This is a genomic window from Candidatus Eisenbacteria bacterium, from assembly GCA_018831195.1.
Classification (GTDB): domain Bacteria; phylum Eisenbacteria; class RBG-16-71-46; order CAIMUX01; family JAHJDP01; genus JAHJDP01.
On record JAHJDP010000085.1, the window covers coordinates 1 to 87,409 of the forward strand.

The 87,409-nt window shown below is 56.3% G+C and carries 79 protein-coding genes; 8 read left to right on the plus strand and 71 right to left on the minus strand.

Annotated elements, in window-relative coordinates:
- The 7 genes from KJ970_14470 to KJ970_14500 all read right to left on the minus strand — a co-directional run.
- Window positions 1–915, minus strand: a 915-nt coding sequence (locus tag KJ970_14470) for a restriction endonuclease subunit R (protein MBU2692122.1), incomplete at its 3' end; no start/stop codon positions are given.
- 4 nt (window positions 916–919) lie between these two features.
- Complete coding sequence (locus tag KJ970_14475) at window positions 920–2,110, minus strand: ATP-binding protein (protein MBU2692123.1); 1,191 nt, start codon at window positions 2,108–2,110, stop codon at window positions 920–922.
- Between the two features lie 305 nt (window positions 2,111–2,415).
- On the minus strand, window positions 2,416–2,952 hold the full coding sequence (locus KJ970_14480; GenBank protein MBU2692124.1) for a restriction endonuclease subunit S: 537 nt from the start codon (window positions 2,950–2,952) through the stop codon (window positions 2,416–2,418).
- Window positions 2,953–3,456: 504 nt separating this feature from the next.
- On the minus strand, window positions 3,457–3,990 hold the full coding sequence (gene def, locus KJ970_14485; protein ID MBU2692125.1) for a peptide deformylase: 534 nt from the start codon (window positions 3,988–3,990) through the stop codon (window positions 3,457–3,459).
- Window positions 3,991–4,011: 21 nt separating this feature from the next.
- Window positions 4,012–4,503 (minus strand): peroxiredoxin family protein, encoded by a 492-nt coding sequence (locus KJ970_14490; protein MBU2692126.1) that lies wholly within the window; start codon window positions 4,501–4,503, stop codon window positions 4,012–4,014.
- Window positions 4,500–5,444, minus strand: a complete 945-nt coding sequence (gene trxB / locus KJ970_14495; protein MBU2692127.1) for a thioredoxin-disulfide reductase — start codon at window positions 5,442–5,444, stop codon at window positions 4,500–4,502. The genes KJ970_14490 and trxB overlap by 4 nt, the downstream gene beginning before the upstream one ends.
- A 57-nt stretch (window positions 5,445–5,501) precedes the next feature.
- Window positions 5,502–7,028, minus strand: coding sequence for a leucyl aminopeptidase (locus KJ970_14500; protein ID MBU2692128.1), 1,527 nt, complete (start codon window positions 7,026–7,028; stop codon window positions 5,502–5,504).
- Between the two features lie 235 nt (window positions 7,029–7,263).
- Here KJ970_14500 and KJ970_14505 point away from each other — a divergent pair, with 235 nt between their 5' ends.
- The gene (locus tag KJ970_14505; protein MBU2692129.1) at window positions 7,264–10,560 is read left to right on the plus strand and encodes a glycosyl hydrolase; all 3,297 of its coding nucleotides are present in this window, start codon (window positions 7,264–7,266) and stop codon (window positions 10,558–10,560) included.
- Window positions 10,561–10,606: 46 nt separating this feature from the next.
- Here KJ970_14505 and KJ970_14510 read toward each other — a convergent pair whose 3' ends face one another.
- Window positions 10,607–11,992: an MATE family efflux transporter gene (locus KJ970_14510; protein MBU2692130.1), complete on the minus strand. Its 1,386-nt coding sequence runs from the start codon at window positions 11,990–11,992 to the stop codon at window positions 10,607–10,609.
- A gap of 302 nt (window positions 11,993–12,294) precedes the next feature.
- On the opposite strand from KJ970_14510, the gene KJ970_14515 reads away from it, so the two are divergent.
- Entirely contained in the window at window positions 12,295–14,409 is a 2,115-nt protein-coding gene (locus KJ970_14515; GenBank protein MBU2692131.1) for a 4Fe-4S dicluster domain-containing protein, read from the plus strand.
- Between the two features lie 66 nt (window positions 14,410–14,475).
- On the opposite strand, the gene dxs is transcribed toward KJ970_14515, so the two are convergent.
- A complete protein-coding gene (dxs, locus tag KJ970_14520) occupies window positions 14,476–16,380 on the minus strand; it encodes a 1-deoxy-D-xylulose-5-phosphate synthase (protein ID MBU2692132.1) in 1,905 nt (634 codons plus the stop codon).
- 334 nt (window positions 16,381–16,714) lie between these two features.
- Between dxs and elbB the strand changes: the two genes are divergently transcribed.
- From elbB to nth, 3 genes are read left to right on the plus strand one after another with little or no spacing between them, the layout of a single operon-like run.
- Window positions 16,715–17,377, plus strand: coding sequence for an isoprenoid biosynthesis glyoxalase ElbB (elbB, locus tag KJ970_14525; protein MBU2692133.1), 663 nt, complete (start codon window positions 16,715–16,717; stop codon window positions 17,375–17,377).
- Window positions 17,378–17,396: 19 nt separating this feature from the next.
- Complete coding sequence (polX, locus tag KJ970_14530; GenBank protein ID MBU2692134.1) at window positions 17,397–19,124, plus strand: DNA polymerase/3'-5' exonuclease PolX; 1,728 nt, start codon at window positions 17,397–17,399, stop codon at window positions 19,122–19,124.
- A 28-nt stretch (window positions 19,125–19,152) separates the two neighbouring features.
- Entirely contained in the window at window positions 19,153–19,830 is a 678-nt protein-coding gene (gene nth, locus KJ970_14535) for an endonuclease III (GenBank protein ID MBU2692135.1), read from the plus strand.
- Between the two features lie 55 nt (window positions 19,831–19,885).
- Here the strand turns inward: nth and KJ970_14540 are convergent, their stop codons facing one another.
- The 6 genes from KJ970_14540 to KJ970_14565 form a co-directional block, all read right to left on the minus strand.
- Entirely contained in the window at window positions 19,886–21,025 is a 1,140-nt protein-coding gene (locus KJ970_14540; protein MBU2692136.1) for an OprO/OprP family phosphate-selective porin, read from the minus strand.
- Window positions 21,025–21,657, minus strand: coding sequence for an O-methyltransferase (locus KJ970_14545; protein MBU2692137.1), 633 nt, complete (start codon window positions 21,655–21,657; stop codon window positions 21,025–21,027). The genes KJ970_14540 and KJ970_14545 overlap by 1 nt, the downstream gene beginning before the upstream one ends.
- A 47-nt stretch (window positions 21,658–21,704) precedes the next feature.
- Complete coding sequence (locus KJ970_14550; GenBank protein ID MBU2692138.1) at window positions 21,705–21,932, minus strand: NifU family protein; 228 nt, start codon at window positions 21,930–21,932, stop codon at window positions 21,705–21,707.
- 86 nt (window positions 21,933–22,018) lie between these two features.
- The gene (locus KJ970_14555) at window positions 22,019–23,014 is read right to left on the minus strand and encodes an alpha/beta fold hydrolase (GenBank protein MBU2692139.1); all 996 of its coding nucleotides are present in this window, start codon (window positions 23,012–23,014) and stop codon (window positions 22,019–22,021) included.
- Window positions 23,011–23,973, minus strand: coding sequence for a tRNA epoxyqueuosine(34) reductase QueG (gene queG, locus KJ970_14560; GenBank protein MBU2692140.1), 963 nt, complete (start codon window positions 23,971–23,973; stop codon window positions 23,011–23,013). Before queG ends, KJ970_14555 begins: the two co-directional genes overlap by 4 nt.
- Before the next feature lie 43 nt (window positions 23,974–24,016).
- Entirely contained in the window at window positions 24,017–25,183 is a 1,167-nt protein-coding gene (locus KJ970_14565) for a hypothetical protein (protein MBU2692141.1), read from the minus strand.
- A 220-nt stretch (window positions 25,184–25,403) separates the two neighbouring features.
- Between KJ970_14565 and KJ970_14570 the strand changes: the two genes are divergently transcribed.
- Together KJ970_14570 and KJ970_14575 are read left to right on the plus strand one after the other, a co-directional pair.
- Window positions 25,404–25,985, plus strand: coding sequence for a TlpA family protein disulfide reductase (locus KJ970_14570; protein ID MBU2692142.1), 582 nt, complete (start codon window positions 25,404–25,406; stop codon window positions 25,983–25,985).
- 32 nt (window positions 25,986–26,017) lie between these two features.
- Entirely contained in the window at window positions 26,018–27,514 is a 1,497-nt protein-coding gene (locus KJ970_14575) for a hypothetical protein (GenBank protein MBU2692143.1), read from the plus strand.
- 102 nt (window positions 27,515–27,616) lie between these two features.
- Here the strand turns inward: KJ970_14575 and KJ970_14580 are convergent, their stop codons facing one another.
- The 5 genes from KJ970_14580 to KJ970_14600 all read right to left on the minus strand — a co-directional run bounded on the left by KJ970_14580 (window position 27,617) and on the right by KJ970_14600 (window position 33,673).
- Complete coding sequence (locus tag KJ970_14580; GenBank protein MBU2692144.1) at window positions 27,617–29,920, minus strand: S8 family serine peptidase; 2,304 nt, start codon at window positions 29,918–29,920, stop codon at window positions 27,617–27,619.
- Window positions 29,921–30,042: 122 nt separating this feature from the next.
- Window positions 30,043–30,807, minus strand: coding sequence for a JAB domain-containing protein (locus tag KJ970_14585; protein MBU2692145.1), 765 nt, complete (start codon window positions 30,805–30,807; stop codon window positions 30,043–30,045).
- A gap of 106 nt (window positions 30,808–30,913) precedes the next feature.
- Entirely contained in the window at window positions 30,914–32,590 is a 1,677-nt protein-coding gene (gene ettA / locus KJ970_14590; GenBank protein MBU2692146.1) for an energy-dependent translational throttle protein EttA, read from the minus strand.
- Between the two features lie 90 nt (window positions 32,591–32,680).
- The gene (locus tag KJ970_14595; GenBank protein MBU2692147.1) at window positions 32,681–33,097 is read right to left on the minus strand and encodes a T9SS type A sorting domain-containing protein; all 417 of its coding nucleotides are present in this window, start codon (window positions 33,095–33,097) and stop codon (window positions 32,681–32,683) included.
- Between the two features lie 3 nt (window positions 33,098–33,100).
- Complete coding sequence (locus KJ970_14600) at window positions 33,101–33,673, minus strand: S8 family serine peptidase (GenBank protein MBU2692148.1); 573 nt, start codon at window positions 33,671–33,673, stop codon at window positions 33,101–33,103.
- On the opposite strand from KJ970_14600, the gene KJ970_14605 reads away from it, so the two are divergent.
- On the plus strand, window positions 33,596–33,859 hold the full coding sequence (locus KJ970_14605) for a hypothetical protein (GenBank protein MBU2692149.1): 264 nt from the start codon (window positions 33,596–33,598) through the stop codon (window positions 33,857–33,859). The two genes, KJ970_14600 and KJ970_14605, sit on opposite strands and share 78 nt — an antisense overlap.
- 380 nt (window positions 33,860–34,239) lie before the next feature.
- On the opposite strand, the gene ftsY is transcribed toward KJ970_14605, so the two are convergent.
- The 51 genes from ftsY to KJ970_14860 all read right to left on the minus strand — a co-directional run.
- Entirely contained in the window at window positions 34,240–35,187 is a 948-nt protein-coding gene (gene ftsY, locus KJ970_14610) for a signal recognition particle-docking protein FtsY (GenBank protein MBU2692150.1), read from the minus strand.
- Window positions 35,188–35,196: 9 nt separating this feature from the next.
- Window positions 35,197–35,754: a transcriptional regulator NrdR gene (gene nrdR / locus KJ970_14615; GenBank protein MBU2692151.1), complete on the minus strand. Its 558-nt coding sequence runs from the start codon at window positions 35,752–35,754 to the stop codon at window positions 35,197–35,199.
- A 29-nt stretch (window positions 35,755–35,783) separates the two neighbouring features.
- Entirely contained in the window at window positions 35,784–36,629 is an 846-nt protein-coding gene (gene nadC, locus KJ970_14620; protein ID MBU2692152.1) for a carboxylating nicotinate-nucleotide diphosphorylase, read from the minus strand.
- Window positions 36,629–38,695: an excinuclease ABC subunit UvrB gene (gene uvrB, locus KJ970_14625; protein ID MBU2692153.1), complete on the minus strand. Its 2,067-nt coding sequence runs from the start codon at window positions 38,693–38,695 to the stop codon at window positions 36,629–36,631. Before uvrB ends, nadC begins: the two co-directional genes overlap by 1 nt.
- An 85-nt stretch (window positions 38,696–38,780) precedes the next feature.
- Complete coding sequence (locus tag KJ970_14630) at window positions 38,781–40,169, minus strand: hypothetical protein (protein MBU2692154.1); 1,389 nt, start codon at window positions 40,167–40,169, stop codon at window positions 38,781–38,783.
- Between the two features lie 37 nt (window positions 40,170–40,206).
- A complete protein-coding gene (locus tag KJ970_14635; protein MBU2692155.1) occupies window positions 40,207–42,831 on the minus strand; it encodes a valine--tRNA ligase in 2,625 nt (874 codons plus the stop codon).
- Between the two features lie 68 nt (window positions 42,832–42,899).
- Window positions 42,900–43,961, minus strand: a complete 1,062-nt coding sequence (locus tag KJ970_14640) for a Gfo/Idh/MocA family oxidoreductase (GenBank protein ID MBU2692156.1) — start codon at window positions 43,959–43,961, stop codon at window positions 42,900–42,902.
- Window positions 43,961–45,484: an exopolysaccharide biosynthesis polyprenyl glycosylphosphotransferase gene (locus tag KJ970_14645; protein MBU2692157.1), complete on the minus strand. Its 1,524-nt coding sequence runs from the start codon at window positions 45,482–45,484 to the stop codon at window positions 43,961–43,963. The genes KJ970_14640 and KJ970_14645 overlap by 1 nt, the downstream gene beginning before the upstream one ends.
- A 276-nt stretch (window positions 45,485–45,760) precedes the next feature.
- A complete protein-coding gene (locus tag KJ970_14650) occupies window positions 45,761–47,176 on the minus strand; it encodes a capsule assembly Wzi family protein (protein MBU2692158.1) in 1,416 nt (471 codons plus the stop codon).
- Between the two features lie 71 nt (window positions 47,177–47,247).
- The gene (locus KJ970_14655; protein ID MBU2692159.1) at window positions 47,248–48,996 is read right to left on the minus strand and encodes a response regulator; all 1,749 of its coding nucleotides are present in this window, start codon (window positions 48,994–48,996) and stop codon (window positions 47,248–47,250) included.
- A gap of 31 nt (window positions 48,997–49,027) precedes the next feature.
- Window positions 49,028–50,281, minus strand: coding sequence for a sensor domain-containing diguanylate cyclase (locus tag KJ970_14660; GenBank protein ID MBU2692160.1), 1,254 nt, complete (start codon window positions 50,279–50,281; stop codon window positions 49,028–49,030).
- A gap of 22 nt (window positions 50,282–50,303) precedes the next feature.
- The gene (locus KJ970_14665; GenBank protein MBU2692161.1) at window positions 50,304–51,158 is read right to left on the minus strand and encodes an HDOD domain-containing protein; all 855 of its coding nucleotides are present in this window, start codon (window positions 51,156–51,158) and stop codon (window positions 50,304–50,306) included.
- Window positions 51,148–52,050, minus strand: a complete 903-nt coding sequence (locus KJ970_14670; protein ID MBU2692162.1) for a hypothetical protein — start codon at window positions 52,048–52,050, stop codon at window positions 51,148–51,150. Before KJ970_14670 ends, KJ970_14665 begins: the two co-directional genes overlap by 11 nt.
- Window positions 52,051–52,094: 44 nt before the next feature.
- Window positions 52,095–52,382, minus strand: coding sequence for a hypothetical protein (locus tag KJ970_14675; protein ID MBU2692163.1), 288 nt, complete (start codon window positions 52,380–52,382; stop codon window positions 52,095–52,097).
- A gap of 23 nt (window positions 52,383–52,405) precedes the next feature.
- Window positions 52,406–53,215 carry a FliA/WhiG family RNA polymerase sigma factor gene (locus KJ970_14680; GenBank protein MBU2692164.1) on the minus strand — a complete coding sequence of 270 codons (810 nt, stop codon included), beginning with the start codon at window positions 53,213–53,215 and terminating at the stop codon, window positions 52,406–52,408.
- A 22-nt stretch (window positions 53,216–53,237) separates the two neighbouring features.
- Complete coding sequence (locus tag KJ970_14685) at window positions 53,238–53,513, minus strand: hypothetical protein (protein MBU2692165.1); 276 nt, start codon at window positions 53,511–53,513, stop codon at window positions 53,238–53,240.
- A gap of 9 nt (window positions 53,514–53,522) precedes the next feature.
- Window positions 53,523–54,410 (minus strand): MinD/ParA family protein, encoded by an 888-nt coding sequence (locus KJ970_14690; protein ID MBU2692166.1) that lies wholly within the window; start codon window positions 54,408–54,410, stop codon window positions 53,523–53,525.
- A complete protein-coding gene (locus tag KJ970_14695; protein ID MBU2692167.1) occupies window positions 54,388–55,542 on the minus strand; it encodes a hypothetical protein in 1,155 nt (384 codons plus the stop codon). The genes KJ970_14690 and KJ970_14695 overlap by 23 nt, the downstream gene beginning before the upstream one ends.
- A 1-nt stretch (window position 55,543) precedes the next feature.
- On the minus strand, window positions 55,544–57,637 hold the full coding sequence (gene flhA, locus KJ970_14700; protein ID MBU2692168.1) for a flagellar biosynthesis protein FlhA: 2,094 nt from the start codon (window positions 57,635–57,637) through the stop codon (window positions 55,544–55,546).
- 6 nt (window positions 57,638–57,643) lie between these two features.
- Window positions 57,644–58,717 carry a flagellar biosynthesis protein FlhB gene (gene flhB / locus KJ970_14705; GenBank protein MBU2692169.1) on the minus strand — a complete coding sequence of 358 codons (1,074 nt, stop codon included), beginning with the start codon at window positions 58,715–58,717 and terminating at the stop codon, window positions 57,644–57,646.
- Between the two features lie 82 nt (window positions 58,718–58,799).
- Window positions 58,800–59,561, minus strand: coding sequence for a flagellar biosynthetic protein FliR (fliR, locus tag KJ970_14710; GenBank protein ID MBU2692170.1), 762 nt, complete (start codon window positions 59,559–59,561; stop codon window positions 58,800–58,802).
- A gap of 18 nt (window positions 59,562–59,579) precedes the next feature.
- Window positions 59,580–59,846, minus strand: coding sequence for a flagellar biosynthesis protein FliQ (gene fliQ / locus KJ970_14715; GenBank protein MBU2692171.1), 267 nt, complete (start codon window positions 59,844–59,846; stop codon window positions 59,580–59,582).
- 12 nt (window positions 59,847–59,858) lie between these two features.
- Entirely contained in the window at window positions 59,859–60,557 is a 699-nt protein-coding gene (fliP, locus tag KJ970_14720; GenBank protein MBU2692172.1) for a flagellar type III secretion system pore protein FliP, read from the minus strand.
- Window positions 60,558–60,652: 95 nt separating this feature from the next.
- Window positions 60,653–61,126: a flagellar biosynthetic protein FliO gene (locus KJ970_14725; protein MBU2692173.1), complete on the minus strand. Its 474-nt coding sequence runs from the start codon at window positions 61,124–61,126 to the stop codon at window positions 60,653–60,655.
- A gap of 7 nt (window positions 61,127–61,133) precedes the next feature.
- Complete coding sequence (gene fliN / locus KJ970_14730; GenBank protein MBU2692174.1) at window positions 61,134–61,757, minus strand: flagellar motor switch protein FliN; 624 nt, start codon at window positions 61,755–61,757, stop codon at window positions 61,134–61,136.
- Window positions 61,750–62,775, minus strand: coding sequence for a flagellar motor switch protein FliM (gene fliM / locus KJ970_14735; GenBank protein ID MBU2692175.1), 1,026 nt, complete (start codon window positions 62,773–62,775; stop codon window positions 61,750–61,752). Before fliM ends, fliN begins: the two co-directional genes overlap by 8 nt.
- A gap of 42 nt (window positions 62,776–62,817) precedes the next feature.
- Complete coding sequence (locus KJ970_14740; GenBank protein ID MBU2692176.1) at window positions 62,818–63,429, minus strand: flagellar basal body-associated FliL family protein; 612 nt, start codon at window positions 63,427–63,429, stop codon at window positions 62,818–62,820.
- Window positions 63,430–63,452: 23 nt separating this feature from the next.
- Window positions 63,453–65,144, minus strand: a complete 1,692-nt coding sequence (locus tag KJ970_14745) for a flagellar hook-basal body complex protein (protein MBU2692177.1) — start codon at window positions 65,142–65,144, stop codon at window positions 63,453–63,455.
- Window positions 65,145–65,169: 25 nt separating this feature from the next.
- Entirely contained in the window at window positions 65,170–65,835 is a 666-nt protein-coding gene (locus KJ970_14750; protein ID MBU2692178.1) for a hypothetical protein, read from the minus strand.
- Window positions 65,836–65,881: 46 nt separating this feature from the next.
- On the minus strand, window positions 65,882–67,144 hold the full coding sequence (locus tag KJ970_14755) for a flagellar hook-length control protein FliK (protein MBU2692179.1): 1,263 nt from the start codon (window positions 67,142–67,144) through the stop codon (window positions 65,882–65,884).
- Window positions 67,145–67,236: 92 nt separating this feature from the next.
- Window positions 67,237–67,914 (minus strand): hypothetical protein, encoded by a 678-nt coding sequence (locus KJ970_14760; GenBank protein MBU2692180.1) that lies wholly within the window; start codon window positions 67,912–67,914, stop codon window positions 67,237–67,239.
- An 11-nt stretch (window positions 67,915–67,925) separates the two neighbouring features.
- On the minus strand, window positions 67,926–68,372 hold the full coding sequence (locus KJ970_14765) for a flagellar FliJ family protein (GenBank protein MBU2692181.1): 447 nt from the start codon (window positions 68,370–68,372) through the stop codon (window positions 67,926–67,928).
- A 22-nt stretch (window positions 68,373–68,394) separates the two neighbouring features.
- Window positions 68,395–69,753: a FliI/YscN family ATPase gene (locus tag KJ970_14770; protein MBU2692182.1), complete on the minus strand. Its 1,359-nt coding sequence runs from the start codon at window positions 69,751–69,753 to the stop codon at window positions 68,395–68,397.
- Window positions 69,734–70,387 (minus strand): hypothetical protein, encoded by a 654-nt coding sequence (locus KJ970_14775; GenBank protein ID MBU2692183.1) that lies wholly within the window; start codon window positions 70,385–70,387, stop codon window positions 69,734–69,736. The genes KJ970_14770 and KJ970_14775 overlap by 20 nt, the downstream gene beginning before the upstream one ends.
- Entirely contained in the window at window positions 70,380–71,396 is a 1,017-nt protein-coding gene (gene fliG, locus KJ970_14780) for a flagellar motor switch protein FliG (GenBank protein MBU2692184.1), read from the minus strand. Before fliG ends, KJ970_14775 begins: the two co-directional genes overlap by 8 nt.
- Window positions 71,397–72,854: a flagellar M-ring protein FliF gene (fliF, locus tag KJ970_14785; protein MBU2692185.1), complete on the minus strand. Its 1,458-nt coding sequence runs from the start codon at window positions 72,852–72,854 to the stop codon at window positions 71,397–71,399.
- A 21-nt stretch (window positions 72,855–72,875) separates the two neighbouring features.
- Window positions 72,876–73,178 carry a flagellar hook-basal body complex protein FliE gene (gene fliE / locus KJ970_14790; GenBank protein MBU2692186.1) on the minus strand — a complete coding sequence of 101 codons (303 nt, stop codon included), beginning with the start codon at window positions 73,176–73,178 and terminating at the stop codon, window positions 72,876–72,878.
- Between the two features lie 58 nt (window positions 73,179–73,236).
- Window positions 73,237–73,752: a flagellar basal body rod protein FlgC gene (flgC, locus tag KJ970_14795; GenBank protein MBU2692187.1), complete on the minus strand. Its 516-nt coding sequence runs from the start codon at window positions 73,750–73,752 to the stop codon at window positions 73,237–73,239.
- A 77-nt stretch (window positions 73,753–73,829) separates the two neighbouring features.
- Window positions 73,830–74,228, minus strand: coding sequence for a flagellar basal body rod protein FlgB (flgB, locus tag KJ970_14800; GenBank protein ID MBU2692188.1), 399 nt, complete (start codon window positions 74,226–74,228; stop codon window positions 73,830–73,832).
- A 189-nt stretch (window positions 74,229–74,417) separates the two neighbouring features.
- A complete protein-coding gene (locus KJ970_14805) occupies window positions 74,418–75,848 on the minus strand; it encodes a sigma-54 dependent transcriptional regulator (protein ID MBU2692189.1) in 1,431 nt (476 codons plus the stop codon).
- Window positions 75,845–76,960 carry a hypothetical protein gene (locus KJ970_14810; GenBank protein MBU2692190.1) on the minus strand — a complete coding sequence of 372 codons (1,116 nt, stop codon included), beginning with the start codon at window positions 76,958–76,960 and terminating at the stop codon, window positions 75,845–75,847. The genes KJ970_14805 and KJ970_14810 overlap by 4 nt, the downstream gene beginning before the upstream one ends.
- A gap of 36 nt (window positions 76,961–76,996) precedes the next feature.
- Window positions 76,997–78,670 (minus strand): tetratricopeptide repeat protein, encoded by a 1,674-nt coding sequence (locus KJ970_14815; GenBank protein MBU2692191.1) that lies wholly within the window; start codon window positions 78,668–78,670, stop codon window positions 76,997–76,999.
- Between the two features lie 70 nt (window positions 78,671–78,740).
- Entirely contained in the window at window positions 78,741–79,082 is a 342-nt protein-coding gene (locus tag KJ970_14820; GenBank protein MBU2692192.1) for a hypothetical protein, read from the minus strand.
- A gap of 257 nt (window positions 79,083–79,339) precedes the next feature.
- The gene (locus KJ970_14825; protein ID MBU2692193.1) at window positions 79,340–81,016 is read right to left on the minus strand and encodes a hypothetical protein; all 1,677 of its coding nucleotides are present in this window, start codon (window positions 81,014–81,016) and stop codon (window positions 79,340–79,342) included.
- The gene (locus tag KJ970_14830; GenBank protein ID MBU2692194.1) at window positions 81,017–82,444 is read right to left on the minus strand and encodes a sigma-54 dependent transcriptional regulator; all 1,428 of its coding nucleotides are present in this window, start codon (window positions 82,442–82,444) and stop codon (window positions 81,017–81,019) included.
- The gene (locus KJ970_14835; protein ID MBU2692195.1) at window positions 82,419–84,002 is read right to left on the minus strand and encodes a PAS domain-containing protein; all 1,584 of its coding nucleotides are present in this window, start codon (window positions 84,000–84,002) and stop codon (window positions 82,419–82,421) included. The genes KJ970_14830 and KJ970_14835 overlap by 26 nt, the downstream gene beginning before the upstream one ends.
- Window positions 84,003–84,135: 133 nt before the next feature.
- A complete protein-coding gene (locus tag KJ970_14840) occupies window positions 84,136–84,585 on the minus strand; it encodes a PilZ domain-containing protein (GenBank protein MBU2692196.1) in 450 nt (149 codons plus the stop codon).
- Window positions 84,586–84,619: 34 nt separating this feature from the next.
- Window positions 84,620–84,895 carry a hypothetical protein gene (locus tag KJ970_14845; protein ID MBU2692197.1) on the minus strand — a complete coding sequence of 92 codons (276 nt, stop codon included), beginning with the start codon at window positions 84,893–84,895 and terminating at the stop codon, window positions 84,620–84,622.
- 431 nt (window positions 84,896–85,326) lie between these two features.
- Window positions 85,327–86,685 carry a flagellar filament capping protein FliD gene (fliD, locus tag KJ970_14850; protein ID MBU2692198.1) on the minus strand — a complete coding sequence of 453 codons (1,359 nt, stop codon included), beginning with the start codon at window positions 86,683–86,685 and terminating at the stop codon, window positions 85,327–85,329.
- Window positions 86,673–87,071, minus strand: coding sequence for a flagellar protein FliS (locus KJ970_14855; GenBank protein MBU2692199.1), 399 nt, complete (start codon window positions 87,069–87,071; stop codon window positions 86,673–86,675). Before KJ970_14855 ends, fliD begins: the two co-directional genes overlap by 13 nt.
- 52 nt (window positions 87,072–87,123) lie before the next feature.
- The coding region (locus KJ970_14860) for a flagellin protein (GenBank protein MBU2692200.1) at window positions 87,124–87,409 on the minus strand (286 nt) is incomplete at its 5' end.

Below are 87,409 nucleotides of genomic sequence, written 5' to 3' on the forward strand. Positions count from 1 at the left end.
GGTGATGATGGCGACGCGGGCATTAGGATTGTTTTCCAGGATCCACTTCGCGAGCATCACCATCACGATGCTCTTGCCGCTCCCCTGCGTGTGCCAGATGATGCCGCCCTTCTTCTTGCGCACCGCCGCCTGCGCGGCTTTAACACCGAAATACTGGTGCGCGCGCGGCAGCTTCTTCACGCCCCCGTCGAAGAGAACGAAGTCGTGGATCAGCTCGATCAGCCGGTCCTTGCGGCACATCCTGAGCAGGTACTTGTCCAGCTTGAATCGGCTGTCGTCCTGCTCGTCTTCCTTCCACTTCAGGAAATACTTTTCCGGCGTGCCGATGGTGCCGTACTTCAGGCCTTCGGAGTCGTTGCCGGCAAAGATGAACTGCACCGTGCTGAAGAACCAGGCGTTAAACTCCGGTTGCTGGTTCGAAAGATTCTGACGGATGCCGTCCCCGATGCTCACGCGGCTGTTCTTCAGCTCCAGCACGCTGACGGCGATACCGTTCACATACAGCACGATGTCGGGACGCCGCTCATGGTTCCCCTTGAGCGTCACCTCCTCGGCTATAACAAAATCGTTCTGCTCCGGCTTCTGCCAGTTGATGAGGTGGACGGTTTCCGTCACCTTGCCCGCCTCGATCTTCACCGGGACGCCGTAGCGCAGCAGGTTGTAGACGGATTGGTTATTGCCACAAAGCGTGCGGCTGTGATTGTCCGCTTCGGTGCGGAGCTTGTGCAAGGCGATGCTGATCTGCGCTGGTTTGTAACCGTTCCTGGTCAGCCATGCCGTGAGCAGACCTTCATCAATGTTGCTGTTACCATCGCGGTCGGACCAGTCGCCGAGGTAGCGGTAGCCCAATTCATCGCGGAACAGGGCGATGACCCGGTTCTGCGTGGCGCGTTCTGGTTGGCCGATAGTGGTCATAGTTTTATCGCCCCGCTTCATAGTCTGGAATAGTCCGCAGCATAAATTTATCAAAAAGCGGAACAGTGAATGCCATGTCGCCGTGGGCCGGACTGTAGATCATCCCCTTTTTAATGAGTTTGGCCCGAACCGGGCCGAGGGTGGTGATTTTGACTCCGAGAACTTCGGCGATATCTGCGGTCCGATAGGGGCCTGCGCCGAGTTCCGCCATGGCTCGCAAGTAAGTTTTTTCACGAGGAGTGAGCCGATTGAAACGCACTCGGAAAAAGTTCTCGTCAAGGCGCCGTTCGACTAATGTCGTCGTCTCTTGAACGATCCGCAGGGTGATGGGCGATGACACGGCATGGTTCCATGCCTGGTAGCCCCATTCCTGAAGAAAGTAGGGATAGCCCTGAGTCATTCGAAAGATGTCTCCAAGAGCGGCGGTTTCAACTGTCTCGCCCGCCGCTTCGATCGGCTCCCTGAGGGCTTTGGCGGCCTCGAGTTCCGACAGCGGTCCGATATCAGGAAAGTTAAAGAGCCGCTCGGCGTAGGACTTCGATTCACCGGCCAATCCCGGCAGAATCGGCAGGCCGGCGCCGATGAGCAGCAAGGGAAGCTGCCGCTGCTGCATCCTGTGCATGGCCATGATCAAGGCGCTCAATTCAGGCGACCGCAGATACTGGATTTCATCGATCAGGATTGCAACACAGGTACGGCGCTCCTCGGCGGCCTCGGCCACAGCGGTGAAGAGGCTCGGCAGGTCAATCTCCAGATCGCCGCTGTCCGCGGCACCCTGTTCGGGGTCAATGTCCAGACCGAACTCGACATCGCCGACAGTGATTTTAACCCCGCCGATGAAACTCTTCAAAACCCCAATCCCGCGACGCACTTTGTCTCCTGCCCCAGCGATCCTGTCGAGGTTGAAGAGAAGACGACGCAACTGAGGGATGAGAAGCAAGGCCAGATTTTTGTCCTCATGAGCTTCGATAAGAATGGTGCTGTATCCATCATGCACCGCCATGCGCTCCATCTCATTGAGCAGAACGGTCTTTCCGACGCCCCGTAATCCAGTCATCAGGATGCTTTTCTCTGGGCGCCTTTCTCGAATGCGACCGAGCAGGACATGGGCTTGTTCTAAGATAGCGTCACGGCCGGCCAGCTCCGGCGGTGGCGTGCCGGCACCCGGGGAGAATGGATTCTTAATCTTGTCCATCTGGATACCCCCCTCCTGTTTATAGCATTTTATACGCTCTTTTCCGTATACTATCGAATAATTTGCTATAAATGGACATAGATTATCGGAGTCTAAGCAGGCCAGATCTCCTCATTCAGCAGCTCCTACATCTTGCCCTGCATAAGGTTACGATCTTCGATAAGCCGGCTTCCAGTGGTTTTCTTGCCTCACCTTACTTTTCACCGGATTTCACTCCCAATCGTGCGTTGCCTGCCACCTCCTCTTGAATTCAGAACCGGCGGTGACCCGGCTCTGCGTGGCGCGTTCTGGTTGGGCGGCGGTGCTCATACGAGACGGATCCTCCCGGTGAGCAGTTCCTGCATCATGCCCTGCTTGATCTGCCGGGCTTTGTTGATCTTGGAATCCAATGCGGTGATCTCTGAATCCATGTCGTTTAGAATGACAGCGATGGCGGTTTGTTCTTCCTTGTTAGCGGGTTGTCGAATAGTGATCTTGTTCAGTTCAGACTTATTCAGCTTAGCCCTTGTTCCACTCGCTAGAAAACTCAGGATGTCCTTGTGGACAAGGGAATAGAAAAGGTAATCCTGATCGTATTCGCGCTTTGCCTTAAGAATGTGGGCATGATTGTTCACCCAAAATTTCCCAGACATTCGATACGCGATAGGCCGGGTCATGTATTCATCAAAGTACCCGCCGTCCTCGGCCATCAAAATTACAGAGTCGTCAACGCAAAACCGATCGATGTAATCGAGTACGCCGTTTGCGCCACAATAAGGGTAGTCTCCCTTCATCTTGGCACGTTGTACGTCATTTAGTGGAACGCGAAGGTTGTCGAGACAATCAGCAACTTCCGCAATCATCCTCACCTCCCACTTAGGGCGCCTCCCCAGGGCCTTCCCGCCCTTTAGTTCTCAATGGCATTGGCGAAGATAATCGATGTCTGCAGGAACATCCATAACCGGAAGATCCCCAACGGGGACGAAATCAATGGAAAAGGCGCAAAGAATAAACAAAAATCGATTCGCTAGGTCGTGGTATAAGAAATCGGCTCGGGATCGGTAACCTCCATCACGATGCGCCGTACCTCCTCGATCTCTTCGAGTTCCTCAGGTGTGATAATTACCGTCGTTCGGTGTATTAGCCCATATTTTCCTTTGATTGGTTAGTGGTAGGCATTGTCTACCCGGGCGAGGATTTTGTCAACGCGAAGGATTGTACGTAATAATAGCCGAGAACAGAGGGTCGGAGAATTTCGGGGATCCAGCATCAAATGACCAAATTCAATTCGCCGATCGAATCGGGGGATTTCTGTCGGGAGCACAACAAACGCGGAATTCATAAAATCGAAATGCCTGCAGAAAACCCTACCCCACTTCCTCCACCTCACCCTGCCCCTCTTTGCTGATCTCCCGCAGCTTCTTCATGATCAGCGCGCGGCGCATCGGGGAGAGATAATCGACAAAGAGCTTGCCTTCGAGATGGTCCATTTCGTGTTGCAGCACGCGCGCCATCATCCCGTCAAACGTCTCGTGCCGCTCCTCACCATTGGTATCAAAATAATGAACGCGGACTTTTTCGGGCCGTTTGATCTCGGCGACGATGCCGGGAATGGAGAGACATCCTTCATCGTAGGTCCACTCGCCGGAAGATTCCGTGGTTTCGGGATTGATAAAGGCCATGGCTCCCGGCGCCGTCTCATCAACCGCTTGCGGATCGACAACGAGGAGTCGAATCGAGCGGCCGACCTGCGGCGCGGCGAGACCGATCCCCTCCTCTTCATACATCGTCACCAGCATATCTTCCGCGAGCTGGCGGATCTCATCCGTAATTTGCTCAATCGGCTCCGCTTTCTGGCGGAGGACCGGATCGCCGTAAAGATGCACTCTTAATTTAGACATACCGTCCGCCTTTTATTTTGCTCACACCCCCGGCAGCCAATCCTCTTCTTGAAATAGACCGTTCGAATCCAATCCCAACGATGTCACAAACTCATGACAGGCCGCCGTCCACTTATCGGCATCAAAACCTTGGAGAACAGCCCCCGCAAATAACTCCCTATCAACAGGCACCAGGGCCGGAAGTTCCCGTATGCCGTAGGCGTCGCGCACCCGATTCCGCGTATCGAGCAGGATTTGAAACGAGAGCTGAAACTGATCGGCCGTTTCCAAGCAATCGCCATGTGAATCGGCCGTGATCGCCCAAACACGCCCCGCGCTTTGTGATAGCGTCCGCGCCATCCGCTCCATATACGGAAAGGCGGCGCGGGAATCGCGCTGTTCCCGCGCGAAGAAAAAGAGAAGACGGGGCCCCTCCACATCGGGAAGATCGAGCGCGAGGATCATATTGTTGATCCCCTTCAATTGAAACCGGGGGACCGGATCTCCCGGCCGCAATGGGCTCATTGAACTCACTCACCAATCCCCTTTTCCACCAGATACTTCTCCGCGTCGATCGCCGCCATGCAGCCCGATCCGGCCGCCGTGATCGCCTGGCGGTAGAGATGATCGGCCACATCGCCGGCGGCGAAGACCCCTTCCAGATTTGTGCGGCTGGTGCCGGGAACGACATTGATATACTTCTCTGGGTTCACATCGAGCTGATCCTTGAAGGGATCGGTGTTGGGTGTGTGCCCGATCCCGAGGAAGAGACCGTCGCAGGGAAAGATCGTCTCCTCGTTCGTTTTCACATTCTTAAACCGGACCCCGGTCACCTTCTTCGCCGCGACATCGAGGACTTCGGTTATCACCGAATCCCAGATAAATTCTATCTTGGGATTGTTAAAGCCCCGGTCCTGCATCGCCTTTGATGCGCGCAGCTCATCGCGGCGGTGGATGATCGTGACCTTGGTGGCGAACTTCGTTAGGAAAGTCGCCTCTTCCAACGCCGTGTCCCCGCCGCCCACGACGACGATCTCTTTCCCTCTGAAGAAGAAGGCGTCGCAAGTGGCGCAGGCCGAAACGCCGGCGCCCATGAGGGCCTTTTCCGACGGAAGCCCGAGCCACCGCGCCGAAGCGCCGGTCGCGATGATTACGGCGTGCGCCTTGAGGGTTGTACCGTCCTCGAGATCGAGCTCCTTCACCGCGCCCGTCAGCCGGCTCGCGGTCACGACGCCGCGCTGAACGCGCGTGCCGAACCGTTCCGCCTGCTTCTGAAAGTGGGCCATCAGCTCGGGGCCCATCACCCCTTCCGGAAAGCCGGGATAGTTGTCGACATCGGTGGTGATCGTCAGCTGCCCGCCCGGCTGATTCCCCTCGATGACGAGAGGCTCCAGATCGGCCCTCGCCGCGTAGATCGCCGCGGTCCATCCGGCAGGACCCGTTCCGACAATGATAATTTTCTCGATTTTCTCCATCTTCTCAGCCATCGATCCTCAATCCTCCCCCATGAACGTCCCGCTTCGATTGACCCCTTAGATTTCCCAATGCCGGATCAGATCCGCCAGCAAACGCACGCCGTAACCGGAAGGCCCCTTTGGAATGTACGGCCGGTCCCGATCCCAAAACGCCGTGCCGGCGATATCGATGTGAGCCCATTTCCGATCTTCGACGAACTCGTTCAAAAACCAGGCCGCGGTAATCGTTCCCGCGCCGGCGTTGCTGTCACCGATATTCTTGATATCGGCGAAGGATGACTTGAGATGCTCGCGGTACTCACTCCACAGCGGCAGCTGCCAGACCCTTTCACCGGTCCGTTCCGCCGCTGTCTCAATCTGCTCGATCAGCTCATCATCGTTGGAGAGAAGGGCCGCGGCGTAATGGCCGAGCGCGACCACAACGGCGCCGGTCAAGGTGGCCAGATCGATCATCGCCTCCGGCTCATAGGTCCGGGCGACATAGGTGAGCGCATCGGCGAGGATCAGACGCCCCTCGGCGTCGGTGTTCAACACCTCGATCGTCTTGCCCGAATAGCTGGTGTGAATATCCCCCGGCTTGGTCGAATGAGCGCTAGGGATATTTTCAACGGCGGGGATCGCGCCGACGATATTGACCCGGCGCTCGATATTCTTCAATCCCTTAAACAATCCCAGCACCGCCGCGGCGCCGCTCATATCATATTTCATTTCCATCATGCCGGCGGCCGGCTTGAGGCTGAGGCCGCCCGAATCAAAAGTAACGCCCTTGCCGATAATCCCGATCCAGGGCGCCGCATTGGAAACTTTGGCCTCGAGAATGATAAAGCGGCAGGGCTCGTCGCTTCCCTGCGCCACGCCCCACATCGCTCCCATTCCGAGCTTCCGGATCTCATCCGGACCCATCACCTTGCACTTGTAACCATCCTGCTTCGCGATCTGCTTCGCCTGCTCGGCGAGGAAGGTCGGGGTCGCGTGATTGGCCGGCAGACCCTGAAGCCATTTCATATAATTCGCCGCGGCCGCGAGCGCCGATCCCTTCTCCACCGCGCGGTTGAAGATCGTTTCGCGCGAGCTGTCCGGCTCAACAAGGGTCCAGCTTTCCAGCTGCTTCAACTTGTCGACATCCTTTGTACAATATTGCAGGAACTGGTGGGTCGCGAGCGCCGCCGCCTCAACCTGCGCCTGAACCCAATCTTCATAATCCAGGCTGCCCGGCGCCTCACCGAGGAGCAGCGACATCCCCTCTTTAATCCCCATATCCCGAACCTTGCGGGCGGCGGTTCCGATCGCCTGGCGAACCCGATCGAGGGTGATATCGCCGCGCTTCCCCAATCCGACCACGAGAATCCGCCGCCAGGGCGAGCCGTCGGGGGTATAGAGCAGCAGCGTCTCCTTGAATTCCCCTTTGAAATCGCCGGAGGCGAGCGCCTCTTTAATCCGGCCGCCGGCTCTCTCGTCGACCCTGCGGGCCTGCCGAAGGAGCTTGCCCTCTCCTTCCCAGGCGCCCAGCACCAAAACCTCCGCCACCGCCTCCTCGACGGGCCCAATCCGGCCGGCCACCTTCAAGCGCCTGATATCCTCCATTTCCACCTCCCCATGGACGCAATGTCCTGATTTTCCACGGCTATCGCCCGGACCGAGGCCCATTCCGGCCCTTTCCAGGCCTAACCGGTGCAGGGTACCACAGAGGTGGTCTCGATTCCAGGGATTGCTCTGGCCTTCCACCCCTCTTCCAAGTATATTCGAGGCGGTTTGCCTTCCAGGAAACAGGGATCAGCCGGCCCCGGGGTCCAGCCGGGGCATCAAGCGAGGTATCAAGATGAAGAGACAATTTGCGGTGTGGGTCGCCCTCTGCCTTCTCCTTCTTTCCACCGGCTCGGTCATCGCGGGCAAGAAGGACCAAGGCGATGAGGACGCCAAAAAGAAGAGCCCGATGAGCGCGGGGACCTTCTCCGGGCTCGAATTCCGTTCCATCGGCCCCGCCCTCACTTCAGGACGGATTGGTGACTTCGCGGTCGATCCGGAAAACCCGGCCCACGCCTTCGTCGGGGTTTGCTGCGGCGGTCTCTGGAAGACCACCAATGCGGGGACGACCTGGGATCCCGTTCTCGACGGCGAGGGATCCTACTCGATCGGCTGTGTGACCCTCGACACGCATGACCCTCTCGTTGTCTGGTGCGGCACCGGGGAGAACAACAGCCAGCGCAGCGTCGGTTACGGCGACGGCTTGTACAAATCGGTCGATGGCGGCAATTCCTGGAAGAAAGTCGGATTGGAGAATTCTGAGCACATCGCGAAGATCCTCATCGATCCCCGGGACAGTGATATGGTCTACGTCGCGGCGCAGGGACCGCTCTGGAATCCCGGCGGCGACCGCGGCTTGTACAAAACGACGGACGGCGGGGCGACGTGGAATTTGATATTGGAGATCGACGAGAACACCGGCGTCACCGATATCCTTATGGATCCGCGGGATCCCGATCTTCTCTACGCCGCCTCCTACCAGCGGCGCCGGCATATCTGGACCCTTATCGACGGCGGCCCCGGATCGGGGCTCCACAAATCGACCGACGCGGGCCTGACCTGGACGAAGCTGGACAAGGGGCTCCCCTCGGGCGATATGGGCCGGATCGGCCTCGCCCTATCCGCCAATCCCGATATTGTTTATGCGCTGGTCGAGGCGGCCGATGACGGCAGCGGCTTCTACCGGAGCACCAACCGCGGCGTCTCCTGGGAGAAGCGCAACGATTATGTCAGCACAAGCCCGCAGTATTATCAGGAGATCATCGCCGATCCGGTCGATCCGGATAAAGTCTACTCTCTCGATACCGTCACGCGCGTGACGACCGACGGCGGCAAGTCTTTCGAGCGGCTGGGCCAGGATCACCGGCATGTCGATGATCACGCCCTCTGGATTGATCCGGCCCACACCGATCATATCCTCATCGGCGGCGACGGCGGAATCTATGAATCGTGGGATGACGGCAAGAACTGGCAATTCAAATCCAATCTTCCTGTCACGCAGTTCTACCGGGTCTGTGTCGACAACGATCTGCCCTTTTACAATGTTTATGGCGGGACTCAGGATAACAACACCCTCGGCGGCCCCTCCCGCACGATCAACCGGCAGGGGATCATCAATGCCGACTGGTACGTGACGCAGGGTGGGGACGGTTTTGAACCGCAGGTCGATCCGACCGATCCGAACATTGTCTACAGCCAGTCCCAGCATGCCGGAATCGCCCGTTACGACCGGCAAAGCGGCGAGCGCACGGAGATTCAGCCGAAGGAGCTCCCCGGTGAGCCGATCAACCGCTGGAATTGGAACTCCCCCCTCTTGATCAGCCCTCACAACCACACCCGGCTCTACTTCGCCAGTCAAAGGGTCTATCGCAGTGATGACAGGGGCGACAGCTGGACGCCGATCAGCGGGGATCTCACCCGGCAGATCGATCGCAACACCCTTCCCGTGATGGACCGGGTTTGGAGCGTTTCCGCCGTCAGTAAAAACTGGAATACCTCCTGGTATGGCAGCATCGTTTTCCTTGATGAATCCCCTCGCGTTGAGGGATTGATCTATATCGGAACCGATGACGGATTGATACAGGTCTCCCCCGACGGCGGCGGCAGCTGGCGGAAGATCGAGAAGATCAAGGGCGTTCCTGAAATGTCGTATGTCTCGACGGTGCGGGCGTCGCTGCATGACGAAAACACCGTCTATGCCACCTTTGACAATCATAAGAAGGGCGATTTCAAACCCTACGTCTTCAAGAGCCTCGATCGCGGCAAGAGCTGGGCGCCGATCACCGGTGACCTTCCCGAACGCGGTACGGTTTATACATTGGTGGAAGATCACGTCCGCCCCGGCCTCCTCTTTGCCGGAACCGAGTTCGGCGTCTTCTTCACCGTCGATGACGGAAAGAAATGGATCCAGCTGAAGGGCGGGATCCCGACGATCTGTATCCGCGATCTCGATATCCAGCGGCGGGAGAATGATCTTGTGGCCGCTTCTTTCGGGCGCGGCTTCTACATTCTGGATGACTACTCGCCCCTGCGCAAAATCGATGCGGCGGCGCTCGAGCAGGAAGCCCTCCTCTTCCCCGTGAAGAAGGGCCTCATGTTCTTCGAGCGGGGCCGGCTCGGCTGGGGCGACAAGGCATCCCAGGGGGCCGCTTTCTACCAGGCCAAGAATCCGCCCGTGGGCGCCGTCTTTTCCTATTACCTCAAGGAGAGCCCCAAAACGTTAAAGGAGTCGCGGCGGGAGAAAGAGAAAGAGGCCGCCAAAACCGGCGGTCCTGCCGGCTATCCGACCTGGGATGAGCTGCGCACCGAGGACCGGGAGAAAGATCCCGAGCTGACCTTGACGATCAGCGATGCCGACGGGCAGATCGTCCGGCGCATCAAGGGCAAGGCCTCTTCGGGAATCCACCGTGTCACCTGGGATTTCCGTTATCCGGCGCCCGATCCGGTCTCAATCTCGGACGACCATCCCTGGTGGTGGAATCCCCAGGGACCGGTCGCCATGCCCGGTCTTTACAGCGTTACGATGACGATGACGGTCCGGGGTGAAACGAAGCCGCTCGGGCAACCCCAGCCTTTTGAGATCGAGACGCTCGGGCTCGCTTCGATGGAGGCCGAAGACAAGGCGGCGGTTCTGGCCTTTAACAAAAAGACCGCGCGGCTCCAGCGGGCTGTCCTGGGCGCTTCAAAGGTCGCCGATGAGACCCAACAGCGGATCCGTCTCCTCCGCAAGGCCTTCTACGAGACGCCTGGCGCCGATCCAAGCCTGGTGGCCGACCTGAACCGAATCGAAACAAAGTTGCAGGACCTTCTCGTTATCTTCAACGGCGACGACGTCACCTCGCGTCTCTGGGAACCGACCGCACCCTCCGTCAGGGGACGGATCGGCAGTGTTGTTGAGGATTGCTGGAACCGATCTTCGGCGCCGACCAAAACACAGGTCGACGAATATCAGATCGTCGCCGGCCAGTTCGCGCCGATCCTGGCCGATCTGAAATCGATGGCCGAGGTGGAACTCCCCGCTATCGAGCAGAAACTCGAGGCGGCCGGCGCCCCCTGGACACCGGGGCGTATCCCGGTCTGGTCGCCGGAGTAAAGCGCAAGGAGCAAAAACCGGGGCCTCGCAGGGCTCTTGGGGCAAACTAGATCTTCTTGTGTTTCCAGACGCCGCTGCGGTAACGCCACGTGAGAAGAATATTCACTAAAACAAAGTGAATGAGGCCCCCCGACCATCCACCGGTGATGCCCCATCCGAGGGGGTAGGCGAAGAGGTAGGCGAGCGGCACAAAGATCAACCACGAGCTGAGGCCGAAGACCCACATCGTGAAGGTCGTATCCCCCGCCCCCTGCAGGGCGCCCGAGTAGCTCATCTGCAGCGCATCCATGATTTGGAAAAGGGCCAGCATGGGAACAATGGAAACGCCCGCGGCAATGACACCCGGATCGCTGTTGAAAATGATAAAGAGATACTTGCGGGCGATGAGAAAGATCGCGGCCACAAAGAGCGAATAGATGATGTTGATCCTGACATTCATCCATCCGCATTTTTCAGCCAGCGCGACATGACCCGCACCGATATACTGCCCGACGAGGGTGGTGGAGGCCTTGGAGATGCCGTTGGCCGGCATAAACGAGACGCTGAGGAGTTGAATGCCGATCTGGCTCGCGGCGAGCTGATTCGTGCCCAATCGCCCGATGATCGACATAAAAACCGCAAAACTCCCCATATCGAGGAAAAACTGGAATCCCATTGGGATCCCCACCTTTAAAAGCCGGCGCATCGATGAGATTCTGAACTGAAAATCGCTTCGCGTATGATAGAGTTCATTGATTTTCGGCCGCAGGAAAAGGATCAACAGAATAATAAAGCCGCAGGCATTGGCGGTTGCCGTGGCAATCCCCGCCCCCAGCGTCGTGAGCCGCGGGAAGGGCCCGACCCCGAAGATCAGCATGGCATCCAGAAATATATTGATAAGGTTGGCGATGATCGCCGCGACCATCGGCGTTTTAACATCACCGATTCCGCGGAAGAAGCTTGAAATGGCGAAAAGTCCCAGCACCGCAAAGGCGCTCGACATCCTGGCGCGCGAATAGCGAAGACACTCATGGATGACATCCGGTTCGGGACCGGCCAGGGAGAGCAGCCAATCAAACTTCCAGAGAAAGAAAAGGAGGATGACCGCCCCGGCGAGACTGAGATAAAGGCCCTGCCAGGTGAAGGTCGCGCACTCGCGGTGGTTCCCCGCCCCTTTCGACTGGGAGACGAAGGTCGTGACCGCATGAACGCCGCCGACAAAGAATGTATAAAGGGTCCAGATGAGCATCCCGCCGAATCCGGCGGCGGCCAATTCCACCTTCCCCACCCTGCCGAGGAACATCGAGTCGACAAGCCACATGATCGTCGTGGAAAACATTCCGATAATCGTCGGATAGGCCAGGCGCAGAGTCTCACGAAACGAGCCGGGGCGGGTGCCCGGAACCACGATTGATTCAGTGAGCGGTGCTGTGAGCCCTGGATTTTGGGTCATCTCTCCCACACACCCTCCACCTCACATAAAAGAGGGAGGCTCGAATATCCGACCTCCCCGACCCTTGATCCCGCATCTGTCCCGTACTTGCACTGAACGGCTATTTCTTCAGTCATTCTCGCGCTCATTAACTCTCTAATTCATCCGTCTTTGCATACTAATGAGTATTGTCGGTTCCGCACACCCCATTTTCAATCCAAAGGTGTTCGAATTCCTCGAGCAGGATTAGTTTTGGTTAATGAAATTCAAATTATTTTTGGCTATGGTAATATTCGGACTGGGCAAAATCTCAGGGGGGACCTATGCACGCGCCAGGGGCGGAAATCTCAAGAGAAGTTCTATGGAATATCAAGGGGACGGGCTTTCCCATCGGCCCCATCCTCATGTACAGTTTCGCGGCCATCACCATTTTCCTCTTCTTTCGCGGCCTGTCGCGCAGCGGCTTCTTCAACCGTCTGAAAATCGCAAAGCTGGCCACCGGGACCGATGTGGATCGAACCGGCAATCCCTGGGGACGATTTTGGTTTACAGCCGCAGATGTCTTCGCCCACCGGCGAATCCTGAAGGAACCCTACCAGGGCCTCTTTCACTTCTTCATTCTCTGGGGTTTCATCGCCCTCCTCATCACAACGACCATTGTCTTTCTTCAGGCCGATCTTATCTATCCCGTCTGGAAAGTCTGGTTTATGAAGGATGCTTTTTATCTCGGGCTTTCCCTCTTTGCCGATCTTTTCGGCCTCCTCGCCATCACCGGCGTCTCAATGGCCTTGGCCAGGAGACTCTTCTTCAAACCCAAATGGTTGGATGAGAAACCGGAAGATAATATCATCCTGTGGTCCTTTCTCGGCATCCTAGTCACCGGGTTCATTGTAGAAGGACTGCGGCTGCAGGCGACGGAGGTCAATCCGGCGAACCCGATGCATGCCCATATCTGGACCTCACCGGTGGGAAGGATGCTCGCCTACCTCCTATCGGGGATGAGTCTCTCCGCCATTTATATAACGCACAAGATTCTTTGGTGGTTTCATATTCTCGGCGCTTTCGCCTTTATTGTTTTCATCGCCTACTCAAAACTTTTCCACATGATCACCACACCGGTGAATATCTATCTGCGGGCCCGGACCGCCCAGCCCCCCATCAAGACAATGCCGCCCGAGTCCTTCGAAGACGCTGAGACCTTCGGCATTCACAATATCGAGGAGTACTCCCGAAAGGATCTCTTTGACAGTGAGGCCTGCATGCGTTGCGGGCGGTGCGTCGAGGCCTGCCCCGCCTTCATGACCGATAAGCCGCTGGTGCCGAGAGATATCATCCAGGATCTCCGCACCTATCTCGAGGCGAAGGCGAAGATGGTCACCGGTGACGACGGCATTTACAAAATCGTGCCGGATGAAGCTTACAAGGGCCCGGCATTGATCGGGGATACTATCAAAAAGGAAACGATCTGGTCTTGCGTCACCTGTATGGCCTGCGTGGAGGCCTGCCCCGCCTATATCCTCCAGTTCCCGAAATTGATCGATCTGCGGCGATATCTCGTCATGATGGAGTCGGATTTCCCCGCGGGGGTCGCCGACACCTTCAAAGGGATGGAAAGCCAATCCAATCCGTGGGGTCTCGGGGCGCATACCCGGGCCGAATGGGCCGATGGTTTGGATGTCCCGCTGCTGTCGGAGAAGGGTGAAGCCGAGTATCTCTTTTATGTCGGCTGCGCCGGTGCTCTGGATGACCTAAACAAAAAGAATGCCGTCGCCATGGTGAAGATCCTCAAGGCGGCCGGCGTCGACTTCGCCATCCTGGGCACAGAAGAGGGCTGCTGCGGCGATTCCGCAAAGAAGATGGGTAACGAGTACCTTTATCAGATGCTCGCAACGGCAAATATCGAAAAGTTTAAAGAGTACAAGGTCAAAAAGATCATCACGCTTTGTCCTCACGGCTATAACCTGCTCAAGCATGACTACAAGGAGCTCGACGGCGATTACGAGGTTTATCATTACACCGAGATTCTCGACACCCTGATAAAAGAGGGCAAGCTCGCGCTGAAGAATCCCATTGATCATCTCGGAACCATCACCTACCACGACTCCTGCTACCTTGGACGGTATAACAATATCTATGATCAGCCCCGGAATATTCTCAAAGCCCTCAACTCCGGCCCCATCGTGGAGATGAAAGATCACCACCGCAAGAGCTTCTGTTGCGGAGCCGGCGGCGGGCGTATGTGGATGGAGGAAGATCTGGGGACAAGGATCAATCACACGCGAACAAAAGAAGTCCTGGACGCCGGCGCCAAAACGGTCTGCACGGCCTGTCCCTTCTGCCATACGATGCTCTCCGACGGGATCAAGGAACTCAATCTCGAGGAAAAGCTCACCGCGGTCGACATCGCGCCATTGGTGGCGAAGGCGGCGGGGCTGTAGCCGCCATCAGATCCGGCGGCGGGATCGCTGTTGCAAAAGCTGAACGTCAGGGGAAAGCGGCCGGCCCTATCTCTGCTGCAGGGTGACGTCGGTTTGAATCCCGGCGAGAATTCGACCGGCGACGCCCTCGGCATCGAGTCCCAGCGTCTTCAAAAGGAAACTCCGGGAGCCGTGGGTCACAAACTCATCCGGAAGACCGATGTGAATTCGGCGGTGCGCGGGGGTCTCGGGCATATCATTCAGCCAACGGGCAACCTTCGCGCCGAATCCCCCGTTGAGAACATTCTCTTCCATCGTGACAATCGTACGATGCTTGTCCAGCATCCGGTTCAAGAATTTTTCATCCATAGGATTGATAAACCGGGCATTGACGAGGGTCGGTGTGAGGCCGGCGCGATCGAGGATCGGGACGGCTTCTTCCGCCACACCGGCCATCGTCCCCACGGCCAGGATGCACAGGTCCTTCCCCTCTCGCATCACTTCCCAGCTGCCCAAAGGGATCTCCTCGAAGGAATCATCGAGGGGGCCCTGTTCGGGGATCGACACGCGGGGATATCGAACGGCGAAGGGATTTTCCTTCTGCATCAGTCCGGTATAAAGAAGATTGCAGAGTTCCCGGCCGTTGCGAGGGGCGCAGAGGATCATGTTGGGCACGCAGCCGAGATAAGAGAGATCAAAGGCGCCATGATGCGTCGGTCCGTCTTCCCCCACGATACCCGCCCGATCCAAGGCAAAGACGACCGGCAGCTTCTGCAGGGCGACATCGTGAATCACCTGGTCGAAAGCTCTTTGAAGAAAGGTTGAATAAATCGCCGTGACGGGACGCAACCCCTGCGCCGCCATGCCGGCGGAAAAGCAAACAGCATGCGCCTCGGCGATACCGACATCGAAAAAACGGCCGGGGTGTTTCTCGGCAAAATTGTGCAACCCTGTGCCTTCCGCCATCGCGGCGGTCACGGCCACCATCTCGGGGAAAAGCTCGGCTAATCTGAGCATCGCGCCGGAAAATACATTTGTATAAGCAGGGCCGTTGGGCGCCGCCTTGACCTTGCCGCTTTCAGATGTTACCGCCGCCGCCAGAGGTTTAACACCGTGATACTTGACGGGATCCCCCTCCGCTGATGGCAGCCCCTTCCCTTTCGTGGTGAGAACATGAACCAGGATCGCACCTTTCATTCCCCGCACCCGCTCAAGAACATTGACGAGACTTTTCACATTATGCCCGTCGAGCGGGCCGAGATAGCGGAATCCCAAATCCTCAAAGAACATCCCGGGAACCATGAGGGTCTTCAGGCTCTCCTCCAACTTGCGCACCGTCTGGCGGACGGCGCCGGTCGCCGGCATAAATTCCGTGAGTTTCCAGACTTCGTCTTTAACGCGATTGAAGAGGGGGCTTGAGATCATGTGCGACAGGTGCTTTGACAGGGCCCCGACGTTCGGGGAGATCGACATCGCATTATCATTCAGGATGACGACGAAGTCGGTCTCGGCCGATCCGGCATTATTAAGACCCTCATACGACAGACCGCCGGTCATCCCCCCGTCACCGACCACGGCGAGGACTTTGTAATTCTCATCCGCCAGATCGCGCGCAATCGCTATCCCCAGCGCCGAGGAGATGGCGGTGGAAGCGTGACCGGCGCCGAAGGCATCGTAGGGAGATTCCATCCGCTTACAGAAGCCGCTGAGCCCGCCGGCTTGGCGGATGGTCTTCATCTCATCGCGCCGGCCGGTCAATACCTTGTGGATGTAGCTCTGATGGCCGACATCCCAGACCATTTTATCCCGCGGGGTTTCAAAGACCCTGTGGAGAGCGACCGTCAACTCCACCACCCCGAGGCTGGGAGCCAGATGCCCGCCGACACGGGTTACGATCGGTACGATGTAGTCCCGGATTTCTTGACAGAGGGTAACCAGTTCGGCGGGTGTAAGGGCTCGAAGGTCGGCCGGTGAATTAATCCGGCTCAGCAGGGGTCCCGGAGATATCTCCGGATAGGGATCCAGCTTCCCCTGGCTGTTCCTGGATCTTTCCACCAATTGATTCTCCTTGGCGCTTGGATCTGAAGGAATAAGGCCCGTTGTGCGGGCCTCGATTAGATTCTCAGCTAAAAGAACCCCAAACCTTAAACGTAGGTCCGCCTCCTGAGGCTGTCAAGCCGTCCTCCCTGGAGCCAAAAGGCGCTTGGATCGTCTTTTAGAGGGAAGACCGCTTGAGATGGGGTTCTCGCGACCCTAAAATGCTGAAAGATTCAGGAGCTGAAATCGATAATTGAGCCAGGGGTCAAACGTTGGCGGGAGGTGCGCGATGCTAAAGGTCGGCGTGATTTTGTCTGGATGCGGGGTTTTTGATGGAACGGAGATCCACGAGGCCGTGGCGGCTTTGATCGCCTTGGACCGGAAGGGTGCCGAGATCATCTACATGGCGCCCAACGGCCCGGCGATGCATGTCATCAATCATCTGTCGAACGAGACCACCGGCGAGAGCCGGAATATTCTTGTCGAGTCAGCCCGGATCGCCCGGGGCAATATTAGAGATCTCGCTGAAGTGAAGGCCGCCGATATCGACGCCCTGGTCATCCCGGGGGGGTTCGGCGCGGCGAAGAATCTCTGCAATTTCGCTGTTAAGGGGGCCGACTGCGTAGCCCATCCCCAGGTCGCCCGGTTGATTCGCGAGGTGCACCGGGCCGGCAAGCCGATCGGAGCGATGTGTATCGCTCCCGCCCTGGTCGCCCGTGTGCTCGGCCGGGATGTCGCGCATCTCGAGCTCACAATCGGCAACGACCCGGGAACAGCAAAGGCTCTGGAAGCGATGGGGGCGTATCACATCAATAAATCGGTGAAGGAAGTCCACGTCGATGTAAAAAACCGCGTCGTCACCACCCCGGCCTATATGTTAGGTTCCAGGGTCAGCGAGATCGCGGCCGGCGCCGATAAGTTGGTGGAGGAACTTCTGCGCCTCGTGTCATAGATAAGTGTAAGGGATGTGCATGGCCATAGATGGAACAACAGCGGCGGAACTGCTGCAAAGAGTGGCGCTTTATTGCGAACTGCTCGGTGAAAATCCGTTCAAAATACGCGCCTACGCCAATGCGTCTCGTATTGTTAAAGAGATGGCGCCCGAGGATCTCGCGACCCTGATCCGCGGGGAAGGACCGAAAATCCCCGGGATCGGAAAAGGGATGCTGGCCGACATTCAGGAGCTGTTCGCCACGGATAAATTGGAGTTATTGGAAACACTGCAAACGCAGGTTCCGGAGGGGCTTCTTGAAATCCTTCGGATCCCCGGGTTGGGTCCCCGCAAAGTGCGGACACTCTGGAAGGAACTCGGGATCACCCACCCGGGCGAACTCGAATATGCCTGCCAGGAGAACCATCTCGTCACCCTCTCCGGTTTCGGTCCGAAATCCCAACACAAGATTCTTGAGGGCCTGCTCTGGAGAAAATGGATTGCCGGATGGTTTCTCCGTTCTAAAATGGAAGACGCCGGCACCTTGATCACGGCGACCCTTCTCAACGATTCCGACGCGCTTCAGGTAGAGGTCGCGGGCGAGATCCGCCGGTCCATGGAGATTGTCCGGGGGATCACCATGGTGGCGTCTATGGAGAATCCCCAAAAATCCCTGCCCCCTCTCGCCGCCAAATTTCCCGATGCGACACTCGATAAAAACATCATCCGGCTTCAGCTCAAAGACTCGATTCCCGCCGAGATCCACGCCGTCACACCGGACCTCTTTCCGCTCGCTCTTTGGCGTCTCACCGGCTCCAAAGAACACTGCCGGAATGTCACGGCCCATGCGGCGGACCGCGGTTGGGACATCGGTGAGACGGCCCTTCGCCGGAACGGTGAGGTCATCAAACCGGCATCGGAGGAAGAGTTATACAATATTCTCGATCTCCCATGGATCCCTCCGGCATTAAGGGAGGCCGATGAGCATGGGCCGTCGGTTCTGCCGCAAGAGATCCCGCGTCTCTTGAGAATCGACGATCTTGAAGGGCTCCTCCATGTCCACACGAAGTGGAGCGACGGCGCCGAGACTTTGGAAACGATGGTCGGGGCCGCCGCAGAGATGGGATGCAGTTATATCGGCATTACCGACCACTCTCAAAGCGCCTTTTACGCCAATGGCCTGACACCGGACCGCCTGATGCGGCAGGCTGAAGAGATAGAGAAGCTTCGGAAACGCTACCCCAAGATCGAGATCTGGCACGGCACCGAATCGGATATCCTCTCCGACGGCTCGCTCGATTTCCCCGACGAAGTGTTAAAGTCGCTGGATTTCGTCATCGGGTCGATCCACAGCCAGTTGCATATGGATTCCGAAGTCATGACGCGCCGGCTCATCAACGCGGTCAACAATCCCTATATGGACATTTTAGGCCATCCCACCGGGCGGCTTCTGCTGGCCCGGGAAACCAGCACGCCGGATATGGAGGCGATCCTAAAAGCCGCGGCGGAGACCGGAACGATCATCGAATTCAACGCCAATCCGTACCGGCAGGATCTCGATTGGCGCTGGATCCCGAAGGCCAGGCAGCTGGGCGTTTTGATCTCGGTGAATCCCGACGCCCACAATGTCTCGGGGCTGACTCACATCGACTACGGTATCAACACGTCCATCAAGGGGCGGCTCGGACCCGAGGGGACCTTTAACGCATTGAAACCGGAAGAAGCCCGGAAGCGGCTCAAACGGTACCGGATGAAGGTCGCCCACTGATAACCCGGCAGCGGATGGAAGGAACGCCATGACACCGAAAGGCAGCGCTTGGGTCCCCACGCCACCCTCGCCCGCAGAAAAGAAGCGGGCGCTCCGGCTTCATCGCGTCTTGGCCAAAGCCTATCCCGACACCCGCTGTTTCCTCAATTTCACGAATCCCTGGGAACTCCTCGTCGCCACGATTCTGTCGGCGCAATGCACCGACGCGCGGGTCAACATGGTGACGCCGAACCTCTTCAAAGAACTGCCGTCCGTTGAGAAGGCGGCAAAAGTAAACCCGGCCAGGCTCGAAAAGTTGATTCACTCCACGGGCTTTTACAAAAACAAATCAAAGAGCATCAAGGGGGCGGCGCAGCAGCTGATCGAACGTTTTGACGGCAAAATGCCCGAGACGCTTGAAGAGCTGGTGACCCTTCCCGGTGTGGGAAGAAAAACAGCGAATGTGATTCTTGGAAACGCCTTCGGGATCCCCGGTATCACCGTTGATACGCATGTAAGAAGGGTGTCGCAAAGACTTGATTTCACAAAAGAAACCGACCCCGACCGGATTGAGCAGGATCTTATGCTGCGGATTCCTCAAAAAGAATGGACGGATTTCAGCCACCGGACGATTCTGCATGGACGCACGGTCTGTGATTCGAGAAAGCCGAAATGTGAGGATTGTCCGCTGCTAAGAGATTGCCCGTATCCTCAATCACATCCCTAACGGCGTCATCCGCTGCAATCTCAACAACATCCTTCAGCGCTCATCAGGCGCAACCCTAGTAAGAGAGCTGCCACTCGGCCATCCATGAAGTCGTTGTGTCGTAGGCGGGATCTTGGACCCAATCGATCTGCGGGCCGATCCGGATCCGGCTGTTTTTGTGCAGATAAAAGGTCATTGTCCCTGTCCATCGGGCCAGCCCATCTCCGCGGCCCCGCGCGCGGCTTTCATTCGGCTCGAGGTATTCGGCGCGCAGGCCGATTTCCATTTTGTGTAACCCAAGAAAACGCCGCGGCGAACTCAATAAGGCCATTCCCCTCAAGCCATGGCCCCGGTCATCGAACTCCGAAACGGAAAGCCGGGGATCCACAGCCCAGGTGAGCCACTCGCCTTCGAAGCTAAGCGAGTGCCATTCAACGGCAAGCCCCAGCATGGCGGCCACAGCCTTTTTCTCATCGATCCGTGGGACATCGGGGCGCGATTTCCATTGGATGGCGCCGATCAGACTTCCGATCCCTTTCCGATTCAGAACCAGGTTGAGAACAAGATCGCTCATTCCATCGCTGATCCGGCCCTGATTCGCCCCCTCTCCATTCATGAGGGAAAGGCTCATCTGAGCCCGCCATTTCGATTTCTTCATTGTATAACGCGCTTCGGCCCCGACATCACGGCCCGCATACCCAAGTTTCCTGAGATGGTCGGATAGGAGGCCGCGCTCGATCACCGGCAGGGATCTCGATGAGGTCTCTTCCTCCAGAAGGAAGGCCTTCTTGAATTGCCCGGCCCGGATTCGGAATTTCGGATGGGGCCGCGCCTCGAGAATGACATCTTTAAGCGCCCGTGCGCTCTGCGCGGTGTCGGAAAGACCCAAATCACTCAGATCGACATCCAGCTCGAATCGAAGTTCGCTTTGGATGCGGCCCTCAAGCTGAAGCCGTGCCCGGCGGACGCTGAAGCTCCCGAACGTCCCACCCTCCTGATACCGGACCTGTAAATAACCTCCCAGCTCCAGCTGCTCGGCCCGGCCGGGCAGCACCAGCACCGTGTCGGCGTCGCCGGCGGCAAAGCACAGCGCGGGGGTGAGCAGACAGAGTATCAATACGGAGGCAGCCCCTGCAGAGCGGCGTCGTGCGGATTGATGGCGGAACAATGGAACTCGAGGCGCTTGAAGCCGGATAAATAGTTTCAATTTTCTCATCAGTCTGGAAGCCGTATCGCCATCGCGACGCCGTCTCGAATCGGAAGAAGGGCGGTTTGAAAACGCGCATCTCTCATCATGAGTCGGTTAAAGACCTGTATCGCCTTCGTCGTGTCATCGACCTCTTTCTCAGCGACACGGCCGTTCCAAAGGGTGTTATCCGTCAAAAAGAGCCCGCCGGGCCGGAGGCGGCGGGCGATCGGATCGATAACTTTCGGATAGAGGTTTTTCTCCACATCGCAGAAAACAAGATCGAGTTCCACATCCGACGCCGACAGAACCTCCAGGGCATCTCCTTGGATGAAATGGATCGTGAAGATCTTGGAGAATTGTGAAAGATTCTTTTTGCAGGCCTCGATATTGCCCGTGTCGTGATCGGTCACCGTCAAGGCGGCGCCGGGAGCCATCCCGCGAGCCAGCCAATAGGCTGAATAGCCGAAGCCGCTGCCCAACTCGAGCACGTTGCGGGGATTGACCAACCGGGCGGAGATTTCCAAGAGCCGGCCGACGGCCGATCCAACGATGGGAAAATGACGACGCCGCGCGGTCGTCTCCATCTCTTCGATCACGGGATCAGAGATTTGGTGAAGGTCAGCGAGATATTGTCCGATTTTCTCCGGAACGATAGTCACGATACCTCCTGTGATCTCGTGCGAACCACTCGAAATACCGTCATCGGCTATTGGGCGATCACCTCTTCCAGTTCGGGGAATTCTTCCCGCAGCAACCGCTCGACACCCATCTTCAACGTCATGGCCGCGCCGGGACATCCGGAGCAGGCGCCCTGAAGACGAACAAAAACAATGTTGTCACGAACATCGATAAGTTCAATATCCCCGCCGTCCCGACGAAGCATGGGCCGGATTTCCGTTTCAAGGATCTTCTGTACGCTCTCCTGGGTCAACATATCCTTCTTACCGCCTCCTTCTGTCGCTTGCGCCTGCTGCCTGCTTCTGAGCCGCCTACTGCTGCAGAACCACAACTCTCATCATTCTATGACAAACCCTTCTTCGAATCCAGCAGATGCCAGCGCAGCCAAGCCGTTGTCAGCTCAATCACCGATAATAGGCGCTCGGGCGGAGGATCCGGCAGGGGATGTTCGGCGTCAAAAGTGTGCCCGGCCCATTTCACCAGCGCCTGAAGCGACCCCTCGGCCCCCCAGCGCAGATCCGTTTCCGGCGGAACGGGGAGGTTGGCCAGCGCCGGCGGCATGGCCTGCTCTTCGGGAACCTCCTGCCCTGAATGAGCCGATTTCCAGGCAAAGAGCTTGCGGCATTCATCAACTCCAACGGCATCATCCTTCTCCCCATGCAGAAGGAGAACGGGAATCGTCAATCCCCGCAGGGCCGTTTCCAGCTCCAACCGCCCGCTGTTTTGCTCGACATCGTTGAGCAGATCGGTTGTCAGCCGGAATTTTTGATCGGTCCGGCTGTTGACGACCTCCAGATAACCCTGCTCGCGCCATTTCATATGCGCTTGTGCATCCCATCGATCGACCCGGCAAATCGACGCCCAGGTGACGATCGTCTGCAATCTGGGAACGTTGGCGGAGGCGAGAAGGGCGATGCCTCCGCCCCGGCTATGCCCCAAGAGCGCGGTTGGCCCGGCCAGCGGGAAAGGCCATCCGTTGGACTCTCTTGTAAAAGACCGGACGACCGTCTGAATATCCAACAGCTCCTGGGAATAGGTGTTTTGTTCAAAAAGGGCCGTTTCAGAACACGTCTCCCAATCGGGGGCGATCCCCGATCCGGACATATTAAAGGCCACAACCCGGAGACCGGCCCCGGCCAAGGAATCGAAGAGCGTTGGAAAGAACCCCCAATCGATAAATCCCTTATATCCGTGAATGATAAAAACCGTCGCCGGATGGGGTTCAGCCGCCGCGGGACGGATCACCTTGCCCCGGATGGTGAGGCCCAATGGATTCTGCAGCTCGAATTCCTGACGGATCGGCGCCATGGGCGCCTCTCCCCTATCGTTCGGGTTCAATCTCTTTCTCCTTTTGTTTTTCCTAACCAGCAGGCATTTCGCCGGAGTCCTTCCTGTTTGGCCCGGCGCATGGCGCTTCCCCGCGTCAATTTCTCATACTCTGCATCATTGAGCCCGGCCCAACTCTTCAGTTCCATTTTGAGAAGACTGGATCTCGGAAGGAAATCACTTTCTGAGGCTGGTGTCGAGAACCGGTTCCAGGGACAGACCTCCTGACAGACATCACAACCGTAAAGCCATCGATCAAATGGAGGCGTTTCTTTCCCAAAAGGACCCCTGTGTTCTACATTCCAATAAGAGATGCAACGCCGGGCATCGAGCAGATTCGGGCTTATCAGAGCGCCGGTCGGGCAGGCATCCAGGCATTTTGTACAACTTCCACAATAATTGGAATGGGCCGGATCGGGCGGCAGCTCGATATTGAGCCAAAGTGTCCCGATAAAAACCCAGCTTCCGTAATTTCTTGTGATCAGGTTCGTATGACGCCCTTGCCATCCCAGACCGGCGGCTTCGGCCCAGAGTTTATCCATCACCGGCGCGGTATCGACAGCGACCCGGCCCTTCGCGTCCGGGAACCTCCGCTGGATTTCCTCTAGATAGCGCTGCAGACGGCGGGTCAGGGTTTTGTGATAGTCGCGGCCCCAGGCGTACCGGCTGATGCGGGCATCCCGGCCGACCGGAGTGTCCGGGCTGATCCGGCCCTCCGCGCCGCGCTGCACATCCGCCGGTTCGGGATTGTAATAGTTGAGAATCACCGCCAGAACCGTTTTGACATCCGGAAAGAATTTTTCGGGGCACAGCCGGAGATCACGGGTGCGATGGAGATAAGCCATCCCGGCGCCATAACCGGAATCGAGCCAGGTTGAAAAGCGCCTCCCCGCCGGAGGGAGAACCGGCGCGGCGAATCCCACGCCATCCAGTCCGAGCTTCAAGCCGAGCCGGCGGATCTCTTCTTTCATGGCGCCATCCTCGGCGACGCCATCCGGTCTGATGGGCGCGGCGTCACTCCGACTCCCGCGGGGGCATCCGGCAGATATGATCGACCACTTGATCGATGAGTTCCAGACCCTCGTCCCCGAGTAGATGGGCGCCCCACCGCGCGGCATTGATATAGATCAGGTCATGGACCATCAGCGGGTCGCCCTTGGTCCCGCACGCCTCAGCGATCGGGCGGAAGAGAGGATCCACATCCGCCACTCGTCCCCACACCCGGCGGATCGAGGCGCGCGCCGCATCGGCCTCACCCTTGAGGAGCGCCTCCCGGATCGGCTCTCTATCGGAGGGTTCAAGGCTTTGAAGATTCTCCCCTGTTTTGGGAGGGGTCTCCGGAGCCGGATCGGCCGGCTCCTTATCCTCCTCCCAGCCGGGGAAACGATCAGCCAGCGATCGGCGCAGGATGGGCAGGAGCCGGGCCCGGTTGAGTTGAGCAAAGCGTTGCGCTTGGAAGGCGTGGGTCACGAAGATGAGATTATGATGTAGCAGACCGGGATCTTTCAGAGCCCGGCGAAGAAATATTTTCCAAGGCAATTCTCTCTCATCCCCGGCCGGCCGCCCGGGGAATGGAAGATCCCGGCTCGTGAGATAGAGAATAAGGCCGTAGAGGAACTCATGGATCGCCTCGCCTTTCAGGTCGACGATCCCTTTGACCGTGCTATGGGTGAAGATGAGCGTGTGCCCTAATCGTGTCACATGATGGGCGGCGAGGAAATTGAGGTTTTCGAGCAGGATGTCATGGGATCGGATCGCCCCGAGCAAACGCGCGGCGGCCGAGAAAGAGGCCTCGGTATTCCCCTCGGCGAGAGCGTCATAAAATTCATGGACAGCGACGACATCGGGCCGGCCGGCCTCATCCAGGTCAAAAGCGTTAAGGCGAACCTCTCGATAATCGAGGCGGAAGAGGGTTTCCAGCGCCCCTCTGAAAAGAAGCTCCGGCGCCTCCCCCGCATAGGTCGGCGCCAAATCCCGGACGGCATCGGCATAGATCACACCATGCGGTGTTGGGAAGCGGGTATCCTGGTGGCGAATCCCGGCAAGCTTCATCCCCTGAAGGATCCGGTTCACCCCCTCGGCCGAGCCCGAATCCTCTTCCACTTGGCTGAGAGCGGCGGCCTTGTCCTTTTTGAGGATCGCATCCCGCATCGAACAGGACGTAAACCTGATTCCGCTCATCTTGAATCGTCTCCTTTTGAGCTCTCCCTCTCTGAAGCGGCTCCCCTCGGGATGGGTTGAGATCGGAGCCGCACTCTCATAAACACTTCAGCCTAGAGCCTCTATGAACCCCCGGTCAACCGGCGGGCGAGAGGGGATGGGGTCGAGTTGACAGAGCCGGGGCGGATCGGGGACACTGAAGGCTGTATGCTGAACCTCAATGAGTTAAGGAGACCACCTCATGGCATCTTTAAGCAGGAAGCCGATATCTATCGGATTTGTTATTTTATGGGGGATCCTCTTTTCACTCCCCTCCATCCTATCAGCGGACACTCCCCAGACAACGGCCGCCGATTTCAAACTGAAGTCGGTGGAGGGTGAGACCTATGTCCTAAAAGAGCTCCTTGCGAAGGGGCCGGTGCTGGTCAACTTCTGGACCGTCTGGTGCAAACCCTGCCAGAAAGAGCTTCCCGAGATGGACAAGCTCTATCAAAAATACAAGGATCAGGGTTATACATTTATCGCGATTGCCGAGGACGACCAACGCACACAATCCAAGGTCCGCCCCACGGTTCGGCAGAGAAAATATACATTCCCCGTTCTGATCGATCCAGATCAAAGTGTGGGAAATCTCTATGCTGTGCGCAGCTATCCAACCAGTTACCTCATCTCATCTGCTGGAACGATCGTTTTTACATCGTCTGGATTTCGCAAAGGGGATGAACTGAAAATCGAAAAGCTCATCATTGAACAATTGAGGCTCTCCAAGGAAGCGACATCAGGAGCCGCATCGGAAGCGGATCCCAAAGATGGAAAATCGTAAACGATAACCAATCTGGAAGGAGAACGCTCCAGATGAGATACGGCGCCCATCGGACGGTTCGATACCTCTTTCTTTTCTTGCTCCTACACATTCCCGCCATAGTAGAAGCCCAGGAGACGACGATCCAAGCCCATCAGGAACTCGAGATTTGGAACGACAGCGATCTGGATGAAATGGTGGCGGATGAACGTTTCGATTTTCGACTTGGCTATGGGAATTTCGCGCTGAGCACCACCTTTCTCATCCATCAACCGTCGGATGCCGATCGCCTCGATCCCAATCTTTACGGCGACCCCTTCGAGGGTCTTCGCAAGCGAATGCTCGAGGCCCGCGTCGGATCCGCCGTAGCGCAAATCGGCCACGTCTACAGCACGCTGGCGCGCGGTGTCGGCCTGCAGATCATCGAGAATCAGCCGGTTGATTTCGACAATGCCGTGGATGGATTCCGCGCCCGCTGGGATGAGGAAAGATATCAGATTGAGTTGCTCGCGGGCGGCAACGCCTTCGATGAAAAGGAAATCTATGTTAAAGCGGCCTCCTTCGGCACGGCAGCGTTGAGCGACCTGCACCTCTCCTACCACGCTGTTCAGGTCGATTCAACCGATGATCCGGCGGGGCGCCCGCGGGGACGGGATCGGATTCACGGCGGCGATTTCGAGTGGAGTTCGATGTGGGGAGATCTTTTCGCCGCTTATCTCGTCAGGGATTACATTCACCCCGATGAAAATCAGAGGGAGTATCCGCAGGGTCACGCCGGGTACGGAGTTTGTAATATTTTTTGGGGTCCCCTCTCGCTATCCTTCGAGGGGGCGGATTTCCTGCGTTACAAGTGGGCCTACTCACAGGGCACACCGATCCCCATCCGCCAGCACGCCACCACCCTGCTGACCCGCGGATCCCATGTCGCCAACTTCCGTCTTGAAGATGAGCGGGGATACCAGGCCGAGGCCCTGCTCGGTCTTTTGGACGGCGTACTGGCCGTCACACTGAACCATTCCGCCTCGGAGACGCACGATGAAGAGCTGCCCTTCTTCGAGTCGTACGGGGATCTTCAGTGGCATCCCAATCCCGATCTGACAATCACATTAAGAGCCAGTGAGAGCGAAGAGACCATCCAAGCGGCGAATCACGAGACTTTCTTTGAGCGGCTCACCTACGGCGGAAACATCTACCAACCGGTCACCGACACCTGGAGCGTGGAGATTGATTTCGAGACGCAAGGTGTTCAAGAACAGAATCTCTCGGTTTCATCTTATACATTCCCGATTGAGACACGGGACAACCTGGCCACCTTCAATCTTTATCACGCCCCCAATTTAGCTTTTGCCGTCACGCACGAATGGACCAATGATGCTCGCGAAAAGAAAGACGAATGGACTTTTGCCGAGATGAATTTTCAATTCATGGAGCGCCATCAATTGAGTCTCGGCTTCGGATCGTTCCGGGGCGGCCAGCTTTGTTCCGGTGGGATCTGCCGTCCGCTGGCGCCTTTCACCGGCCTCCGCCTCAACTGGCAGACGGTCTTTTAGAGATTCCGCTTTTGCCATCCGAGCAGCCAATGCGTGAACAGCATTAAAAAACCGCCCACCGGCATTGATCCGGCGGACGGTTTTTTGTTCAATCTCTATATCCTAATTCAGGCGAACCATGGATCGCGTGACCGTCTGATCCGCAACCTGAATCCTGTAGAAATAGACGCCGCTGGAAACGCGCCGCCCGGAAGCATCTTCGCCATCCCACAGAATGTTCTTCGAACCCGCCGGCATAGGACCCGACGCCAATGTCCGCACGAGACGGCCGGCCGCATCGTAGACATAAAGGCCGACATTCTCTTCATCCTTAGCGAGGGAGAATCGAATGGTGGTCGAGGGCTGGAATGGATTAGGCTGGTTCCGCGCATTCAGAATACGGCCGGTGCGGTGGAAGAGCTCATCCCCCGCCGATGCGATATTCTGCCCCGCGAATCTTTGGTTGGTCACAATACTGAATTTCTGCGGGCCTTCCGGTACATCGCCGCCCACAACATGCAGGGTCCAAAGACCATCTTCGGGATTAGAAACTTCAATCTGCTCCACATTATTGCGATGGTCCTCGCCCCTTGTCGCCGCCGATGAAGGCGAGCTGGGATTCAAAATATAGGGGAAATGCTGTCCGCCCTGCGGGTCTTCAAACCAGATATCAAGATCATTCACCAGCACCACGGAAGCGAAGGTCTCTCCCGGGACATCACTCCAAACGATGGATGCGCGCAGCAGCGATTCTCCGGCCGGCACCTGGAAGACATAGGTGAACTCATCGCCATGGTCCATCGCGCTTTGGATATAGCCTCGATTCCGGAGTTGATCGATGATCTGCGTCGTGCGGACCTCACCGAAACCGAACTCGTAATCAGGTCCGGTATTGCCGTAATCCTGAGCCGTATTGATTGCCAGCGCTTTGAGTGTGGCCGGGAAGATGTTGGGCATGCCTGTCGGCGAATGTCTCAACTCCTCCAGCACGAGGGCCATGATCCCGGCCATGGCCGGCGTCGCCATCGAGGTTCCGCACTTGACGGAATAGCCGCCGCCCGGCGCTGTAGAGGTAATCCCGCCATCGCCGCCGGTTTGGCAACCCGGTGCGCAGATATCGGGCCGGATCCGGCCGTCATCAACCGGTCCCCAAGAGGAGAAGTAGGTCATCGAGTGATCATTCGAATTGGTCGCCCCGACGACAATCGCATTCTTAGAGGCTCCCGGCGCGCCGACGGTATTGTAGGTCGTCCCGCACGTGCCGTAGGCCCGCTCGTTTCCGGCGGCCCAGAGGGAGAGGAAGGGAATCCCCGCGGTCCAATCACCGTATGCAATCGCATCGAGAAGCTGGGCCGTCAGCTCGTAATCGCCTTCCCAAGAGCAGGGATAACCGTTGATGGCGATATTGCTGCCGAGCGAGTTCGTGGCGAGTTGCGCTCCATAGTTGAGCAGACCTTCCGCATAGTTGAACTCAATATCCTGCGGGCTATTGTACAAGCAGTTTGGATTGCAGGATTCGTACGTATAGGTGATAACCTTCGCGTTCGGCGCCATCCCCTTGTAGTTCGAGTTGTTGGTTCCGTTCCCGGCGACGGTGCCGCCGACATGCGTGGCGTGGCTGGCCGGTGAACCGCCCTCGCCGACGATGCACCGATTCGGGGAAAAATCGGGATGTGATGAATCAACCGGGCCGGCGTCATAAACGAGAACGTTGGAACCGGTTCCATCAAGATTATAGGGAGGCTGATGGGCGTCATTCACTTGAACCGCCTCGCGGATCCCGTCATTCAGCTCACCCAACGGCGGCGGAAGGAGAGAAACCCACTTCACGGCATCTTCCATCGCCAGAGCTTCCACCTGATCGGGATTGAGGGCGATAACCTGTGTATTCAGAGCCTCGATTCTGTCGCTGGCGAGATGCGGATACGCCTGTAGAACCGCCCCGGCCGCTGTCTCAGTGACATCTTTGTGGAAGGTCACGGTGTAGATGACCGCGCCCTCTTCATATTCCGCCCATGGGGCCTCTTCGTTCAACAAAATGTGGGAACTCACCTTATCTTCCAACCGGAGCGCTCCCAGCCAGCGAACACCGAGACGCCGCAAATCGGAAGCTGTCAGCGTGGGTGAAACCTTGGCGATCCAGGCGTTTCGGGGCACATAGTCGAGGAGCTGAACCCCCTCCTGCGCCATCGATTCACGCCAGGCTTTATTCCCAAGCTCTTCAACCTGGACCCACATGTGAAGACCCGTTGGATCCGCGCTTCCCGCAAGCTCGGCCAGCCCCTCGCTATAATCCCCAGCGACAGGTGTGAAGGGGCTCCCGCTGTGGAGGACCTCATAGCGATTCGAATCCATTGATTCAGCGATGGTGGGGAATAGAAAAAATCCCAAAATGAAGAATAACGACACCCCTGACAAACAACGCACGGCGAACCTCCTTATTGCGACGCGACACAGCTTCAAATGCGCCCTGCAGGAACAGGGCTCTGTAACCCTATTATTTTAAACGATTTCAGTGCCGCCGTCAATGGACCTATCACCATGCGTCACTAGCTCTTATCAGGATCGATCACCCCCTCCTCCCGAAATGAGAAAAATTGTTCTCCCGCCATGATGACATGATCCAGCACACGGATCCCCACCAGACGGCCGGCCTGCACCAATCGATCGGTTGTGTGAATGTCATCCCGGCTGGGATGGGGGTCTCCCGACGGATGGTTATGTATAAGGATGATCGCCGCAGTCGCCTCCCGGATTGCGCTGCGAAAGACCTCCCGCGGGTGAACGATGGAGGCATCGAGACTCCCGATCGAGATGACCTCCAGCTTGCGCGGGACATGCCGCGTATTGAGATGAAGGACGAGAAAATGTTCCCGGTCGCTCAGGGAATAAGCTCTGGCCCAGTCGTAGACCTGGCGGGGAGCTTCCAGCGGTTTCTGATGAGAGATGAGGCCGATCGGCGGGGGATGAAGACGGTGGGCCAATTCGAGGGCCGCCAAGAGGCGGGCTTTGCGCACCGGACCTAGACCCTCGAGACCGGGCTTCAGTGACGCCGGCGCCCCATCTCTGGCGAGAAGACCTCGGGTCACCAGGTCCCTCGCCAAGCGCATCGTCTTTCCGGTGGCCCGCTCCGGTCCGAGGAGAACGGATAGGATCTCGACATCATCCAATTCCCCGACCCGTCCCTCGAGCGCCCAGCGGCGCAGGATCTCGGGAGAACGGCCCGCCGATCCGAGGGGAAGGAAGGGCTGGCTGGGCGACATCCGGCCTGATCGGCCGTCTTCTTTTTGGGGGTGGACCTCCCTGTCCTTCATGGCGCCTCCCTGCTGCTGCGGGCTATTTGTCAAAGTGATGTCGGAACCCGAACAAACCGGGATCCGTCATTCATAAGCAGCAGGAGGCGTGCCGTAACGTGCTGTCTCAGTGAACCAGTTTCTTGTACCTGATGCGATGCGGCTGATCGGCCTCGGCGCCGAGCCGTTTCCGCCGATCTTCCTCATAAGCTTGAAAGTTTCCCTCGAACCAGAAGGTGCGGCTCTCCCCCTCAAAGGCGAGGATATGCGTCGCGATCCGATCGAGGAACCAGCGGTCGTGGCTGATCACAACAGCGCATCCGGCAAAATCGAGCAGGGCTTGTTCCAGAGCGCGCAGCGTATCGACATCGAGATCGTTGGAGGGCTCATCGAGCAGCAATAGGTTTCCGCCGGATTTTAACAATTTCGCCAAGTGAACCCGATTGCGCTCCCCACCCGAGAGACCGGCGATCTTCTTCTGCTGATCGCCCCCTTTGAAAGCAAAGGATCCAACATACCGGCGCGAGTTGATCTCACGCTTGCCGACCATGATCGACTCTTCACCCCCGGTGATCTCTTGCCAAATCGTATTCTCTGGATTCAACGCATCGCGGTTTTGATCAACATACGAGATCTCGACCGTTTCACCGATCTGCAATTCCCCGGCATCGGCGGTCTCCTCCCCCACAATCATGCGGAAGAGGGTTGTTTTACCCGCGCCGTTCGGGCCGACGACACCGACGATCCCGCCGCGGGGGAGGCTGAACTCCATCCCCTCAAAGAGAAGGCGGTCTCCGAAACCCTTCATCACATTCTTCGCCTGAACGACCAAATTGCCGAGCCGGGCGCCCGGCGGGATGACGATTTGCGCCACCTCCTCACGCTCTTCCATATTCTGTGTGAGGAGCTCTTCATAGGCCGCGAGGCGCGCCTTACCCTTTGCCTGGCGCGCCCGGGGGCTCATGCGCACCCATTCGAGCTCGCGGGCCAAGGTCCGCTGGCGTTTTTGATCCACCTTTACTTCTTGCCGCAGCCGCTCTTCCTTTTGTTCAAGCCAGGAGGAGTAGTTCCCTTCCCATGGGATGCCGTGGCCGCGATCCAATTCCAAAATCCATCCGGCCACATTGTCAAGGAAGTAGCGGTCGTGGGTTACGGCAACGATCGTGCCGGGAAAATCCTTCAAGTGACGTTCGAGCCACGCGACCGAGTCGGCGTCGAGATGATTCGTCGGCTCATCCAACAGGAGGAGATCGGGCTGCTGCAGGAGGGTGCGGCACAGGGCCACCCGGCGCCGCTCGCCGCCCGATAGCGTGGAAACATCGGCATCTCCGGGCGGGCACCGCAACGCGTCCATGGCGATCTCGATGCGCCGGTCGAGGTTCCATCCGTCGGCGTTTTCAATCTGCTCCTGCACTTCGCCCTGTTGGGCAAGGAGGGTTTCCATTTCATCCGGCTCCATCGGCTCGGAAAAACGCGCACTGATCTCCTCGAACTTCAACAGCAGGTCGCGGATCTCCGCGAGCCCCTCTTCGATGTTGCCTTTGACATCCTTCTCAGGATCGAGCTGGGGTTCCTGTTCTACAAAACCGATACGGATCCCCTTGGCCGGCGCGGCTTCTCCCAAATGCTCCGTATCGATCCCGGCCATGATTCGGAGAAGGCTTGTTTTCCCCGCGCCATTGGCGCCCAAGACGCCGATTTTTGCGCCGGGATAAAACGAGAGCCAGATATCCCGCAGCACAACCTTGTCGGGCGGATGCACCTTGCCGACGCCCTGCATGGTGAAGATGAATTGATGGGCCATCGCTGACTCCTTTTGCGGCTCCGGTGGAAATGGGTGGACCAAAGGGTATTGTAAGGGCCGCGGGCGGGCCGGACCAGTGAAACCAAAGGGTCAATGAAAAATCACGAGCTTCTGTTGCGCTTTGACTCGCTTTCCGATATGCAGCCGGCAGAAATAGACCCCTTGTCCTAATCCCTGGTCGCCAAGGGGAAAGATATGATGCCCCTTGGCCTGGAAAGAATGCAAGAGGGTTCGTATTCTCCGGCCGCCGGTATCATATATTCCCAAATCGACGATCCCCGCATCGCCTAGATCATACGAAATCGTCCATCCGGCCCGGGTGGGATTGGGAAAGAGGTGAAGCGCACGCGCTCTTCCGAGATCGGATCCATTCAAGGTCCCACTAACATCGATTTCGGCATTGGAAGCATTCACAATGCCGTATCCGCGGATATAGAGGGGATCATAAGTATGGTTCTCAATGTAGTCGCCCGCCGTCATGAACAAGCGATCCCGCAACTCCCCCACCGTCTATTCAGGATGGGATTGAACAATACAGGCATCGGCCGGAGCCGCCAGGTGGGAGGTTGTCGGAAGGTCGTCATGACCGCTGTTCCCCGCGCCCTGACAACAGTGGACTCCATTGGCCGTGGCGATATTAAAAGCCTGCGCCATAATCGATGTCTCGCCATCCATTTCATTCTGCCCATACCAACCGGCGATAAGGGAGGATGTGGCGACATCGCCGCCCTGGGCCTCGATAAATTCCAGGCCGGCGGCGAACCAATCTTCTTCAAGGGGAAATTCCGATCCGGCATCCTCGACCTTGGCGAGAATAAATGAAGCATCGTAGGCCCCGCCGATCAATTCACCCTCTCGATAGGCTCCGATGGTTCCCAGGATCAGAGTGCCATGAGAATGCTGATCGGGTGGATCGCCCGTTTCAATGCCGGTATGGGGATCGTTATCGACAAAATCCCGCTCGGCGATCACCGACAAGGTGTGCGCCGGATCATTAAACGCTGCATGGCTGCGCTGAAAGCCTGTATCGAGTATGCCGATGACAACGCCATCCCCGGTGGAACCTCTTTCGTGCAGGGCCATAAGATGGATCTGTTCGAGTTGATCCGCCGAGGTGCCGTAAAACTCATCGCGGGGAGAAGCTGCAGGCAGTCCATCACCCGATTCAGCACGGAATGGAAAGAGGTCGCATTTGCCGCGCCCGACCGGCTCGATGGATTTAACGCAGTGCGTCGAAGCTGCCGCCGGGTGACCGCGCGGGGATTGTAATTCCGAGCCACCTCGTCGATCGCCATCTCATAAACCTGTGTATTGGGGATGCCCTTATCCTTGAAAAAAACCCAAGCTTTTTGAGGGGGTTCAGTTATGAGCGCCGATTCCAATCCCGCCCGATGCCGTTGAGCCGCGGCGCCGGAGCATGATGTGCAAAGAAGGATCGCAAGGAGAAATAAAGGAAAGGACGCCCTCATACGGCGCTCCTCGGGATTCTGTGGGATTCCAGGCCATCAGAGAACTGATAAAGGGAGTATATCACAGTCCCTTGCTGAGCTCCTCAAGATCGGATCTTCGGCGTAGGGAACTATCAATGTACAATAATTGGTGAGCTTCACCCACCAAGGCGGGATTGATGCCCACCATAATAATAATTTCTACGGGATGGCGGCGCCCGTCGGTTTGAGAAGAGCCTCTACAAAGGCTTCCGGTTCAAATGGTTCGAGATCATTAATGCCTTCACCGATACCGATCCACTGTACAGGCGTTCCAAGTTTGCGCCGGATCGGCAATATAGAACCGCCCCGCGCCGATCCGTCCAGCTTCGTTAAAACCAAACCGGTGACGCCCACCGCATCGCGGAATGATTGCGCCTGGCTAAGACCGTTTTGACCGACAACGGCGTCCAAGACAAGGAGGACTTCGTGCGGGGCGCCCGGATGGGCCTTATCCAAAACACGGTGAATTTTCTGCAGTTCACCCATGAGATTGGCGTTCGTCTGCAACCGACCGGCGGTGTCGACAAAGACAACGGTGGCATGGCGTGAACGCGCCGCCTGGATGCCGTCGAAGGCGACCGAGCCGGGATCGGCGCCCGATTGACTCTTGACGATCTCCACACCGGCCCGCTGACCCCAGACCTCTAATTGCTCGCTGGCCGCGGCCCGGAAGGTATCGGATGCCACGATCAGCGGCCGGTGCCCTTCCGCTTGATATCTTAGAGCGAGTTTCCCGATCGTGGTGGTTTTCCCGACCCCGTTCACACCGATAACAGAAATAACATGCAGGGACTCAGGATTGGGTTTGGGAATGCAGCTATCACCATTCGAAGGTCCGCCGAGGAGTTCGATAATCACCCGCCCCAAAAGAGCGGTCAGTTGTTCCCCATCTTGCACCCGTTCCTGCCGGGCCCGTTCCCGGACTGTTTGAACCAATTCTTCCGACAATTGCGGCCCCACATCGGAAACGATCAATAGCTCTTCAAGCTCCTCGTAAAAGCTGTCATCCAGTTTCGGCCGCCGCTTGATCAAATCTTCGATGCCGTTGGCAAGGCGGTTCCGGGTCTTCTCCATCCCGCCCGCCATCCTCTTCCAGAGGCTCTTCATCAACATCTCCTACTCACCGGCGCGATCGGTTTCAATCTCTGCTCCTTCTTCAGATTCCCGGGAGACCGCCTTCTCCCCATCTCCATCCCCATTTCCAGCGCCGTCCCCGGCCTTCTTTTCAGGCAGCAACGACCGGATCGTATCAACGAATTGTTGAACATCCCGGAATTGTCTATACACGGAAGCGAACCGGATATAGGCAACCTGATCCAATTGCGCCAATTCCGCCATGACGGATTCGCCGATCCGCCGGCTCTCCAACTCCATGATGCCGTCGCGGGCGAATTCGTTCTCGATCCGTTCGACCAACTCCTCCATCGCCTGGGTGCTGACCGGTCTTTTGTGCAAAGCCTGCCGAACCCCTTTGACGAGTTTGTCTCTTTGAAACGGTTCCCGCCTCCCGTCCCTCTTGATAACCTGGAGCGCCGCCGATTCCACATATTCATATGTTGTAAAACGGCGGTGGCAGAGGTCGCACTCCCGGCGCCGGCGCACGGCGCCGCCTTCGCGGATCGACCGCGAGTCGATGACCTTATCTTCAGAATGACCGCAATGTGGACATTTCATCTTGTTCTACCGAGTTGTTCGCGTCAGATCTATAACTGATCGACGTCCAGACCCAAATCCAAAACAGAAGCTGAGTGGGTCAGGGCCCCCACCGATACGGCATCGGCCCCTGTCTCAGCATAAGGCCTAATCGTCTCGAGCGTTACCCCCCCCGAAATCTCTAGAAAGGGTCGCGGCGACTTCCTGCTGAGGAGCGCCACAATCTCCCGAATTTCATCCGGGCTCATATTATCCAGCAAAAGATGCTCGACTTCCAGCGCGGCGGCTTGATTCGCCTCTTCCAAATTGGAAACCTCCAGGATAAGGCGTTCGCCCGGTTTGGCCTCACGGGTCCGCCGGACCGCCGCATCAATCCCGCCGGCTGCCGCTAAGTGATTATCTTTAATGAGGATGGCGCTGTCCAGTCTCTCACGGTGATTCGTCCCTCCGCCGTGAACCACCGCCTGCTTTTGGAGCCGCCTGAATCCCGGCAATGTCTTGCGGGTGTCCAAGATACGGATTTTTCCCTCAACCGCCTCCACATAGCGGGCCGTCAGGGTCGCCACACCGGAGAGATGGCAAAGAAAATTCAGAGCCACCCGCTCGGCCGTCATGATGGAGGCCAGCCGCCCGGAGACGGTCAAGACCTCGTCGCCGGCCTGAACCCTCTCCCCATCGGCTTTCTCAAGGCCCACGATCAGACCGGGATCCCAGGTAAGAAAGACCTGCCGGGCGACCTCGAGACCGGATAAGATCCCCGATGCATGGGCACGGATATGGCCTGCTCCGGTGCGGTCGGGCGGGACACAAGCCTCGGTGGTGATATCCCCCCGGCCGACATCCTCCTCCAGAGCCCGTTTAATAAAGGCCGACAGATCATCTTGGTGCAACGGCATCACCTTTTCCTCCGTCGATTGAAGCGCTTCCGAGCTTGCGGCGACCCCACATCAGAAAGGGTCGCCTGAAGATCGAGAAGCCGGTCCCGCAGGCTGGCCGCCTTTTCGAATTCCAGAGCGTCAGCCGCGGCCTTCATCTCTTCGAGCAGCAACTGGATCATCTGCGCTTTATCCGATTCCTTCGGCGGCGTGCCCTGAATCGCCCACGCCAAGAGCCCGCTCGCAGGCGCTGGTTTCTCTTTCTGCGTTCCGGTCCGCGCATCCGCCACCGATGTGGAGAGCATGATCTCCTCCATCGTCTTTTGAATGGTCTGCGGTGTGATGCCGTGTTTTCTATTGTATTCGATCTGCAGTTTGCGGCGCCGTGTCGTTTCATGGATGGCCCGGGCCATCGAGTCGGTCATCTTGTCGGCATAAAGGATTACGGCGCCCCGCTCATTCCGCGCCGCCCGGCCGGCTGTTTGTATAAGGCTTCGCTCCGAGCGGAGAAATCCCTCCTTGTCGGCGTCGAGAATCGCCACGAGGGAGACTTCCGGCAGATCCAATCCCTCCCGAAGAAGATTTATCCCCACAAGGACATCGAACTCACCGAGACGCAGGCCCCGCAGGATCTCCATCCTGTCCAAAGACGCGACATCGGAGTGGATATAGCGGACCCGGATATTCATTTCCGAGAGATAATCGGCCAGCTCTTCAGCCATCCTTTTTGTTAAAGTTGTGATCAGCACGCGTTCGCCGCGTTCCGTGCGCTGTTGCACCTGTTCCAGCAGATGGTCCATCTGCCCCTCGATCGGATGCAGATGAATCTCCGGATCAATCAAGCCGGTGGGACGGATGACCTGCTCGACCACGACACCTTCACATTTTTCCATTTCAAATGCGGCGGGAGTCGCAGAGATATAGATAACCGTCTTGATGAATGATTCGATTTCATCGAATTTCAAGGGCCTGTTATCCAATGCCGATGGAAGGCGAAAACCATGCTGGACTAATGTCTCCTTGCGGGACCGGTCCCCCGCATACATCCCGCCCAGCTGCGGAATCGTCACATGACTCTCATCAATAATGGTGATAAAATCTTCCGGAAAATAATCCAGAAGGCATGTCGGCCGTTCGCCGGCGCGGCGGCCCGAGAGATGACGGGAGTAGTTTTCTATCCCGGTGCAATAACCGACTTCTCTTAACATCTCAAGGTCGTACCGCGTCCGGCCGCGGAGCCGCTGCGCTTCCAGGTTCTTCCCCTCGCCATCCAGTTCCTTGACGCGGATCTTCAATTCCTCCTCAATCGCACGCAAACCGTGCTCCATCTGCTCGGGCGGCGCCAGGAAGTGCGTCGCGGGAAAGACAGCGAGCGCCGGAATCTCAGCGCCCGCTTCTCCGGTCAGGGGATCGAATTTCTGGATCCTTTCGACTTCATCTCCAGAGAGATAGACACGATAGGCCGTCTCATCATGGGCCGGGAAGATCTCGACCAGATCCCCCCGTACACGAAAGACACCTCGGCGCAATTCGAGATCATTTCGTTCATAGCGGATTTCAACCAGCTTCCCGATAATCTCCTCACGGGGGATCATCTCGCCGACACAGAGCCGCAGCATGCGGCGGCGGAATTGCGCGGGATCCCCCAATCCATAGATGCAGGAGACGGAGGCGACAATGATGACATCCCGGCGGGTGAGTAGAAGGCCGGAGGCCTGAAGCCGCAATCGGTCGATATCATCATTGATCTTTGCGTCTTTTTCGATATAGGTGTCGGTCTGCGGTACGTAGGCCTCGGGCTGATAATAATCGTAATAGGAAACAAAATAGCCGACGCCGTTTTCCGGGAATAGGCCTCTAAATTCACCGTAGAGCTGGGCGGCCAGCGTCTTGTTATGCGAAATAACCAGAGTGGGACGGTTCAGATTGGCGATCATGTGGGCAATGGTGAAAGTCTTGCCCGATCCAGTCACACCCAGCAGGGTCTGGTGCTGGCGCCCGGCGAGAACTTGCTCCGTCAATTCACGGATGGCCTGGGGCTGATCGCCCCGGGGTTCATTTCTGGATATCAATCGGAAGTTAGACACGTCCTATCACCCGGTTCGAAATCCGCATCTCTCGGCCGAAGAAAAAGGCATGCCTGGAAAAGCATGATGGAGCTGTTGCGGAATGCTAATGAACCATCCGGCTCGTAAACATTAATTTGACTTCCCCGCCCGCCGGCACCGGAATCCTGAACTCCACCCCCTGCGCCTCGATCTGCTTGTACGCATGAGAGGATTGCAAAATCGTCCATTCACCCGACAGACGCTCCTCGACGATGATTTCCACGTCGCCCTTCTCTTTGCGGTTCCGGAGACTCACCTCGACATCCTCTTCCCAGACCCGGTCGGAAAGGCGCCGGCGGTCCAGTACCTTTCGTTCGGCCACGAGATCGAAGGCATCCCCAAGAAAGAGCCGAACCTCCTCCCCGCGGGGCGTATGGGATATCCGGTCTTCGCCGACAAACTGCAGCCGCCCGGCCCGGTCGGCCTTATAGACCCTGGCGATCCCGGCTGGAAGCGGCCGGCCAAGGCCTTTCTCTTCGCTATTGACGAGAGAAAGTACAACGCGAACCTTCTCACCCTTCCATACGGCGTATTCATATTCCTTCTTCACCGAGACCGCGGCCGGCGGAAAGAGGGCGATCTGTTTTGACTCCCGATCAGAGAGAGTAGTGGCCCGGTCTAATGTATAAAGATGATATTCGAAAAAGGCCTCCTCCTCAAACCCTCCGTCGGCCTTTGCCATAAGTTCCATGGGACGCCGGCCCCCAAAGCTCTGCGGCCCACCCTCTATCACACGGTGGACATCACCGGCGACGAGTTGAAGATCCGCCTCAGGATAGGAGGCGCCGCTTTCATTTGTAATGTTCACCCATGCGGTCAGCAGAACCTCTGATTCATCATCATTTGTCACCGCGACATACTTGGCATTCCAGGAGAGACCGGTGGTCAAATAGGAAAGGCGGGTCCGCCGGTTGCCGCCGGCGCCCGTGTTCAGCGACCAAATCAGGGTCGGACGCGTGTTCAATCCCTCAGGAAGCTGTGGAAATCGAATCTCGGCGATCCGCGCCTTGCGAAGCATCAGCACCCCCCCCGTCGCGGGCACGAGAAGAATCTGATCCCCCCTTTGGCTTTTTAGAATTCCTTCGTAGATCTCCCCATCCTCATCCCGGATACGGATATCATGATCGAGATAGCGATCAAGGACCGATTCAGCGCTGACCAGATCGTAGGCATAGTTCTGTTCCAGCACTTGCAGATCCCGCCCATCCACCGCCTCGAGATGCACCGATGTCGGATCGATTCTCTCCGGTACATCGGCGAAATGCACATAGCTTGTGCCCGCGTCTATATCGAGAACCCGTTCGTCTCTCACAAGGCCGAGATCTTGATTGTAGACGGTGATGGAAATTTTCCGCTCATCCGAAGCCCGGCCGGAGCCGGCGGCGGCCAGAAGGATGAGGTTCACCAATCCGGCAAGTATAACGTACCGATAATGGGGGTATCGAGAAAGCATCCCGCCCTCCTTCCCGCGGTTTGGACTCCTGCGGTTTTTAATCTTCCAGAGCCGAAAGGGCGCGATCCAATTTCGAGCGTGTCTCGCGCAGGCTCTCCAGTCGCTCCCTTGCCGCTTCGACGACGTCAGGGCGCGCCTTGCCGAGGAAATCTTGATTCGCCAGTTTCTTCACACTGCTTTCCAGCGCCTTGGCAACGCGATCAAGCTCCTTCTGAAGCCTCTTCCGCTCGATCTCCAGATCGATGACACCTTCGAGGTGAACGAAAACCTCCATGCCCCGAACGACGGCGGATGCTGAATGGGAAGGCTTTATCGCGTTGGCATCAAGATGGAGTTCATCGATCCGGGCAAGCCCTTTCAATATCGGTTCCTGCTCGCGGAGAGTCTTCATCCAATCGGAATCGACGCGGATTGTAACATTCGCGACACGCGCGGGCGGGACGTTCATTTCGCTCCGAAGGGTCCGGATGGCGACGACGACATCCCGCAGACCGGCCATTTCCTGAATGGCTGCTTCATCAATATCCGATCGGTTGACTTCGGGCCAGGGCGAGACTATCAGAAGATCCCGATCCCCCGGCAGATAGGACCAGAGTTCCTCCGTCACAAAAGGCATCAGAGGATGGAGAACCTGAAGACTCGTCGAAATCCCCTGAATCGCCGTCGCAATCGCGGCTTCCGGTTCGATCTTGTCCCGAAGCCTGATTTTTAAGATCTCGAGATACCAATCGCAGTACTCGTGCCAAACAAATTCATAGATGGTCCGGGAAAGATCGTTAAAGCGGTAAGCCTCCAGAGCCTCCCGGCTTTCAGCGATACACCGCGACAGACTGGACCGCAGCCAGCGATCGGTAAGATGACGAGACGGTGTTTCAGGAAGTTCCGTACACGCCGGATCCAGGTTTTGGAGTACGAGGCGGGTCGCGTTCCAGACCTTATTGGCAAAATTGCGGCCGACCTCGACCTTCTTTTCCCCAAAGAGAATATCATTACCTTGAGGCGTCAGCATGAGCATCGTGAACCGCAGGGCGTCGGCGCCGAGGCGGTCGATGAGATCGATTGGATCGGGGGAATTTCCGAGGCTCTTTGACATTTTCCGGCCTTCTTCATCCCGAACCAAACCGGTGAGATAGACGTCCTTAAAGGGGCACCGGCCCTCCACCTCCGCCGAAGCCATAACCATCCGCGCGACCCAGAAAAAGATAATGTCGGGACCTGTCACCAGAACCGAGGATGGGAAGAAACGTTCGAGGTCCTCCGTTCGCTCGGGCCATCCCAGCGTTGAGAACGGCCACAGCCAAGAACTGAACCAGGTATCCAGAACATCCTCATCCTGCCGCCACTTATGGGATCCGCAATCGGCGCACGGCTGATTCTCTCCGCCGGATAGAATGCTGTGCCCGTTTTCACAATACCAGATCGGTATACGATGCCCCCACCAGAGCTGCCGGCTGATACACCAATCCCGGATATTCTCCAGCCAGTGCATATAAACCTTGCCCCAGCGCTCCGGAACAAAACGCAGACTGCCGGATGTATAAGCGTCCAGCGCCATCTCGGCGAGGGGTTTCATTTTGACGAACCACTGTTCGGAAAGCAGGGGTTCAATCACCGTGCCGCACCGGTAGCAATTCCCCACAGAGTGAGGCAGGGGCTCGACCTTCTCGAGCAGGCCGTCGTTCTTAAGGCGTTTAACAATCCCGCGCCGGCACTCTTCCCGGCTTTGTCCGGCAAAAGGCCCGGCCAATTCCGTCATGAGGCCGTCGGTTCCTATGGGTGACAGCTTCTCCAGATTGTGGCGCTCTCCAATTTGGTAGTCGACGGGATCACACCCCGGTGTGACTTTCAGGGCGCCCGTTCCAAATTCACGGTCGACGATCGTATCGGCGATAAGCGGGATTTCGCGCCCCAGAATAGGAAGGAGCAGCGTCGCACCGATAAGATCCTTATAACGATCATCCTGAGGATGCACGGCGATCGCCGTATCGCCGAGGATTGTCTCCGGGCGCGTCGTGGCCACGGTGACAGAGCGGTTTGTTCCCTTGAAGGGATACCGGACATAATAGAGCTTTCCGGCTTCTTCCTGATACTCAACCTCCTCATCAGAGACGGCGGTTCGGCATCCACTGCACCAATTGATCAAATACTGCCCGCGATAAACAAGTTTTTTATTGTATAATCTTCGGAATATTTCCTCGACCGCTTTGGATAATCCATCGTCTAATGTAAAACGTTCACGCGACCAATCGCAGGAAGCGCCCAAACGACGGAGCTGCTGAGTGATCCGGCCGCCGTGCGCTTCCTTCCACTTCCAGGCTTCCTTGAGAAACTCCTCCCGCCCGATTTTCTTGATATCGATTCCCTGCTTGTCCAGATGCCTTTTAACGACGCTCTGCGTCGCGATACCAGCGTGATCGGTCCCGGGAAGCCATAGCGTCGGCGCTCCCTCCATCCTTTTCCATCGAATCAAAACATCCTGAATCGTGTTGTTGAGCACATGACCGACGGTGAGGGCTCCCGTTACATTGGGAGGCGGCATCATGATGACATACGGCTTGGCATTATCGTTCCCAGCCGGGCGGAACGCCCCTTGCTCTTCCCAAAGCTTGTACCACTTTTCTTCAAAGGCCTGAGGATCATAAACTTTTGGGATATCTTTCATCTGAACCTCTTTTAACCCCTTGAAACCAGGGGATCAAGATGTGGCGCTTATGAGACGAGTTGGCGGGCCTAGACGCGGATTTTCAATAATTTCAAAACTTCGACATGTCCGCTGTTGGATAGCGATCGCTCGGCCGCCTCCAAAATTTGAACCACCCGGAGACCGCTTTCTCCATCGGTCTGAGGGGTCCGGCCGGTTATGATCGAGGTGAGGAACTCGTTCATCTCGGCCTGCAAGGGCTCGAATGTCTCCAATTTCGGGCTGACGATATCTCCCGTCCGATAACTGAGTTGATACTCACCAAAGGTATCGGGATCCCTGTAATCGACCCCCTTGTCGAAGAGCTTCACCTGCTCGATATTCTCCGTATCATCATAGACGAGCATCTTGGCGCTGCCGACGATTGTCGTCCGGCGAAGCTTCGAAGGAGCAAGCCAGCTGACCTGAACATGGGCAATCGCGCCGCTGTCGAACTTCAAATGAATAAATGCGACATCTGGAATGCCTTTTTGTACAAAATCTTTGCCGGTCGCCAGGACCTCTGTTGGAACTTCATCCAGCCAGTAGAGCAGCATCGAAAGATCGTGAGGCGCCAAATCCCAAACCACACTGACATCCTTCTGGTGCAAACCGAGATTCACCCTTGTGCTGCTGATGTAGTAGACATCTCCCAAGCCACCCCCGTCCAAGATTTCTTTAATCTTGATGACCGGAGGGCTGTACCGGAAGGTGTGTCCCACCATGATCGTCAATTTTTTGGCTCTGGCGAGTTCCACGAGTTCAACCGCTTGTTGGGAACTGGCGGTGAAGGGTTTTTCCAAAAAGACATGCTTGCCGGCCTGAAGGGCATGCAGGGCGAGGGGATAATGTGTGATAAGGGGTGTCGCAATGCAAACACCATCTATATCATCATCGGTCAGAATATCCTCAAAATGCGTTGTGGCCTTGATTGAGGGATATCGCAGTAAAAGCCGGGACAACTTTGATTCGTCAAGGTCGCATATGGTCAGGCTGCGTGTGAGTCGGTTCTCCAGAAGATTCCGGACAAGATTCGGTCCCCAATAACCACAACCCACCACCGCAACATGCAATGATGCCTCGGCATCACGCAAACGGTCTTCCAACCCCATTAGAGTCCTCCCTTGCCCCAGAGAACCACAGGGATAGTCCGGAGGAGAAGTTTAATATCCAGCAGGAACGACCAGTTTGCGATGTAGAATAGATCCAAGAGGACCATATCCTCAAAGGTCACCATGTTCCGGCCGGTTACCTGCCAGAGTCCCGTCATTCCCGGTATCACGTCCAACCGCCGCTTCTGCCAATCTTTATACAACTGATACTCGAATGGCAGGCACGGACGCGGCCCGACCAGACTCATCTCCCCCCGGATAACATTGATGAGCTGTGGCAGCTCATCCAGACTCGTCCGGCGCAAAAAACGGCCGATGGCTGTGATTCGGTTCCCATCAACGAATTTATAAACCTGCTGGCCGTTCTCATCGCAACCGGCGGCCCGCCCCTTTGTCATGAACTCAGTGACATAGCTCCGGTGGGATTCGCCATTTTCCTCTGGAATCATACTTCGAAACTTATAAAAGGTAAATGGCCGGCCCCCTTTGCCTAAACGGACCTGCGTATGAAGAATGGGTCCTCTTGACGTCAGTTTGATCGCCAAGGCGATCACGATGAGCAACGGCAGGATAAGGATCGTGCCCGTGAGGGCTGCCACTAAATTCAATACCCTTTTAGAGATCGCGCGATGTCCCCGTAGCGGAGTCGCTCCCACCTCAACAACCGGGATGCCATCAAGACGCTCAAAAGGGCCGGATTCGACAAGGCGCGTGAAAAGATTGGAGACAACCCGCACCCGGATTCCCCTGCGGATGAGGATGTCGGTGAGGCGGATGACATCCTCGCCGGATCCCTGTGGCTGGGCCACGAGAACCTGGTGGGCCCCCTGGTCCCGCGCCAAATCGGCGATCTCATCCGGGGAATCGATGTGCCAGGCCGGATATCCCTTGGGAATATCCCGGGTCGGCGCGGAATCTGCGAATCCCAAAATGCGCACCTTATCACCGGCGTCATCAACGAGACACCGGGCCGCCCGGACGGCGGCACGACCGGCGCCAATGATAAGGATCCTCTCCACTGGACCCCGTTCATCCCCGGCCCATTTCAGGATCACGAGACTCAGGCGGGATCTGAAGACGAGGAAGGTTAGGCCGACGAAGAGTGCTGGAACGAAGACAGCCTTGAGGAGAACCCCATTTGTTGAAAAGTTGGAAGCGAGAATCAGGGTTGTGATCAATCCGCCGACAGCCTGCCCCATGGCCGCTTCAGCCCTTCTGCGGGGCCGCCGCAAGTTTGGCAGACGATACGCCTGTAACAGAGCCCCTGACAGGAGCATGCCGGCTCCAAAGAGGAGGAAAAAGCGGCTCCCACCGGCGAGAATCCCAATCTCACTACCAAAGAGAAAACCGGCGATCGTACCGGAAAGGGTCAGCAACGCCAAGTCGCCGGCGATGAGAAGGAGAGTGGTCGACCAAGAGTAAGAAGGAATCGGACGGGGTTTTGGAACGGGCTGCCCATGCAGGGGCTTAACTTGAGCAGGGATTCTTTTCTGCGCTTCTTTATACGCTGTATCCAAAGCCAAAGTAACGCCTCCTAGGCGACCTCCCGCCTCCATGCTCCCTTGACAAAGGTGATGTGCCGGAACCTCATCATCCCTATAGCAACCAATGGTCCGCTAAGGGGCATACAGCTCGTGAAGTTAGTGATTCGTGAGGTATTAAGCAAGAGGAATTTCCTAAATTCCTTAAGGCTAAGACAGTTACCCGACGAGCTTTCCCCAAATTTTTTAAATCGAGAGGCCCCATTCGGATCTGCGAATGGAATAAGCCTCTGCCGGATTTGTACGATATGGTACACCTTAGTTGGTTCCATTTCCCATTTGGACAGTACCCCCCACGATCAGGGAAAGTCGCAAAGCCGGCTCCGGATACCTCGGCTGTAATGTCGCTGTTGAACCGGTTTTAAGCGTTGCCATCTCACCTTCTGCTTGAAGGCGGAGACCAGGAATGGGAGAGATCCACCATCTAAGGTTGAGACGGAAGACCTCCCAAGACGGTTTATCTTCTACCCCGCCACGCTCCCAAGTTCCCTCAATAGAAAAGCCCTGCATCGCGAGCCATGGGCGGCCAAAACGAACGCGAACCCACCGTCCGTCTCCACCGGGGGGGTGACTCATCACCCATCCTTTATAGCGATATCCACTCTCATAGACGACATGCTCGTACCATCGATTGGCATCATCGACCGTTTCTGCATAGGTACCGGAGATATCCCATCCTCGGATACGTGTTCTTATTCCAATGAGCCGGCCGGTCGCGGTCGGGAAACCGCGGCGAAGGGCATCCTCTCCCCCGTACTCATAGGAAATCTCGAGGTCCTGAAGGCCCCATTGATGGGCATAGATCCGGGCAAAGTGGGGCAGAGGCCAGCGCCACCGGAGGGCATACGATAACTTCTGATCGCTATCGGCCGGTCCTCTCTCGCCCTCCGGCAGATTTTCCCCCCTCGCCAAAAAGAGATTGAGCAGATCGCCGGGTGTCAGCCTCTCCGTTCGACCGGCCCCACCGAAGAGAACGGTCCGCTTCAATTCCAGGCTGAATTGCGGCGCCGGATTCCAGGAGCCCCTCATACCCCAGAGCAAGGGGAAGGGAATGACCCGGTGCTCATCATCGAGATAGGCAAGCAGGAGCTGCCAGCGAAGACCGCCCAGATTCAGAGGCAAACCCCAGTCCCGGCGGCTTCCCAGGGAGAGGGCATCGAAGGGTGCGGCATTGTTTGAAAGCAGAAGGGAGGTCTCAGGAGTCGATGACCAGAAAAACCGCTGGCGCCCAAGAGACCAAGCGAGAGGACCCGTGGCGCCCCATAGACCGCCTTCGAGGACGCGCACACGGTCGGGGTCCGTTCCGTGCGCGCTGGCGCGGATGCGAAGCCGGGTCACAAAGTGGGAGCCGACCGGAATCCGGTAGCCGGTTTCCAGCACGCAGCCACCGCCTTCGCCGACCACCCATCCGTCATAAAGATCACGCCGCAGCCGGCTTCCTTCACGGGGTTTTGTATAATCGAATTCAAGAAAGCCCGGTTCAAGACCCCTCTCTCCGCCGGGAACAGCGGCAAGGCGCGCCAAATGATAAGACCAGGTCCACACCGGTTCGATGTCGGCCAGTTCGAATTCGTCGGCGGCGGAGGGACCGCAGAAAACGGAAAGAATAAACAGCATTCCAAAGATCTTTATAATGATCTCTTGAGTTATCTCTTTGATGTATTTTGCGGGCATCACGGCGTTATTTTAAAGAAGTGAAAGGATCGGAGCAAGCAAATGAGGCCGGCCGATAACCGGCCAGGCCATCAAGCGGCGGATGAGGCGGCTTCTTCTCCTGGATCAGACGCATCCCTTTCATCCGTCGGCTCCGGCTTCTGGGAAGCCTGGATGGCGGCCCCGGGAAGAGGCAGCCAGAAGCTGAATTTACTTCCTTTGCCCGGCTCGCTCTCGACCCATATCCGTCCGCCATGTTCTTCCACAATGCCTTTTGAGATAATGAGGCCAAGACCGGTTCCACCTGCCTTGCGGGTGGAGGATGAATCGAGCTGCCCGAACTTTCGGAAGAGCTTGGTTTGATTTTCCTCACTGATTCCCACGCCTTGATCAATGATTGAGATAACGGCGCCGTTTTCGGCCATTTCCGCTCTTATGGTGATCACACCGCCGTCATCAGAAAATTTCACCGCATTTGATACAAGATTGTTCACTACCTGCACGACCCGCATTTCATCAATGTTCAGTTTGGGGATTGAATCAGCGATTTGGATTTCCATTTTCAAACCGCGGTTCAAAACCATGGTCTCCAAGCTGTCGGTTGCATTGCGGAGCACCATCCCCAGATCAGCCAACAAAAAGTTATTTGAAAGGCGGCTGGATTCAAGCTTGCTGAAGTCGAGGATGTCGTTAATCAGACTCTCCAGACGTTCCACATTTGTTTGACTGATCTGAAGAAGTTCGGATTGCTGGGGCGGTATATCAAAGTAGCGTTCATCACCGAGGATCTCCAGCGAACCCTTGATGGAGGTCAAAGGTGTCCTCAATTCGTGGGAGACCACAGCGACAAAATCCGACTTGAGACGATCCAATTCCATGATCTTCTCGTAGATTCGGGCGTTGTGGATGGCGATGGCGGCCTGGCTGGCGAAGAGCGTCAATACCTCTTCGTCACTTGGGAGAAAAGGATCTTGACTCTTGTCCAGCACGACAATGAGACCCTGAACCGAACCATCCTGAATCAATGGTACGATGAGGGCTGAAGTGGCGCCGAGAACATGCAGGGGCTCCCCTTCCATCGCCAGTGATAGATCATTCTCAATCACGGGCTGGCCCTGTGAAATGGCCAATCCGGTCAATCCCCTGCGCCACTCGAGTTGCTCCAGCGACTCGTGATCCGGAATCACCGGACCACGAGCCCACTGGCACTGATACGCCTTCCCCCGTTCTTCCGCGAGGAGGAGAAGACCGGAGGAAGAACGTGTCAGTTGAATCGATTTTTCGACGATCTTTTCCAGGGTTCGGTCAAGATCCAGACTTGAGGTGATCTCCTTTCCGATTTCATACAGAGTTTTGATCTGCTCAGTGGCCAGTGCGACTTTGTCACGAAGATTTTCCTCATGACGCTGCAGCTCCATATTCGCTCGTTTCAGATTTTCCAGAAGCCTCCGGTTCTCCTCGGCGAGCCGCCTGCGTTCCAGAGCCCGATCAATCACTTTCTCGAGATCAAAGAGATCAAAGGGTTTTGTAATATAATCGAAGGCTCCCTTTCGCAAAGCCTCCACGGCATTGAAGACACTGGCGTTTCCGGTGATGAGAATGACCGGGACATCAGGATCCATCTCCTTGGCCACCCTCAATACTTCAAGCCCATCGACACCGGGAAGGTTGATGTCTGTCAGAACAACATCAAAGCTTTGTTCACCAAGTTGAACAATAGCCTCCTCACCCGTTGAAGAAAGAACCAGCTCATGCGAAGTCATCTGGAAGAAATCCTTGAGAACATCCAGAAGTTCGACCTCGTCATCGACAACCAAGACTCTTGTCGCTTCCTTTTCCATGTCTCTTTGCCCTATTCTTTTTGCTGTTCGCCTAAGCCGCCTGGACTTCGAGCCGGTTTCCCGAACAACAGCACACTTTATTCCGTCCCGTAGCTTTGGCTTCATAAAGCGCCCGGTCAGCTTTGTTGAGAATCGTCACCGCCTGATCACCCGCCTGGGGGAATCCGGCAATACCCATGCTGACGCTGATCTTTTTCCTGCGGCTGAAGGTATGATCGGCCACCTGCACGCGCAGACGCTCAGCGGCATTGAAGGCGCTTCTTACATCCGTCATCGGGAGAAGCACGACGAATTCATCCCCGCCGTAGCGGGCGACGAGATCCGAGTTCCTCGCCCAGCCCTTTAACAGCTTTGCCAGTTCCTTGAGGACGCGATCCCCCATCTGATGCCCATGTGTGTCGTTCAACGATTTGAAATTATCAATATCTATAAACATGAGGCTGAAGGGTTGTTCGTATCGCTGGGACCGATTTGTCTCCTCATTCAACCGTCTGATGAAATAACGCCTGTTGTTCAATGATGTCAGATCATCCGTAATGGCCAGCCGGTTCAACTCCTCGAACATGAGAAAGCGCTGGATGACCGCCGCGGTTTGACTCGCCACCAAGCTCAAAATACGTACATGTTCATTTTGGAATGTCTGGGGTTTGGGGTGGCTCAGGTTGAGCACCCCGATCAACTCGCCCTGCACCATGAGCGGCACCGAAGCAAAGGATCCAACCTCCAGATCATCCACGCGACGACCCCGGTGCAGGTCTTGCAAAACGACAATCCGCTTCTGCTTGGCCACCCAGGCGGAAAACCCGGGTCCATGATCAAATTCCACTCCACCGATGAGATCGATGTGCCGTCCGCGAAAAGCGCCGACGGTCAAGCGATCGGTCGAGGTGTTTTTTATAAATAGGGTGGCGTTTTCATAAGGAACCACATCATTCACCAGCTCGAGGAGACGCTGGAAGAGATCTTCGCGATCCAAGGTGTTTTGGATCGTCCGGCTGATCTCATAAAGGATCTCCAATTCCGAATCCACCCGTTCGATCTCACCCACGCGATTGCGCCGTACGACCCGGATCAATTTGCTATTGACGGTCTGTGCCGCTTCCAGAAGATCCGAGGACCGTTTTTGCGAAACCGCGCGCTCCACGGCGGTGCCCAAGTTTTTCGATTCCTTGGGGGTGATGAGCGCCTCTTCTTCGAGCGTCTTGATAAGACGGTGTTCACCTTTCCGAAATTTATCAATTACTGTTTGTAGCTGGCGAGACCCCACCCCATTCCGTCGCTTCATGACCATGGATTCCTTTCCTTCCTTAACTTGCCTGCTGAAAGACGGCCATTTCCTGCTCCAGGGACAATTGAATCCTTTCCCTGGCCGATTCTAATTCCTCGGGTGTCAAACCCAAGGCCTCAGTCCCCGCCCCGACTTCTTCATTCTGTTCCGTGGGCCGGGAACCTATGCCCATCCAATGCGTCACTTCATCAGCGGCCCTCACGACGAGCGTCAACCCCGAAAGAGCTGAAACATCGTCATGATGCCTCCCCACCGCTCCAGCCAAATCCTCCGGAAACTCCCAGCGTCTGGTGATCAATTCACCGACTTCAGCATGGTTGAACCCAAAGGCATCCTGCTCCAAAACGATGGACGCACCTTCTTTGTTATAGATTGAACGAAATACTGTCAGATAGCGCTCACCCATTGTTAAAGAGAGGATGAGGCGGCCGACATCATGCAACAATCCCGCGAGGAAGGCCTCCTCGGGATCGGCTTGTTTCGATCGTTGCGCCAGATAGCGCGCCGACAAGGCGGCGCCCATGCTGTGCATCCACATCGATGTCTCCTCAAAACTCGGCTTGCTCCTGCCGTGAACGGGCAATGAATGGAGTAGGATCAGATTCCGCACCGCCGTGACACCCAAGAGGACCACCGCCTGGCTGAGGGTTCTCACCTGATTTCGGAGACCGAAAAAGGGGGAATTGCAGGTGGCGAGGACCTTGCTGGTCAGACCGGGATCGGTCGAAACGACCTTCACCAGATCAGCAACGGCGATATCTTCCATATTGCGGCTCATCTGGAGAACCCGTTGGGCGACGAGCGGCATCGGGGGAACATCCTCCACCAGCTTCATCATGGCCAACTCCTCACCCTTTCCGTTCTCAGCGTCCATTCTGTAATCCCTTCTCTTTAATAATGTTAGGTGGTATTCTTTGATGCAATGCTGCTCTACTTTCGATCTTCTCACCATTCATTACTTTTCGGCTTTTCGGGTCGGGAAATTCAGCATCAGATTGGAAAAAGAGGCGGACCGATTCCCTTGATATGCGGAGCCTTCGCGCTATCTGCTCGATCCCTTCTCCCTGTTGGACCAACTGCTGAACCTGTTCCTTGATCCCCAAAACCGGCCTTCGCGTGGGCCGGTTGTCGAGCCTCCGGCCGGTGGGAAGAGGTTCGGGATCGTGGGCGAATCCCAAACTGGGGGGGCGGAGAACCGGTTGCCGGATCGGCCTGGACTCCGTGACCGGACGGGATTCCCTGACCGGCCGGGATTCCGCGATCGGATTTCCCGCCATCTCCGGCTCCTGAGCCGTTCCCGCCGGTGTGAGGGATTGAATGCCGGCTTCCTTCCAGCGCGTCGCCATGACTTCTAAATCCTGTAGAGCCTTGAGGACCGCCTCTTGGTTTGCTTGAAGCGGACCCTTGGATCCCTCATCCCCTTTTCTGAGCCTGCCGGTCTTCAAGAGACGGCGCTGGCCTTTAACAAAGAGGGCCGCACCGATAAATCCTCCGAAAACACCCCAGATGAGCGCCACCGGGAAGGAGGCGGAATCCCGGAGGATGCCGGCGGATCTCTCCTCCCCGTCGGAAATCACCCCTCCGTCCTGGTGAAAGAGACCGGAGGCGCTTTGATCTCCCGTGTCGACGGAGCTTTTCGGCACCGACTCCGGGCCGGGCCCTTGATCCCGCGCCCAGGTCACACCGTCATAGGGGCTTGTCGCGTCGGCATCAGCCGTCTGAGCTGAAAGGGGTCCGGCGCAACACATCAATGTTAAACCGATCACGACGAAGACGGAGTGCAACCTTTGCCGACCGGCTGCCGATCCGACTAGGCCTTGATATCGATAACTCGTCCTTTGACCGTCCCGCCGTCCTGGCATGACGTTTCTCCCTCTATTTTGGATTCCTGATCCTCAACACCCGTTTCTTCTTCCGGACTCATTTCCTTTTCTCTCTCCTCATCCTCAATCCCGCCGGATGCCGCTTCTTCATCGCCTCGTTGCGGGCTCTCATGCGATGGGGACTTGTCTTGATTCTGTCCCCGGTCCCGCAATCCCTGCACCCTTTCCAGGGTCTCAATTGAGGGGATTTTGTTAATGTTGCTCAACCGGTCCATGTCACCCCGGTTCCGCCGCGCGATTAAGCGGCCCGATCCACGCACCCCATCGATTCACCCTGAAGAAGCGGCCGTAATCTTGTTCTCAGGCGCTGCACCGCCTTTGTGTGAATCTGGCTGACACGGGATTCGGAAATGTTCAATGTTTCACCGATCTCCTTGAGCGTCATCTCCTCGTAGTAATAAAGGGCCAACACGAGTCTCTCCTGCTCGGAAAGGGCGTTGACACTTCTAAGAAGAAGATCGCGGGATTCGGTTGTTTCAATCTGTTCAAGAGCGTCGATCGCCTCCGCGTCCTGAATCATGTCCGAGAGCCCTGATAGCTCATGTTCGTCATCCACGGTCACCGTCGAATCGAGCGAAAGAAGCATCGAACCGCGTATATCGTCGAGGAGCTTGTGGTACTCGGTGAGCCGCATGCTCATGGCGCGCGCCACCTCTTCATCGCAGGCGGGCCGTCCGAGCTGTTGATCCAGCAAGCGGCAGGTCTTTTCCACTTGGCGGGCCTTGCGCCGGATGGTCCGTGAGGCCCAGTCAAGGGATCGAAGTTCATCCAAGACAGCCCCTTTGATCCTCCAAATGGCGTATGTCTCGAATTTTGTTCCACGGTCTGCGTCGAATTTCTCCAGCGCATCATACAGGCCGATGATCGCCGTGCTGATGAGGTCCTCCTTGTCCACCGTTCGGGGAAGACCCGCGGCCACTTTGTCGACCACATACTTCACCAAGGGTGCATACCGTCGGAGAGCCTCTTCCCGTTTTTTCTGCTCCCGCTCCAGATTCGGCGGTACAGGTTTGGCTACCAACCGGAGAAATTCAGATGTGTCCTCCATGAGACCTCCTCGTTGCGGGTCATTAGGCCGCAGGAGTTTCCTCCTCCTCGACCTGTGTCTTGGATTCAAGCTTTAACTTTTGTTCTTCCGCCTCTCGCGTGGCGACGAGCCGGCTCAGCACCATCTCCCCCACCACACGCAAGGCCAATCGAACCAGCAGATAAACGGCCAAGCCGCAGACAACGGCCCTGAATGATTGTTGAAGAGGTGTCACACCTCTGATCCATGTAATGACCGCGATGACCATGGCCGTTCCCATTCCCAGAAGGAGAGCGAAGCGATGAGCGATCTCATTCATCCCATTCTCCTAGGCGACGCCGACATGTCCCGGCAAGCGGGTCCGCGGCGGTTCTTCAACATGCAACAGCTGATCCGCCAAACTCTCGAGGGCCATTGCCGCCTGAGATTTGGGAAACATATCGACAAAGGGTTCTTGGGCGTGTATCGAACGCAGCACGAGATCATCTTCGGGTATCATGCCGAGGACCTCCGGTTTCATCTGGAGAAAGTGCTGTGCGACGGATCGTATCCGGCGGGCCGCGCGCCGCGCTTCCGCGCCGTTACGAACCCGGTTGAGGACCAATCGCGGCGCATTCCAAATCGGCCGGCTGAGCAGAACCTTCAACGTGGCATAGGCATCGGAGAAGGCGGTCGGTTCGGGCGTTGTGAGAATCAGGATTTCGCGTGTCGCCTGCGCCAGCCTGATATTTTGACGATGAATGCCGCTCCCCGTGTCGACGAGGAAAACATCATGACGGCTCTTCAGATCGTCCAATGAACGGATCAGGACCTCCCGGCGGTAATCGTCGAGGTTGGCCATATCCTCCACACCCGAGGCGGCGGGCAGCAACTTTATCCCATGCGGACCTTCCAAAATAATATCGTCCAGGGTCATCTTTCCGGAGACGACATCCCACAGGTTGTACTGAGGCACAAGACCGAGCAGAAGATCGACATTCGCCAGACTCAGATCGCCATCCAGTACCAGAACCTTGAGTCCCCGGCGGGCAAAGAGGACGGCCAAATTAGCGACTAAGGTGCTCTTGCCGACCCCGCCTTTGCCGCTGATCACTGATAAGGAAATCGGTTCCCGAAAAGAGCCGATCGGCTCTCCCGGGCGGCGGTAGGTCGACGTCCCATGAATGAGTGAGAGATGGGCCGGAGTCCTTCGTCTATCCGGTGATTGCCGTGTCATGAACCGTCATCCTTTCCTTTACCGTTGGGGTCTCGTTCTCTTGATCTATAAGCTCAATACCGTCCAGCACCAGGTCCACGATCTCTTCAGTGTCGGCCACCCGCAGATCATCCGGCACACGCTGGCCATCGGAGAGATAAGCTATCGGCAGAGAAGCTTTAAGGGGCGTTGTGAACAAACAGCCATAACTGTCTGTTTCGTCAATCTTTGTAAATGTAATCGCCTTCGGCTCAAGGGAGCGAAAGGTTCCTACATAGCGAACCTGATCCCGAACCCGCATGGAGACCGCCAGCAATACATGAACCTGTGCCCCAGGCATCGCGGCCAAGAGGGGCTTCAAGCGGCGCACCCCCTCGGGATCCGTCCATTGGATACCGGGGGTGTCGACAATAATCGTCGTCATCGAAGAAAGCAGACCTTCAAGAGCCTCTTCAACCTCCTCTGGTGAGTAGGCGATAGCGGAGGGGAGTCCGAGCACCTCGGCGTAGGAGTTAAGATGCAGGGCACCGGCCAGACGGATCGTATCCAGTGATAGGAGGCCGACAGGGTGGCCTGCATCCCGGATTCGGGCGGCGAGTTTGGCGCAGGTCGTCGTCTTCCCGACACCGGGCCCGCCCACCATCACAATAATCTGCGGATGGATGATATCCGGCATGATCTCTCCCCCGACGCGGACCAGGGAACGAATATGCCGGCGAAGCCGTTCGGCTGTGTCGGCGCTTCCATGGTGCCGCGGGGGCAAAATCTTCAAGATGCCAAGGGCCAAGGAGGAATCGACATCACTCTCGATGAGATCGAGATAGATCTCGCGGGCCCAGGGTGTGAGATGAGAGAAATGGTCAGATGAGACGAGGCGACTTAGGTACCGAATCTTATCCAACGCTTTATCAAGTTCCATCTGAAGTCCTGCCGTGTCCGGGGCCGTCCTCGTCATCGGCGATGAGGCGATCGGCAATGCGGAAACCGAGGCCGGCCCCCGAACCGGTTTGGGTGGAAGGTCCGGCCCTGGATCGCTTGCCGCCAGTACAACGACCTGTGCCGGTCGCCGGGATGAGGCCGGTGTCTTTTTTGTCTCAAGAATGAGGGCGTCTGGTCCCAGGCTCTCTCTTACCTTGGAGAGGGCACCCGCCATGTCACGCGCTTGAAACCTTCGAATATTCATGAGTACCTTTCACCACCGCCGTGGTCCTGAGCGAAGGGGCATGGGCCACTTCCGCATACGAGAGAACCACCAAGTGCGGCACGAATCGGATGATCAACTCCCGCAGATAGGGTCGAATCGCTTGCGAACAGAGAATCAGCGGTTGTGGAGAAACCACGACCGAGAGTTCTATCGCTTGGCGAATCTCCTCCACCAGTGCCTGTAATTGGTCCGGAGGGAGGATGAGGTAACGGTGACCGTCTCCCTCCCTTAAACTATCCAACAGCTCATGCTCCAAACCGGGGTCCAGCGCAATAGCATGCAGGATTCCCCGTTTATCCTTATATGGTTGGATCAAGGCGCGCCCCAGAGATTCGCGGACTTTCTCAACCAACATGTCTAAGTCTTTGACTGATGGGGCATAATCCGCCAACGTCTCCAAAATGGTGACGAGATCCCGAATCGAAACCCGCTCCTCTATGAGTCGCTGAAGAACCTTTTGCACGCCCCCGAGGTTGAGATGCTGGGGCATCAGCTCTTCGACGACGGCCGGGTATTGGGTCTTGATCTGGTCGATGAGACGCTGTGTTTCCTGCCGGCCGAGGAGTTCGTGCCCATGCCGGCGGATCACCTCAGTAAAGTGGGTGGTAAGAACAGCCGAGGGTTCCACAACGGTGTATCCGCGGGCTTCCGCTTCCTCACGCTGGCCCCGCGTAATCCAGATCGCCTGCAGACCGAAGGCCGGTTCTTTCGTTGGAATCCCGCTGAGGGGGGGCGCGTCGGGCGATCCGCCCATGGCAAGATCGTGATCGACAATGAGATTTCCGCGAGCCACCTCAACACCCCGGATATTGATAATGTAGCTGTCCGCGGAGAGCCGGATGTTATCCCGGATCCGGATCGGCGGGACAACCAGGCCCAATTCGGTCGCGATCTGCCGGCGGATCATCGAAACCCGGCGGGCGAGATCGCCCCCACTCTTCTCATCCACGAGCGGAATCAATCCGTATCCGATTTCCAATTCCAATGAATCGACGTCCAGGAGCCGCTCGACCTTCTCCGGTCCGTCGGAGACTTTGGGCTTTCTCAGTTGTATGGCTCTTTCCTTTTGACGGGCGACCTCTTGGCGCGCCAGGAGACCCACACCCGCCGTCAGTCCGCCGAGGATAAAGAAGGGCAGAAAGGGAAGCCCCGGAACCAGCCCCAATGCCAGGAGGATTCCCGCCACAACAAGAGGAGCCCGCGGCTCGGAGAGGGATTGCCGCATGACCTCGCGTCCGAGACTCCCCTGCCCCTCCGAACGGGTGATGATGATACCCGATGCGGTGGAAATCACTAGAGCGGGGAGCTGCGCCACCAATCCGTCACCGATCGTGAGAAGTGTATAAGTCCGGGCCGCTTCGCCGATCCCCATCCCCTGCTGTGTTAAACCGATCGCCAGCCCGCCGATAATATTGATCAAGGTGATGACGATGCCGGCAATCGCATCGCCGCGGACGAATTTCGACGCTCCATCCATCGCGCCATAAAAGTCGGCCTGGCGGCTGATCTCTCTCCGGCGCCTTCGCGCCTCGATTTCATCGATCAGCCCCGCGTTCAGATCGGCATCGATCGCCATCTGCCGGCCGGGCATGGCGTCCAATGTGAAACGCGCCGTCACCTCGGCAATCCTTCCGGCTCCCTTGGTAATCACAAGGAACTGAATCGCGACCAAAATGATAAAGACCACCAGACCGACGGCGTAATTGCCTCCCACGACAAAGCTCCCGAAGGCGCCGATGACTTTGCCGCCGTAGGCGTTCAGCAGGATCTGGCGTGTCGAGGCGACATTGAGAGAAAGACGGAATAGGGTGATCAGCAGCAGGACGGTTGGAAAAACGCTGAAATCGAGAGGATTGGCGACATAGATCGTGAGCATCAGAATGACCAACCCCGAGGTCAGGCTGAGGATGAGTAAGATATCGAGTACGGGCGCCGGGACGGGAATGACCAGGATGGCCAGGAGAAGCAGGATAGAACCCGCCACCAGGATATCCGCCCGACGGACAAGCCAGGAATCGTAGATCTTTTCGCTCTGACTCATCATACCTCTTTAAGCGACGCCGCGACTCTGATGGAGGCGGTAGACATAGGCCAAAATGCGGGCCACCGCTTCGAACAGGGCCGTGGGTATCCTCTGTCCAACTTCCGTTTGTTTGTGCAGCGCCCGGGCCAGCGGCGGATCCTCAACGATGGGCACATTGTGCTTCTCGGCAATCTCGCGGATGCGGAGAGCCATCTTCCGCATCCCTTTGGCCACCACTTCAGGAGCGGCCATCTTGCCGCGGTCGTACCGAAGAGCGACGGCGTAATGGGTCGGGTTCGTGATCACGACATCGGCTTTGGGTATCGCCGCCATCATCCGCTGCCAGCTCAGCCTCCTCTGCTGCGCCCGCACCTTTGATTTAATCTGCGGCGATCCCTCCTGCTGTTTGACTTCTTCCTCCACCTCCTTGCGGGTCATCTTGATGTTTTGATCATGCCGATAGCGCTGATATCCGTAATCGAGGATGGCGAGAATGAGCAGGGCCAGACCGACGCGGAGACCCATGGTGATGAATAGTTGCCCGACCCGGCTGATGATGACGCTGAGAGCGCTTCCCGTCGTCGGCAGGACGGTGGAAAAGGCCGTCTGGACAACACCCCAAGCGATGGAACCGACGATGACCAATTTCACCAGTGATTTGACCAGTTCCACACCACTGTCCATCGAGACGACTCGCTTCATCCCCTTTATAGGATCGAGTCGATCAAACTTGGGGCCCAGCGGCTTGGACGAAACATGGAAGCCGACCTGCATGACATTGGAGACTAATCCCGAGAAAAGAGCGGTGAGGGCCACCGGGGCCAGAAGACCCAAAAGAACCGGAGTCAGACGGATTTGAAGACCGACGATGCCCTGGGAGGAAAGATCGATCGTCCCCATATTCCCAAAGAAGTAGACCAAGAGATCCCGGCACTTGGTGAAAAAAGTGGGGCCATAGAAGGAAAAGACAGCGGTCAGGGCGAGGAGAACGATGGCATTGGCCACCTCCCGGGAGCGCGCTACCTGTCCCTCGCGACGGGCTTCCAGCCGCCGGCGGGGTGTCGCTTGCTCGGTTCTCTCCTGGAAAGACTGCTCAGCCACCTTTCCCCCTCTTCCCCCCTTTTGGGGATCCTCTCGGAGTCAAACTAGGAGGAGATCACCCTCCTAGTGGGCTATCTGCAAGCTACATGCCACGTAGGAGAGTTATGAGGTCGGATTCCATTCCTGCGAAGAGACGATCGAGCGTTGATACGAAAAGAGGCAGAGTTAGGGCCAATGTGCCGAGTCCCAAAGCGATCTTAATGGGGAAGCCGATGATGAAAATATTCATCTGGGGAACGGTTCGAGCGACAAATCCCATGGCAGCTTCGGCTAAAAACAGTACGCCCAGGACAGCGCCCCCGACTTCCAGCCCCACCACAAAAATCGAGGCGGAGAGGTCTATCAGGGTGTTCGCCACGGAGGCTCCCATCCCCAGAGTCCCCGGGGGATGCATCCTGAGACTGAAGGAGAGGGCTCTGAGAAGGATATGATGCCCGTCGGAGAGGAGAAAGATGAGGATGGCCGTCGTCTCCAGAAAACGGCCGATAATACCACCGGAGTTGCCGGAGGTCGGATCCATGATCCCTGCCAGTCCGATTCCCATCTGTGTCCCCATCAGCTGCCCGGCCAGATTGATTCCGACAAAGGGGAAAGATGCGGCCAAACCCAGCAAGGCCCCCAACAGGGCCTCGGAGACGACCGCCAGCAGCGTCCCAGGGAGAGTGTTGAGCGCTTCAATCGGCCCGGGGGGCGCGATTGGGGTTAGAATCACCGTCAGAGTGATGGCGGCGGCCACCTTGATTTGGCCGGGAATCTCGCGCCGGGCGAGAATCGGACTCGTCATAAAGAACCCGAGAGACCGGAAAAGGACGAGCAGGGCCACCGGCACCCAATGAAAATCCATGTGAGGCTCCTTCCCCTTCTAGCCGACTCCGCCCAGGTTTGAAAACAGCTCGATGGTGAAATCCATCATTTTGTGGACCATCCAGGGCAGAAAGAGAAAGAGCGAGAGCACCACCGCGAGGATTTTCGGAATAAATGTGAGGGTCATCTCCTGTATCTGTGTCACGGCCTGGAAGACCGAGACGATCAACCCGGTCACCAGCCCGAACAAAAGCATCGGCGCCGACATGAGCAGCGCCAGCCAAAGGGTGTGCTTGAAGAGCTCAATTGCCTCGGTGACCGTCATGGCAGCGACCTCCTAGAAGAAACTCGTCACGATGGACCGAACGACCAAGTGCCAGCCATCCGCCAGAACAAAAAGCAGGATCTTGAAAGGAAGACTGATCATGACCGGTGGGAGCATCAGCATCCCCATCGACATCAAAACACTGGCGACAACCATGTCGATGATGAGAAAAGGCAGATAGAGCACAAATCCCATCTGAAACGCTTTCCTCAATTCGCTGATCATGAAGGAGGGGATAAGAACCTCCAGCGGCACTTCACCCAGATTGGCCGGCTTTTCACGCTTCGAGAGTCCTTGGAATAGAGCCATATCCTTTTCCCGTGTCTGCGAAGCCATGAAACCGCGCAGCGGGGCCACGCCATTTTTCAAAGCGTCCCCCGGAGTTATTTCCCCATTCAGATAAGGACGAACCGCTTCTTGGTGGATCTGCGTCCACACGGGAGACATGACAAAAAAAGTGAGGAAGAGCGCCAGCCCGATCAGGACGGGATTAGGCGGCATTTGCTGCGTGCTCATGGCCTGGCGCAGGAAACCGAGAACAATGATGATCCTCGTGAACGAGGTCACCATGAGAATAAGCGCCGGGGCCATGGAGAGAAGGGTCAACAAGAAAACGATTTGTATGGTTGAAGCGACCCGCTCGGATCCCTCCTCCTCACCCATCGAAACGGTCAGCGAGGGCCCGGCATGGGCTGTTCCCGACGCCAGCATGAGCAAGGTGGCGATTCCCAGGAAGAGAACCAGGGAGAAAACAATTTTGGAGGCCTGACCGTTCGCCCTCCATGGCGACGGATCCATCCTTGGCATTACCGATTGTCCTCCTTAACCGTGTCTTCCATTCCCGTCGCAGAAATCCGGACGGGGAAACCAAGATTCCTCAACCGGTTCATACGATCCTCAAGCGCATGGGAGAATTCTTCTGTCTTGGCTGCTTGAGGCTGGCTCTCTTCCTGAGGCTGTTCCCTCCAGCTTCCCAGGCGTGTTATCCGCTGCTGTGTGATACCGACGAGCACTTTGCGATCACCAATGCCGATGAGAGCGACCCAGGAGTTTCTTCCCAGGGCCTTCTGGGCCTCCACATCGATCCCGTACCCCGTTACCTTGCCGCGCGTTCTCCTTTGAAGACGCCGGTAGGTATAATAAAGGAGGGCGAGCAGACCGAGAACAATGATCAATGAAAGGGCGATACGCCCGACGAGTCCGCCCGCCGAGGCGAGTTCGGTTTCAGCCTGTGTCGGTGTTGTTAAACCTGATCCGATAATGAAGAGTGGTAAGATCATTTGATCCTCATGCCAGTTTCTGTACCCGGTCGCGCGGCGACAACAGATGTGTAATCCGGATGCCGAACTGCTCATCCACAACGACGACCTCTCCCTTGCCGATATTCACTCCATTGACCAGAAGATCGACCGATTCACCCGCCATTTTGTCCAACTCCACAACGCTCCCCGGACCCAGATCCAGGATTTCGGAGATATCCATCTGCGCACGCCCCAACTCCACGGCGATGGGTAGTTGAACATCATAGAGAAGTTCAAGATTCGCTCCCTCGCCGGCGCGGTGAGAATTCACCAGCTGTGGAAACTCAACCGTCTTCACCTCCGACAGTGAATTGTTTTCGGAATCATCCAGCACACCAAGTTCCGCGGCGGCCTGGAGAAGATTATCAATATCTTCTTCCGATGCTGATGATCCATCGTTATCGCCGGCGCCTTGGGGAAATTGCTCATCGAGCCCCAGTGAATCGATCCCTCCGGACGGATCGGTTTCCTCATCGGCGGCACCGGCCGCATCCGGTGTTCCCGATTCTGCTCCCAAAACCTCTTCGTTTTCGGTCGACTCGGATTCTGACCCGCCGATCGATTCGATTTCTTCGTTTTCATCCCCGGTGGGATTCATCGTTTCATCCATGTCGAGCCTCTCCTTCGCTCACAGTGGTTTGGGTTCCGTCATAAACGCCCAAGATTTGAACAGCTTTCCATTTCTTGGTTCGCCCGGGGCGACCCAAAAACTTTGTATATCCGTCAACGATAATGTTAACGGGGTCCTCGACCTTGGCATCCAAGGGAAGGACGTCTCCTACTTTCAGTTTCAGGAAATCGTAAACCGTAACATCGCTTCGGCCTAATTGCACCGCGATGTCCATCGGCCCCATACCCAGCGCGTGCTTGATTTCCTTTTTTGTCTCTTCACTCAGCGGATCGCGGGAGACCAGAAAACGGTTCTCCCCGGCCAGATGCCCGAGAATCGTCTCAATAAACGGGAACGGATATGTCAAAGTAATCAGTCCCGAGGTCTTCGGCATGGAGACCTGGAGGGTCAATACAAGAACCGTTTCAGTCGGCGGCAAAAGGTTCTGAAGCTGGGGATTCAGCTCGAATGGCCTCATGACCGGCTCCAGAGCACATATCGGCGCCCAAACCTCCTTTAAAGCCGGCAGAATTTTCCCCACCATTTTCGAAATGATGGTCGCTTCAATCGGCGTCATATCCCTTTCTTCTTCAGGTGAAAGGCCGGAGCCGCCGAGTAGTTTATCAAACATCGCCAAACCGAGGGCGGATTGCATATCCAGGATCGTTGTTCCGTTTTCCTCCTTGAGATCCAGGAGAAAGACGCCGGCTGATTGCGGAAGGCTGATGATATATTCCCCATAGCTGAATTGCTCGAGGCTCATTAACTCCGCCGTCACACGCGCTCTCAGAAGAGTTGAGAGCAGAACACCCAGTCTCCGGGAGAAAGGAACATGAAGGTTTTGTAAAATCTTCAGCTGTTCCCTGGAGACACGACTGGGGCGCCGGAAGTCATAGGAAGAGATTTTTTTATCGCTCGCCTCCGAAACTTCTTGTTGTCGCTCCTCAGCTTCCTCGTCATCCGTCGGAATAGCGCCGAGTAGGGCATCAACTTCATCCTGGCTTAGGATGTTCGCCACCGGGACAATCTCCTTCCTATCTTCCGTTCTTCCTGGCTGAGACTACTGGACGATGTAGTCCGTAAAATAGAGATTCAGGGCTTTGCCATTGACAAGGATCTCGTTGACCTTAATCAATATCGATTCACGGATCTCCTCTCTCAGAACGGGGTCAACGGCTTCTTCGAGGCCCCGCGAACTGAATTCCCGTATAAGGAGATCACGGATTTGCGGATTGCGGGCCGCCATCTCCTCCACAACCCCCTCACCTTCCAGTTCGAAGGTGACCCCCACCTTGAGAAACCGCCGGCCCGACGTGCCCGCCGGATTGACGATAATCTCATCCACTGAATGTATAAGAGACGGCGGCGGCGAGGGCGCCGTTTCAGGTTCGGGCGCAACTTCACCCGCGATCAGCTCTTCGTCGACCGGCGCGTTCAGCCTCGGTGCGAGAACCTTTGTAATGACCACAAAGGAGATCACCGCCGTCACCGCAATGACCAGGACAAGAACCGCGATCTTTGCCACCGCGGTAGGAATCTTCGGGAGGGACGGCAGTTTTAGACCGAATTTCTTCTTGCCTGTGCCCTCGCCGGCCGGCTGTTCCTGATCGTTTACCGCGGCCTCACCCTGCGGTCCGGCCTTTTCTCTAATTTCTGCAGCCTCTCCCGCCATCACTCAACTCCTCCAGCGGCCCTTTACCGCTTCAAGTTGATGACATCCGACAAAATTTCATCGGTTGTGGTCAGGACCCGGGCGCTCGCTTGAAAACCGCGCTGGGCCAGAATCATTTGTGTGAATTGTTCCGCCAAATCGACATTGGAGCCTTCCAACGCACCCGGTTGGATTGTTAAACCACCATGAGATTCGGGCGGCGCCACCATCGGGGATCCCGAGTTCGGCGAGAAGGCGAAAAGAGATCCACCCTCGCGCGTCAGTCCCGACGGATTGGCAAAACGGGCGACAGCGACTTGGGCGATCGGCCGTTGTACACCGTTTGAAAAGAGCCCGTGTATAATCCCATTCTGATCAAATTGGAAATCAACAAATTCCCCGGCGCTGTAGCCGTCTTGATTGGCGATGACCTGCGTTTCGGAACTCAGCATGGTCAACCCGCTGAAGGTTCCCTGCGTTCCAACATCGAGATTCATGCTCACGGGGCTGGTGCTTCCATTGCCGAAATCCAGCTGGATTCCGGCGGGGATCTTGTCCCCTTCGGGATTATAGGAGAGTCCTTGAATTGATCCGTCTGAGTTCCAAGCGATACGGCCGGAGCCTCCCTGCAGCACACGGACTTCGCCGTTATCCACCTTCGCTGTCCAGCTGACGGCGTTTTCTCCGAGGACACGGGTCAATTCGATCGTCAGAGTGTGGGCCTCTCCCAAGCTGTCATAAATTGTCAGATCCTGCGTCACCGCGATCGGGTCCCGGGCCTCTTGCAATGTCTCCATCTCGAGACTCGAACCGAAATCGATCCGTAGATTGTCATCGGCTCCCATGCCCCGCATCGTCAGGGCATCGATCGCCGCCGTGGTCCCTAGTGAGGCCGGCGTATCAATTCGAATCCTGCTTTGAGAATCAAGGGACACGGTGGTCCCGGACACTTCAGGATCTTCATTCAGCATTGATTGCAACGCCGACATCAGATCAGCCAGTGTTGTATTGCCCGATACGTCGACTTCCGCGCTATAGCCGGTGCCGTTGACCTGCGCCGAGATCGCAATCGTATCTCCATCCTGCAACAGGGCTTCACCGCCTGTTCCCAGGGAAAGAAGCTTGGTTGTCGAATCGACGGTTCCGCCGTCAATGTGATAAAGGACTGCTGATTGAAGCGCCTGCCCGAGCGGTTGGGAATCAGAGTTCAAATTGCCGGCGATAGAGATGTCGGATGTTACACGGGCCGGCTCCATCTCCGTGATCGGGATCGCAAGATCCCCGAACTGTGTCCCGAAGGCCTGGACCTTCGGATCATATGTATAACCCTGAACAGCCAGTCCGCTGGTGGAGCTGACGAGCCGTCCACTTGAATCCAGCCGGAAAGATCCCGCCCGCGAATAGAGATATTGATCCCCGGCATTGAGAACAAAGAAACCGCTTCCTTCAAGCGCCAGATCGGTCGATACACCGGTGGCTTCAATGCCGCCTTGTGTAAAGAGCGGATCCGTCGCCGCCAAACGGGTTCCTGTTCCCATTTGGAGCGCATTGAGACCGCCTCGGGAGCCTATCGACCCCACCGATGAGCGGATTGTCTGCGCCAAGGCTTCTTCAAATGTCGTCCGTCCCGCCTTAAAACCGACAGTATTGACATTGGCAATGTTATTGCCTATCACATCCAACATTCCAACATGACTGGATAGACCTGAAACCGCGGAAAATAGTGATCGCATCATGATTCATCCCTCCCGGACGAGCCGTCTATTCTTCTGAAATGCTCCCGATTTCAATCACGGAGCCCAATGGGATCTGTTGCCCGTTCATGATGAGCCATGTCTGACCCTGGTCATATGAAACACCAGAGATCAAACCAGCCACGACCGGTACAGCGCCCAGAGGCTCGCCGTCGACATCAAAAGCTGACACCTGCAAATTATAAGATCCCGGGGGTAGCTCATCGCCGTCATCCGCCACCGGATTCCAATCCCAAACCGTGTTTCCTTGCGGCACACCCTCGCGCCGTACAATGGCCACTGTTTGTCCCGATTCATCCACAACCGAGATCAAAACCTCTTGCGCCTGCTGGGGAAGGTAGACACCCACCTCCACCGGATCCGTACCAGTAATGTTTAACTCACCCGAACTCGCCACCAGCCGCCGGCCGATCATTTGAGGCGTCATTGTTTGCCCCAGTGATTCGATCATCAGGGTTTGTGTCTGTGCCGTGGCGTTCAAATTTTGCATTTGCTCCAGAGAGCTGAATTGCGCCAATTGAGCCACCATTTCCTCATTCTGCATCGGATTCAGAGGATCCTGATTCACCAGCTGAGCCAGCAGCAGCTTTAAAAAATCTTCCTTGCCGAGATCGGCGTATCCCGCCGCCGCACTCAACGCGGCATTTGTCGATCCAATCGAAGTTACTTCCATTTCTATTGACTCCCTTCATGCCCCAAACCGGGCCTCACACCCCTAGCTAAACCAGCAAATTTATCCGCCCGCCCGGCAATCTTCGTTCGATTCCCGTCAACGTTTCCGCCGGCTCCGCCGTTTCCGTGGCGGACACATCCGCTGCGCGTTCCTCGCCGGGGACGGGCCCTTGAAATGCTCGATCGAATGCGGTTCGCTCTTCACCCGATCCGACCAAGAAATGACCAAGTTCAAAACCGGACTGCTGAAGAGCCTTTTCCAGACCCTGCCGCCCGTCCTGAAGAAGTTGAATGACCCTTGAGTGATCCGACTGAACCGTCAAATCAACGCGGTTGCCTTCGGTACGGATCCGAATATTGAGAGTTCCCCATTCCGGGGGACGAAGACGGATATTGATTTCTTGACGGCCGTTCCGGATGGCCAACCGGACGACTTGCCCCACCTGTTCCGTAAAAATTTCCGGCTCGGTATTCGGAACCCAGATCGATTCTGTCTCCGCCGCCGCCACAACCTGCGCGCCCGGTGCGGAGAACATCATCGGGATTCCATCAGCAGCTGTTTCTGTCGTACCTGTAGTCGTAATACCTGTTTTGGAATTCGTCGTTGAGTTTTCAAGTTGCGGATCGACGGGTACGGAATTCCGGCGTGTCGATCCGGTTATAGATTCCACCTCCTGGCCGGGCACGACAGCGGGTTGGCCGTTTCGCCTTTGACCGCCGAATCCGCCAGAAGCATTGGAAGGATTGTCCCGCCCGTTTGAGGCATCGGGAAGCTCCGATCCTTTGCCTTGCGGAGCCTGGGTCCATTCCGGCTCCAAGCCCTTTTCGGCATCCAATGCGGCCGCTTCCGAAGGGTGCTTTGCCTCTACGGCCTGATGGGTGATGGTGGGCGGGGCGCCGGAAGATAACCTTTGCGCCCGATCCCCCTTCTGAAGGTCTCGAGCCGGATCGGTCTTATCCATAACCTCTGTCTCTTTCCCTCCATCGATCTCTTTCACCATGGCTTCTTTCCACCCGTCGGCCTCTTTTACAATCGCATCTTTCGCAATCGTCTCCTCTCCCTGGATGGGAGGAGTCTCCGCCTTTGATGATCCGGCATTTACAGACGGCGGCGTCACAGCGACATTCTCGAGCGGCGGATGGACGGTTTTGGCCTCTTTCGGCGACGGCGCGGAGGCAAACCCCTCCTCACCCTGCGCTGGTGAAGTTTCATCGCCACCTTCAACCTTCGATTGAAGCCGGCTCTCCATCGTGGAATACGCGCTCCACATGAGATGAAATTCGGATGGTTCACCGAAGTCCGATTTCATCCTTCGGGGCGGCGGCATATCATCAGCCGGCCGCGGTTTACCGGACGGTTGCAGTAAAGGAAGATTTGGCGTGGGGAACGCCTGCTCTCCAACTACCATGCCTCCTCCTCATACCACCGGTTGTCATTCGTTGTCGTTTCATTGACCTCAGGCTCAGGAGCCAGACCCAGCACGCGCTTGCTTAGACGCGCTGCACGGCCGGGCTCCAAAGCGCCCAGAACTTTTGAAGCCTGCCGGGGAGACATTTGTGTTAAAAGAAGTTCAGCCTCGGCATTGGTGAGCCCCGATAGAACCCGCGCCGCTTCCAGCGGCTTCATACCGGAGAAGATCTTCACTAAGCGACTCACCCGCTCCTCCTCGGTCAAACTTTCTGATGTCGCCAGTGATTCCGACAACCGGACTTGAAGAAGACCCTCCAACCGGGACATCCGCCCTTCAAAATCCTCTTCCTCGACACGCCGCCAACGCTCTATTGTCCGTATCGAATCCCATGGCGCGGATTCCCACTTCACCGGAGGCGCCTTCGGTTTCGTCTTGGGCATCTCGGATATCGTGTTTTCCTTGGCCTTCACTTCGATCACATCCGGTTCCATCATCTTCTTGACGCGGGGGATCACACCCCTCTGCGCCGCACCCGTAATAAACATCATGCTCACAAAGATCGTCAGGCAACTGGCAACCAGCACGGCGATGAACGCCAAAGCGCTGCCGCTTCCCCGGTTAGGAGCCCAGCGGTGTTCCTGAATATTTTCCTTTGTGGGTGTCAACACTTTCACAATCCTTAGGCAGCCCGTCGCCGGAATTGCTGAGATGCAAATTCGTCCATTTCCTTTTGTTCATCTCTGAGAATAAATCTGACAAACTCTGAATACCGGCGATCCCTTAAACGCTCCAGGATCTTTTCCCGTCGTTCGGCTTCCTGAAACTCCTGTCGGGCCTGCCCTGTCCGTTTCTCCGAGTCGGTGACGCCTTGCGCCGCTGTTCTGCGCTGGTATTGGAGATCCTCCAAATGCCGCCGGCCTTGATGAACTTCCCAAGCATTATCCTGTTGAGTCAGCTGACGACGCGCCGTTTCCATTCCCTTTCCCTCCGCTTTCTTTGCATCCTCTAGTTTCTCGCGAGCTTGACTCTCCACGCGGTGGTGGTGAGCCAACTTCCTTTGTTCCCCTTTTGTCTCCTCCTCACGAACCCGTTGCACACCGGATAGTGGAAAGCGAAAACGTTTCATTTCCTCCCCCCCTTAGTTGCTGTCATGATGTCGCTCCTTGCTTTTCAGCCTTTTCACCTTCAGCAACCGTGTCGCCGACTTGTGCCAGTTCCTTCAACCCGGCGATTGTGGTCGCAAAATCACATCCTTCATTCCTGCCCTGGCGCAAAAAACCGGTGATCTGATCCCATTGGCGCAAAGCCCGATCGACCAGAGGCTGCGATCCTTTCACATAGGCGCCGAGTTGGATCGCATCCTCTGCTTCCCGGTAGGCGGCAATCAGATGGCGCAATCTTCCGGCGCTGGCCTGATGCTCGGGATCCACAATGTCATCCATCACACGACTGATACTCTCCAAGACATCCACGGCCGGATAGTGATTGGAAACAGCCAGGCGCCGGGAGAGCACAATGTGCCCGTCGAGAACGGCCCTTGCGGCGTCGGCGACCGGTTCGGCCAGGTCATCCGACTCCACCAACACGGCGAAAAGACCGGTGATGGAACCATTTTTATTGTTGCCACAGCGCTCCAACAACTGCGGCAATAATGTAAAAGCACTGGGCGGATAACCGCGTGTCGTCGGCGGCTCACCTGCGGCGAGGCCGATCTCGCGCTGCGCTGTGGCGACACGGGTCAGCGAATCCATCATCAGCAGAACGTTCATCCCTTGATCACGAAAGTATTCGGCGACGGTGACGGCCAGCAGGGCGGCCTTGATACGAACCAGGGGAGGCTGATCACTTGTCGCGGCGATGACAACGGATCGCTCCAAACCGGCCCCCAGATCTCTTTCAATAAACTCACGAACCTCCCGGCCTCTTTCCCCAACCAGGGCGATAACACTCACCTGCGCCTGCGTATGCCGGGCGATAGAACCAAGAAGCACTGATTTACCGACACCGGTTCCCGCCAGAATCCCCGTTCGCTGTCCCTGTCCAAGGGTTAAGAAAGCGTCGATCGACCGGATACCGGTACTCAAGGGCGCTCGGATTCTTCGCCGCTCCAACGGATCAGGCGCCGCCGCTTCCAGCGGGCGCAGGCTCACATCATGCAACGGGCCCTTCTTATCCAAAGGTTCGCCGAGGCCGCTGATAACCCGTCCGAGAAGACCTTGCCCGACCGGGGCGAGAAGAGGCCCACCGGCCGATACGACTGAGGCAGCGGAACGAAGACCCCTCGTATTATTCAGACTCATGAGCAAAATCCGGTCATCACGGAATCCAACGACCTGTGCCGGGATCCAATCTCCGTTACTCTGGATTTTACACATGTCTCCGACCGAGACTTTCGGCCCGCTCGCCTCAACAAGGATGCCGAGAGTTTGTGAAACCCGTCCCATTTCCAGGATGGGATTCAACGCGTCAAGCTTCCCGGCGATTTTCTTAAGCCTCTTGATGCCCATCGTCTTCCTGGCTCCAGCGGTCCACTAGTTCTCCTATCTGCTTCAATTGATGTGAGGGCTGGGAATCCCAACCCCGCTCTCCCCACCAAACAACACTACCGCCAAGTTCAATCGTTTCATCGGCGATAATCTGCAGGGTGTTATCCTGCACCGCCGCACCCTTTCCAAGGGCTTTTTGAATCAACTCGAGATCGCTTGGGTTCACCCGCACTTGGGCGGGGCTGCCATTGGTAACCTCCTGAAGAGCCGCCCGAGTCAATCGCACCACCGCATCACGGTCGCATCTGAGTTCCCTGCGAACGACCGCTTCGGCGATGCGAATCACCACCTTGATCGCGAGACCCTCCCATTCCCCCGCCATCTCCTTCTGCGATTCCTTCAGGGAACCCGCGATTTGCCGGCAATGATCAAAGAGTCCGGCGAGTTCCTGCCGGATCGCTCGCTCTCCTTCGCGCAATCCTTCGAGTCTGGCCGCATCCCTCATCCGCACGGCTTCCGCAGCGAGAATCATCGGCTCCGGCGGAGGTCCAGCGACCTCGGCTCGATACATCTCACGTTCCCGATCGGTAAGGTTCCGGGTGTTCACATTTATCAGGGCCGTGTTCAATCGCGGCTGTCGGATGACCCTAGACAATGATCTCCTCCTCTTCGCCGCCGCGTGACACGACAATCTTACCCTGCTCCTCGAGTCTTCGGATGGTTTCCACAATCCGCTGCTGTGACTCTTCAACGGTCTTCAATCGTACAGGTCCGAGATACTCGATCTCGTCCTTGAGCATGTCGGAGGCCCGTTGAGACATATTGTTATAGATTTTAGTTTTTACGTCCTCAGAGGCGACCTTGAGAGCCAATCCCAGATCCTTTGAATCGACCTCCTTGAGCACCTGCTGGATATCCCGATCGATGAGATGAACGATATCCTCGAAGACGAACATGAGATTCTTTATCTTCGCGGCCAATTCGGGATCTTCCCGGTCCAGAATCCCAAGAATGTTCTTTTCCGTCCCCCGATCGACGAGATTCAGGACCGTCGCGACGGAATCGATGCCACCCATCCGGTTGGAGGATGATTTGCCGATCATCTTTATCTGCTCCCGGAGAATGTTATCCATTTCATAAAATGTTTCTTGGGAGATCTGTTCCATGCAAGCGATCCTGGCGATGACATCGGGCTGGATATCCTGCGGCAGCTGTGTCAATACCGCGGCGGCTTGATGGGCGTCCAACCGGGCCAGGATTAGAGCCATCGTCTGGGGATGCTCACTTTGTATAAAGGAGAGCAGTTGCTCGGGATCAACCTGTTCAATCGCCTGAAGCGTGCTCTCCTCCAGAGTCGTCCTCACCCGGCTGAGAATCTCCCTCGCCCGTTCCGTCCCGACGGCCTTAATCAGCATCTGCTGGGCATAATCAATTCCACCTTCCAGGTAGAACGATTGCGCCATGACCATATCCTTGAACTCGGACAGCAATTCCTTTCGCTTGGCGGTGGGAATTTCCTTTGTTCTCGCGATCTCCATCGTGACTGCTTCAACTTCAGTTGAATCCAAGTACTTGGTCACTGAAGCGGCGGCTTCCGCGCCCAAGGTCACCAGCAACATGGCGGCCTTGCGGATCCCACCTTCTGAAAATCCCTTGGGTGGCATTTAACCCTCGTGCATCCAGGCCCGGATCAATCGAGCCGTTACATCTGGTGATTCGTTGGATAACCGGCGAACCTCCAATTCAAGCGGATCTCCTTCCGGTTCTCTCAGTATCTCGATCTCTCTTTTCCTGATCTCCGCTTCTGGCGTTGCAGGGCGCTTGTACATCTTCTTGAGCAATCCCCGGAAGGCGAAAATGAGCAGCACAGCAATGATCAAACCGCCGATCCTCGTGACGATATCGATGACCTGCTGCATCTTGTGGGTTTTTTCCATCTCCTGGCGTTCAGTATCCAAGGAGGTGGTGTCAAAGGCGATGTTTTCAACATTCAACTCATCACCTCGATCGTTGCTGAATCCCAATGCGGCTTTGATCAATTGCGTCAATTTCTGCATCTCTTCGGCGGAGCGCGTCGTATATTGCCGCACGCCGTTTTCATCCACTGTATAGGTCCCATCAATAAAGACGGCGCCCGTCAGCTTCTTTAACGTTCCCGCGGATCCAAGGACACGTTCCATGCGTTTTGAGAATTCATAATTCGTCGTCGAACTTTCAGAACTGCTGCCGTCGGAGTTTGTTCCGCTTGTGGTTTGCTCGCTGATAATGGCCGGGTTCTCGGCATCATAGGTTTCAATGGTGCGATCGACCTTCTCCCAATCGAGTTCGGCGGTCAGCCGGACAATCGCCTTATTCGGGCCCAAAACTGCTTCCAGCATTGATTGGGCTTTGCGGGCAAGATGGTCTTCTACATTCCGAGTGAGTTCCATCTGATCCGACGAAGCGGCGAAATTGGTTCCCCCGGTGTTGCTGAGCAGATTGCCCGCCGTGTCGAGAATCGTAACATTATCGGTCTCCAAACCCTCAACGGCACTGGCGACAAGATGTACAATTCCGCGGACGTGCCCGGAGGCCAAACGGGCTCCGGCATTTAAACGCACAACAACTGAAGCGGTTGTTTTGTTCTGATCTTCCTGAAAAAGGCTTTCCTCAGGGATAACAAGATGCACCCGGGCTTGCTGTATTTCTTCGAGCGTCTGAATGGTTCTGGCGATTTCCCCTTCCAAGGCCCGCCGGTGTTGAAACTTTTGTATAAAATCAGTCCAACCCATCTTCCCCTGATCCATAATCTCGTATCCACGGCTGCCGGTCCGGGGAAGACCTTGATTGGCGAGACTCAGACGGGCTTCATAGACCTTATCCTTCGGAACAACAACGGTCGTACCGCCGTCCCGGAGTTCATAGTCGACCTTCTCTGATTGAAGACGTTCAACGATCGACCCAGCTTCCTCCGGATCCAACCGGGCATAAAGGATGGCGTATTCGGGCGAAGAAGCCCAGAGGGATAGAAGTATCAGCGTCACTATTAAGGCGCCGCCCAGCGTCAGAGTCAGAAGACGCTGCCCCGGTGTGAGTTGATGAAAGAGCCTTCCAATAAAGGATATTGAAAAGAACTGAGCCAATCCTCACCTCCTGATACAGGACTAAACCTGCATCCTCGAGATTTCCTGATACGCGGAGATCACCCGATCGCGCATTTGAACCAATAGCTTCAAAGAGACCGCAGCCTCCTGCTGCGCAATGATGACCTCGTGCAGATCACGGACCTCTCCGCGGGCAAATGCACCGGTCATATCTTCCGATCGAATTTGGTTCTCATTCACACCGCTGATAAACTCTTTGAATGTCTCTTCAAATGAAACCTGGTTCTTTGCGGCAACGGATCCCTCATTATTTTTGATTGGCACATTCAGCCGAATCGGTCCTATTTCACTGATCCCTGCCATTATCCCCGCCTTTCCTCACTATTCTTGCCAGCACCAATCTCATCCTTCCAGCAGACAGCTACGCTGTTCGGCCCATTTGCAGGGCTGATTCATAGATCTGCCGCATCGCCGCCAATGACGCCAAATTCGCCTCATAGGCGCGTGTCGCCAAAACGAGGTTCACCATTTCAACCGCCGTATCGACATTTGGGTATTTAACAATGCCATTCTCATCGGCATCGGGATGAGAAGGATCAAAGACTTCGACAAAAGGAGTGGGGTCATCGGTGATTGAATCCACCAGAACCGATGCCAGCTTCTCCGACCGTCCGGAAGCCGGCGCCGCCATCGGCTGAAGATGCCCTGCTCTTGTTTGTCGCAGACCCTTCAGGGCTTGAGGCGCGATGACATCACCCACAGCTTGATTAATCTCATCGACGCGGAAGACGACGTCTTTCCGCCGGTAGGGCTCACCTGTTGCCGTCATGGTTGTTTGAGCATTCGCCAAGTTCTCGGCGATCGTGTCCATCTGGCGCCGGTAGGCGGAAAGGGCGCCGGCGCTGATATCCATAGATGACAACGAGCCGACCCTCATCACTCTCTCCCTTCTCTATACCCTTGGCCCATGCCGGATTCTCTAAAGATGGAATGCATCATCTCCCCCGTGAATGGCTAGCGGATCGGTCCGATGGCATCGATCAGCGATCTGTAATGCCCCGCCACGAACTGACTCAGGGCCTGGTAATGAAGGGTGGATTTTTGGAGCTCGATGATTTGCCGCTCTAATTCCAAGGGTTCCGAATCGGCGACGACCCGGGGACCGGGAATTTTCGACGCCCTGGAGCCCCCTGTTTCACCGGCAATGTGCCCCTTCTTCGATGAGTTCAAGGGCAGGCTGGGAGTGGTCTGCATCCCGGAAAGGAGTTCTTCAAATTTCACGGCCTGTGGCTTATATCCCGGTGTCTGGATATTGGCCAAATTTGAGGCCGCCACCTTCTGTCGCAAGGCCGCGGCATCCAACGCCTTTCTCAAGATTGGAATCGATCCCTGATTCGCTGTAATGCCGTCCATTATCCCTTCATCCTCCCTCGGCCATCCAATAGCTCACACATAGGGTTTGCAAGGGGGGTGCCAATGACGGTATCTAAAATTAAGGTTTTATCCTATTGATTGACAACAAGTTGAGGGAATTCATCATAGGGGCTCGTCAGAAGGGGGGGGAAAGATCATCCTCCATGAGGAAAGATCTTCCGGGTGTGATTAGAATTGTTGCAGTCGCGGAGATTTATCCTGCTCCGGATCGACCTCCGGAAACGGCTCCGCTTCCCCCAAATTTGCGGCTCTTGGGGGCTGGTACTCAGCCAGTTTGTTGCGGACCGTTCGGACGCTGATCCCCAATCGGCGGGCGGCGCGGGTTCGGTTCCCCTTCTCTTCATGTAGGATTCGGAGGATCGTCTGCCGTTCCATCTCCCGGAGATTATCCTCTTGCCGGACGGGCATGGGGGTGGGCTGGGCCACATCCCGCCAAAGCAAATGCTCCAAACGCAACTCCCCACCCATACAAAGGATGATTCCGCGGGATATGACATTTTCAAGCTCGCGCACATTACCCGGCCAGTCATGGGCCATGAATCTTTCCAACACCGCCGGAGAAACCGAGGTAGGCTCCCGCCCATTCTCTTTAGAGACTTTCTCGACAAAGTGCCGGATGAGATCTGGAATATCCTCTTTGCGATCCCGCAGAGGGGGGACCTCAATGGGAACGACATTTAATCGGTAATAGAGATCCTTGCGGAACTCGCCTCTTTCAATCATGGCTTCCAAATCGGTATTTGTTGTGGCGATGACCCTGACATCGACCCGAACCGGCTGGGAACCTCCGACCCGGTAAAATTCCTTCTCTTGAATCGCTCGTAAAAGTTTCGGTTGAAGAGACAGATCCATCTCGCTGATTTCATCAAGAAGAAGGGTTCCCCCATCGCTGATCTCGAACTTCCCCTTGCCGCGCGAGACGGCCCCGGTGAAGGCTCCTTTCTCAAAACCGAATAACTCCGATTCCAGAAGACCTGGTGGAACGGCGGCGCAATTGATTTTTATGAAAGCAGCCTCTCTACGAGGACTCAAATGATGAAGGTCGCTCGCAACGAGTTCCTTCCCCGTACCACTCTCACCGGTGATGAGGATATTTGATCGGGTCGGCGCAACGGTGCTGATGAGATCACGGAGAATCTCCATGACCCGGCTTCGTCCAATCATGGCCCGGTTCTCACGCCACTGCACCAGCTGATTCCGAAGACTTGTGTTCTCCTGATTCAACCGGGAAACACGCAGCGCCTGATGAACCGCCCGCTCCATATCCTGCGCTCGAAAAGGTTTGGTGACAAAGTCCAAAGCGCCCCGTTTCATCGCCTCGACCGCGGTTCCAACGGAGCCATGCCCGGTCATCATCACCACGCCCATCTCACCCTGATTCACCAATTCTTCCAGCAATTCCAATCCGTCGCTGGCTCCAAGCCTGAGATCAAGCAGAACCAATTCCGGTGAATGGCGTTCTACAATGGATCGGGCCAATTCGGCCGATGCCGCCGTCTTTACATCATGTCCTAATCCCCGCAGAAGCTCGGAGAGAAGATCCCGGATGAGAGGATCATCGTCCACCACAAGGACAACGGCGGGCGCCGATGCTTTCATACAACCTCCCCGGAGTGAGCCGGCAGCTCTAAAACAAAGACGGCGCCCCGATGGGGCGATGCCACGACATCAAGAGTGCCATTCATCGCCTCGGCGAGCCGGCGGGCCGTCGGCAAACCCAATCCGGTTCCTCCGGGTTTTCCAGTTTGGAAGGGTTGGAATATCCGGGAAGCCGTTGCCGGATCAAGTCCCGGCCCGGTATCCCGCACCAAAAAACGGACGCGGTCACTGGAAAGACGGGTGGCCTGCAATGTCAGCTCCCCCTGTTCTCCCATCGCCTCAATGGCATTTCGGATGCAGTTTCCAAGAATTTGAGTCATGAGGTCGCTATCGCCCCAAACCTGAGGGAGGCCCTCTTCGATACGCAGCTCCTTTTTTATGCCGGATAAGGAGGGACCGTCAAAGGAACGTAGAATTTCAGACAGGTATGGAGCCGCAGAAAAGGCACGCATCACAGGTTGTACAGGGCGCGCCAATACTAATATGTCGTCCACCATCCGCTGAATAATCTTTGTCGCATGAAAAATCCTCTCCAGATGTCCTTCTATCCCATGAGATTCGCGCTGTTCAAGCAGCGAAACGGTTCCCTGAATGGCGGCCAAGGGATTGCGCAATTCATGCAGAACGGTCGCGAGAAGCCGCCCGATCTCCGCGAGCGGGCGCAGTAGACTCACCTCATTCTCCAGCTCCACCAGACGGTCCTGGGTTACGAGGGCGCCGGCGGCGCCGCCGCAGTCTCCTCGATCATCCAGAGGAATCATCAAGCACTGAAAAAAACGCCCTCTCAACTCGATCTGGGAGCGGCCTTTCGGAACGGTAAAGATCGTTCCATCGCCCAAAATCGACTCTATCGGCCGTGCCGCCGCTTCGGACGCCGTCAAATGAAACAACGTCTCGGCACCTGCGGAGAGATAGCGGATTCTTCCGCCGGCATCGAGAATAAAGACAGCAGAAGTTATACATTCAAGGAGCTTCCCAAGAACGGCTGCGGCCCGGCGGCTCTCATCCCATTGCTGGGTGACATGCCGCAATAGCGATTCCGACACTTGACCGCCGTTTGGCGGCAATTCGTCCGCCACCCGCTGCGGGCGAGCCCATTTATCGTGCTGCATCTCTATTTTTGATTCAGGCGCCATAATTTATGAGACCTACTGCGTTACCGCATCCGCCGTCAATGCCATACTCAGCAGCTCCACATGGCGCCGGGCATATTGGGTCCAGTGTGACTGGGGAGATTCCTTTAACAATTGAAGGAACGACTCCCTTGCTCCTTCCAAATTGCCGGCTTCCTCCCGGCAAACCCCTGTCCTATAGATCGCCCATACGCGCTGATCGGGATCGGTCACTTTATCTATCGCCTCTGTATAAAGAGGCAGAGCCCCGATATAATCGCCGCGTATGCAGAAGAGATCGGCTCTGCGCAAGCGCGCTTCCCCCATCAGCTCCCCGGAATCATCCTCTACTATGTCATTCAAAATCTTTTCAGCTTCATCGAACCGTCCCAAACCCTCAAGGGCCTCAGATCTCAGGAGCTGTTCTTCCTGCGCCTGCCGCGGATCCATAACATCGGCCGGAAGACGCTCCAACCAGGCCAGCGATTCATCCCATCGGCCCCGGCTCAAACTCATCCTTGTATAATCGAGAACAGAATCAATCCAAGGCTCATCGGGCTTATGAGCTTTTTCCCAGGTTTCCAGAATTCTTCTTGCGACACTGCCGTTCTGCAGGGTCAATGCGATTTGCATCAGATGAAAATATGTTTCAACGGCAATGAGATGAGCCTCGGTGGCATCCTCTTCCTCAAACATCGCAACGGCGGCTGGGCGGCTTGTTAAAGGAACAGCAAGATGCCAAAGCAGGCGAAGGGCATTCGTCCCTTGTGTCCCCTTATAAAGCCGCAAACCCCGTGATATCATATCCATGGCCTGATCCGGCCGGTTCTGCAACAGCGCCTCCTGGCTTTTCTCAAGAAGATATCCTGTGGCATGGCGGGTGACCTCGCCACCGGTCATCACATAACGTTTCGCTTCGCTTGCCGCCAGCGCCGCGCTATCGGGTTCCGATGGGCGGACCGGTTCGACATTTTTGGGAAGGCTTTGCCGGACCATGTGCGGCAGAGCATCAGGGGGGGCGACCGGTATTTTGGTGATTTCAGGCTGCCCCACCGGCCGGGCGATCACCGGATTCTTGGATGCCGCCTGTGATTCGGTGGATGATTCGGCCGCTGATATTATAGGAGTTTGCTTGGCTGAAGCCGGGGTCTTTGATGTGTCCGGATCCTGTTTGACGGCTTGTTCCTGGGATTCCGCTGAAATCATGGGAGAGCCCTCGTCGCCATCCTTGCCGAATCGACGGCCGCCCCAGGGATCACCGGGCTTTGGCTCCAGTCTTAACAATAATTCCAACCCATCGGAATCAACCGTGAGTTCGCGGGGTTCACTGAGAACCAGGGTCAAACGGACCACCGGTTCCGGTCCTAATCGAAACTGACCGACACGCAATGTCTTTATTGCGCCGAGATCCACGACACTGGTCCAAAGAGCGATCGTTTTCCCAAGCCCCTGCCGGGCCGGCTTGATATCCACCGCCCACCGCGGAGGATTATCCAAACGGAGAGTCGATGGTGCGCCGGTAAAAGGAACACGCAAATGCGTTCCGGTAGAATCAGCATGGATTTCAATCCATTCCACACGCACCGGCTTCGAATTATTGTCGGCGGCTGGATCGCCTGTTTCAGCAAAAACAGCCGGGGCCAACCATACCGCCGGCAGGATTGTGATCCAAAATATCAGATAACGAATCCCATGAGAAATGTTAAACATCTCTCCGGACTCCTTCCTCCTTCGGTCCACCTTTTTGTCAGATCTGCAAGACGAAGGGTGCGCTCTTCACTCACCTGAGAGACTTGCGGTGTGCCGGCGCTTCGTCCTTATCTCTCGCTTTTTCATCGGCCTTGATCAAGGCTCGAGCAAGGCGGGCAACCGCATCATCCAGCAAGGCTCGAACTGTCTCTACATCCGTGCAGAGGGCCTGGGCCATCTCTTGAAGATTCAGACCTTCATGATGGCGAAGAGCCACCACGAGGCGTTTGCGCTCCGGTAAGGTCGTAAAAGCCTTCTGGAGCACAGCCCGTCTGTCTTTAAGAGGCATGTGCCAAGACACGGCCCTGCGCGGAGTTTGGGAGCCCGGAAGTTTCGCGGGCTTCGTTCGCGCCAGGGTTTCCAAAAGAGCCATTTTTTGTTTCCTCCAGATTCCAGCCAACCATCTTTACCACCCATCGCAAATTGCAACGTTCGTGCCAGTTGCATGGGGTAAAAATATCCCGCACTAGGTCTTCTTTTCCCATGGGGCTTATTGAGATAGAGCCCCATCCCCGTTTGGGGAACCTATCAATGCTCCATATACCTATCGGCAGCGGAAAATATTTCCCCACCTCTGGTTGGAAGCCGACCACCGGCTGGATTTAAAAATGACAAATAGAGGGATTCTTATTATTTTGTAGGGTCTTGATGAGGCTCAGCAGACCCGCCTGAAAGGTCAAAAAGGGCTAATTGGCCACCTTCAAAGAGATGCTGTTCCAGGAGAAGCCCTTTTTCCTCGAGATGATCAAGGATGAGCCGTCCCTCATCCAGATCACCCCAATTATAAAGGTGCGAGAGGAATATCCAGACCCGGCTTTGCCGGGGCATTTCATCGAGATCTTCATAATAGAGCTCGGGATTGGCTCTGGCTTTTATCCCGCGCCAGAGTGGACACGGGGGATCCGGACAATAGAATTCGAAGGGAAGCGCCGAGGCGTAATAGACATAAACCAGATCATCGGCGTGCGCTCGTTGCACCAGAAACGAGACCATCTCCCGGACTTCCTCCCGTCCCCGAGGTCTGATGATTCCATAACAAGCTCGCATGGTCTCCACACCCACCGTGGCGCCTGCCAAGAGAATGAAGAGGGCGGTGAAGGCAAGAGCCTTGCCCTTGCCCTTGCCCTTGCCCCGCTTCACTATCTCCAAAGATCGTAGATAAGCCGCTACTTCGCTGAATCCCAAGGCCAGGAGAAAGATGAGTGAGGGCGATAAGAAAAGGAGCAGGCGGCCGCTGAACGGATAAAGAGCAAATCCCGAGGCCAGCAGGGCCAGAAATAAGGGACCGAGAAGCAGGACGGAAAGAGCCCACGCTCTGGTTCTTATGAGGTTTATCAATGCCGGAATCATCAGGATCAATCCCGCAATGGGGATCAGCAAACCTCCAGGCATTCTAAAAAGCAGATAGGCGCTGCGCGCATACCATAAAAGGTCTTCAGCGGATGACGGCGGGAACGGCGCAAAACCCCCCGACCGCGCCCAGACACCCTGCAGGCTCGAGACACTCGCCCAACCACTAAGATAGACAAAGAGGCCGAGAAGGCTGGATATCCAGAGAAGAACGGCTCCAACAGCCCCCATGATCCGGAGTCGGTCCCCCCGCGTATTTTTTGCCAGGAAGAGGACGGCAAAGCCCATAGGCATGACAAAGATCAGCGGATAGGAAAGCCAGGGCCCTATTATGCCGAGCCCGCCCAACAGCAGTAATTCAATGGGCGCCCTCTTATTTTGTATAAGTCTCAAAACAAGGTAGATCACCAAGAGCGCCGCCGCCGCATCAAGTGCGTAGGGCTTTAGCTGGCAGGAGTAATCGATTAAGGGATCGGATACGGCGAGAAGCAGAAGACCAAAGGCCCAGGTCCCCTTCGGAAGGAGCCGCCGGATTGTTAATAACCCGAGGGGCATGACGGCAACCCCTGAAATAAAGGGGACAGCACGGAGTGCCATCCCCCCCTTCCCCCAGGCGATGACGGCACACCGCTCCAGGTATAGGAAAAGAAGAGGTGCGGCCTGCTCATAATCCAAAGGAGCCCTCAGTCCGCTGAAATCACGATGGATAAGATTGAGGGCCAGCATCGACTCATCGAGCCAGAGCGAGGGATCGGCGATATATTGTAAAATGCGAAGGAGAATTCCGAAAAAAACCAATCCCCAAAGAACCGCATTTCGATCAAACCTCTCCAAATAATCCGGAATCATCCTCGAGGGGTGGCCTGCTGCAGCTGGGATTTTCTGTCCCCGCCCGGATCCGTCCTCGAAGCCGGCGCGGGCTCCTCTTTTGGCGTTTCCTCCGGGGAGTGGAACCATCTAGAAAGTTTCCTCGGGAATATCCTCCAATTCATACTCGCGCAGTTTCGTCCGGAGCGTTTGTCGGGAGATCCCCAGCAGATCCGCCGCCTTTGTTTTATTGCCATTCGCAAATTTTATCGCATGACAGATGGCGATCTTTTCGACCTCCTTCAAATTCGGAACTCTTTCCTTGGAGAAGAGGTTCTCTTCTGGTGTCGCGGTTTTAGGTCCGCGTTCGTTTTCAACGATATTCCTCGGTAATTCATCAATGCCGATCTCCTGGATATCGCACATAAGAACGAGTCGCTCCATTACATTGCGGAGTTCCCTAACATTGCCCGGCCAATTGTAATCCATCAGGCGCCGAAGACTCATATCGGTGAATCCCCGAACATTCTTTCCAAGTTCGCGATTATAGGCTTCTAGAAAAGTCTTTATTAATACGGGAATATCTTCCCGTCTCTCTCGCAAGGGGGGGATATAGATTGGAACCACTGTCAGTCTATAATAAAGATCCTCTCTGAAGTTGCCGTCTTCCACCTCACGGAAAAGATCCTTATTCGTCGCCGCTAGGAACCGCGTCGATACGCGAATATCGGCCGTTCCTCCCAACCTCCGAAATGTCCTCGTTTCCAGGACCCTCAACAACTTCGCCTGAAGTTTGGGACTCATCTCGGCAATCTCGTCAAGGAAAAGTGTTCCGTTATCGGCTAGTTCCAACAATCCCATTTTTGTTTGCTGCGCGTCGGTAAAGGCTCCCTTTTCATGACCAAATAATTCGGATTCCAGTAAATGCTCCGGCAGGGTGCTGCAATTAATATCGATAAATGGACCTTCATTCACCGGTGAGAATTCATGAACCTTTCGGGCGATCAATTCCTTCCCTACCCCGGTTTCACCGCGGATCAGGACCGTGGCCGTGCTCGAACGGGCCACCTTTCTCACATTTTCCAACACATCATGTATTTTGGCGGAGGGCCCGAAGATGGCGCCCATGTCATGCGTCAGACTCTGTTGGCGGCGAAGATATTCCACCTCTTTTCTCAGCGCTGCGGTGGAGAGGGCGTTTTTAATAATGAGACGGAGTTGGTGAATGTCCAGCGGTTTTGCCAAATATTGGAAACATCCTGCTTTTGTCGCCTCAACAGCATCATCGAAACGGCCGAAGGCCGTCATGATGATGATAATAACCTCCGGATGGGCTTCCTTGAACTTCTGAAGCAGCTCCAATCCGTCCTCGCCGGTCGCCCTGAGCTTCTGATCGAGAAGAATGAGATCGATTTCCCTTTCCTCAAGTATCTTAAACGCCTCCACACCTCCAATAGCCGACCAAACAGTCGAATGTTCATCTCTGAGCGCTTCCGTGAGACTGACTCGGATCGACTCCTCATCATCAACAACGAGGAAGTTGTATTGCAGGTTAGTTGGATTCGCGACGTCGCTCACCGTACCTCCTCTCCACTGGCAGATCCACTTCCACTGTTGCTCCCCGTCCGGGAACGGACTGGATGGAAATAGACCCTCCGTGTTCCTGCACAATCGACTGGGTTATACAAAGACCGAGTCCTGTTCCATCAGACCGGGTCGTGAAAAAAGGATCGAATATCTTGCTCAGAACTTCTTCCGGTATGCCCGGCCCTGTATCCACGATCCTAACCTGAAGGAAGGGGCGCAGGGGTGTTTCCCTGGACACACGCACCCGATCCCCGGCGCGGCGGCCCAGCCCCTTGCGAAGATGGGGATGACGCCGAATGAGATGGACCTCAACCTTGAGCTCCCCCCCCTGCGGCATGGCCTGGCGCGCATTGCGGATCAGATTCATGAAGACCTGAGTTATCTGATCGGCATCCATATAGATGGCCGGCAGATCAGGCTGAAACTGCTTCACTATTTCGATGGATCGCCCGACAAGATGATCTTCCTCTAATTCGAGCACCCGATCCAGACATTCCTCAATCCGGCTCAACCGCATCTGTGGAGGACCGGGCTGGGCAAAGTCCAGCATACTGCTGACAAGTCGATTCAGCCGGTCCCCTTCCCTCAAGATGAGATTGATCAATCTTGCCGATTCGTGCTCTTCCCCAAGCCTGTCGCGAAGCACCTGCCCGCAATTGATGATCCCCGTTAAGGGATTACGGATCTCGTGCGCCACTCCAGCAGCCAATTCACCGATCGAAGCAAGACGATCACGCCGCCGCGCATTTTCCTCCAAAGCCCGATCGCCCGAGATATCGCGGAACAAGGCCACGGCGCCCCTCACCCTTCCTTCATCATCCAGTAATTGACTCAGGCGGATGGAAACCGGAATCTCGCGGCCCTCAGAATGGAGAATGTATAAATCGATGCGGGCCACCGGCGCATTGAGAATGCTGCGAAGGGGGCTTTCGGAAAAATCCGCGGGTTTGAGGATATCGTCACAGAGCCGACCTATGATCTGATCCACCGAGAGGCCCAAAATCTCCCCCGCGCGCTCGTCACAGCGGACAATCCTGCCCTGCTCATCCACCGTCATCATTCCCTGTTCCAGTACTCTCGTGATTCCGGCTGAAAAAATGCGTTCGAGGTCCAATAGATCGGCCAGCCGCTCACTCCGAACCATGGCATGGGCTAGAGCCAGAGCCTCCATACCCAATCCAGCCGGCCTCCGAAGATTAGGGACAAAAAGGAAGCAGCTTGAAAGGTGTTCATTTCCGAGGAGCACCATTTGGGTCCCGGCCGGTAACGACCATCCCCTGGCTGATTCCAGATTGGCGGGTTCAAGAAGGGTATGAACGGGCAATGTCCAGGTCTGCCTTTTCCGGAGCCACATGGAGATTGACTCAGCCGGCCACTCGAGAGATCCATACCGCACCGCGCGATAGGAGATTCCCGTCTCGGTTAGAATGATGAGAACGAGGCTTTCGGCGTTCAATGATGCGGCTAGCCGCTGGGCCGGCGATTCCAGGCCCTTCTGCTCACGCAGCGAGGATACCCGGCCGGACCTCTGATGACCGTTTTCTGACATAATGGCGCCCGCCTCATGCTAAAAATAGCCCTTCGGATGGTGACAGCTTAACAGGGACGGCCCAACCGCTTCAAGAAAGCTGGCTGGGATTCAGGGAATTGAGGAGTGTGGTTCTTGTGGGATTTTGAGGATTCTAGACAGCCACCGACCGTCGATGCTGCTGCCGCAGTCTCCGACACTCGAGATTCAGACGGTGGCGGATTCGCACCTCCTGATGATATTCCAAATCGAGGAAGCGGGCACCCCAGGCCCTCTCATTTGTGGGTGAGGGCCGCTGATCGAGGATTTGCATCCGGCAGCGGATGGTAGGAGATTTATCCCCCAGATCGAGGCGCGCCTTTACCAGCAAACCAGGTCCGAGAATATTCAGTGGATCGTTCAGGCGGCAGCCGCCGGCGCTGAGATCCAGAGTCTCTAAATGGGCCCACGGGCCCTCTTCGTCCTCCTCTTGACGATCCGGCCGAACCTTTATGGGGAAGGTCACCGGTAGACGGTATTCCTTCCGCCGCTGAGAGGCCGGATCATCAAAAGACGGCACTTCTTCCTTCTCAGATCCATTGGATGTCATTGGACCTGAACTCAACAGACCTTCTCCCAGTCCCCGTCGGGGTCGAGAATCAACCAGGGATCTCCTCATCTTCTCCAGTACCGAAAAAACCGAGAAGCGCCTTTGTGATTTCCCTTCTGACCTCGTCCTGATCATAGAACCTCCGGGCTATCCGTGCCCTAGCTTCCTGGATGCGATCATGCCGAACCTCTTCCTCTTCCTCAACGAGTCGCAGCAGAGGCCGCCGGTCTAAGGATGTCTTCTCATCCTTTGACTCGCAGGAGGTCCGTTCCAGCGGGGTAAAGGGAAGGAGTTTCCCATCATTGCGCAAATGGCTCGATGTCATGCATCCTTCCTCTTCATTTGTGAAAGCCAGGTATCGGGTCACGGACCGGCCCGCCGATCTAGGCGCACCGGTCAACATGTACACTCGTCGTTTGATAATTTGGTCCAGAGGATATGGCCTTCTGAGTCCCCTGGACATTTTTTAACTCCATAAGCAAACCGGAACGCTTGGACAAAACCTGATCCAATGTACGTTCCAATCGGTTGTTTAATTCTTTTCGTTGCGCCGGGATGAAGGTTTTCGCTGTTGATGACGGGGTGCTTTCAATGGAACGCAGAAGCCGAAGAGCGCGATTCCAAGCCCCTTTTGCCACTGCAGATTCCAAATCCTCAATCCATTTGTCCATTTCTATCCGTTCCCCTCTCCGCGGTTCTGCGCGAAGAGATCTCACCTTCACCACCTTGGATGAATTGCGTTATCGCGCTTCCGTCCTAACTGATGGTTCCCAACTGCTGAAGCTCGGACTGTCGAGCTTGGATTTGAATTGCTATCTTCTGGAGCTCGGTGATCTGTTTCAGGAGGTATTCCTCTCGTTTTTGCAACCGTGCTTCAGATTCCTTCAACCGGGTCTCCAAGGCGGTGATTCGACTCGACAGCCTGTCCTCTTCGCGATTGAGAAGGCCAGCGACCCCCTCATACGGTTTAATCGCTGAGCTCAGGCGTTCCATAAATCCGACCAGAGCGCTCCCTGGCGCGAATGTCAGATCACCCGTTTGAATCGCCGCCGCCAGGGCATTAGGATCATCCCAAACAAGCCGCCCTTCACGGTCGACCTCCAGTCCAATATCCCTCAAATCCAAACCAGAACCGTCATTGGTAGTTAAAGCCCGCCGCAATTGGCTCGTCATACTCGATAAACCGGCCGTACCCCGGAGCAGCCCCCTCTCAACATCCTCCCCACCCGCACGAGTGGCCTCCCTAAGGATATCGACCATGCCGTTATAGACATCAACAAGTTCCTCCATCTTTGCCTTGATCGCTTCCTCATCCGGAGCCAAGTCCAACACAACAGGCGCCTCAGTCGGAGCCCTAAGTGTCATGGTGACGCCGGGGAGGATTTCTTCTAATGCATTGGTGGAGGACGTCAATTGAAGTCCATCGAGTGTGAATTGGGCATCATGAGATTCTTGGATTGTAGCCTGGTGATATTTGCCTGGAGCGGAATTTCCCGCTAATCCCAAGAGAGACATGATCTCTCCCTCAGAATCGGATATGGAGGATAAAATCCCCTCCTCCCCGCCGGCCTTCCCGGACAATAGAAGACGAACTTCCGTTCCGGTGCGGATGACGGTGGCCTGAATGCCGATATTGGCATCCTGAATGGCATTGGCGAATCGAGTGATGGCTTGGCTGTTAGTGAATCCCGCGTCCAAATCGTACCCCACCTCACCGCCTTGACCGCCGCCGCTTTCAATGTTAAACCGGCCTGAAAGTCCTGCTAATTCAGTGCCGTCGGCTGAGAAGGTTTGTGATGCGAGAACGTGCGGGGTTGCCAATTGTTGAATTTCTATTCTATGGCTCCCCATAAGGGCGCGTGAACCAACCGTGACACCCAATGCCGAATCATCCGATAAGGTGACCCCCAGACGAACACCTTCCGTCGAGAGGTCCAGGAGAAGATCATCCATTGCATCCAAACTGTCTTGCAGTTTAGAAAGCAGACCCCTGGCCTTATCGAGTTCATCCTTTTGTGTCTCCCAGCGCTGAAGTGAAGCGCGTTTGTTAGCCACTATGGAGATCTCGGCCAAAGCCGGAGTATCACTTCCCGATATGGAACTTACATCAGACACTCAGCCCCCCCCACTCCTCCGGCCCGCCCTGTTTCCATCAAAGAGCGGGCGGCCTTCCCATCACCACGTTTTTGTTGGGCCTGAGCTGAGACCCAAGCGGACCGCAATGTATTCAGAATTTGTGTAACTTCATCCCATTCACCCTCACGAACCCTTCTCATGAGGTAATCGTAAAGGGATAACATCCCGCGGGCGATTTCGCCTTGCTCCAAATTGAGGGCTCCGATCATCTCTTCCAAAGCCCGCAAAGCCAGGCGCCGGTTCTTCTCCCGGCATGCCCGACGGGCGACATCGTAGACCATGAACAGGAGGCGCATGGGGTCCTCATCAAGAACCTGTTGCTCTCGATAAGCCTGCAAAGGATTATGAGCTGCGCCACCTGTCATTATCTACTCCTGTCGGATCACACTGCGTTACCGGCTTGAACAAACCGCCGCCTTACTGGAACAACGCCAAGACCGCTTGAGAGTTGTAATTGGCCTGAGCCAACATCGATGTCGACGTCTGTTGGAGGATCTGCATCTTCGTCAGATTCAGCTGCTCCATAGCCATATCAGCGTTCATCAGCCGGTCAAAAGCCGCCTCGGTGTTCACCTGCGATACCGCAATGTTCCCTTCTTTAATTGTCATCCGGTTGACCATCGAACCGATACGCGCCAAGGCCGTGGTCACCGTATCCAATGCTGAATCCACCTCATCCAGATAGGTGCCGTAGTTGGTGCTA

What these genes read in the sequence shown, in the direction of transcription:
- KJ970_14475 (MBU2692123.1), bottom strand. Translation starts at nt 2,110, where the DNA reads ATGGACAAGATTAAGAATCCATTCTCCCCGGGTGCCGGCACGCCACCG.
- KJ970_14480 (MBU2692124.1), bottom strand. Translation starts at nt 2,952, where the DNA reads ATGATTGCGGAAGTTGCTGATTGTCTCGACAACCTTCGCGTTCCACTA.
- def (MBU2692125.1), bottom strand. Translation starts at nt 3,990, where the DNA reads ATGTCTAAATTAAGAGTGCATCTTTACGGCGATCCGGTCCTCCGCCAG.
- trxB (MBU2692127.1), bottom strand. Translation starts at nt 5,444, where the DNA reads ATGGAGAAAATCGAGAAAATTATCATTGTCGGAACGGGTCCTGCCGGA.
- KJ970_14500 (MBU2692128.1), bottom strand. Translation starts at nt 7,028, where the DNA reads ATGGAGGATATCAGGCGCTTGAAGGTGGCCGGCCGGATTGGGCCCGTC.
- KJ970_14505 (MBU2692129.1), top strand. Translation starts at nt 7,264, where the DNA reads ATGAAGAGACAATTTGCGGTGTGGGTCGCCCTCTGCCTTCTCCTTCTT.
- KJ970_14510 (MBU2692130.1), bottom strand. Translation starts at nt 11,992, where the DNA reads ATGACCCAAAATCCAGGGCTCACAGCACCGCTCACTGAATCAATCGTG.
- KJ970_14515 (MBU2692131.1), top strand. Translation starts at nt 12,295, where the DNA reads ATGCACGCGCCAGGGGCGGAAATCTCAAGAGAAGTTCTATGGAATATC.
- elbB (MBU2692133.1), top strand. Translation starts at nt 16,715, where the DNA reads ATGCTAAAGGTCGGCGTGATTTTGTCTGGATGCGGGGTTTTTGATGGA.
- polX (MBU2692134.1), top strand. Translation starts at nt 17,397, where the DNA reads ATGGCCATAGATGGAACAACAGCGGCGGAACTGCTGCAAAGAGTGGCG.
- nth (MBU2692135.1), top strand. Translation starts at nt 19,153, where the DNA reads ATGACACCGAAAGGCAGCGCTTGGGTCCCCACGCCACCCTCGCCCGCA.
- KJ970_14540 (MBU2692136.1), bottom strand. Translation starts at nt 21,025, where the DNA reads ATGAGAAAATTGAAACTATTTATCCGGCTTCAAGCGCCTCGAGTTCCA.
- KJ970_14550 (MBU2692138.1), bottom strand. Translation starts at nt 21,932, where the DNA reads ATGTTGACCCAGGAGAGCGTACAGAAGATCCTTGAAACGGAAATCCGG.
- queG (MBU2692140.1), bottom strand. Translation starts at nt 23,973, where the DNA reads ATGAAAGAAGAGATCCGCCGGCTCGGCTTGAAGCTCGGACTGGATGGC.
- KJ970_14565 (MBU2692141.1), bottom strand. Translation starts at nt 25,183, where the DNA reads ATGAGCGGAATCAGGTTTACGTCCTGTTCGATGCGGGATGCGATCCTC.
- KJ970_14570 (MBU2692142.1), top strand. Translation starts at nt 25,404, where the DNA reads ATGGCATCTTTAAGCAGGAAGCCGATATCTATCGGATTTGTTATTTTA.
- KJ970_14575 (MBU2692143.1), top strand. Translation starts at nt 26,018, where the DNA reads ATGAGATACGGCGCCCATCGGACGGTTCGATACCTCTTTCTTTTCTTG.
- KJ970_14585 (MBU2692145.1), bottom strand. Translation starts at nt 30,807, where the DNA reads ATGAAGGACAGGGAGGTCCACCCCCAAAAAGAAGACGGCCGATCAGGC.
- ettA (MBU2692146.1), bottom strand. Translation starts at nt 32,590, where the DNA reads ATGGCCCATCAATTCATCTTCACCATGCAGGGCGTCGGCAAGGTGCAT.
- KJ970_14605 (MBU2692149.1), top strand. Translation starts at nt 33,596, where the DNA reads ATGGCTGCGCTGAAAGCCTGTATCGAGTATGCCGATGACAACGCCATC.
- KJ970_14600 (MBU2692148.1), bottom strand. Translation starts at nt 33,673, where the DNA reads ATGGCCCTGCACGAAAGAGGTTCCACCGGGGATGGCGTTGTCATCGGC.
- ftsY (MBU2692150.1), bottom strand. Translation starts at nt 35,187, where the DNA reads ATGAAGAGCCTCTGGAAGAGGATGGCGGGCGGGATGGAGAAGACCCGG.
- nrdR (MBU2692151.1), bottom strand. Translation starts at nt 35,754, where the DNA reads ATGAAATGTCCACATTGCGGTCATTCTGAAGATAAGGTCATCGACTCG.
- nadC (MBU2692152.1), bottom strand. Translation starts at nt 36,629, where the DNA reads ATGCCGTTGCACCAAGATGATCTGTCGGCCTTTATTAAACGGGCTCTG.
- KJ970_14630 (MBU2692154.1), bottom strand. Translation starts at nt 40,169, where the DNA reads ATGCTTTCTCGATACCCCCATTATCGGTACGTTATACTTGCCGGATTG.
- KJ970_14635 (MBU2692155.1), bottom strand. Translation starts at nt 42,831, where the DNA reads ATGAAAGATATCCCAAAAGTTTATGATCCTCAGGCCTTTGAAGAAAAG.
- KJ970_14640 (MBU2692156.1), bottom strand. Translation starts at nt 43,961, where the DNA reads ATGGGGTTGGAAGACCGTTTGCGTGATGCCGAGGCATCATTGCATGTT.
- KJ970_14650 (MBU2692158.1), bottom strand. Translation starts at nt 47,176, where the DNA reads ATGCCCGCAAAATACATCAAAGAGATAACTCAAGAGATCATTATAAAG.
- KJ970_14655 (MBU2692159.1), bottom strand. Translation starts at nt 48,996, where the DNA reads ATGGAAAAGGAAGCGACAAGAGTCTTGGTTGTCGATGACGAGGTCGAA.
- KJ970_14660 (MBU2692160.1), bottom strand. Translation starts at nt 50,281, where the DNA reads ATGAAGCGACGGAATGGGGTGGGGTCTCGCCAGCTACAAACAGTAATT.
- KJ970_14665 (MBU2692161.1), bottom strand. Translation starts at nt 51,158, where the DNA reads ATGGACGCTGAGAACGGAAAGGGTGAGGAGTTGGCCATGATGAAGCTG.
- KJ970_14675 (MBU2692163.1), bottom strand. Translation starts at nt 52,382, where the DNA reads ATGGACCGGTTGAGCAACATTAACAAAATCCCCTCAATTGAGACCCTG.
- KJ970_14680 (MBU2692164.1), bottom strand. Translation starts at nt 53,215, where the DNA reads ATGGAGGACACATCTGAATTTCTCCGGTTGGTAGCCAAACCTGTACCG.
- KJ970_14685 (MBU2692165.1), bottom strand. Translation starts at nt 53,513, where the DNA reads ATGAATGAGATCGCTCATCGCTTCGCTCTCCTTCTGGGAATGGGAACG.
- KJ970_14690 (MBU2692166.1), bottom strand. Translation starts at nt 54,410, where the DNA reads ATGACACGGCAATCACCGGATAGACGAAGGACTCCGGCCCATCTCTCA.
- KJ970_14695 (MBU2692167.1), bottom strand. Translation starts at nt 55,542, where the DNA reads ATGGCGGGTGCCCTCTCCAAGGTAAGAGAGAGCCTGGGACCAGACGCC.
- flhA (MBU2692168.1), bottom strand. Translation starts at nt 57,637, where the DNA reads ATGATGAGTCAGAGCGAAAAGATCTACGATTCCTGGCTTGTCCGTCGG.
- fliR (MBU2692170.1), bottom strand. Translation starts at nt 59,561, where the DNA reads ATGGATTTTCATTGGGTGCCGGTGGCCCTGCTCGTCCTTTTCCGGTCT.
- fliQ (MBU2692171.1), bottom strand. Translation starts at nt 59,846, where the DNA reads ATGACGGTCACCGAGGCAATTGAGCTCTTCAAGCACACCCTTTGGCTG.
- fliP (MBU2692172.1), bottom strand. Translation starts at nt 60,557, where the DNA reads ATGCTGGCGTCGGGAACAGCCCATGCCGGGCCCTCGCTGACCGTTTCG.
- KJ970_14725 (MBU2692173.1), bottom strand. Translation starts at nt 61,126, where the DNA reads ATGATCTTACCACTCTTCATTATCGGATCAGGTTTAACAACACCGACA.
- fliN (MBU2692174.1), bottom strand. Translation starts at nt 61,757, where the DNA reads ATGGATGAAACGATGAATCCCACCGGGGATGAAAACGAAGAAATCGAA.
- KJ970_14740 (MBU2692176.1), bottom strand. Translation starts at nt 63,429, where the DNA reads ATGGCGGGAGAGGCTGCAGAAATTAGAGAAAAGGCCGGACCGCAGGGT.
- KJ970_14745 (MBU2692177.1), bottom strand. Translation starts at nt 65,144, where the DNA reads ATGATGCGATCACTATTTTCCGCGGTTTCAGGTCTATCCAGTCATGTT.
- KJ970_14750 (MBU2692178.1), bottom strand. Translation starts at nt 65,835, where the DNA reads ATGGAAGTAACTTCGATTGGATCGACAAATGCCGCGTTGAGTGCGGCG.
- KJ970_14755 (MBU2692179.1), bottom strand. Translation starts at nt 67,144, where the DNA reads ATGAAATCGGACTTCGGTGAACCATCCGAATTTCATCTCATGTGGAGC.
- KJ970_14765 (MBU2692181.1), bottom strand. Translation starts at nt 68,372, where the DNA reads ATGAAACGTTTTCGCTTTCCACTATCCGGTGTGCAACGGGTTCGTGAG.
- KJ970_14770 (MBU2692182.1), bottom strand. Translation starts at nt 69,753, where the DNA reads ATGGGCATCAAGAGGCTTAAGAAAATCGCCGGGAAGCTTGACGCGTTG.
- fliG (MBU2692184.1), bottom strand. Translation starts at nt 71,396, where the DNA reads ATGCCACCCAAGGGATTTTCAGAAGGTGGGATCCGCAAGGCCGCCATG.
- fliE (MBU2692186.1), bottom strand. Translation starts at nt 73,178, where the DNA reads ATGGCAGGGATCAGTGAAATAGGACCGATTCGGCTGAATGTGCCAATC.
- flgC (MBU2692187.1), bottom strand. Translation starts at nt 73,752, where the DNA reads ATGAGGGTCGGCTCGTTGTCATCTATGGATATCAGCGCCGGCGCCCTT.
- flgB (MBU2692188.1), bottom strand. Translation starts at nt 74,228, where the DNA reads ATGGACGGCATTACAGCGAATCAGGGATCGATTCCAATCTTGAGAAAG.
- KJ970_14805 (MBU2692189.1), bottom strand. Translation starts at nt 75,848, where the DNA reads ATGAAAGCATCGGCGCCCGCCGTTGTCCTTGTGGTGGACGATGATCCT.
- KJ970_14810 (MBU2692190.1), bottom strand. Translation starts at nt 76,960, where the DNA reads ATGCAGCACGATAAATGGGCTCGCCCGCAGCGGGTGGCGGACGAATTG.
- KJ970_14815 (MBU2692191.1), bottom strand. Translation starts at nt 78,670, where the DNA reads ATGTTTAACATTTCTCATGGGATTCGTTATCTGATATTTTGGATCACA.
- KJ970_14820 (MBU2692192.1), bottom strand. Translation starts at nt 79,082, where the DNA reads ATGGCTCTTTTGGAAACCCTGGCGCGAACGAAGCCCGCGAAACTTCCG.
- KJ970_14825 (MBU2692193.1), bottom strand. Translation starts at nt 81,016, where the DNA reads ATGGTTCCACTCCCCGGAGGAAACGCCAAAAGAGGAGCCCGCGCCGGC.
- KJ970_14835 (MBU2692195.1), bottom strand. Translation starts at nt 84,002, where the DNA reads ATGTCAGAAAACGGTCATCAGAGGTCCGGCCGGGTATCCTCGCTGCGT.
- KJ970_14845 (MBU2692197.1), bottom strand. Translation starts at nt 84,895, where the DNA reads ATGACATCGAGCCATTTGCGCAATGATGGGAAACTCCTTCCCTTTACC.
- KJ970_14855 (MBU2692199.1), bottom strand. Translation starts at nt 87,071, where the DNA reads ATGACAGGTGGCGCAGCTCATAATCCTTTGCAGGCTTATCGAGAGCAA.